General features: G+C 68.5%; 104 protein-coding genes, 1 tRNA gene, 1 other RNA gene, 1 pseudogene and 1 riboswitch (1 of these 108 running past the window's edge). Of the genes and pseudogenes, 57 read left to right on the top strand and 50 right to left on the bottom strand.

The features are described 5' to 3' along the window. A protein-coding gene (locus tag NWFMUON74_RS01015; protein ID WP_187686150.1) for an MMPL family transporter crosses the window boundary here: on the bottom strand, positions 1 to 321 show its 5' end (the start). The gene continues 2,040 nt to the left of window position 1, outside the view; the window shows 321 of its 2,361 coding nt (coding positions 1-321); its start codon is at positions 319 to 321; its stop codon lies beyond the left edge, outside the window. 204 nt (positions 322 to 525) lie between these two features. Here NWFMUON74_RS01015 and NWFMUON74_RS01020 point away from each other — a divergent pair, with 204 nt between their 5' ends. From NWFMUON74_RS01020 to NWFMUON74_RS01035, 4 genes are all read left to right on the top strand, one after another. Further along, complete coding sequence (locus NWFMUON74_RS01020; protein WP_197986951.1) at positions 526 to 1,395, top strand: TetR/AcrR family transcriptional regulator; 870 nt, start codon at positions 526 to 528, stop codon at positions 1,393 to 1,395. Beyond that, the gene (locus NWFMUON74_RS01025; protein ID WP_187686151.1) at positions 1,379 to 1,849 is read left to right on the top strand and encodes an RrF2 family transcriptional regulator; all 471 of its coding nucleotides are present in this window, start codon (positions 1,379 to 1,381) and stop codon (positions 1,847 to 1,849) included. The genes NWFMUON74_RS01020 and NWFMUON74_RS01025 overlap by 17 nt, the downstream gene beginning before the upstream one ends. Positions 1,850 to 1,934: 85 nt before the next feature. After that, complete coding sequence (locus NWFMUON74_RS01030) at positions 1,935 to 3,668, top strand: ABC transporter ATP-binding protein (protein ID WP_187686152.1); 1,734 nt, start codon at positions 1,935 to 1,937, stop codon at positions 3,666 to 3,668. Further along, positions 3,665 to 5,611 carry an ABC transporter ATP-binding protein gene (locus tag NWFMUON74_RS01035; RefSeq protein WP_187686153.1) on the top strand — a complete coding sequence of 649 codons (1,947 nt, stop codon included), beginning with the start codon at positions 3,665 to 3,667 and terminating at the stop codon, positions 5,609 to 5,611. Before NWFMUON74_RS01030 ends, NWFMUON74_RS01035 begins: the two co-directional genes overlap by 4 nt. Here NWFMUON74_RS01035 and NWFMUON74_RS01040 read toward each other — a convergent pair. Further along, the gene (locus NWFMUON74_RS01040) at positions 5,608 to 6,579 is read right to left on the bottom strand and encodes a helix-turn-helix transcriptional regulator (RefSeq protein WP_187686154.1); all 972 of its coding nucleotides are present in this window, start codon (positions 6,577 to 6,579) and stop codon (positions 5,608 to 5,610) included. The two genes, NWFMUON74_RS01035 and NWFMUON74_RS01040, sit on opposite strands and share 4 nt — an antisense overlap. A 61-nt stretch (positions 6,580 to 6,640) precedes the next feature. Here NWFMUON74_RS01040 and NWFMUON74_RS01045 point away from each other — a divergent pair, with 61 nt between their 5' ends. The 3 genes from NWFMUON74_RS01045 to tgt are packed head-to-tail and all read left to right on the top strand — an operon-like array spanning position 6,641 to position 8,938. Continuing rightward, positions 6,641 to 7,225 carry a DinB family protein gene (locus NWFMUON74_RS01045; protein WP_187686155.1) on the top strand — a complete coding sequence of 195 codons (585 nt, stop codon included), beginning with the start codon at positions 6,641 to 6,643 and terminating at the stop codon, positions 7,223 to 7,225. Between the two features lies 1 nt (position 7,226). Next, positions 7,227 to 7,664 (top strand): VOC family protein, encoded by a 438-nt coding sequence (locus NWFMUON74_RS01050; RefSeq protein WP_187686156.1) that lies wholly within the window; start codon positions 7,227 to 7,229, stop codon positions 7,662 to 7,664. A 32-nt stretch (positions 7,665 to 7,696) separates the two neighbouring features. Beyond that, entirely contained in the window at positions 7,697 to 8,938 is a 1,242-nt protein-coding gene (gene tgt / locus NWFMUON74_RS01055; protein ID WP_187686157.1) for a tRNA guanosine(34) transglycosylase Tgt, read from the top strand. On the opposite strand, the gene NWFMUON74_RS01060 is transcribed toward tgt, so the two are convergent. After that, the gene (locus tag NWFMUON74_RS01060) at positions 8,929 to 9,702 is read right to left on the bottom strand and encodes a queuosine precursor transporter (protein ID WP_187686158.1); all 774 of its coding nucleotides are present in this window, start codon (positions 9,700 to 9,702) and stop codon (positions 8,929 to 8,931) included. The genes tgt and NWFMUON74_RS01060 overlap by 10 nt on opposite strands. Positions 9,703 to 9,751: 49 nt before the next feature. On the opposite strand from NWFMUON74_RS01060, the gene NWFMUON74_RS01065 reads away from it, so the two are divergent. Further along, entirely contained in the window at positions 9,752 to 10,327 is a 576-nt protein-coding gene (locus NWFMUON74_RS01065) for a DUF4190 domain-containing protein (RefSeq protein WP_187686159.1), read from the top strand. Between the two features lie 83 nt (positions 10,328 to 10,410). Here the strand turns inward: NWFMUON74_RS01065 and NWFMUON74_RS01070 are convergent, their stop codons facing one another. The 3 genes from NWFMUON74_RS01070 to NWFMUON74_RS01080 are packed head-to-tail and all read right to left on the bottom strand — an operon-like array spanning position 10,411 to position 12,676. Next, a complete protein-coding gene (locus tag NWFMUON74_RS01070) occupies positions 10,411 to 11,190 on the bottom strand; it encodes an RDD family protein (protein WP_187686160.1) in 780 nt (259 codons plus the stop codon). Positions 11,191 to 11,234: 44 nt separating this feature from the next. Beyond that, positions 11,235 to 12,170, bottom strand: coding sequence for a tRNA glutamyl-Q(34) synthetase GluQRS (gene gluQRS / locus NWFMUON74_RS01075; RefSeq protein WP_187686161.1), 936 nt, complete (start codon positions 12,168 to 12,170; stop codon positions 11,235 to 11,237). Between the two features lie 35 nt (positions 12,171 to 12,205). Further along, positions 12,206 to 12,676 (bottom strand): DUF309 domain-containing protein, encoded by a 471-nt coding sequence (locus NWFMUON74_RS01080; protein WP_187686162.1) that lies wholly within the window; start codon positions 12,674 to 12,676, stop codon positions 12,206 to 12,208. Positions 12,677 to 13,081: 405 nt separating this feature from the next. On the opposite strand from NWFMUON74_RS01080, the gene NWFMUON74_RS01085 reads away from it, so the two are divergent. Continuing rightward, positions 13,082 to 13,285, top strand: coding sequence for a DUF397 domain-containing protein (locus NWFMUON74_RS01085; protein ID WP_187688837.1), 204 nt, complete (start codon positions 13,082 to 13,084; stop codon positions 13,283 to 13,285). A 68-nt stretch (positions 13,286 to 13,353) separates the two neighbouring features. Here the strand turns inward: NWFMUON74_RS01085 and qcrB are convergent, their stop codons facing one another. Continuing rightward, complete coding sequence (qcrB, locus tag NWFMUON74_RS01090) at positions 13,354 to 14,985, bottom strand: cytochrome bc1 complex cytochrome b subunit (protein ID WP_187686163.1); 1,632 nt, start codon at positions 14,983 to 14,985, stop codon at positions 13,354 to 13,356. Between the two features lie 98 nt (positions 14,986 to 15,083). Here qcrB and NWFMUON74_RS01095 point away from each other — a divergent pair, with 98 nt between their 5' ends. The 4 genes from NWFMUON74_RS01095 (at position 15,084) to NWFMUON74_RS01110 (ending at position 18,609) form a co-directional block, all read left to right on the top strand. After that, complete coding sequence (locus NWFMUON74_RS01095) at positions 15,084 to 16,520, top strand: WS/DGAT/MGAT family O-acyltransferase (protein WP_187686164.1); 1,437 nt, start codon at positions 15,084 to 15,086, stop codon at positions 16,518 to 16,520. 91 nt (positions 16,521 to 16,611) lie between these two features. Next, entirely contained in the window at positions 16,612 to 17,343 is a 732-nt protein-coding gene (locus NWFMUON74_RS01100; RefSeq protein WP_187686165.1) for a maleylpyruvate isomerase N-terminal domain-containing protein, read from the top strand. A 78-nt stretch (positions 17,344 to 17,421) separates the two neighbouring features. Then, a tRNA-Ser gene (locus tag NWFMUON74_RS01105) sits at positions 17,422 to 17,510 on the top strand. A gap of 517 nt (positions 17,511 to 18,027) precedes the next feature. Then, the gene (locus NWFMUON74_RS01110) at positions 18,028 to 18,609 is read left to right on the top strand and encodes a hypothetical protein (RefSeq protein ID WP_187686166.1); all 582 of its coding nucleotides are present in this window, start codon (positions 18,028 to 18,030) and stop codon (positions 18,607 to 18,609) included. Positions 18,610 to 19,471: 862 nt separating this feature from the next. On the opposite strand, the gene NWFMUON74_RS01115 is transcribed toward NWFMUON74_RS01110, so the two are convergent. Genes NWFMUON74_RS01115 through NWFMUON74_RS01125 form a run of 3 tightly spaced genes read right to left on the bottom strand, consistent with a single transcriptional unit; the run spans position 19,472 to position 22,611 of the window. Next, the gene (locus NWFMUON74_RS01115) at positions 19,472 to 20,317 is read right to left on the bottom strand and encodes a hypothetical protein (protein WP_187686167.1); all 846 of its coding nucleotides are present in this window, start codon (positions 20,315 to 20,317) and stop codon (positions 19,472 to 19,474) included. A gap of 15 nt (positions 20,318 to 20,332) precedes the next feature. Continuing rightward, complete coding sequence (locus NWFMUON74_RS01120; protein WP_187686168.1) at positions 20,333 to 22,306, bottom strand: hypothetical protein; 1,974 nt, start codon at positions 22,304 to 22,306, stop codon at positions 20,333 to 20,335. Then, on the bottom strand, positions 22,303 to 22,611 hold the full coding sequence (locus NWFMUON74_RS01125) for a hypothetical protein (RefSeq protein ID WP_232110779.1): 309 nt from the start codon (positions 22,609 to 22,611) through the stop codon (positions 22,303 to 22,305). The genes NWFMUON74_RS01120 and NWFMUON74_RS01125 overlap by 4 nt, the downstream gene beginning before the upstream one ends. A gap of 1,040 nt (positions 22,612 to 23,651) precedes the next feature. Between NWFMUON74_RS01125 and NWFMUON74_RS01130 the strand changes: the two genes are divergently transcribed. Together NWFMUON74_RS01130 and NWFMUON74_RS01135 are read left to right on the top strand one after the other, a co-directional pair. Further along, positions 23,652 to 23,852: a hypothetical protein gene (locus NWFMUON74_RS01130; RefSeq protein ID WP_187686170.1), complete on the top strand. Its 201-nt coding sequence runs from the start codon at positions 23,652 to 23,654 to the stop codon at positions 23,850 to 23,852. After that, positions 23,852 to 24,205 (top strand): hypothetical protein, encoded by a 354-nt coding sequence (locus tag NWFMUON74_RS01135; RefSeq protein ID WP_187686171.1) that lies wholly within the window; start codon positions 23,852 to 23,854, stop codon positions 24,203 to 24,205. The genes NWFMUON74_RS01130 and NWFMUON74_RS01135 overlap by 1 nt, the downstream gene beginning before the upstream one ends. Positions 24,206 to 24,219: 14 nt before the next feature. On the opposite strand, the pseudogene NWFMUON74_RS36800 reads toward NWFMUON74_RS01135, so the two are convergent. Further along, positions 24,220 to 24,294: pseudogene (locus NWFMUON74_RS36800) on the bottom strand (hypothetical protein); the annotation flags it as partial. Positions 24,295 to 24,611: 317 nt separating this feature from the next. Continuing rightward, a complete protein-coding gene (locus tag NWFMUON74_RS01140) occupies positions 24,612 to 25,565 on the bottom strand; it encodes a hypothetical protein (protein WP_187686172.1) in 954 nt (317 codons plus the stop codon). A 287-nt stretch (positions 25,566 to 25,852) separates the two neighbouring features. On the opposite strand from NWFMUON74_RS01140, the gene ffs reads away from it, so the two are divergent. Both ffs and NWFMUON74_RS01150 read left to right on the top strand, forming a co-directional pair. Then, positions 25,853 to 25,947: signal recognition particle sRNA small type (gene ffs / locus NWFMUON74_RS01145), an RNA gene on the top strand. Positions 25,948 to 26,090: 143 nt separating this feature from the next. Then, entirely contained in the window at positions 26,091 to 27,377 is a 1,287-nt protein-coding gene (locus NWFMUON74_RS01150) for an aspartate aminotransferase type Ic (protein WP_187686173.1), read from the top strand. A 115-nt stretch (positions 27,378 to 27,492) separates the two neighbouring features. Here the strand turns inward: NWFMUON74_RS01150 and NWFMUON74_RS01155 are convergent, their stop codons facing one another. Beyond that, complete coding sequence (locus NWFMUON74_RS01155; protein WP_187686174.1) at positions 27,493 to 28,317, bottom strand: methyltransferase domain-containing protein; 825 nt, start codon at positions 28,315 to 28,317, stop codon at positions 27,493 to 27,495. Between the two features lie 198 nt (positions 28,318 to 28,515). Here NWFMUON74_RS01155 and NWFMUON74_RS01160 point away from each other — a divergent pair, with 198 nt between their 5' ends. After that, positions 28,516 to 29,088 (top strand): HhH-GPD-type base excision DNA repair protein, encoded by a 573-nt coding sequence (locus NWFMUON74_RS01160; RefSeq protein ID WP_187688838.1) that lies wholly within the window; start codon positions 28,516 to 28,518, stop codon positions 29,086 to 29,088. A 22-nt stretch (positions 29,089 to 29,110) separates the two neighbouring features. Here the strand turns inward: NWFMUON74_RS01160 and NWFMUON74_RS01165 are convergent, their stop codons facing one another. From NWFMUON74_RS01165 to NWFMUON74_RS01180, 4 genes are read right to left on the bottom strand one after another with little or no spacing between them, the layout of a single operon-like run. After that, positions 29,111 to 30,265 (bottom strand): LLM class flavin-dependent oxidoreductase, encoded by a 1,155-nt coding sequence (locus NWFMUON74_RS01165; RefSeq protein ID WP_187686175.1) that lies wholly within the window; start codon positions 30,263 to 30,265, stop codon positions 29,111 to 29,113. A 14-nt stretch (positions 30,266 to 30,279) separates the two neighbouring features. Beyond that, complete coding sequence (locus NWFMUON74_RS01170; protein WP_187686176.1) at positions 30,280 to 31,281, bottom strand: ABC transporter substrate-binding protein; 1,002 nt, start codon at positions 31,279 to 31,281, stop codon at positions 30,280 to 30,282. Then, entirely contained in the window at positions 31,278 to 32,048 is a 771-nt protein-coding gene (locus tag NWFMUON74_RS01175) for an ABC transporter ATP-binding protein (RefSeq protein ID WP_187686177.1), read from the bottom strand. The genes NWFMUON74_RS01170 and NWFMUON74_RS01175 overlap by 4 nt, the downstream gene beginning before the upstream one ends. After that, entirely contained in the window at positions 32,021 to 32,827 is an 807-nt protein-coding gene (locus NWFMUON74_RS01180) for an ABC transporter permease (RefSeq protein WP_232110780.1), read from the bottom strand. Before NWFMUON74_RS01180 ends, NWFMUON74_RS01175 begins: the two co-directional genes overlap by 28 nt. A 273-nt stretch (positions 32,828 to 33,100) precedes the next feature. Here NWFMUON74_RS01180 and NWFMUON74_RS01185 point away from each other — a divergent pair, with 273 nt between their 5' ends. From NWFMUON74_RS01185 to NWFMUON74_RS01195, 3 genes are all read left to right on the top strand, one after another. Beyond that, positions 33,101 to 33,799 carry a DUF8020 domain-containing protein gene (locus tag NWFMUON74_RS01185; protein ID WP_187688840.1) on the top strand — a complete coding sequence of 233 codons (699 nt, stop codon included), beginning with the start codon at positions 33,101 to 33,103 and terminating at the stop codon, positions 33,797 to 33,799. A gap of 338 nt (positions 33,800 to 34,137) precedes the next feature. After that, the gene (locus tag NWFMUON74_RS01190; protein ID WP_187686178.1) at positions 34,138 to 34,659 is read left to right on the top strand and encodes a flavin reductase family protein; all 522 of its coding nucleotides are present in this window, start codon (positions 34,138 to 34,140) and stop codon (positions 34,657 to 34,659) included. Continuing rightward, complete coding sequence (locus NWFMUON74_RS01195) at positions 34,643 to 34,816, top strand: hypothetical protein (RefSeq protein ID WP_187686179.1); 174 nt, start codon at positions 34,643 to 34,645, stop codon at positions 34,814 to 34,816. The genes NWFMUON74_RS01190 and NWFMUON74_RS01195 overlap by 17 nt, the downstream gene beginning before the upstream one ends. Positions 34,817 to 34,909: 93 nt before the next feature. Here NWFMUON74_RS01195 and NWFMUON74_RS01200 read toward each other — a convergent pair whose 3' ends face one another. After that, the gene (locus NWFMUON74_RS01200) at positions 34,910 to 35,551 is read right to left on the bottom strand and encodes a hypothetical protein (RefSeq protein ID WP_187686180.1); all 642 of its coding nucleotides are present in this window, start codon (positions 35,549 to 35,551) and stop codon (positions 34,910 to 34,912) included. 114 nt (positions 35,552 to 35,665) lie between these two features. Then, the gene (locus NWFMUON74_RS01205; protein ID WP_187686181.1) at positions 35,666 to 36,529 is read right to left on the bottom strand and encodes an SDR family oxidoreductase; all 864 of its coding nucleotides are present in this window, start codon (positions 36,527 to 36,529) and stop codon (positions 35,666 to 35,668) included. A 188-nt stretch (positions 36,530 to 36,717) separates the two neighbouring features. After that, positions 36,718 to 36,811, top strand: a riboswitch (SAM riboswitch). Between the two features lie 11 nt (positions 36,812 to 36,822). On the opposite strand from NWFMUON74_RS01205, the gene NWFMUON74_RS01210 reads away from it, so the two are divergent. The 8 genes from NWFMUON74_RS01210 (at position 36,823) to NWFMUON74_RS01245 (ending at position 45,585) form a co-directional block, all read left to right on the top strand. Beyond that, positions 36,823 to 36,960: a hypothetical protein gene (locus NWFMUON74_RS01210; RefSeq protein ID WP_187686182.1), complete on the top strand. Its 138-nt coding sequence runs from the start codon at positions 36,823 to 36,825 to the stop codon at positions 36,958 to 36,960. Then, positions 36,957 to 38,027, top strand: coding sequence for an LLM class flavin-dependent oxidoreductase (locus NWFMUON74_RS01215; protein ID WP_187686183.1), 1,071 nt, complete (start codon positions 36,957 to 36,959; stop codon positions 38,025 to 38,027). The genes NWFMUON74_RS01210 and NWFMUON74_RS01215 overlap by 4 nt, the downstream gene beginning before the upstream one ends. A 328-nt stretch (positions 38,028 to 38,355) precedes the next feature. Then, positions 38,356 to 39,315 carry an ABC transporter permease gene (locus NWFMUON74_RS01220; protein ID WP_187686184.1) on the top strand — a complete coding sequence of 320 codons (960 nt, stop codon included), beginning with the start codon at positions 38,356 to 38,358 and terminating at the stop codon, positions 39,313 to 39,315. 186 nt (positions 39,316 to 39,501) lie between these two features. Then, a complete protein-coding gene (locus NWFMUON74_RS01225) occupies positions 39,502 to 40,359 on the top strand; it encodes an ABC transporter permease (RefSeq protein WP_425300888.1) in 858 nt (285 codons plus the stop codon). After that, the gene (locus NWFMUON74_RS01230; RefSeq protein WP_187686185.1) at positions 40,356 to 42,002 is read left to right on the top strand and encodes a dipeptide ABC transporter ATP-binding protein; all 1,647 of its coding nucleotides are present in this window, start codon (positions 40,356 to 40,358) and stop codon (positions 42,000 to 42,002) included. The genes NWFMUON74_RS01225 and NWFMUON74_RS01230 overlap by 4 nt, the downstream gene beginning before the upstream one ends. Beyond that, the gene (locus NWFMUON74_RS01235) at positions 42,003 to 43,082 is read left to right on the top strand and encodes an LLM class flavin-dependent oxidoreductase (protein WP_187686186.1); all 1,080 of its coding nucleotides are present in this window, start codon (positions 42,003 to 42,005) and stop codon (positions 43,080 to 43,082) included. A gap of 8 nt (positions 43,083 to 43,090) precedes the next feature. Next, complete coding sequence (locus tag NWFMUON74_RS01240; protein ID WP_187686187.1) at positions 43,091 to 44,455, top strand: NtaA/DmoA family FMN-dependent monooxygenase; 1,365 nt, start codon at positions 43,091 to 43,093, stop codon at positions 44,453 to 44,455. Then, a complete protein-coding gene (locus NWFMUON74_RS01245) occupies positions 44,452 to 45,585 on the top strand; it encodes an LLM class flavin-dependent oxidoreductase (protein WP_187686188.1) in 1,134 nt (377 codons plus the stop codon). The genes NWFMUON74_RS01240 and NWFMUON74_RS01245 overlap by 4 nt, the downstream gene beginning before the upstream one ends. Positions 45,586 to 45,604: 19 nt before the next feature. Here NWFMUON74_RS01245 and NWFMUON74_RS01250 read toward each other — a convergent pair whose 3' ends face one another. From NWFMUON74_RS01250 to NWFMUON74_RS01300, 11 genes are all read right to left on the bottom strand, one after another. Continuing rightward, entirely contained in the window at positions 45,605 to 45,970 is a 366-nt protein-coding gene (locus tag NWFMUON74_RS01250) for a VOC family protein (RefSeq protein ID WP_187686189.1), read from the bottom strand. A 63-nt stretch (positions 45,971 to 46,033) separates the two neighbouring features. Next, positions 46,034 to 46,618, bottom strand: a complete 585-nt coding sequence (locus tag NWFMUON74_RS01255; protein ID WP_187686190.1) for a hypothetical protein — start codon at positions 46,616 to 46,618, stop codon at positions 46,034 to 46,036. Between the two features lie 127 nt (positions 46,619 to 46,745). Then, positions 46,746 to 46,952 carry a DUF397 domain-containing protein gene (locus NWFMUON74_RS01260; protein ID WP_342212976.1) on the bottom strand — a complete coding sequence of 69 codons (207 nt, stop codon included), beginning with the start codon at positions 46,950 to 46,952 and terminating at the stop codon, positions 46,746 to 46,748. After that, positions 46,936 to 47,835 carry a helix-turn-helix domain-containing protein gene (locus NWFMUON74_RS01265; protein WP_187686192.1) on the bottom strand — a complete coding sequence of 300 codons (900 nt, stop codon included), beginning with the start codon at positions 47,833 to 47,835 and terminating at the stop codon, positions 46,936 to 46,938. Before NWFMUON74_RS01265 ends, NWFMUON74_RS01260 begins: the two co-directional genes overlap by 17 nt. Positions 47,836 to 48,255: 420 nt before the next feature. After that, positions 48,256 to 48,630 carry a hypothetical protein gene (locus NWFMUON74_RS01270; RefSeq protein ID WP_187686193.1) on the bottom strand — a complete coding sequence of 125 codons (375 nt, stop codon included), beginning with the start codon at positions 48,628 to 48,630 and terminating at the stop codon, positions 48,256 to 48,258. After that, positions 48,627 to 51,452 (bottom strand): fumarate reductase/succinate dehydrogenase flavoprotein subunit, encoded by a 2,826-nt coding sequence (locus NWFMUON74_RS01275; RefSeq protein ID WP_187686194.1) that lies wholly within the window; start codon positions 51,450 to 51,452, stop codon positions 48,627 to 48,629. The genes NWFMUON74_RS01270 and NWFMUON74_RS01275 overlap by 4 nt, the downstream gene beginning before the upstream one ends. Positions 51,453 to 51,477: 25 nt before the next feature. Beyond that, a complete protein-coding gene (locus tag NWFMUON74_RS01280; protein ID WP_187686195.1) occupies positions 51,478 to 52,239 on the bottom strand; it encodes an ABC transporter ATP-binding protein in 762 nt (253 codons plus the stop codon). Beyond that, positions 52,236 to 53,036 carry an ABC transporter permease gene (locus NWFMUON74_RS01285; protein ID WP_187688842.1) on the bottom strand — a complete coding sequence of 267 codons (801 nt, stop codon included), beginning with the start codon at positions 53,034 to 53,036 and terminating at the stop codon, positions 52,236 to 52,238. The genes NWFMUON74_RS01280 and NWFMUON74_RS01285 overlap by 4 nt, the downstream gene beginning before the upstream one ends. Before the next feature lie 59 nt (positions 53,037 to 53,095). Further along, the gene (locus tag NWFMUON74_RS01290; protein ID WP_187686196.1) at positions 53,096 to 54,523 is read right to left on the bottom strand and encodes an ABC transporter substrate-binding protein; all 1,428 of its coding nucleotides are present in this window, start codon (positions 54,521 to 54,523) and stop codon (positions 53,096 to 53,098) included. 36 nt (positions 54,524 to 54,559) lie between these two features. Then, complete coding sequence (locus NWFMUON74_RS01295) at positions 54,560 to 54,787, bottom strand: 4Fe-4S dicluster domain-containing protein (protein ID WP_187686197.1); 228 nt, start codon at positions 54,785 to 54,787, stop codon at positions 54,560 to 54,562. Then, positions 54,788 to 55,567, bottom strand: coding sequence for a GntR family transcriptional regulator (locus tag NWFMUON74_RS01300; RefSeq protein WP_425303511.1), 780 nt, complete (start codon positions 55,565 to 55,567; stop codon positions 54,788 to 54,790). A gap of 441 nt (positions 55,568 to 56,008) precedes the next feature. Between NWFMUON74_RS01300 and NWFMUON74_RS01305 the strand changes: the two genes are divergently transcribed. From NWFMUON74_RS01305 to bla, 3 genes are all read left to right on the top strand, one after another. Further along, on the top strand, positions 56,009 to 57,271 hold the full coding sequence (locus NWFMUON74_RS01305; protein ID WP_187686199.1) for an ROK family protein: 1,263 nt from the start codon (positions 56,009 to 56,011) through the stop codon (positions 57,269 to 57,271). A gap of 84 nt (positions 57,272 to 57,355) precedes the next feature. Then, entirely contained in the window at positions 57,356 to 57,919 is a 564-nt protein-coding gene (locus NWFMUON74_RS01310; RefSeq protein ID WP_187686200.1) for a TetR/AcrR family transcriptional regulator, read from the top strand. Between the two features lie 36 nt (positions 57,920 to 57,955). Then, entirely contained in the window at positions 57,956 to 58,852 is an 897-nt protein-coding gene (gene bla / locus NWFMUON74_RS01315; protein ID WP_187688843.1) for a class A beta-lactamase, read from the top strand. A 3-nt stretch (positions 58,853 to 58,855) separates the two neighbouring features. Here bla and NWFMUON74_RS01320 read toward each other — a convergent pair whose 3' ends face one another. Beyond that, positions 58,856 to 60,472 (bottom strand): DUF2207 family protein, encoded by a 1,617-nt coding sequence (locus NWFMUON74_RS01320; RefSeq protein ID WP_187686201.1) that lies wholly within the window; start codon positions 60,470 to 60,472, stop codon positions 58,856 to 58,858. 77 nt (positions 60,473 to 60,549) lie between these two features. Between NWFMUON74_RS01320 and NWFMUON74_RS01325 the strand changes: the two genes are divergently transcribed. Further along, on the top strand, positions 60,550 to 61,677 hold the full coding sequence (locus tag NWFMUON74_RS01325; protein ID WP_232110783.1) for a neutral zinc metallopeptidase: 1,128 nt from the start codon (positions 60,550 to 60,552) through the stop codon (positions 61,675 to 61,677). Between the two features lie 7 nt (positions 61,678 to 61,684). Further along, positions 61,685 to 62,926, top strand: a complete 1,242-nt coding sequence (locus tag NWFMUON74_RS01330) for a neutral zinc metallopeptidase (protein WP_197986952.1) — start codon at positions 61,685 to 61,687, stop codon at positions 62,924 to 62,926. Between the two features lie 5 nt (positions 62,927 to 62,931). Here the strand turns inward: NWFMUON74_RS01330 and NWFMUON74_RS01335 are convergent, their stop codons facing one another. The 4 genes from NWFMUON74_RS01335 to NWFMUON74_RS01350 all read right to left on the bottom strand — a co-directional run bounded on the left by NWFMUON74_RS01335 (position 62,932) and on the right by NWFMUON74_RS01350 (position 68,229). Next, a complete protein-coding gene (locus tag NWFMUON74_RS01335) occupies positions 62,932 to 63,624 on the bottom strand; it encodes a TetR/AcrR family transcriptional regulator (RefSeq protein WP_187686202.1) in 693 nt (230 codons plus the stop codon). Continuing rightward, complete coding sequence (locus NWFMUON74_RS01340; RefSeq protein ID WP_187686203.1) at positions 63,621 to 65,879, bottom strand: MMPL family transporter; 2,259 nt, start codon at positions 65,877 to 65,879, stop codon at positions 63,621 to 63,623. The genes NWFMUON74_RS01335 and NWFMUON74_RS01340 overlap by 4 nt, the downstream gene beginning before the upstream one ends. 136 nt (positions 65,880 to 66,015) lie before the next feature. Continuing rightward, a complete protein-coding gene (locus NWFMUON74_RS01345; RefSeq protein WP_187686204.1) occupies positions 66,016 to 67,311 on the bottom strand; it encodes an ammonium transporter in 1,296 nt (431 codons plus the stop codon). Positions 67,312 to 67,365: 54 nt separating this feature from the next. Then, complete coding sequence (locus NWFMUON74_RS01350) at positions 67,366 to 68,229, bottom strand: hypothetical protein (RefSeq protein WP_232110784.1); 864 nt, start codon at positions 68,227 to 68,229, stop codon at positions 67,366 to 67,368. Between the two features lie 461 nt (positions 68,230 to 68,690). On the opposite strand from NWFMUON74_RS01350, the gene NWFMUON74_RS01355 reads away from it, so the two are divergent. The 4 genes from NWFMUON74_RS01355 to NWFMUON74_RS01370 all read left to right on the top strand — a co-directional run bounded on the left by NWFMUON74_RS01355 (position 68,691) and on the right by NWFMUON74_RS01370 (position 79,042). Further along, on the top strand, positions 68,691 to 71,555 hold the full coding sequence (locus NWFMUON74_RS01355) for a DNA polymerase III subunit gamma and tau (RefSeq protein WP_187686206.1): 2,865 nt from the start codon (positions 68,691 to 68,693) through the stop codon (positions 71,553 to 71,555). A gap of 292 nt (positions 71,556 to 71,847) precedes the next feature. Next, entirely contained in the window at positions 71,848 to 73,059 is a 1,212-nt protein-coding gene (locus NWFMUON74_RS01360) for an acetyl-CoA C-acetyltransferase (RefSeq protein ID WP_187686207.1), read from the top strand. A gap of 30 nt (positions 73,060 to 73,089) precedes the next feature. Continuing rightward, complete coding sequence (locus NWFMUON74_RS01365) at positions 73,090 to 75,237, top strand: 3-hydroxyacyl-CoA dehydrogenase NAD-binding domain-containing protein (RefSeq protein WP_187686208.1); 2,148 nt, start codon at positions 73,090 to 73,092, stop codon at positions 75,235 to 75,237. 163 nt (positions 75,238 to 75,400) lie between these two features. Then, entirely contained in the window at positions 75,401 to 79,042 is a 3,642-nt protein-coding gene (locus tag NWFMUON74_RS01370; protein WP_187686209.1) for a serine/threonine-protein kinase, read from the top strand. Between the two features lie 130 nt (positions 79,043 to 79,172). Here the strand turns inward: NWFMUON74_RS01370 and NWFMUON74_RS01375 are convergent, their stop codons facing one another. The 3 genes from NWFMUON74_RS01375 to NWFMUON74_RS01385 form a co-directional block, all read right to left on the bottom strand. Beyond that, positions 79,173 to 80,489, bottom strand: coding sequence for a class I SAM-dependent methyltransferase (locus tag NWFMUON74_RS01375; RefSeq protein WP_187686210.1), 1,317 nt, complete (start codon positions 80,487 to 80,489; stop codon positions 79,173 to 79,175). Beyond that, positions 80,486 to 81,922, bottom strand: a complete 1,437-nt coding sequence (locus NWFMUON74_RS01380) for an FAD-binding oxidoreductase (protein WP_187688846.1) — start codon at positions 81,920 to 81,922, stop codon at positions 80,486 to 80,488. Before NWFMUON74_RS01380 ends, NWFMUON74_RS01375 begins: the two co-directional genes overlap by 4 nt. A 245-nt stretch (positions 81,923 to 82,167) precedes the next feature. Then, entirely contained in the window at positions 82,168 to 82,929 is a 762-nt protein-coding gene (locus tag NWFMUON74_RS01385; RefSeq protein ID WP_187686211.1) for a hypothetical protein, read from the bottom strand. A gap of 114 nt (positions 82,930 to 83,043) precedes the next feature. Here NWFMUON74_RS01385 and NWFMUON74_RS01390 point away from each other — a divergent pair, with 114 nt between their 5' ends. Next, positions 83,044 to 83,478: an SRPBCC family protein gene (locus tag NWFMUON74_RS01390; protein WP_187686212.1), complete on the top strand. Its 435-nt coding sequence runs from the start codon at positions 83,044 to 83,046 to the stop codon at positions 83,476 to 83,478. Between the two features lie 46 nt (positions 83,479 to 83,524). Here the strand turns inward: NWFMUON74_RS01390 and NWFMUON74_RS01395 are convergent, their stop codons facing one another. The 3 genes from NWFMUON74_RS01395 to NWFMUON74_RS01405 are packed head-to-tail and all read right to left on the bottom strand — an operon-like array spanning position 83,525 to position 85,324. Beyond that, positions 83,525 to 83,872 carry a VOC family protein gene (locus NWFMUON74_RS01395; protein WP_187686213.1) on the bottom strand — a complete coding sequence of 116 codons (348 nt, stop codon included), beginning with the start codon at positions 83,870 to 83,872 and terminating at the stop codon, positions 83,525 to 83,527. A 14-nt stretch (positions 83,873 to 83,886) separates the two neighbouring features. Continuing rightward, positions 83,887 to 84,708, bottom strand: coding sequence for a MerR family transcriptional regulator (locus tag NWFMUON74_RS01400; RefSeq protein WP_187686214.1), 822 nt, complete (start codon positions 84,706 to 84,708; stop codon positions 83,887 to 83,889). A 34-nt stretch (positions 84,709 to 84,742) separates the two neighbouring features. Beyond that, positions 84,743 to 85,324 carry a hypothetical protein gene (locus NWFMUON74_RS01405; RefSeq protein ID WP_187686215.1) on the bottom strand — a complete coding sequence of 194 codons (582 nt, stop codon included), beginning with the start codon at positions 85,322 to 85,324 and terminating at the stop codon, positions 84,743 to 84,745. Between the two features lie 123 nt (positions 85,325 to 85,447). Between NWFMUON74_RS01405 and NWFMUON74_RS01410 the strand changes: the two genes are divergently transcribed. Next, positions 85,448 to 85,786, top strand: coding sequence for a YbaB/EbfC family nucleoid-associated protein (locus tag NWFMUON74_RS01410; RefSeq protein WP_187686216.1), 339 nt, complete (start codon positions 85,448 to 85,450; stop codon positions 85,784 to 85,786). 16 nt (positions 85,787 to 85,802) lie between these two features. Further along, positions 85,803 to 86,411 carry a recombination mediator RecR gene (gene recR / locus NWFMUON74_RS01415; protein ID WP_187686217.1) on the top strand — a complete coding sequence of 203 codons (609 nt, stop codon included), beginning with the start codon at positions 85,803 to 85,805 and terminating at the stop codon, positions 86,409 to 86,411. 9 nt (positions 86,412 to 86,420) lie between these two features. Here the strand turns inward: recR and NWFMUON74_RS01420 are convergent, their stop codons facing one another. Both NWFMUON74_RS01420 and NWFMUON74_RS01425 read right to left on the bottom strand, forming a co-directional pair. Continuing rightward, entirely contained in the window at positions 86,421 to 87,065 is a 645-nt protein-coding gene (locus NWFMUON74_RS01420) for a hypothetical protein (protein WP_187686218.1), read from the bottom strand. After that, positions 87,062 to 87,274 carry a hypothetical protein gene (locus NWFMUON74_RS01425; RefSeq protein ID WP_187686219.1) on the bottom strand — a complete coding sequence of 71 codons (213 nt, stop codon included), beginning with the start codon at positions 87,272 to 87,274 and terminating at the stop codon, positions 87,062 to 87,064. The genes NWFMUON74_RS01420 and NWFMUON74_RS01425 overlap by 4 nt, the downstream gene beginning before the upstream one ends. Positions 87,275 to 87,468: 194 nt before the next feature. Between NWFMUON74_RS01425 and NWFMUON74_RS01430 the strand changes: the two genes are divergently transcribed. Next, on the top strand, positions 87,469 to 88,554 hold the full coding sequence (locus tag NWFMUON74_RS01430; protein ID WP_232111086.1) for a PLP-dependent cysteine synthase family protein: 1,086 nt from the start codon (positions 87,469 to 87,471) through the stop codon (positions 88,552 to 88,554). A gap of 31 nt (positions 88,555 to 88,585) precedes the next feature. Here NWFMUON74_RS01430 and NWFMUON74_RS01435 read toward each other — a convergent pair whose 3' ends face one another. After that, positions 88,586 to 89,350, bottom strand: coding sequence for a sulfite exporter TauE/SafE family protein (locus NWFMUON74_RS01435; RefSeq protein WP_187686221.1), 765 nt, complete (start codon positions 89,348 to 89,350; stop codon positions 88,586 to 88,588). A 271-nt stretch (positions 89,351 to 89,621) separates the two neighbouring features. Between NWFMUON74_RS01435 and leuA the strand changes: the two genes are divergently transcribed. Next, positions 89,622 to 91,424 (top strand): 2-isopropylmalate synthase, encoded by a 1,803-nt coding sequence (gene leuA, locus NWFMUON74_RS01440; protein ID WP_187686222.1) that lies wholly within the window; start codon positions 89,622 to 89,624, stop codon positions 91,422 to 91,424. Between the two features lie 317 nt (positions 91,425 to 91,741). Further along, positions 91,742 to 94,153, top strand: a complete 2,412-nt coding sequence (locus tag NWFMUON74_RS36685; RefSeq protein ID WP_232110785.1) for a MinD/ParA family ATP-binding protein — start codon at positions 91,742 to 91,744, stop codon at positions 94,151 to 94,153. A gap of 123 nt (positions 94,154 to 94,276) precedes the next feature. On the opposite strand, the gene NWFMUON74_RS01450 is transcribed toward NWFMUON74_RS36685, so the two are convergent. Then, positions 94,277 to 95,191, bottom strand: coding sequence for a LysR family transcriptional regulator (locus NWFMUON74_RS01450; RefSeq protein ID WP_187688847.1), 915 nt, complete (start codon positions 95,189 to 95,191; stop codon positions 94,277 to 94,279). 122 nt (positions 95,192 to 95,313) lie between these two features. Between NWFMUON74_RS01450 and NWFMUON74_RS01455 the strand changes: the two genes are divergently transcribed. From NWFMUON74_RS01455 to NWFMUON74_RS01485, 7 genes are all read left to right on the top strand, one after another. Then, a complete protein-coding gene (locus NWFMUON74_RS01455) occupies positions 95,314 to 96,258 on the top strand; it encodes an EamA family transporter (protein WP_187686223.1) in 945 nt (314 codons plus the stop codon). 119 nt (positions 96,259 to 96,377) lie between these two features. Next, positions 96,378 to 98,105, top strand: coding sequence for a hydroxysqualene dehydroxylase (locus NWFMUON74_RS01460; RefSeq protein ID WP_232110786.1), 1,728 nt, complete (start codon positions 96,378 to 96,380; stop codon positions 98,103 to 98,105). A 50-nt stretch (positions 98,106 to 98,155) separates the two neighbouring features. Beyond that, positions 98,156 to 98,785: a pyridoxamine 5'-phosphate oxidase family protein gene (locus tag NWFMUON74_RS01465; protein ID WP_187686224.1), complete on the top strand. Its 630-nt coding sequence runs from the start codon at positions 98,156 to 98,158 to the stop codon at positions 98,783 to 98,785. Positions 98,786 to 98,826: 41 nt separating this feature from the next. Further along, complete coding sequence (locus NWFMUON74_RS01470) at positions 98,827 to 100,062, top strand: Mur ligase family protein (protein WP_187686225.1); 1,236 nt, start codon at positions 98,827 to 98,829, stop codon at positions 100,060 to 100,062. Further along, positions 100,059 to 100,769: a type 1 glutamine amidotransferase gene (locus NWFMUON74_RS01475; protein ID WP_187686226.1), complete on the top strand. Its 711-nt coding sequence runs from the start codon at positions 100,059 to 100,061 to the stop codon at positions 100,767 to 100,769. Before NWFMUON74_RS01470 ends, NWFMUON74_RS01475 begins: the two co-directional genes overlap by 4 nt. A gap of 117 nt (positions 100,770 to 100,886) precedes the next feature. After that, complete coding sequence (locus tag NWFMUON74_RS01480; protein ID WP_187686227.1) at positions 100,887 to 102,509, top strand: GMC oxidoreductase; 1,623 nt, start codon at positions 100,887 to 100,889, stop codon at positions 102,507 to 102,509. A 106-nt stretch (positions 102,510 to 102,615) separates the two neighbouring features. After that, a complete protein-coding gene (locus NWFMUON74_RS01485; RefSeq protein ID WP_187686228.1) occupies positions 102,616 to 103,422 on the top strand; it encodes an ion transporter in 807 nt (268 codons plus the stop codon). Here the strand turns inward: NWFMUON74_RS01485 and NWFMUON74_RS01490 are convergent. The 3 genes from NWFMUON74_RS01490 to NWFMUON74_RS01500 form a co-directional block, all read right to left on the bottom strand. After that, the gene (locus NWFMUON74_RS01490; RefSeq protein ID WP_187686229.1) at positions 103,419 to 104,621 is read right to left on the bottom strand and encodes a low temperature requirement protein A; all 1,203 of its coding nucleotides are present in this window, start codon (positions 104,619 to 104,621) and stop codon (positions 103,419 to 103,421) included. The two genes, NWFMUON74_RS01485 and NWFMUON74_RS01490, sit on opposite strands and share 4 nt — an antisense overlap. Positions 104,622 to 104,662: 41 nt before the next feature. After that, positions 104,663 to 105,118, bottom strand: a complete 456-nt coding sequence (locus tag NWFMUON74_RS01495; protein WP_187686230.1) for an SRPBCC family protein — start codon at positions 105,116 to 105,118, stop codon at positions 104,663 to 104,665. 194 nt (positions 105,119 to 105,312) lie between these two features. Continuing rightward, positions 105,313 to 105,885: a TetR/AcrR family transcriptional regulator gene (locus NWFMUON74_RS01500; RefSeq protein ID WP_187686231.1), complete on the bottom strand. Its 573-nt coding sequence runs from the start codon at positions 105,883 to 105,885 to the stop codon at positions 105,313 to 105,315. Between the two features lie 75 nt (positions 105,886 to 105,960). On the opposite strand from NWFMUON74_RS01500, the gene NWFMUON74_RS01505 reads away from it, so the two are divergent. Further along, a complete protein-coding gene (locus tag NWFMUON74_RS01505) occupies positions 105,961 to 106,536 on the top strand; it encodes a dihydrofolate reductase family protein (RefSeq protein ID WP_187686232.1) in 576 nt (191 codons plus the stop codon). A 117-nt stretch (positions 106,537 to 106,653) separates the two neighbouring features. Here NWFMUON74_RS01505 and NWFMUON74_RS01510 read toward each other — a convergent pair whose 3' ends face one another. Next, positions 106,654 to 107,073: a secondary thiamine-phosphate synthase enzyme YjbQ gene (locus NWFMUON74_RS01510; RefSeq protein ID WP_187686233.1), complete on the bottom strand. Its 420-nt coding sequence runs from the start codon at positions 107,071 to 107,073 to the stop codon at positions 106,654 to 106,656. A 15-nt stretch (positions 107,074 to 107,088) separates the two neighbouring features. Further along, on the bottom strand, positions 107,089 to 107,556 hold the full coding sequence (locus NWFMUON74_RS01515; protein ID WP_187686234.1) for a MarR family winged helix-turn-helix transcriptional regulator: 468 nt from the start codon (positions 107,554 to 107,556) through the stop codon (positions 107,089 to 107,091). Positions 107,557 to 107,681: 125 nt separating this feature from the next. On the opposite strand from NWFMUON74_RS01515, the gene NWFMUON74_RS01520 reads away from it, so the two are divergent. The 5 genes from NWFMUON74_RS01520 to darG all read left to right on the top strand — a co-directional run bounded on the left by NWFMUON74_RS01520 (position 107,682) and on the right by darG (position 112,986). Further along, the gene (locus NWFMUON74_RS01520; protein ID WP_187686235.1) at positions 107,682 to 108,155 is read left to right on the top strand and encodes an SgcJ/EcaC family oxidoreductase; all 474 of its coding nucleotides are present in this window, start codon (positions 107,682 to 107,684) and stop codon (positions 108,153 to 108,155) included. A gap of 67 nt (positions 108,156 to 108,222) precedes the next feature. Beyond that, complete coding sequence (locus NWFMUON74_RS01525) at positions 108,223 to 109,488, top strand: aspartate kinase (protein ID WP_187686236.1); 1,266 nt, start codon at positions 108,223 to 108,225, stop codon at positions 109,486 to 109,488. A gap of 4 nt (positions 109,489 to 109,492) precedes the next feature. Further along, positions 109,493 to 110,527 carry an aspartate-semialdehyde dehydrogenase gene (locus NWFMUON74_RS01530; protein ID WP_187686237.1) on the top strand — a complete coding sequence of 345 codons (1,035 nt, stop codon included), beginning with the start codon at positions 109,493 to 109,495 and terminating at the stop codon, positions 110,525 to 110,527. 305 nt (positions 110,528 to 110,832) lie between these two features. Continuing rightward, positions 110,833 to 111,474 (top strand): type II toxin-antitoxin system toxin DNA ADP-ribosyl transferase DarT, encoded by a 642-nt coding sequence (gene darT / locus NWFMUON74_RS01535; protein WP_232110787.1) that lies wholly within the window; start codon positions 110,833 to 110,835, stop codon positions 111,472 to 111,474. Positions 111,475 to 111,492: 18 nt separating this feature from the next. Then, positions 111,493 to 112,986 (top strand): type II toxin-antitoxin system antitoxin DNA ADP-ribosyl glycohydrolase DarG, encoded by a 1,494-nt coding sequence (gene darG, locus NWFMUON74_RS01540; protein WP_197986953.1) that lies wholly within the window; start codon positions 111,493 to 111,495, stop codon positions 112,984 to 112,986. The last annotated feature ends 45 nt before the right edge of the window (positions 112,987 to 113,031 follow it).

The following is a 113,031-nucleotide window of genomic DNA, read 5'->3' on the forward strand; positions in this document are numbered from 1 at the left end:
GTCGTGCAGGCGCTGGATCAGGGCGGTGACCGCGGCGTGATTGGCCGGGTCGGTGAGCTTGCCGCCGTTCTCGACGGCGACCACGTAGGTGCCGGTGACCGCGTCGAACTTGAACTGCTCCGAGGCGCCGGGGAATTGCTTGTCGAGAATGTCGGTGGCCCGCTGCGAAGGCAGGTCGGGCATGTTGAAGTCGTCCTGGCTCTGCTTCTTCAGGCTGACGCCCAGCCCGCCGATCAGCAGGAATATCAACAGCCAGACCGGCAATACGATCCATTTCCGGCGGAAGGCGAACTTGCCCCACCGGTAGAGGTATACGGACACGAGTGGGTTCTCCTAGCGATAACCGGGTTGTGCTGATTTCAGGCGCGTAGACAGCACTTTCGCGGCCGCCCTGCAACGCGAACCGCCTCCACCTGACGCCTTGCCTACCGTGCGGTAGGTAGACTACCGAGCGGTAAGCGGAGGAACAACCTCAATTTCGGGGGCTTCACCCGCCGAACCGGATCGTGATGAGAGGATCATCCCATGAGAGCCCGTAGTACATCCGGGGCCGTAGTCGCAGGTGGAAGCACCAAGGATGCGATCCGGGACGCTGCGATCCGGCTTTTCTCGAGCAAAGGATTCGATCACGCGAGCCTGCGCGAGGTCGCGGATGCGGTAGGAATCACAAAAGCGTCGCTCTACTATCACTACGCCTCGAAGAAGGATCTGCTGCTCGCCATCATCGAGCCGATCTTCGACGATCTCAATGCCGTTGTGGCCGAGCTGGACCGGGTGCCCTACGGTCCCGACACCGTGCGCGAGGTGCTCACCAGGCAATTGCACGCGCTGTTGCGCCACCGGACCGCGGGCGCGATGTGCGTGCGGGACACCGTCGCGATCATCAACGCGATCGGCGACCGGTATCCCGACATGATCGATATGCATCGCCGGTTGTGCGACTGGTTGTCCGGGGCGAATCCCACGCCGGAACAGAGACTTCGGGCCAGCGCGGCGCTCGAGGTGCTCGGCGCGGCGCTGTGGTCCAAGGAGCTGAGCCCCGACACCGGGGACGAGTTGATCGAGCGCGTGCTGCTGAACGCCGCGTTCGGGGTCCTGGGCGTCGACGGGAGCGCGCCTCCTCCGCCGCTGTCCGGCCCGGTTACCCATTACGAGACCGGTGTGGGTGGTGCGGCAGGTGCGGCGGCTGGTTATGAGGCCGGTGCGGGTGGTGCGGCAGGCGTGGCGGCTGGTTATGAGGCCGGTGTGAGTGGCCCGGCAGGTGTGGCGGCTGGTTATGAGGCCGGTGTGGGTGGTGCGGCAGGGGTAGGGGGCGGGTACGAGGCTGGTGGCGGCGCGGCGGTGGTCGCCGTCGGCGGTCCCGGCGCGGGGAGCGGCCGTGCACATCAGCGCTAGGGTCGACTACGCGGTCCGGATCCTGTTGGAAATCGCTCGCGCGCAGTCGGATTCGGTCAAGGCCGACACCATCTCCGCCGCCCAGTCCATCCCGCCCAAGATCCTCGAGTCCACCGCCGCCGAACTGCGGCGGGCCGGCCTGGTGACCAGCCGGCGCGGTCCCGACGGTGGTTACCGGCTGGCGCGACCGGCCGCGGAGATCACCGTGGCCGACGTCATCCGCGCGGTCGAGGGCCCGCTGGCCTCGGTGCGCGGGCAGCGGCCCGAGGACGTGCGCTATCCGGGCGCCGCCGAATCGCTGCAGCACGTGTGGATCGCGCTGCGGGTCAACATCCGCGCGGTGCTGGAGCGGGTCTCGATCGCGCAGCTCGCCGCCGGCGAGTTACCGGCCTTCGTCGGCGAGCTGACCAGCGATCCCGGCGCCTGGGCGCGGCGGCCGGGACCCGCCGCGTGAGGCCGTGCCCGCCGAGCGGACAGCCACCGTGTCGGGCGAAATGGTGGGGGCGGCTGTCGGTCGGAGACGGTAGCCTGCACGCATCATGCTGATCAGACTGCTGCGCGAGTTCATGCGCCCCTACCGCACCCAGCTGGCGGGGGTCGTCGTGCTGCAACTGATCTCGGTGATCGCGATGCTGTACCTGCCCAGCCTGAACGCCGACATCATCGACAACGGCGTCACCAAGGGCGATATCGGCTACATCTGGCATACCGGGCTGTGGATGCTGGTGGTCACGGCCGTGCAGATCATCGCCTCGGCCTATTCGGTGTATCTCGGCGCGCAGGCGGCGATGGGCGCGGGCCGGGATGTGCGTGCGGCCCTGCTGCATCGGGTCTCCACCTTCTCCGCGCGCGAGGTCGGCATCTTCGGCGCGCCGTCGCTGATCACCCGCAACACCAATGACGTCCAGCAGGTCCAACTGCTGATCGTGATGAGCGCGACCATTCTGGTGATGGCCCCGATCATGTGTGTCGGCGGCATCGTCATGGCGCTGCGGCAGGATCTGGGCCTGTCCTGGCTGCTGCTGATCGCGGTCCCGGCGCTCGGGCTGACCATGGCCGTGATCATCTCCCGCATGGTGCCCGGCTTCCGCCGCATGCAGGAGCGCATCGACGCGGTGAATCGCGTACTGCGCGAACAGATCACGGGCATCCGGGTGGTCCGGGCATTCGTCCGCGAGCGCCAGGAGACGTGGCGTTTCGGCGTCGCCAACTCGGAGCTGACCGAGTCCTCACTGTACGTCGGGCGGCTGATGGCGCTGATGTTCCCGGCCGTGATGCTGATCAGCAACTTGACCACGGTGGCGGTGATCTGGTTCGGCGGGCACGCCATCGACTCGGGGGAGATGCAGATCGGTTCGCTGACCGCGATGCTCTCCTACATCATGCAGATCCTGATGGCGGTCATGATGGCCTCCTTCCTGGCCATGATGGCGCCGCGCGCGGCCGTCTCGGCCGAGCGCATCGCCGAGGTGCTGGAGACGGACTCGTCGGTGACGCCGCCGCCGTTGCCGCAGCCGTTCGCGTCCGATCCCGGCTCGGTGGACGTGGCCTTCGCCGAATTCAAGTTCCCCGGCGCGGAAAAGCCGGTGCTGCGGGCCATTCGGTTCCGGGTGGAGCCGGGGCAGACCACCGCCGTCGTGGGCTCCACCGGTTCCGGTAAGACCACGCTGATCAATCTCATCCCGCGGCTGATCGACGTGACCGACGGTGCGGTGTACGTGGGCGGCACCGATGTCCGCCACATCGACCTGGACCTGCTGCGCTCGCAGATCGGCCTGGTCCCGCAGAAGGCATACCTGTTCTCCGGCACGATCGCCTCCAACCTGCGCTACGGCGACCCGGAGGCCACCGACGAACAACTCTGGCACGCGCTCGAGGTCGCGCAGGCCGCCGATTTCGTCCGCGAGATGCCCCAGGGGCTGGAAACGCCTGTCGCACAAGGGGGTACCACCGTATCCGGTGGTCAGCGCCAACGGTTGGCGATCGCCCGCGCGGTGGTGAAGAAGCCAAAGATCTACCTGTTCGACGACTGCTTCTCCGCCCTAGACGTCGCCACCGACGCCCGGGTGCGCGAGGCGCTGCGGCCCGAGACGGCCGCGGCCGCGGTCATCACGGTGGCCCAGCGCATCACGACCGTGCGCGACGCCGACCAGATCGTGGTGCTGGAGGACGGCGCGATGGTCGGCCTCGGCAAGCACGACCAGCTGCTGCGCGACTGCCCGGAGTACCGGGAGATCGTGGAGTCCCAGCTCGGAGTGGAGGAGGTGCGATGAGGCCCGGCATGCCCGGTCCCGGCGCCCCCGACACCCGGGCCAAGTCGTTCGGTCCCTCGATGAAACGCCTGCTGCGCCGCCTCGCGCCGGAGCGGGTGTACCTGATCGCGATCCTGCTGCTCGCGGTGACGGCCGTGGTGCTCAACGTCCTCGGCCCGCAGCTGCTCGGCAAGGCCACCAACCTGATCTTCGACGGCGTCGTCGGCAAGCAACTTCCGGCCGGGCTCACCAAGGACCAGGCCATCGCGTCGCTGCGCGCCCAGGGGCAGGACAAGCTGGCCGACATGCTCGCGGGCATGCACGTAATCCCCGGCGCCGGAGTCGATTTCGGCGCCGTCGGCCGGGTGCTGCTGGTGGTACTGGTGATCTACCTGTGCGCCGCGGTGTTCACCTGGCTGCAGGCGTACCTGCTGAACCTCGTCATCAACCGCACGGTGAAACGGCTGCGCAGCGATATCGAGGACAAGATCCACCGGTTGCCGCTGAGCTACTTCGATTCCACGCCGCGCGGCGACCTGCTCTCCCGCGTCACCAACGATGTCGACAACATCGCCCAGAGCCTGAATCAGACCATCAGCCAACTGCTCATCTCGGTGCTGTCGGTGATCGGCATCCTGGCCATGATGTTCTGGATCTCGCCGCTGCTGGCGCTGATCGCGTTGCTCACGGTGCCGGCGGCGGTGATCGTCACCGCGCAGATCGCCAAGCGGTCCAAGCCGCACTTCATCGATCAGTGGAAATACACCGGCCTGGTGAACGCGCAGGTCGAGGAGGCCTACACCGGCCACGAGATCGTCACGGCCTTCGGCCGGGTGAGCGAGGTCGGCCGGGAGTTCGACAAGCGCAACGACAAGCTCTACGAGTCCAGCTTCCGGGCGCAGTTCATCTCCGGGCTGATCATGCCGGTGATGATGTTCATCGGGAACCTGAACTACGTGCTGATCGCGGTGGTCGGCGGTCTGCGGGTGGCCTCGGGCGGCCTGTCACTGGGTGAGGTGCAGGCGTTCATCCAGTACTCCCGCCAGTTCAGCCAGCCGCTCACGCAGATCGGTTCGATGGTCAACCTGCTGCAGTCCGGGGTCGCCTCGGCCGAGCGGATCTTCGAAATCCTCGACGCCGAGGAGCAGGTGCCGGATCCGGTCGAGGAGGATTCCCGCCCGGTGGACCGCGGCCGGGTGGAGTTCGAGTCGGTGTCGTTCCGCTACGAGCCGGACAAGCCGGTGATCGAGGACCTCTCGCTGGTGGCCGAGCCCGGTCACGTGGTCGCCATCGTCGGGCCCACCGGCGCCGGCAAGACCACGCTGGTGAATCTGCTGGAGCGGTTCTACGAGCTGGATTCCGGCGCGATCACCATCGACGGCGTCGACATCACCCGCATCACCCGCGACCATCTGCGCTCCCGCATCGGCATGGTGCTGCAGGACACCTGGCTGTTCGGCGGCACGATCCGCGAGAACATCGCCTACGGCAACACCGCGGCGAGCGAGGACGAGATCGTGGCCGCGGCCCGCGCCGCCTACGTCGACCGGTTCGTGCACTCCCTGCCCGACGGCTACGACACGGTGATCGATGAGGAGGGCTCGGGCGTCAGCGCGGGCGAGAAGCAGCTCATCACCATCGCCCGCGCCTTCCTGGCCAAACCGTCCATCCTGATCCTGGACGAGGCCACCAGTTCGGTCGACACTCGCACCGAGCTGCTGGTGCAGCAGGCCATGGCGGCACTGCGGCGCGACCGCACGAGTTTCGTCATCGCGCACCGTCTGTCGACGATCCGCGACGCCGACACGATCGTGGTGATGGCGAAGGGCCGCATCGTCGAGCACGGCACCCACACCGAGCTGCTGGCCCGCCGCGGCGCCTACTACAAGCTCTACAACGCCCAATTCGCCGGTGCCGCGGTCGATCAGGACCTGGTGGACGAGGAATCCGTCGACATCGTCTAGTCGGACCGGTCCACCGGTTCGGCCATCGCGGCGAGCCGGTTCGCGAGTTCGGTTGCGGCCGTTCGCAGTTCGGGTGGTTCGAGTACCTGTGCCTCGAATCCGAGCCACGCGGTCTGCACGGCGATCTGGTCCAGGTTCTCGCCTGCGACGACGAGTACGCACCACCCGTCCCGGTCCTGTTCCACCCGGCCCACCTGCGGGGGTACGAGTTCACGCACCTGTTCGGGCCTGGCCCGCAACCGAATTCGGGCGAGGTGCCGGTAGGGCGCCTCGGTGACGGCCCGCTGGACGTAGGCGGCCGGGTCCGGGTGGTCGCGCGGGCGGAAGCGCCAGGTGGTCGCCTCCAGATCGCGCATGCGGTCGAGGCGGAAGGTGCGCCAGTCGTCGCGGTCGACGTCCCAGGCCATCAGGTACCAGCGGCGGCCCGTGGTGACCATGCGCACCGGCTCGACCGTGCGCTCGCGCGATTCGCCGTCGCGCCCGGCGTAGCGGAAGCGCACCCGCACCGCGTCGCGCCGGGCGCGGGCGAGCGTCACCAGCAATTCCGCGTCGATCGCCACGCCCGGATCGGCCAGTGTCTCGGTTGCGCCGTGCACCGCCCGCACCTCGGCGCGCAGCCGCGGCGGCATCACCTGGTCCAGCTTGGCCAGTGCCCGCAGCGCCGCCTCGCCCGCGCCGGCGACCGTGCCGCCCGCCGCGAGCCGCAGTGACACCGCGGTCGCGATGGCCTCCTCGTCGTCGAACAGCAGCGGCGGCAGCCGGGTGCCCGCGCCGAGCTGATAGCCGCCGCCGACCCCGGCCGTCGCGTGCACGGGATAGCCGAGTGCGCGCAGCCGCTCCACGTCGCGGCGCACCGAGCGATCGGTGACGCCCAGCTCGGCGGCCAGTTCGGTGGCGGTCCAGGACGGCCGGCGCTGCAGCAGCGACAGCAGTCGCAGTACGCGCTCGGTCGTCGCCTCGACGGTCACGCGGCCATCGTCGCACAGATCACGGACCGAATCTGTCCGCTATTTGAGGCAGGCTGGGGGCATGACCGACCAGACCTGGAATCCCCTACTCCGCGAGCAGCTCAGCTGGCACTGGTCCCATCAGCTGCGTTCCCGCCTCGAGGGCCTGACCGACGACGAGTACTTCTGGGAGCCCGTGCCCGACTGCTGGAACGTCCGGCCGCGCGGCACCGGGACCGCCCCGGTACAGGCCGGAGCCGGCGCGATGACCATCGACTTCGCCTTTCCGCCACCCGAACCGCCGCCGTTCACGACCATCGCGTGGCGCCTCGGTCACGTGATCGTCGGTGTACTGGCGATGCGCAACGCCGCGCACTTCGGTGGCGAGCCGACCGACTACCAGTCCTTCGAGTACGCCCCGACCGCCGCCGCGGCGCTGGCCCAGCTCGATTCCGAGTACGCCGCCTGGCTGGCCGGGGTCGAATCCCTCGGCGACGACGGCCTGGCCCGCCCGTGCGGCGAGGCCGAAGGGCCCTATGGCGACATGCCGCTGGCTACGCTGGTGCTGCACATCAATCGTGAAGTGATTCACCACCTTTCCGAGGTGTGCCTGCTGCGTGATCTGTACCTGCACACCCGTCACCCGATCCGACAGGAGGCGAGCTGACATGGCCCGCGACATCCAGATCACCTTCGACGCCGGCGACCCGGCCGCGCTGTCCGCGTTCTGGGCCGAGGCCCTCGGCTACCAGTTGCAGCCGCCGCCGGGCGGTTTCGAATCCTGGGACCAAGCCCTGGAGGCGATGGGCGTGCCGCCCGAGCGCCGCAACGACGCCTCCGCCCTGAGCGACCCCGAAGGTGTCGGGCCGCGACTGTTCTTCCAGCGGGTGCCGGAGGGCAAGACGGCCAAGAACCGCGTGCACCTCGATGTGCGCGTCGCGCCCGGGCTCGAGGGTGACGCCCGGATGGCCGCACTCGAGCAGGAGGCGCAGCGGCTCGGCGCACTCGGCGCGAAACGGCTCGAGCGGCACGAACCGCAACCCCCGCTCGGATACGGCCACATCGTGATGGCCGATCCCGAGGGCAACGAGTTCTGCCTCGACTGAGCGCGCCCGCGGCGGCCTGGCACTATGTCTGCGTGCCCGATCCCGCGTCGTTCTCGTTCACCGTCGGTACCCGTGTGGCGGGCCGGCACGCGCGAACCGGCGTGATCACGACCCCGCACGGCGACATCGCGACCCCGGCCTTCGTCCCCGTCGGCACCAAGGCGACGGTGAAGGCCGTGCTGCCCGAGACGATGGCGGAACTCGGCGCGCAGGCCCTGCTGGCCAACGCCTACCACCTGTACCTGCAGCCCGGGCCCGACATCGTGGACGAGGCCGGCGGGCTGAGCCGGTTCATGAACTGGCCGGGGCCGACCTTCACCGACAGCGGCGGGTTTCAGGTGATGTCGCTGGGCGTCGGGTTCAAGAAGGTGCTCGCGATGGACGCCGTCGGGGTGCGCAACGACGACGTGATCGCGAAGGGCAAGGAGCGGCTGGCGGTCGTCGACGACGACGGCGTCACCTTCCGCTCCCACCTGGACGGCTCGAAACACCGGTTCACGCCGGAGGTTTCGATGGGCATCCAGCACCGGCTCGGCGCCGACATCATGTTCGCCTTCGATGAGCTCACCACCCTGCTCAATACCCGTGGCTACCAGGAGAAGTCGCTGCGGCGCACACACGAGTGGGCGCAGCGCTGCATCGATGAGCACGAGCGGCTCACCGCGGCCCGCGGTCATCGCCCCTACCAGGCCCTGTTCGCGGTGATCCAGGGTGCGCAGTACGAGGACCTGCGCCGCAAGGCCTGCCGCGAGCTGGACGCGATGCGCGGCCGCGCCGGAACCGAATTCGACGGCTTCGGCATCGGCGGCGCGCTGGAGAAGCAGAACCTCGGCACCATCGTCGGCTGGTGCGCCGACGAGCTGCCCGAGGACAAGCCGCGGCATCTGCTGGGGATCAGCGAGCCGGAGGATCTGTTCGTCGCGGTGGAGAACGGCGCGGACACCTTCGACTGCGTCAACCCGTCGCGGGTCGCCCGCAACGCGGCCATCTATGTGGACACCGGCCGTTTCAACATCAACACCAGCCGCTTCCGCCGCGACTTCACCCCCATCGATGAGACCTGCGATTGCTACACCTGTGCGCACTACACCCGCGCCTACCTCCATCACCTGTTCAAGGCGAAGGAGATGCTGGCGTCGACCCTGTGCACAATCCACAACGAACGCTTCACCGTGCGTCTGGTCGACCGCATCCGCGCCAGCATCGACGGCGGTTACTTCGACGAGTTCAAGGCGAAGGCGCTCGGCCGCTGGCAGAGCCGGGCTCAGCTGTAGATGGCCGGGCGGTCCAGCGGTTCGTAGGTGGGCTCGTGCTTCTTCAGCAGCGCGATGCAGCGGTAGCTGATCGGCAGCACCACCACCTCGACCAGGGTCTTCCACAGGAAGCCGACGATCACGTAGTTGACGAACGCGCCCCAGGTGTCGATGCCGATGGCGGTCGCCGCGATCGAGCAGAACACCAGCGTGTCACCGAATTCCCCGGCGACGGTGGAGCCGAGCAGCCGGGCCCAGAGGTGCTTTTCCTTGGTGCGTTCCTTGATCAGCACCAGTGTCACCGAGTTGAGGAACTGTCCCACCACGAATCCGGCCAGCCCGGCCGCGACCAGTTGCGGGGTGGTGCCGACGATCGTGCGGAAGGCGTTCTGGTTTTCGTAGAAGCCGGCCGCGGGCAGTCCGATGGCGATCCAGAAGCAGACCACCATCAGCAGCAGCATGGCGAATCCGTAGTAGACGGTGCGGCGCATGGCACGGAAGCCGTACACCTCGCTCAGTACGTCGCCGATGACGTAGGCGAGCGGGAACAGGAAGAACGCGCCGTCGGTGGTGATCGGCAGGATCTCCAGCGGTCCCAGCGACAGCTGGTGGTCGGTGAAGAACTGCACGCCCTTGGTGGCGCAGATGTTGGAGATCATCAGGGTGGCCGTGAACAAGGTCACGATCAGCGTGAACGGACCCCCCGCGGCCTGCGCGAATGCTGCGTGCGCGGGCGCGGGGCGCCCAGACCCGTCGGCTGCTGTGGTATCGCTGGTATCCCTCACGAGGTGACGACGATACCGGCCCGGAGCCGTCGTGGAATAGGCTGTGCCAATGACGAATCCCGGCGATTCCGACGAATGGTGGAAGCAATACGGCGGCGAGGGCGTGTCGTCGGAATCGGGGGGCCATGCCGAGGTGCCACCGCCCCCGTCCGCGCCGCCCGCGGGGTACTCCTCGGGTCAGCAGCAGGCGCAGCCGCCGGTGACTCCGCCGCCGCAGCAGCAGTACCCGAGTTATCCACAGCAGCCCTACGGCCAGGCGGGTGCGCAAGCGTACGGTCAGCCCGGCGCACAGCAGTACGGTCAACCGCAGTACCCCCAGCAGCCCTACGGCCAGCCCGCCTACGGCTATCCGGCCGGTGGCGCCTACCAGCCCTACGGTTATCCCCAGAGTCAGGCCCAGGGCACCAACGGTCTCGCGATCGGTTCCCTGATCGCCTCGATCCTCGGCCTGTGCACCTGCATCGGCGCGATCGTCGGCATCATCCTGGGCATCATCGCCCTGAACCAGATCAAGGAGCGCGGCGGTGAAGGACGCGGCCTGGCCCTGTCGGGCATCTGGGTCGGCGCCGTCGCCATCGTCCTGCAGATCGTCTGGGTCGTCGTCAACATCGCCCTGTCGAGCTGAGCCTGGAACAAGGCAAGAACAAGGCAAGGGGCGCATCCGGATCCGGATGCGCCCCTTGGCTATTGCGGGTTTCGACGTACGGGTCAGCCCTTGACGACCTGCGTGCCGCCCGCGAACTTGTCGTGCCAGCCCTGCTTGGCGGGGTCCTGGGAGATCGTCACGGCGATGTAGATGATCATGCCGAGTTCGATCAGCGGGCCCAGGCACGGAATGATCGAGAACAGGTACCACACGTTGCGCTTGAACGAGGCGGCCGCCTCCAGCGTGCCGCCACCCGGGGCGAGCACCCGCAGGCCGAGCAGCTTCTTGCCGAGCGTGGCACCCTGCGAGGTCTCCAGTCCCACGTTGTAGGCAACGTACGCCAACGCCATGACGATGCCCTGCACGATCTGGATGGCGAGGCTGTTGCCGAGGAAGAAGAAGATGACCGCGACCGGGATACCGACGATCAAGCCATCGATCACGCGGGCGCCGAAACGCACGCCCAGGTCACCGGGGACCGTGCCCGGCGGGACGCCCGGTGCGCCGTACTGGGGCTGGCCGTAGGGCTGCTGACCGTAAGGCTGGCCGGGCTGCTGGCCGTAGGGCTGGCCGGGCTGGCCGTAGGGCTGGCCAGGCTGCTGCGGGTACGGCTCCTGCTGGCCGTACTGCGGCTGCCCGCCCTGCGGGTACTGCTGGCCGTATTGGGGCTGGCCGCCCTGCGGGTACTGCTGGCCGTACGGCTGTTGCTGCCCGTACTGCTCCTGACCCGGATATTGCTGGCCGCCTTGCGGATACTGCTGTCCACCGCCCTGGGGATACGGCTGGCCATACGGCTGGCCGCCCTGCGGATACTGGTTGGGGTCGTACCCACCGCTCGTCATCAATAGTCCTTGTGAATGGTTGTGGCTTCGGGCTTCTGCGTACGTTACGGATTCCCGCCGGATTTCACCATGTTCACGGGGTCGAGTGTCCATGGTTCGCGCGGCAGCGTATCGGGTCGGAAGCCGTCGAGCAGCGCGGCGGGGGTGGAACCGGTACGGCCGAGGGAATTCGCCAGCAGCGCGACGACTTCCCGCGGTGTCTCGCCCAGGGCCGCGCGATCGGCCAGCGTGACCGCGCCGTCGCGCTTGGCCAGCCGCTTCCCGTCCCGGTTGAGCACCAGCGGCACGTGGGCGTACCGCGGTATCGGGAAGCCGAGCACGGTGGCCAGATAGGCCTGGCGCGGAGTGGAGGACAGCAGGTCGTCCCCGCGCACCACCTGGTCGATGCCCTGTTCGGCATCGTCGACCACGACGGCGAGGTTGTATGCGGGGGTGCCGTCGCCGCGGCGCAGCACGAAATCGTCCACCACACCCCGGTAGACGCCGTGCAATTCGTCCTCGATCTCGAATTCGGTTGTCTCGGAGCGTAAACGGAGCGCCGGGGAGCGGCCGGTGGCGCGGCGGGCGGCGCGCTCGGCGGCGGTGAGGTCGCGGCAGGTGCCCGGGTAGGCGCCCAGCGGACCGTGCGGCGCTGCCGCCGCCTGCTGGATTTCCCTTCGGGTGCAATAACATTCGTAGGTCATCCCGGCCGCGGCCAGAGTGTCGATGGCCGCGCGGTGCCGGTCCAGCCGTTCGGATTGCCACAGCACCGGCGGGTCCCAGTCCAGGCCGAGTGCGGACAGATCGGCGAGCTGGCGTTCGGCGGCGCCGGGACGCACCCGGTCGAGATCCTCGACGCGCAGATAGAACGCGCGTCCCGTCGACCGCGCGAACAGCCATGCCAGCAGCGCGGTGCGCAGATTGCCCAGATGCAGATCGCCCGACGGGCTCGGCGCGAACCTGCCCGCCCCCGGCCGGGCCGGCTGCTCATCGGTGGACATGTCGGTCCTTCGTAGGTCGCACGCGCGCGTCGCGTTCAGGCCCGTAGACGCGGGCGCAACCGGTCCTCGCCGACCGCGCGGCCGGCCGCCAGATCCGCCAGCAGACTCTCGGCATGGTCGATCAGGCCGGGGCTGTCGATGCCGTAGGGGGTGGGTCCGTAGGCGCTCAACCGGCCCACGGCCCGCTCCAGCAGGGTACGAGCCCCCTTCGGGTTGCCGCGCTGGATGTGGGTGAGGCCGACCGCGTACTGGGCCAGACCCTGCCACAGCATCCGCTCCGCGAACGGACCGTTCTTCCACGCGCCCTCGAGGACTTCGTGGGCATTGAAGGCCAGGCCGTCGTCCAGCAGTCGCTGCGCGTAGTCCAGCGTCTCGTCGGGCGGAAGGTCCAAATCGTCGGGTACGCGCTCGACACCGACGCTGCCCGGCGGCAAAGGGCGCCCGAATCGGTCCCGGGGGCGGGCATTTCGGGCGCGTCCGACATCGTCTCGATCACGTTCGACCACCACTCCATGATCCACGGTTTCGCGGGCGCGGCGATTCGCGGGTCCGGGCACAGTCGTACGGCCGTACGTGAATTCGTTTTTCTCATGAGGTTTGCAGTATGCCATCCGAGCCGTTGCAGCAATTATCTCGCTACCCTAATCGAGTCCGCAATAAAGTGAAATACGCACGATTGAAAACGAAAAGTAAACAGCAGCACATTGCGTCGGCCTGCTAATGTGCACGCCGGGGGTGATCCCCCCGTAGTGTCCGCGAGCGGACCGGTGCTTCGAACGCACCACAATGCAATGTTGCGCGCTACTGCCAGGCGCATCGCGAGTTTCCATATGAAAATGGGATCTCGGTACCAGAAAAGCGAAGCCAGGGTTATCTCGTTCTCGATGCAGCAAAGGAGCAGTGCCGTGCAGATGGATTCGACCGGTGCCGTGTGGCGCAAGAGCACGTACAGCGGCCCCGATGGAAACTGCGTAGAAGTCGCATTTCTAGTCGACGGCAATGTTGCAGTTCGCGACACCAAGGACCGCGGACACGGTCCGGTGTTGGCTTTCACACCCGGCGCGTGGGATGCCTTTGTCACGCGGATCAGCGCGGAGGAGTTCGGGCGGGCCTGATCGGCGGCCCCGAACGAGGTGAGCACGGGCCCCGGGTCGACGCGACTCGGGGCCTTCGCGATTCCGGGTTACCCGTGTCGGTTCTCGTTCTCCTGATACCGCCGCAGCACCGCCAGCTGCTCGTGCTCCTGTTCGCGCTCGGTGGCGCGCAGCTGCTCGATCTCCGGCGGCGGATCGGCGCGCAGGAAGGCGCCGCTGCCGGGTTTGCCGGACAGGCCGAGCCGATTCAGCTTCTTCGGCACCGGTGCGCCCTGATACGGCAGCGGAATCGGGTGCCCGTGCTCGTCGACCGGGCCCAGCGGCTGGTGCAGTTCGATGTACTCACCGTGCGGCAGGCGCCGGACCACGCCGGTCTCGATGCCGTGCTCGAGTACGCTGCGGTCGCTGCGCTGCAGGGCCAGGCACAGCCGGTAGGCCGCGAGGTAGGCCAGCGGCGGCGCGAGGAGCAGGGCGATGCGGAAGAACCAGGTCGTCGCGTTCAGGGAGATGTCGAACTGGAACGCGATGATGTCGTTGACGCAGGCCAGGGTGAGCGTCACGTAGAAGGCCAGCGACATGGCGCCGATCGCCGTGCGCACGGGCACGTCGCGGGGGCGCTGCAGCAGGTTGTGGCGCGCGTAGTCCTTGGTGAGCCGCTTCTCGATCCACGGATAGGCGATCAGGGCGACGAAGATCAGCGGCATCAGGATCGCCACCGAGAACGCGCCCGGCACCGTGTGCCCGAAGATGTACAGCTCCCAGGCCGGGAACAGCCGCAGGAAGCCGTCGGTCCACATCAGGTAGAAGTCGGGCTGAGTACCCGCCGACACCTGAGAGGGGTTGTAGGGCCCCAGATTCCAGATCGGATTGATCTGCAGCACCCCGCCCATGATCGCCAGCACGCCGAGCGTGAACATGAAGAACGCGCCCTGATCCAGCGAGAACACCGGCACGATGCGGGTGCCGACGACGTTCTTCTCGGTGCGCGCCGGTCCGGGGTACTGGGTGTGTTTCTGATACCAGACCAGGGCGATGTGGGCGGCGATCAGGGCCAGCATGATGCCGGGGAACAGCAGCACGTGCGCGACGTACAGGCGCGGAATGATGATGTCGCCCGGGAAGTCGCCGCCGAACATCAGCCAGTGCGTCCAGGTGCCGATCACCGGGATGCTCATCGTGATGCCCGCGAACGCCGCGCGCAGGCCCGTGCCGGAGAGCAGATCGTCGGGCAGCGAGTAGCCGAAGAAGCCCTCGAACATCGCGATGATCAGCAGGATCGAGCCGATCACCCAGTTCGCTTCGCGCGGTTTGCGGAACGCGCCGGTGAAGAAGATCCGGCACAGGTGCACGATCATCGACGCCGCGAAAAGCAGTGCGGCCCAATGGTGTACCTGCCGCACGAACAGCCCGCCGCGCACATCGAAGGTGATCTGCAGCGCCGACTCGTAGGCGCGCGACATGGTCACCCCGCGCAGCGGCTGGTACGTGCCGTTGTAGACCACCTCCGTCATCGACGGGTCGAAGAACAGCGTCAGATACACCCCCGACAGCAGCAGGATGATGAAGCTGTACAGCGCGATCTCACCGAGCAGGAACGACCAGTGCGTCGGGAAGACCTTGTTGATGGATCTCTTGACGAAATTGGCCGCTCGATATCGCTGATCGGCGGAATCGGCTTGCGCGGCCAGGCCGCGACCGAGGGCGCCTTGCTGTGTCGCCATCGCGATCACCCCACCCAGGGAGAGAACTGATCTTCTACTACAGACGGTAGCACTTCCGTCCGGGCCGATCCATGGCTTCGCGGGATATCGTCTGCGGCGTGGATGCGCTGACGCCCCAGGACGCGACCAGGTACTGGTTGTCCCGCCGGACGTGCAACGACCTGTTCCTGCTGTACTGCTTCACCGACACCGGGGTGCCGTCCGATGTCCTGTGTGCGGGGCTGGCCGAGCGTGCCCGGCGCATCGCCGACCTCTCGGTGCGGGTGCGGGAGCGGCGGTTCGCCTATCCCTCCTGGGTTCCCGCCGATTTCGGCGCCGCCCCGATCACCGAACCTGCCTTCGCCGCGCCAACCTGGACGAATATCGTTGCGGCACTGGGGGACCTGCTCACCGACGGTGTGGACGCCGCGCGGTGCCCATGGCGGCTACACCTGTTCCGCGGCGTGCTCGGCGCGCCGGGCGGTGACGATCCCGCTCTCGTCGCGGTTCTCCAGCTCTCACACGCACTCGCCGACGGCCGCCGCGCCGCCTCCGTCGCCCGCGCATTGTTCACGGAGGTGGGGGGCACTGCCGAGTCCCTGCCTGCCCGCGCGGACAGGACCGGCGAACACGATCGCGACGGGCTGGGGATCGGTGTGGACAGGTCGGACGCCGATTGCTCGGCGGGTGGGGCCGCTGACCGGATGAAAGATGTTGCGCGGGAGTTCGCTTCGTTGTCGATGTTTCCGGTTGCATCAGGGCGCACGGTGGTCCGGGGTATCGCCGCCGAGCGGGCGCGTCGAAAGCTGGCGGAACTCACCGAGCGAGGCGAGGTGCCGCGGCCTGCCGCCGACTACCCGCCCACGTCGCTCAACCGGTCGCCGGCACCGGCCGCGCACGTGGTTCGCATACTCGTTCGGGATGACCTGCACGTTCCTGGGCGCACCGTCACCGTGACGGTGCTGACGGCGATCGGCGCGGCGCTGACCCGGTATCTCGAATCGTGCGGTGAGTCGCCTGCCGCGCTCGCGGCGCAGGTCTCGATGGCGCGTCCGGATCGAAATACCCACTCGCGCAACAATTACCGCGATGTCGGCGTCGAACTGTATGGCACCGAGCCGGATCCGTGCCGACGCGCCGACCGTATCGCCGCCGACCTCGAGCTGCGCCGAATTCGTGCCGCGCACCCGCTGTTCGCGGCCCGGGACCGCGTCACCGATGCGCTGCCCGCGCCCGTGCTACGCCGCGACATCGCCACGTATCCGATGGATCTGGTACCCGACGCCCTCTCCGGTCATACGGTCGTCTCCAGTGTGAATCGCGGCCCGGCCGACCTGACCCTCGGCGGCGGCCGCGTCCGATTCACCGCCGGTTTCCCGGCCCTCGGCACCGTCATGCACCTCACCCACGGCGTCCACGGCCTGGGCGCCACAGTGGCCGTGTCGATTCACGCCGATCCGGCGGCCGTCACAGCTGTGGACAACTACGCGAACCTGCTCGACACCGCGTTGAGCGAGGTGGTCGACGCGCTACGCTCGCAACCCACCGCGCCCTAGCCGTCTTCTCGACCGATGATTTCGGCACTCCGCGACCGTCTACTTCTGCGGGGTTCCCACGCCCGACCGTGCCGAACAGGAAGCGAACGTCATGATCGACCTGAAACCGGCCTGCCACACCATGATCGATCTGCTCGAGGGCATCTCCGGGTTTCAGCTCTGCCTCCCGACCCCGTGCACCGAGTACACGGTGAGAAATCTGGTCTCGCACATCGCGGAAACAGCGAGGGGCGCAAGCGAACTGGTGAGCAGCGGTGCGACCATCGAAACCTCGCGAAGCGCGGTGCCGCGGCGCGCTACCGGCAGCGCGAGCGGCCCAGCCGACCCGCCCGTGCAGGCGGTCCGTGCCGCTACGACGGACAGCCGGGCCGATGGGCGTGCGGGGGAGGGGCGGGGCGTGGCGGCTGTCGCCGTCGGCGATCTCGCCGCTGCGCCGTCCACCGACTACTTGCGTGTGGTCGCGGCGCAGGTGCGGGCGCTGGGGATGGCTTGGGACAACCCTGCCGCCTGGGTGGGTACGACGGAGGCGGGTGGGCTCGCCTTGCCCAACGAGGTGTGGGGGAAGATCGCGTTCACCGAGATGGTCGTGCACGGCTGGGACCTGGCTACGGCCCTGGGCCGCCCGTTCCGCCTCCCCGAACCGACCTTGCGCGCCTGCCTCGATCACGTCACCGCCTTCGTCCCCGCCGCCCCCATCCCCCGCCCTGTGGGGCGCCCCCGTCACCCCACCCCCCGACGCCACCCTCCTCGACCGCATACTCACCATCACCGGCCGCGACCCCCACTCGGTTCCCGCCGCCGTCGCCTGACCCCCGCAGCCTGACCCCCGCCGCCGTGGCATAACCCGGTCCGGCACAGCCCGTTTTTACACACACATGCCCAGGCCGGTATGCTCCTGCGCGGAGGATTCGCCTAGTGGCCTATGGCGCTCGCCTGGAACGCGGGTTGGGTTAACAGCCCTCGCGGGTTCGAATCCCGCATCCTCCGCCATGGAACCGCAGGCTGGGGGCGCTTTTCACAGCGTCCCCGGCTCGCAGGTCGACACCGCGGTGTCTGAGGGGATGTCGGCGCACATGTTGAAGGTGCACCCCGTTGTCCAGCATCTCAATCCGCACACGCAAAGACGGCTCCGCCTACACCAGGTCCTTTCGTCACCACGGCAAGCAGACCTCCCAGTCGTTCGAGGACCACGCCGCCGCCCTGGAATGGCAGGTCCTGCTCGATCTCGTCGGGCCCGACGAGGCCCTCGACATCCTCACCGCCGCCCAGCAGGCCACGCACACCACACGGGCGAAGCGCCCACGGTGGAGACGCCCGGCGGCGTCGTGCTCGGCAGCTGCCGAATGCCGACGACCCGGTGTATTGCGCGCCCAGCTCGACACCCGGGTCGCCGACGCCCGCCTCGTCCTCGACCGGCTTCCGGACCTTCCGTTCGTCGGCGGCCAGCTGGTCCTCGAGTGCGTCTATGGTCGGGCACTCCTACGGCGGCCTCACCGCGGTGACATTGATGGCGCAGGACACCCGGGCCGAAGCTGCGGTGGTGCTCGATGGCTCGGCTGGATGGAACCAGGTCATCGACGCCCCGGAGGTGGACCGGCCGGTGCTGCTACTCGCGTCCGGGGCGATGGTGCACATTTCGTGGCTCGGGTTCGCGCCTGGGAGATTCCAGCTGACGACAGTACGCGGCGGCGGCCACTACACCGTCACCGATTTGCCCGCGTTCGCGCCGGACGCTACCGAGCTGTGCGGCACCGGGCCTGCGGCTCGCGGTACCGACATCTCCCGCAGGATCGTGCGTGATTTTCTCGACAGCCGTCCGCCTGACAACTGGCCCGAGGTTGATAGGCGTAGCTGGCGCCGCTGTGAACCGGGTCGCTGTGATCGCGGCCCGGTTTCGTGCAGTCAGGGCGCTGCGCAACTGCAGTTTGCTGTCACCGAATATGGCCAATGGGGATCAAGGCTCGGTGCTGGAAAATCTGAAGGATTGGTGGTACACCTTCACGGGCAGCGGATACGGTCGTGGGACGTCTGGTGGCAGGTTCTCGTATTCGGTTTCATTTGTAATGCCAAGGGCAATGGAGATACATGACCTGCAATTGAAATTCCGTGACGAGTGCGCTGACTTTCAATTGCTCGGGTCGAGGTATCTAATCGATCCTGACGTGAAATGTGCGCAGCTCGTCATCTGCGATAAACTCTGTGAGCGCCACCAGTACGTCATCGGTAAAGTCCAGCTTGCTCTGGCCAGGGGCAATCTAGTTTCTTGCTTTCAAGAGAGCCTGTCGCTCTTTGGCAGTTAGTCCCAAGGCTCTCTTCCCTGGATGGATGTCTAAAGCCGCATTCAGTCCACTACGGACAGGGGCATCAGGCGCATTTCGGGGAGGACTGGCAGAGGGCCAGGATGAGAGTTGGTCGGGTCATCGTTTTCCAGCTTCGCTGCCGCGTCCATCCGCTTTGCGCTACGAAGGTCGTCGGGGGTAGCGCCAATGAAGCTGGCAATGTTAGCAAGAGTATCGGCATTTATACGAAATGGCATTAGTGTCCCGTCGGTGTCAAGTTTGCATCCCCGAATGAACTCCATGGGGCGGTTGTACTCTGCCAGAGTTCCAGTACTAGATCGGCTTCCGGGAGTATGGCGACGGGGGTGTACCACTGCGCTTTGGGCTGGCCAGCCATGATACGCGGAGGTGCCGACGCCCATCCTAGTGTTATGTTGACCTGATCGAGGCCCACTGGGCTGACAACGTCGACATTGCCAGCTGGAAGGCCCTCGACAATTCTGGCAGATGATGGTCCAACTATCCACAATTACTCTCGCGTAAGACCCAATTCGGATACGCGCTCCCTCGGCTACGTCCGCGCCGCCAAGCCATAGACTCACCTCCGCCGAGCACGACGGTACACACGAATCTGTTTCAGCCGAACACTCGGCTGGGGCAGTCTCGTCGTTGTCAGCTGGTCAGCTCGCCGCGCTGTATCCGATCAGTCGCTGCCTCGGACGCCAGTTCGTGCCGAGCTTCCGGGTGCTGCCAGTAGAAGCGGATCAGGTGGTACAGGAGCGCCGGGTCGATTCGGAAGAAGTGGACGTCGATGGTCATGTTGCGGAGATATTGAGGGCTGAGCCGACGCACGACGAAGGAACTCGACAGAATTCTCAAAGAATCCCGTGTAGAAGGCTTGATGAGCAGGACGGGATTGTTGTAATTGGCCGAGGCTTCGACATCGGAAATTTCCGACCAATCGAGTACTTGACGGATCGATCCATTATTCAACTCGACGCATTCGGGGCCGATGGCAAGTTTGCAGTCACTGCGCAGAATGGTTATGTAGTGGAAAGCCAGCAATGCTGTGGCAATCACGGTGACTATCAGCATTCCCGCCACAGCGTAGTCGCGCGCGTTACTAGCGCTCGAACGGTCGTCGCGGACTAGCAGGGAAATCGCATATGCCACTAGGAATACCGCTCCCGAAATCAGCAGTACGAGCAGGGAAACGCTGAATGGCCGCGCCATCGGCAATACCAGCGCGGAATCAGTCGTGGTCTTTCGTGGTAGCCGGGTCGGGCGGACGCTCCACACGGAGACTAAGGCGGCAACGGCGCTGGCTGACACGACCGTGCCGCCCGCGTGGAAGATGATCTGTAGGACGTTTCCTGCGCTTACAGCGGCAATGAGCATTGCGCCGAAGAAGAGGGTACCGATTGATAAAAAGGGGATGCCGAAGATGATCGCGGGTTTGCGCTTCGGGCTCCCGTACCCACGTGGCCAGTCCAACGGTGCAATCTGGTCTTGCGGCATGTCGTATCGTGCTCCCTATTCGAAGAGTTCCCGGACGCCGGTTCCTGCCTTGTCACCGACGTAAGCGCCACCCGCACCACCGAGGTAGCCGCCTCCCATTGCGCCGATAGTGGCGAGAATCGGAACCGCTGCCGGTGCTGCCGGCCCCGTGAGCGTTCCGATCCCTCCCAAGGCCCATGCGCCAGCAGCCGCACCACTGATTCCGCCGACGGTGCCACCTGTCGCGTTCCCGGCTGCCTCGTAGATCCCCTTATGGTCATAGACAACGTCGTGGACATTTGTATAGACATTGAGCAGTGCAGTAGCTCCACCGCCACCGATTTTGGCGCCCTTCGCAAGTGCTTCGGCTCGGGAGGCTCCACTCGCAGCGTCCGAAGCATGGTCCATCGCATCCACCATGGCGCGTCCCGCACCAGGCTGTCCCGATTCGATCAGTGAAAGGGCCCGCGCAGACGAATCCGCAGAGCGTTGTGCCGCCTGTGCCGCACCATCTGCCATGGTCTTTCCGTACTGCTTGACAGCCTCGCCAGCACCATCACTGCCTATGCCGATTTTGCTGGCATCCGGGTGCTGCTGCCAATTATCCCCCGCGGAATCGACTCCTTGACTCAACTGCTGGGAACCCCACGATCTCACGACATCCCACGGCTCGATTTTCAATGAACCGTCCGGATTCTTGCTCGGATCGTAGGTCAGCAGAGAATCATCCGGGAACTTTGTCAGGATAATGCCATCGTGAGTGATGGTCTTCGCTACTCCGCCGCCCGGCAATCTCGTATCGATCGAACCATCGGCGTTGAGTAGCGACCGCGTTCCGTCGGAGTTCGTCATCTCGATCAGCTTTGGCTGCCCGTCCGTGCCCGCCACATAGCGTTCGATTTCCCGAAATCCGTCCGGACGCCTCCATTCACGATCGAATGCCCCGTTCTGGCCCTCGACGTCTGTGATGAATCCACCGTTCGGGCCGGGGTACGACTCCGACACCTTCGCGCCGAGCGAACCATCGTCGTTCACTGTGCGCGTAATCGACCGGCCGTTGCCCTGCGGGAGAGTCTGCAAGCGCTGCTGTTTCCCGTCTGCGCCGGTGATCGTTGTGTCCACAATGCCGGAGCCGTCGGTGCGTGGAGTCGATACCGTTGTGGAGGGCGGTTTTCCGTCGGTGCTGGCTGTGGTGACGGTTGATCCGTCCGGCTGCTGGATCGAGCTGGCGACGGTGAGTGTGCCGTCTGGATTGGGTGTGATGGTCTTCGTTGATCCGTCCGGTTCGGTGACGGTGATCGGAATGCCTTGGTCGAGTTTCATGGTCTCGCCGAGCAGCTGCCAGTTCGGTGGCAGCTCGGACGGTTTCGCGGTGTCAGGGTGCGTCAGCCCGGGATACAGGGTGCGGATGGTCTTCGACGGTGCCTCGAGCAACGAGACGCGGGAGATCTCGGCTTTGGCGGCGTCGATCGCGGTTTTCGCCGCGGTCGCTGTGTTGTCGGCGTGCTGTAGTGCGGTCACCATCGCCAGTTGCTGTTGCGCGGCCTCGTGCTCGATTTGCAGGATCGCTCCCGCGACGACGCCCGGGTCTGCGTCGTTGTTCGGGTTGCGGCCGCCGGCGGCTTTGACCGCCTGGATCTTCGCGTTCGCGGTCACTGTGCCGTTGTCGGCGACCTCGAATCCCATGCCCTGGATGAGGTTGCGTTTGTCGATGACCTGTTGCCGGGCGTCGGTCAGCGCGGTCTGATAGCGGGTGTACGTGTCTTTGAGCCCGAGGATCGTGCCCATCAGGTGGCTGCCGGCGGTTTTCTCGTTCGTCACCCGCCGGGCGGCGGCGTCCGCGGCGGCACCCTTCCATGATTCGGCGAGGTCGTCCTGTGTGGTGAGCATGGACTGCAGATGCTCGTCGCCCTTGGTCACCAGGTTGGCGAAGCTGGTGGCGTCGGTGCCCAGCGCTGCTGGGTTCCATTTCTCGACTTGGGAGATGAGCAGTGTCTGGCCGGGGCTCATTGCAGCCCGCCCATTGCGCGCAGCTGGTCGGCGAAGAACGTCTCTTCGATCTGGTACGAGTCGCCGGTGCCCTTGGCGATCTGCGCCATCTCGGCCGGGCGGGTCGAGAAGAACGCGAGGGCGCTCTTGACCTGGTCCCGTGCAGCGTTGACGCTGCCGCCCAGCTCGGTACCGGGAAACAGATCATCCGCCGCGGCCCCCGCGACGCTATCGGCCAGGCCCTTGATATCCCCCGACAGCCCGTCCAGCCACTTCGCCCACGCCCGCAACGCGTCCGGATCAACCTGCACTGCTTCCCCCTCCATACAGACACGGCTGTACCCCTCAGGCCCTGGAAACAAGGACTGATGATACAGCCGGTACGGAGGAGAGGCCGATCACACTTCCGTCCGGACCACAGCGGCTATCGAATGGCTATCACGACGAGTGGTCTGTGGCGATTTGCTGGGCGACTTCGGAGTGCCGACCTCCACTTTCCACAGCATCTGCGTCGGTGCCTCGCTATCGTGCCGCTCGTATTCGTGGTCGGCCCGTTAGCAGATACTCGACGCCCGTGGAGATCGCGAGCAACCCCGCGATCACCCGACCAGGCCGCCCGGTACTCATACCTGTCCCACCTCGCACGGGAAGGTCATCCACCAGGCGAAACTCATTCGGCGGTACGCGGTTCCACGTCCACGATGCACATCAGCGCGTGCAGCTGGATCATGTCGAAGTGCGTGGGAGACGGGCGATCACGGCGCCGACATCCGCGGCCCGCACCTGATCGACCAAGGAGAGGATGGACGGCCCGGGCCAATACAGGTGATATCCGAGTTGTCTTGCGAGCCTGCCGATTCGGGTGGTCTCCAACTCCGACCACGGGCTGACGGCAAGATCTATCCATGCGAGCGCTGTGGGTTCTGCCCTCATTGCCCGTTGCCTCCCTCTGCCGGTCGGTGGTGGGCACCCGCCGCCGGGGAGCCGGATCGGGGGAGTCAGATACGACCCGACGGTGGGCCGAGGCTGAAGGTAGCTTCGGGAAAGTCCCCATTTCATCCGCGTATCGGCCGATCCTTCTGAAACAAATGGAAATTCGTGTATGGAGTTGCCGCCAAGTGCGAAACTCTGCCGGGAACGGGTATCGTGCCGCACTATTGACGACGACTCACCGATGTGGCGGTGGCATCCGACGTGCATATCCCGACCGGTCAGACAATTGGGCGGATCCGTAAACCATCGGCATGACACAGACGGAGCTGGGGCGCTTCTCCATCTCACACAGCCTGCTGTCTCGCAGTTAGGGCACGACGGACCAGCCGTTTACGATATCTGCGTCCTGCGCCGCGTTGCCAAGGCACTGCAAGTGCCGCTGACCGTGCTGGTGGTCGAATCGGACGAGGAGGCGGACATGGAACGTCGCCAGTTCATGAGGCCGGAGCGGCAACTGTTGGTGCTGCCGCTCTATCGGGACGGCAAGCCACAGCGTCCTCCGCCTCGAGTGTTGGCCGGTCGGATGTTGAGCGAATCGTCGGGAGCGTCAACGAGATTCATCAACTACAGCTGATGGCCGGAGGAGACCGGCTGTGCGATCTTGCCGCCAACGAAGCCCGGTATGTCGAGCAGCTGCTCGACCACGGCAGCTACACCGATCGCGTCGGCAAGGCATTGACCGGTGCCGCTGCCGAGATGATGACCGCGGCGAGCTGGTCTATTACGACGCCGGTCGATGGCCGGCCGCCCGCCGGTACCACGCGGATGCCGCTCAAGCTGCCACGACTGCGGGCGACGGCATCGCTGCAGCTCATCGTTGGATCAACGCATGCCTGCTGTCGTACCGGGAGGGGTTCACAAGAGTGGGAGACCGTTTGCCGCTCGGCAAGGTGGCGACGGAGTCTTACGATCACCCCGCCGAGATAGTTTTGGACGACACAGGCCGTCACAGCGGACTGGCCCTCGGCGAAGTCACGCTCAGCCCAATCCGACGACCGCTGGTCTCTGCGGATCACGCCGTCTGGACGGCATCCTCGAGAGCGCGGCGCGACCCGACAACCACATGTGCAGGCTACCGGCGCTGCACGTCCGAGCGCAGCTCGGCGTACCTGTTGACCTGGTCAACACGGCTCGAGTGATCTCCAGGTCACCCAAGCGCCGAGATCCGGTGAGGTCGCAGATGAAAGACATTTCCGGTGGTCAGGGTCCGGGGTTCGAATCCCGCATCCTCCGCTGCGAACCGCCGGTAGAAACCTCTACCGGCGGTTCTGCGTTGGTGGACGCTACCTGGCCGTTCCGTGCCGGCAATTTCCTGCCAACGGATCGGCCTCGGCTACTTGTGCAGGGCTGTGAGCGCCTTCTTCAACTGCTCCTTGCACACCGTGCCGACATCCTCCTTGTTGACCGGGGAGGAGGAGTCGATGGAGATCTTCACCTTGGCGGAGAGGTTGGAGTCGAGGACCGCGCAGGTGTAGTCGGTGCTGACGAAGCTGGAGTAGTTCTGCTCGTAGACGGCGTAGTAGGCGTCTTGGCCGAGGCCGGCGATGGTGCCGGAGGTGCGGCCGCTGCCGGTGGTCTTGGTGTCGTAGTCCTTCCAGTTGTTGAAGCCGGGGGTGCCGTACTTCGACTGGAAATCGGCCTCGAAGTCCAGGTCCGAGCCGTCGGAGCCGTACTTCCCGGCGCCGGTGTAGGACGCGCGGCACTCCAGCGAACCGCCGCCGTAGCTGGCGTCGGGCTGGCGTTCGGTGTGCTCGTTGGCGCCGTCGGGGGTGGGCGCCCACTTGCGCAGCACCGTGGTGTCGACCAGCGCGCACGCGTCGTTGATGTTGGCCATCGAGTAGTTACCGTCGGTCTTCTTGTCCGTTCCGGTCGCCCCGCTACCGCTGCTGCCGCTGTCGTCCTTGGCGGCGAGGGCCACGATGCCGATGACGACGCCGACGAGCACGACCAGACCCAGCACACCACCGATGATCCACGGGGTCGCGTTGCTCTTCTTGGGCGGATACCCGCCCTGATACGGCTGCTGGTAGGGCGTGCCACCGTACGGCGGCGCCGGATAGCCGGGCTGCGGCTGCTGCGGATACTGCGGCTGGCTCTGCTGCTGGTACTGCGGCTGCGGCGTGCCCAGGTAGTTGTCGAAACCGGCGCCGAGCACGGTGGGGTCGGTACCGGTGACCGGGCCCTGCCCGCCGCCGTACACGGTCGGGTCGGTGCCCGTCACCGGTCCCTGTCCGCCGCCGTACACGGTCGGATCCGCGCCCGAGATCGGGTTGTCCGGGCTCGACATGGGCGTCGACCACCACTGCGTTTCATTGGATTGCCCGCTCTGCGCCGGCTGATCCCGGTCGTGCGGTGGGTTGGTGCCTGTCACTGCTCAAATCCTCCGGTTGTGGCGCGGAAGCCCCCTCGAAATGTCGCACAGATCGTAGCCATTCGGGCGCTCCAAGTCGCGATGCCAGTTGTGGGGGCAGCGAACCGCAGACCCCGGTGCGCCGCCGGTCGCGGTGTTTGCCGTGGTGAAGCGGGTCGTGAGGGTCCGGTTCGGTACTGGGCGAGACAGTCGCTACACTTGCCGATGGATCCCGCGCGGCGCGCATCCTGTGAACTCCCCCAGGGCCGGAAGGCAGCAAGGGTCAACGGGCTCTGCCGGGTGCGCGGGGTCCCCTTAATCTCTCTGCGGCCCGGGGGCGGCCGGAAGTTCCGAAAGTCGTATGCACCACACCTTGCGCGGCGGGTAACGTGGTCGGCTGGACCGGGGCCAGAAGCACCCGGCCCGCAACCCTGTACCTCGCTGCTTGAAAGGCTGCTCAGGATGCCCCGGCAAACGCAGATCGGTTTGATGAGCCAAGCGGAACTCGTGTCCGAACACGAGACGCAGACCGCGAACTACGCGAAGCTCCAGGCCGAGAAGCTCACGCTGGATATCACGCGCGGCAAGCCGTCGCCGGAACAACTCGACCTGTCCGCCGAGCTGCTGACGCTGCCCGGGGCGGGCGAGTTCCGCGACGGCTCCGGCACCGACTGCCGCAATTACGGTGGCCTGCACGGTCTTCCGGAGCTGCGCGCCATCTTCGGCGAACTGCTCGGCATCCCGGTCGAGAACCTGCTCGCCGGCAACAACGCCAGCCTGGAACTGATGCACGATGTCATCGTCTACGCGATGCTGCACGGCACCACCGATTCGCCGCGGCGCTGGGCGGACGAGCCGATCAAATTCGTCTGTCCCGCACCGGGTTACGACCGGCATTTCGCGATCACCCAGTCCCTCGGCATCGAGATGATCCCGGTCGCCATGCACCACGACGGCCCGGACGTGCGCGCCATCGCGCAGCTGGTGGCGGCCGATCCGCAGATCAAGGGTCTGTGGGCGGTGCCCAACTATTCCAACCCCACCGGCGTCACCTTCTCCGAAGACGTTGTGCGCGAGCTGGTTTCGATGCCCGCCGCGGCGCCGGACTTCCGGCTGTTCTGGGACAACGCGTACGCGGTGCACCCGCTGACCGACACCGCGGCGCCGGTGCTGGACGTGCTCGGGATGGCCGCGGCCGCCGGTAACCCCAACCGCCCCTTCGTCTTCGCCTCCACTTCGAAGATCACCTTCGCCGGGTCGGGTGTCAGCTTCATCGGCGGATCGGCCGCGAATCTGGAGTGGTACCTGAAACACCTGTCGAAGAAGAGCATCGGCCCGGACAAGATCAACCAGCTGCGGCACCTGCGTTTCTTCGGCGACGCCGAGGGCGTGCGCACGCACATGCAGAAGCACCGCGCCATCCTGGAGCCGAAATTCAAACTGGTGCTGCGCATCCTGGAGGAGCGGCTGGGCGCCTCCAAGGTCGCGTCCTGGACCGAGCCCAAGGGCGGCTACTTCGTCAGCCTCGACGTCCTGGAGGGCACCGCGGCCAAGGTGGTGCAGCTGGCCAAGGAGGCCGGAATCGCCCTCACCCCGGCGGGTTCGGCGTTCCCCTACGGAAAAGACCCGGAGGACAAGAACATTCGCATCGCCCCGAGCTTCCCGTCCCTGTCGGATCTGGAAGCCGCGATGCACGGTCTGGCCACGTGTGTCCTGCTGGCCGCGACCGAGAAGCACCTCGGCAAGTAGGACTTGTTCCGTTGCCCGTTCTGAGCGACGGGTTCCGACCGAGTAGTAGTGCGTTCATGAAGCCGCCGCCGTTGTCTGGCAACGGCGGCGGTTTCGTCGGCTGTGTTGGTCGGGGTTAGCCGGGCTTGTGGGCGAGCACCGCGAAGATGGTCACGGACAGGTGGATATCGCCGGTGCGGGCGCCCGCGTCGAGGTCGGCGAGCAGCTGGGTGCGTTGCTGTTCGGTGATCGCGCCGCGGGCCACCGCCATGGCCGAGACGCGGCCCACCAGGGCTCCCGCGCCGATCGCGGGGTCCTGGACCAGCGCGTGCGAGCCGTGGTCGTCGATCTCCAGACCCGCGTGGGTGAGCAGGCCCGGCAGCCGACGCCCGGCGAACGGGTCGGTGGTGTTGCTGATCAGCGTCTCGATCACCTCGCGCACCACGTGCCGGTCGCCGGGATGCACGATCGCGGTGCCCCAGTCGCTGTCCATCAGCACCACCCGGCCGCCCGGCCGCAGCACCCGCGCTATCTCACCCACGGCGCGGGCGGGGGAGGTCAGGTGCTGGAAGACCCGTTCACACAGGGCGACATCGCAGCTCTCGTTGGCCAGCGGCAGGTTGTAGGCATCGCCAGGCACGAATCTGGCCGCCGACCCGGCCTCGGCCGCGCGGCGCTGCGCCGCCGTCAGCAGCTCGGGGTCGGGTTCCACCCCGACAGCCGACCCACCGGGCCCGACCGCCTCACCGAACGTGAGCACCTCCGACCCGGTGCCGGAGCCGATGTCGACGGCGCTCTCACCGGGCCGCGCGGCCAGGGCTTCGTGCGCCCAGCGCCGCAACCGCCGAATCCCGGGCAGCGCGGCCTGCAGGTCGCGGACGTCGATGAGCTGCTCCCGGCCGTCCCGATCGAAACGGTCCGGCCGCAGCCCGGAGAACGAGGTGCTGTGTGTGGGCGCCATGTGTCTTGCCGTTCTGTCCCTCGGCAGCGTTGCCACTGTGGATATAGCCATAGTGTCAGGCATGCCGACACCCTACGCGCGAAAGAAAGCTACGCGCCGGTACGAACGACACGGCCGTCGCAACCCCCGGCGCGCCGCACAGTCGAGTCCCGGGTTGGCCACCACCGCGCCCGTGTCGAATGCGATGATCGAGGCATGGTGAGCCGCAAACTGTGCCTCGCGCAGGAACCGGAGGCGGACAAGCTGTTGTCGGCCGACAACTTCGCGCTGCTGACGGGGATGTTGCTGGATCAGCAGTTCCCGATGGAGCATGCGTTTCGTGGGCCGCAGAAGCTGGCCGACCGGATGGGTGGGTTCGACATCCGCCGGATCGCCGAGGTCGATCCGGAGGAGTTCGAGGAGCTGGGCGCTACCCCGCCCGCCATCCACCGCTACGGACGGTCCATGGCGCGCCGCGTACAGGAGCTGGCGCGCTACATCGTCGAGAACTACGACGGTAAGGTCGAGAACCTCTGGATCGACGGCGACCCGGACGGCAAGGAAGTCCTGAAACGCCTCAAGGCCCTGCCCGGCTTCGGCGACCAGAAGGCCCGCATCTTCCTCGCCCTCCTCGGCAAACAGCGCGGCGTGCAACCCGCCGGCTGGCGCGAGGCCGCCGGCGCGTACGGCGAGGAAGGCTCCCACCGCTCCGTCGCGGACGTCACCGACGCCGAATCCCTCTCGCAGGTAAGGGAATTCAAGAAGCAGGCGAAGGCTGCCGCCAAGAAGTAGCGATGGGATCCCGGCGAAGTCCCTAGCTGCTGCTGGCGGCGGGGGTGGAGGCGAAAGGGGTTGCCGTGACGCGGGTTTCGCGTTGGGCGGGGGGCTTCCAGAGGCCGCGGCGCTGGAGGAGAGGTAGGACGCCCTCGCCGAACCAGTACGCCTCTTCGACGTGGGGGTAGCCGGAGAGGATGAAGTGGTTGATGCCGAGGCGGGAGTATTCGATGAGGCGTTCGGCCACTTCCTCGTGGGAGCCGACCAGTGCGGTACCGGCGCCGCCGCGGACCAGGCCGACGCCCGCCCACAGGTTCGGGGCGATCTCGAGGCGGTCGGTGGAGCCACCGTGCAGGTCGAGCATGCGGCGCTGACCTTCGGATTCGCTGCGCGCCAGGCTCGCCTGCACCCGCTCGATCTCGGCGGGGTCGACGGCCTCGAGCAGCCGGTCGGCCTCGGCCCAGGCCTGTTCGGAGGTGTCGCGGGAAATGACGTGGATGCGCAGGCCGTAGTCGAGCTTGCGGCCGCGGTCCACCGCGAGACGGCGAATCCACTCCAGCTTCTTGCTCACCGCGAAAAGTGGTTCGCCCCAGGTCAGATAGGTGTCGGCGTACTGGGCGGCCACCGGCCCGGCCGCCGTGGAGGAGCCACCGAAGAAGATCGGCGGGACCGGGTCGGGGTGATTGTTGAGCAGCGCGTCCTGGACCCGGATGTGCTCGCCCTCGAAGCTGATCGGCTCGTGCGAACGCCACAGCTCACGCACCACGTGCAGGAATTCGCCGGTGCGCTGGTAGCGCTGCTCCTTGTCCAGGAAATCGCCGAACGCGCGCTGCTCGTGCGGCTCGCCGCCGGTCACTACGTTCAGCAGCAGCCGCCCGCGCGAATGCCGCTGGTAGGTGCCCGCCATCTGCGCGGCCAGCGTCGGGCTCACGATGCCGGGGCGGAAGGCGACCAGGAACTTGAGCGTCTCGGTGGTCTCCACCAGCATGGCCGTCGTCAGCCACGCGTCCTCGCACCACAGTCCGGTCGGGGTGAGCACGGCCTCGAAGCCGTTCTCCTCCGCGGCGCCGGCGATCTGGTTCAGATAGCGCAGCGAGGCCGGGCGGTCACCGGACATCGCGGTGCCGTGCCCACCCGCGATCAGGTTGCGGGAGTCGCCGTAGGTGGGCAGAAACCAGTGGAACGATAAGGACATTCGTGCTGCTCCCTTCAGGAGGCCGGGGGGAAGAGGTCGTTGAAGCGGGTGTCGACGAAGTCGGAGACCCGCACCTTGTTCGGAATCAGTTTCGCCTCGGTGAAGGCGTCGGCGACCTGCTGCTCGGCGTCGATGGTCGCGGCGTCGAGCGGATGATCCTCGTAGGGATCACGTTTCGCGGCCACCAAAGTGACTTCGGTGGGTAGTCCCGTGAGCTGTCCCCACGTCTGCGCCCACTGTTCGGGATGCCGATCGGCCCAGGTGTGGGCGCGCTGGATGCGGCCGAGAAGGTCGCGGATCGCCTCGGTGCGCGACTTGCTCTCCAGCGCTTTGTTTCCCGCGATGAAGAACGCGTCGCCGTTCACATAACCGGTGCCGTCCACCAGGATTCGCGCGCCGGTTTGCGACTGCCCCTGCGCGGTGTAGGGATCCCAGATCGCCCAGGCGTCGACGCGCCCGGTGCTCAGCGCCGCCAGTGCGTCGGCGGGCTGCAGATACTGCGGCTGGATGTCGTCGAACGACAGCCCGTTCTTGTCGAGCACCGTGAGCAGGTGGTGATGCGACGAGCTGCCCTTGGCGACCGCGACCTTCTTACCCTTCAGATCCGCGGGCGCGCGGAGCGGCGAATCCTTCGGCACCAGCACCGCCTGCCCCGCCGTTCCGGCCCGGTACGCCGACACGATCTTGACAGCGGACTTGGCGGCGGCCGCGAAGATCGGCGGCGAATTCCCCACGCCGCCGAAATCGACCGCCCCGGAGTTGATCGCCTCCAGCATCGGCGGTCCGGAGGTGTACTGCGACCATTCGATCCTGTAGGGCACCGATTTCAACTCGCCGGCCGATTCCAGCAGCGCCTGCAGCCCGGTACCCTTCTGGTCGCCGAGCCGCAGTGTCACCTGCGAGAAGTCCACGCTGCCGTCGGCGCGGACGGCGGCGTCCTCGCCGTCGTCGGTGCCGCAGGCCGTGGCGACGAGCGCGGTGAGAGCGAGTGCGGCGAAGAGGCGGCGGCTGATCATGTGGTTCCTTCGGTTTCCGCTGCGGCGACACCGAGATCGCCGAGCAGCCCCCGGCGCAGTGTCACGAATCGGGAGTCCTCGCGGCGGCGCGGCCGCGGCAGCTCGACGCGAATGTCGTTGGTGATGCGGCCGTCCGCGAGCACGAGCACGCGGTCCGCCAGCAGCAGCGCCTCGTCGACATCGTGGGTGACCAGCAGCACGCTCGGCCGGTGCCGCGCCCACAACTGCAACACCAAGGCGTGAACAGTGATGCGGGTCAACGCATCCAGCGCGCTGAACGGTTCGTCGAGCAACAGCAGATCCGGGTCGCGGACCAGCGCCCGCGCCAGTGACGCGCGCTGTGCCTCACCGCCGGACAGGGTCAGCGGCCAGGCATCGGCACGCTCGGACAGCCCGACCTCGGCCAGCGCCGCCCGCGCGGCCGCCTTCGGATTACTGTGCCGCAGTCCGAGAGTCAGGTTGGCGTGCACGCGTTTCCACGGCACCAGCCGCGGTTCCTGGAACGCGACGGCCACGTCACCGGCGACGGTGAGTTCGCCGTCGTGCGACCGGTCCAGTCCGGCGAGGGCGCGCAGCAGCGTCGACTTGCCGGTCCCGCTGCGCCCCAGCAGCGCGACGAACTCGCCTCGTTCGATATCGAGATCCAGTCCGTCCAGCACCACCCGATCACCGAAAGCTTTGCTCAACTTGCGAATTCGCGCCACCACGGGCGCGGCGGCGGGCGCGTCCGCCGCGGCCGTCAATTCCCCAAGAACCCGCGTCGCCATACCAGCGCCTTCCTCTCGATCAGCCGGACCACGGCGTCGGTGAGCAGGCCCAGCACGCTGTAGACCAGCAGCCCGACCACGATGACGTCGGTGCGCAGGAACTCCCGGGCGTCGTTGATCAGAAAGCCCAGGCCCGCATCGGCGTTCACCTGTTCGGCGACGATCAGCGCGAGCCACGCCACCCCGAGTGACTGCCGCAGTCCGACCAGGGTCTGCGGCAGCGCGCCGGGCAGCACGATGTGGCCGATCGTCGCGAGGCGGGACAGTCGTTGCACGCGAGCGACTTCGGCGAGCTTGCCGTCCACGCCGCGAATTCCGGCGAAGGTGTTGAGGTAGAGCGGAATCGCGACGCCGAAGGCGACCAGCACGATCTTGGGCAGCTCACCGATGCCGAACCACAGGATCAGCAGTGGGATCAGGCCGTAGAACGGCAGCGTGCGCAGCATCTGCATGGGCGGGTCGACGATGTGCTCACCGAGCAGGCTGAGCCCGGCGATCACCGCGAGGGCGACGCCGATCACCGCGCCGATGCCGAAGCCGATGGCGGCCCGCTGCAGGGAAACCGAGATCGCCTCGGTGAGGGTGCCGTCGCGGAGAAGCTCGATCGCGGTGTCCACCACCGTGGTCGGCGCGGCGAGCAGCCGCTCCGGCAGCACGCCGGTGGCGCTGGCGAGTTGCCAGAGCGCCACGATCGACACCGGCGAGACCAGGCGCACCCAGCGCGAGGACGGTAATCGCGGGAGCCGGACCGGCGTCGACCGCAGGGCAAGTGATGACAACTCGAAAACCTCGTGCACTGGTAGCGGACTGTGTCGGCGGTGCCGAACGGTCGGCGGCCCGGATTCAGATGGTGCCCGCGGCGGGGCGCGAAGTCACCGGTTGAAATCTGCCTGGTTCTTAGCCCTGACAAAGCGCTGAGAACTCGCTGAGACTTGGCGCCAGCCGCAGCTGGTTACCCGAGCCGCCACGGCATTCCGGCGAATCCGCCACCCATGAATCCCGAACTGCAGCTGATCCGCCGCAGCCTGATGATGAGGAACAAACAGGTGAAGATGAGGAACTTCACCGCTGTCGCCACCATGGTGACAGCGGCAACAAGCATAGCCACCGGAACGTCACACGCGGCGCCGGACCCCGACGGAGTCGTGAATTACCAGGCCAGAACCACCGAGACGGCCACCATCATCTCGACCGATGCGGGTTCGCTCGATGTGGACAACGGGGTGTTCACGGTCAAGGCGGCGGACGGCAGCACGGTCGCCGGGACCGAGTTGTCGTTCCGTGTGGACGATTTCGTCTTCCCGATCGCGGCCCACATCCAGGACCGCACCGCGACGCTCACCCCGCAATTCGATCTCGCGCACGCCGTCTACCGGCCGGTGGCGCTGCCGTTCGAGGAGCTGGCCCCGTTCAAGACGCCCTACGACCGAGAAGTGGCTGCCTGGACCCGTCTGACCACCACTATCAGCGCGGGCGCCACGATCGGCACGCTGGTCGGCGGGATCGCGGGCGGCGCCGTCGGGTGCGTGCTGGGCGGCATCGCGGGCGCCACGGTGGCCGCCGCCGCCATCGTCGGCCTTTTCGGCGCGTTCCTGCCCGCCGCGGTGATCGGCTGCCTCGGCGGCATCATCGCCGTCGGCGCGCTGGGCACGCTGGCCGGTCAGCTGCTGGTCACGGCCCCCGTGGCGGTGCTGGCGGCGGCGCAGTACTTCACCACCGTCAATCAGCCGTTCGCACCGGCTCCGAAGTAGGTGGGAAGGCCCGGCGCGGTGCGCCGGGGGACGCCGATCCCGTCCGGAAGCCGTGCCGGGCGGGACCGGTCGGAGTCCGAATGGCACTGCGGCACAAGGTATATCGTGTACCGAAGGATCGCGGCGGAGGGTGCGGCGTACCGGCGTCGCCCGTTCCGGTCCGGCGATGCGATCCCGGCGAGCGAAACCCTCGCATTCCCTATATAGGGGGTGATGTAGTGGAGATCGCGCCGGGTGCTCGGGTACCGCGCTCGGCGCCCCTTCGAGGCGCACACTGGGAGCGACGATGAGCAGACCGCGCACGGTGGCCGACGTAGTCGAGATCGAGCTGGTGAATCATGGCTGAGCTGCACGAAATTCCCGCCGACGGCGCCGGTCTCCGCCGCGCCTTCGCCGCGTTCCCCAGTGGCGTCGTCGCGGTGTGCGCCGAAATCGGCGGTGTCCCATACGGATTGGCGGTCAGCACCTTCGTCCCGGTGTCGCTGGACCCGCCGCTGGTGTCGTTCTGTGTGCAGAACAGCTCCACCACCTGGCCTCGGCTGTCCGCGGCCAGCTATCTGGGCCTGAGCCTGCTGGGCACCGAGCAGCACGGAGCCGCCCGGTCGCTCAGCTCCAAGAACGGCGACCGCTTCCGGGACCTGGAACTGCATCGCGGGGCCGGACATTCGGTCTTCGTCGACGGCGCCTCGGCGTGGCTCGAGGGTGTGATCGAGACCCAGGTTCCCGCCGGCGATCACCAGGTGGTCATCCTGCGGGTCCGGCGCCTGGCGACGCGGGCCGAGGTCGACCCGCTGGTCTTCCACGGCAGCCGTTTCCGCCGCCTGCATCCGGAAGAGGTGCGCAATGGTGTCGCCCACTGACCCGGGCGATTCAACCTTCACGCTACCGCGGCTGCCCCGGTTCCGGCGCGAACTGATCGACGCTTCGTCCGTGTCCGTGGCCGATCCGGCGCAGCGGGCATGGAATTGGGTGAACCTCGACTGGATCGGTGTGGTCGTCGGCGTCGCGCCGCTGTGACGATTCCGCACGCGCCCGGCCCTGCCGGACGGGCGTCGCAGCCGCGGATGCCTGGAACACGATGAGGGGCAAGACATCCCGGTCGCGCGTGGATCACAGTGGATGGGACGGGCGGAAACACAGGCGGCGGCGCGGGCCCGGTAGCGGATCGGTATGTGCCACCAGCGTCGCCGCCAGCCCCCGGGCCTGCAGGTCGTGCAGCTGCATGTCCTGGCTGAAGGCGTCGAGGTGAATGAGCGTGTGCCGCACCAGAGCCGGCCCGATGTCCGGCGGATCGGTGCAGGCGCGGTAATAGGATTCGACCGCCCGCGGGTCCTCGGTCAGCGCCGCGAGCGCGCCGAGCCGCACCCGCTGGGTCAGCCCGTTCCAGATGTGCGCCTCCTCGTCGGTGCGGATCTTGCGCCAGCCGCCCCGATAGTCCAGATCGCGGATGATGTCCCCGGCCGATTTGCCCAGCCGGGTCTCGCAGACCACCGCCCACAGCGCGCACAGCCAGCTCAGCGCCAGCAGCGTGGACGGCGGGTGCAGGTCGCCGAGTTCGGCCTCGGCCTGGGCATGGGTGCCCAGGCTCGCCCACCGGAACACCAGTTCCTCGGTGTCGGCGAGCAGTTCGCCGGGTAGCTCGTCGGCCGCGGGGCGCACGAGCTGCACGGCCCGGCCCGAGGCCAGATCCTGTAGCTCCACCATGTCCGCTTCGCCGGTCGGCTCCCAGCGATGCGAATTCCGAGTCATCATCGGTGGTCCCCACTCGCTACGACTGCCACATCCACTCGGATTGAGCCACGAATACCGCACCGGCGCAAGCAAAAGCGGGGCATCCGGTTCGTCAGCGGGGTCCGCGCGTCCGGCTCACTCCACCGCCGAGGACCGCTCCGGCTCCTCGAGCAGCCTGCTGAACTGCCGGTTCGCGATGCGCATGACGATCTCGTAGGGCAGCGCGAATTTCCGCGCGAACCAGTACGCCACGCGGATGTCGAACGACGTGTGCACCAGGTAGCGATTGCGCTCGACGCCCGCGATGATCCGGTCGGCCACGTGCTCCGGGCTCGCCGCGTGTCCCTCGAACAGGCCGGTCAGCTTCCGCACCCGCGGATCGTCGCGGTCGACCCCGACGATCTGCACCGTGCCCACCAGCGGCGTCCGCACCGCACCCGGCACCACCAGGCTCACCCCGATGCCGTGCCGCTCCAGATCGAACCGCAGCACCTCCGAGATACCGCGCAGCCCGAACTTGCTGCCGCTGTAGGCGGCGTGCCAGGGCAGGGCGAGCAGCCCGGCCGCCGAGGACACGTTCACCAGATGACCACCGCGCCCGGCCCGCACCATCGGCGGCAGGAAATTCTCGATGATGTGGATGGGCCCCATCAGGTTCACGTCGATGACCGAGCGCCAGTGCCGGTGCTCGAGATTCTCCACGGTGCCCCAGGTGGCGATGCCGGCGATATTCATGACCACGTCGAGGCTGCCGTGCTCGGCGTGCACCCGCTCGGCCCACGCGGTCACGGCGTCGTAGTCCGACACGTCGAGCGCCTGTAGCGCTGCCACCCGGCCCCCGGCCGCCTCGACCAGCTCCGCCGTCGCCCGCAGTCCGGGTTCGGCGATGTCGGTCAGGAACAGCTGTGCCCCCTTGCGCGCCGCGGCCAGCGCGGTGGCCCGGCCGATGCCGCTGGCCGCGCCGGTGATCAGGCACTTCCGGCCGGTCAGGTCTTTCATGAGCGGAACTCCTAGCAGCTTCAGAACAACTGTGTTTTCACACTAGAGTATTGCGAACAGCACTGTACACAAAGGGTGTCCTCGCTTGTGCAATTCCCGGGTCCGCTGGGGAAAACCGGTTGCCAACAGTTGGATTCACGGTGATCGGGAGGGCAGACACCGGATCCAGGCTGCTTTACCGTCGATTTCACCCATCCAGAGCGGTTGAGAGACCTGGCTCGACGAGACCGCAGCAACCCCCCGCTCGCCGGGTGCGGGTGCTACCGCCAGGGCCGATGGAGGATCGCGATTCCATGAGCACACTGGCCGCCGCAGAGTCGTCCGGCGTGGTACCGGCCGACGAGGAGGACGCGCTACCCGTCGCGCGGACCTGGCATCCGTGGCGATGGCTGGTCGGGACGGTCGCGAAATTCGAGGTGTGCGTGGCATGAAATTCCTTCTGCTGACATTGATTACGCACCAGCCCGATCCGGTGACCGGTGCCACGGAGTCTCCGGCGCAGCGTTTGCGGCGGGTGGTCGACAGTGCTCGTCTCGCAGCGGAACTCGGTTATGACGGGTTCGCCGTCGGTGAGCGGCACGAGGATCCGTTCATCTCCTCCGCGCCGCCGGTGGTGCTTTCCCACATCGCCGCGGTGACCGCGCGGATCGCGCTGTTCACCGGGGTCACCACGCTGAGCCTGCTGGATCCGGTGCGGGCCTTCGAGGACTATTCGACGCTGGACAATCTCTCCGGTGGGCGGCTCGAACTGATCATCGGCAAGGGCAACGGGGCCGCGCAGGCACAGTTGTTCCACGTCACCGCCGAAGATCAGTGGGACCGCAATAGCGAAGGGTACGAGCTGTTCCGGCAGTTGTGGGAGCACGACAGCGTCACCTGGAGCGGACGGTTCCGGCCCGCGCTGACCGAGGCCAAGGCGCTGCCGCGCCCGCTGCAACCGCGCCTGCGCATCTGGCACGGCAGCGCCACCAGCCGGGAATCGGTGGATCTGGCCGCTCGCCACGGTGACCCGCTGTTCTCGGCCAATGTCACCTACCCCATCGAGCCGTATGCCGAACTGGTGCGGCACTATCGGGAGCGCTGGTCCGCCTACGGCCACGACCCCGCGGACGCCCTCGTCGGCGCGGGCACGGCCGGTTTCCACGTGACCCGCGACTCGCAGGACGCACTCGAGCGGTACCGGCCGATCTTCGAGGCCCGGCAGGCGACCGCGCGAAAGCACGGTCTTCCCATCGTTTTCCGGACCGTCGAGGACTTCGTGGAGCGCAGCTCGGCGCTGGTCGGCAGCCCGCAGCAGGTCCTGGACAAGGTGCTGCGCTACCACGAGCAGTTCGGGCACGAGGTGATCCATCTGTCCGCCGACGGTGACGGCTTCACCGACAAGCAGCACCGAGAAAGTCTCGAACTGTTCCAGTCGGAGGTAGCCCCCGCCCTGCGCCGACGCATCCCCTCTCGCGAGCTGGGCGCGCAGCGATACGCCGAAACGGTCCTCCGATGAACCGATACATCAGGCCCACAAAGCATTCGGGCAATCACAACATCGCGGGTGATGGCGGTATGCCGGTGGTTTGGCCCGTGTGGTCGGGCGCAGACGGTGCGGCGGTCGACCGGTGCGTGGGGTTCGCGGAGCGGGCGGGCCATCACGGCATCCCGGTGAACCGGCTCGTGTGGTCGGCGGCGCGTGCAGACGATTGCGGTAGGCCGGTGGGTTGGCGCATTCGGTTCTCGGAGCGGGTGGGCGAAGGGCGTACCGCCGTGGCTCGGCGCTCGGGGTTCTCGAAGCGTGCAGGTGGGGTGCCTGTGTGTGGGTGGGTGGGGGTGTCGGGGTGACGCGGTATGTGATCGTGCGGGTGTTGCAGGCCGCTGCGGTGTTGTGGGCGGCGTTCACGGTTTCGTTCGCGGTCTTGTATCTGTTGCCTGGGGATCCGGTGGAGTTGGCGGCGGGGGCTACTCCGGGGACGCCGGTCGATCCCGCGGCGATCGCGGAGATGCGGGCGCGGTACGGGCTGGATCAGCCGATGTGGCAGCAGTATCGGACGGCGCTCACCCACGACGTGCAGGGTGATCTGGGCAGGTCGCTGAGTACCGGGCAGTCGGTGACCGGGGCGCTTGCCGAGGCGCTGCCGACGACCCTCGCGCTGGCCTCGTTCGCGCTGGCGCTGGCGGTGGTGTTCGGCACCGCGCTCGCGCTGGCCGCCACCTACACCGAAAGCCGGTGGCTGCGTGGGCTATTGACCGCGCTGCCGCCGATAGGCGCGTCGGCCCCGACGTTCTGGGTGGGACTGCTGCTGTTGCAACTGTTCTCGTTCCGGCTGCGCTGGGTGCCTGCCTTCGGCGGCACCGGGTTACAAGGAACGCTGCTGCCCGCGGTGACGCTGGCGATCCCCGTCGGCGCGGTCATCGCGCAGGTGCTCCACACCAGCTTGGCGCAGACCTGGCGGCAGCCCTTCGTGGAAGTGGCGCTGGCCAAGGGCGCCTCGCGCTGGTGGGTCCAGCTGCGCCACGTCCTGCGTCCCGCGGTCGCTCCCGCTCTCACCGTCGCGGGCGTGTGGGTCGGCACGGTGCTCGCCGGTTCGGTCATCGTCGAAACCGTCTTCTCCCGTGCGGGCCTCGGCCGCCTCACCCAGACCGCCGTGCTGAACCAGGACATCCCGGTGGTTCAGGGCATCGTCATGCTCACCGCCGTCGCCTTCGTCCTGGTCAACCTCGCCGTCGACCTGGTGTACCCGGCGCTGGACCCCCGTGTCGCCCAAGCCTTCCGAGTAAAGGAGCCGTCCCATGCGTAGGGACGAGGTGGATGCCCCGCCGGGGCGTCCCGGGAAGACGCCCCGATCGCGCGTCGCGGCGGTGACGACGCGGCCGTCGCGGGTGGGGCGTGCCTACGGAGAGCCGGAAGCTCCGCATCGGGCGGACTCGGTTCCCGCGCCGAACGCGGTGGAGACAGGAGTGGGGGAGTGAGCGAGTCGGTTGCTGTGGGACCGGGCGTGGTGCCTCGGGTCGCGGCGCCCAGCGCCGTGTCCGTAGTGCGGGTGTTGCGCGACAACGTGTTCGCGGTGCTCGCCGGACTGGTGCTGGTTGTGGTGCTGGGGTGGGCGGTGGCGCCCGGGGTGTTCAGTGGGCGTGATCCGCTGGTGGGGGTGCCGGGGGAGAAGTTGCGCGGGCCGAGTGTGGAGCATTGGTTCGGGACGGACAATTTGGGCCGGGACGTCTATACGCGGGTGGTGCACGCGGCCGAGTTGTCGTTGACGGCAACTGTTTTCGCGGTGGTGATCGGGCTGGTGTTCGGGACGCTGGTCGGCCTGGTAGCCGGGGCGATCGGCGGTGCCGTGGACGCGGTGATCATGCGGATTGTCGACGTGCTGCTGTCGATCCCGGAGTTGCTCACCTCGCTGGCACTGGTGACCGTGCTCGGGTTCGGGACCCGCAATGTCGCGATCGCGGTCGGAGTGGCGTTGGTCGCGCGCTTCGCCCGCGTGATGCGGACCGAGGTGCTGCGGGTGCGGCGCGCGCAGTACGTGGAGGCGGCGCTGGCGAGTGGGGTGCGGTGGCCGGTGGTGCTGGTGCGGCACGTGTTGCGCAATGCGTACGCCCCCGTGGCGGCGTTGGCCGCGGTCGAGTTCGGTGTCGCCGTGCTGGCGGTCTCGTCGCTGAGCTTCCTCGGCTACGGCGCCACCCCGCCGACACCGGAATGGGGCTCGCTCATTTCCGAGGGCCGCAACTACCTGGCCACCTCCTGGTGGATGACGACCCTGCCCGGTCTGGTCATCGTGGCGGTCGTGCTGTCCGCGCAACACCTGGGCCGCACCATCGCGCGGGACGGTGACCGGTGAGCGCGGCGGTGGAGCGGCTACCGGAGCCGCTGCTGCGCATTGATGAACTGCGGGTGCGTTACGGCGACGGAACGCGGTCGACGGCCGTCGCCGGGGCGACGCTCACGGTCTCGCCGGGGGAGACCGTGGCGTTGGTCGGCGAATCCGGCTCCGGCAAGTCGACTCTCGCGCACGCGGTGATCGGCCTGCTGCACGGCGGCACGATCATCGGCGGCACCATCCACTTCGACGGCGAACGCATCGACGACGCCCCGCAGCGCCGCCTGCGCCGATTGCGCGGCGCGCGTATCGGTTTGGTGCCGCAGGACCCGGGCACCTCGCTGAATCCCGTGCTGCGCATCGGCGATCAGGTCGCCGAGACCCTGCGCATCCACGGCCGCGCCACCCGCAGGACCGGGTGGGCGCAGGCGGTGCGCATCCTCGAGGAGGCCGGGCTCGACCGCCCCGAACTGCGGGCGCGGCAATACCCCCAGGACCTGTCCGGCGGGCAGCGCCAGCGAGTGCTCATCGGCATGGCGCTGGCCTGCGGCCCCGACCTGGTGATCGCCGACGAGCCGACCAGCGCGCTGGACGTCACCGTGCAGCGCCGCATCCTCGACCACCTGGCCGGGCGCACCGCCGAGTCCGGCACCGCGGTCCTGCTGATCACCCACGACCTCGGCGTCGCGGCGGACCGAGCCGACCGGATCGCGGTGATGCGTGGCGGCGAGATAGTCGAAATCGGCGATACCGCAGAGGTGTCGGCCGCCCCTCGGCACGAGTACACGCGCCGGTTGTTGTCCGCCGTTCCCGCGCTGGACGCCGCGACGCGCCCGCCGCGTCCGGCGGCCGGCCGGCCGTTGCTGGCCGCCACGGGACTACGCCGCACGTTCCGGGTCGGCCCGCGCACCACGCTGACCGCGGTGGACGATGTCGCCCTGCACGTGGATCGCGGCGAAACCCTCGCCCTGGTCGGCGAATCCGGTTCCGGCAAGACCACCACCGCGCGGATCGTCGCCCGCCTCGACCGACCAGACGCCGGGACGATCACCTTCGACGGACACGACATCGGCGGTCTGCGCGGCGGACGGCTGCGCGCACTGCGCCGCCGCATCCAGGTGGTGTACCAGAACCCGTACGCGTCACTGAATCCCAAGCTCACCGTGGCGCAGGCGATCTCGGAACCGTTGCGCGCCTTAGGCATCGGTGACCGGCGCGCCCGGCGCGTTCGGGTCGCCGAGCTGCTCGAGCAGGTCGCGCTGCCCGCCGACTATCTGAACCGCCGGCCCGGCGCGCTCTCCGGCGGCCAGCGCCAGCGCGTAGCGATCGCCCGCGCCCTGGCCCTGCACCCGGATCTGGTGGTGTTCGACGAACCCGTGTCGGCACTGGATGTCTCGGTGCAGGCGCAGATTCTCGAACTGCTGGAGCGACTGCAGCGCGACCTCGACCTGAGCTACCTGTTCATCACCCACGACCTGGCCGTGGTGCGCCGCATCGCCGATCGGGTCGCGGTCATGCGCGCCGGCGAGATCGTCGAGACGGGCATCACCTCGGACATCTTCGCGACACCTCGACACGAATACACCCGCGACCTGCTGACCGCGATCCCGGGCGCCGTACGCGAGCCGACCGCACGGCCCGCTCCGATCGAAAGGACGGCCTGAATGCCGCTGCCCAACCCACTGCTGCTCGGTGTCGAACTGTCCGGCACCGGAACCCATCCCGCCTCCTGGCGACGGCCCGACTCCCGCGCCGAGGGTCTGTTCACCGCGGACTACTGGGTCGACGCGATAGCCGAGGCCGACGCCGCGGGGCTCGACTTCGCCTTCCTGCCCGATTCGTTCGCGTTGCAATCCGCCGGAGCGAGTGGGCGATTGGAGGCGGTCGGCACGGCTGCTCGCGCCGCGGCCGCGACCCGGCGCATCGGTCTGGTGCCGCAGGCCCCCGTCACCCACACCGAGCCGTTCCACCTCTCGAAAGCCGTTGCCAGCCTGGACTTCGCGACCTACGGCCGGGCCGGCTGGGAGGCCACGGTGTCGCGCGGGCAGGCGAAGTTGTTCGGGCGCAAGGGCGAGCAGGACGAAGTGTCGCTATGGCACGAGGCCGACGAGGCGATCGAGGTGGTGACCCGGCTGTGGGACAGCTGGGAGGACGACGCCGAGATCCGCGACCGGTCCACCGGCCGCTTCATCGACCGCGACAAGCTGCACTACATCGACTTCGCCGGGGACAACTTCGCGGTGAAGGGCCCATCGATCACGCCGCGCTCGCCGCAGGGACAACCGCTGGTCGCGGTGCGCGCCGCCGATCCGCACAGCACCCGGGTGGCGGTACACCGCGCCGATCTGATCCGGATCGCGGCCACCGACCTCGCCGCGGCGGCACAGACACGCGGGGAGCTGCGGGCCGCCGTCGCCGCGGCGGGCCGCGACCCGAACCTGGTGCGGGTGCTGGTCGACCTCGACGTGCACGTAGCCGCGACCGACGACCAAGCCGCCCTCGACATCGCCCAGCTCGAGGTGTGGACGCCGACCGATCCGTCGAACACACTGCGCCACATCGGCACTCCGCATTCGGTGCGCGCGGTGTTCGAGCAGGTCCGCGCCGAATGCGCGGGTGACGGCGTGGTGCTGCGCCCACTCGCGCTGTCCGCGTTCATCGCGCAATTGCCCCGGATCGCACCGACGCTGCGTGAGCGCCTCGGCCTGCCCCGCCCGGCCAACCGCTACGCGACCATTTCCTGAGGACGAGGATGTCGAAAAGCAAGGTACGCAAGCAGATTCATTTGGCCGCTCATTTTCCGGGCGTCAACAACACCACGGTCTGGAGCGATCCGGACGCGCACAGCCAGATCGAGTTCGACTCGTTCGTGCACCTGGCCCGCACCGCCGAGCGCGGCCTGTTCGACTTCTTCTTCCTGGCCGAGGGGCTGCGGCTGCGCGAGCACCGCGGCCGCATCTTCGACCTGGACGTCGTGGGCCGCCCGGACACGTTCACCGTGCTCAACGCCCTGGCCGGGGTCACCACCCGGCTCGGGCTCGCGGGGACCATCAACACCACGTTCAACGAGCCGTTCGAGCTGGCGAAGCAGTTCGCGACGCTCGACCACCTGTCCGGTGGCCGCGCCGCCTGGAATGCCGTCACCTCCTCCGACGCGTTCACCGGCGAGAACTTCCGTCGCGGCGGCTATCTCCCGCACGCCGAACGGTATGTCCGCGCCGCCGAGGTGATCGACGCCACCCGCGCGCTGTGGGACAGCTGGCCGGCCGACGCGCTGCTGGTGGACCGGGAGCGTGGTGTGTTCGCGCGGCCCGCGCCCAGCGTGCGCGTCGACAGCAGCCAGTTCGACATCGAGGGTCGCTTCGTCCTGCCGCGCAGCCCGCAGGGTTACCCGGTGCAACTGCAGGCCGGTGACTCCGAGGAGGGGCGCGAGTTCGGGGCCGCGAAGGCCGACGCCATCTTCAGCCGCCACGGTGAACTCGAGGAGGGGCAGCGGTTCTACACCGATATGAAGGCGCGGCTGGCGAAATACGGCCGCGCCCGCGACGATCTGAAGATCCTGCCCGCCGCCACCTTCGTACTCGGCGACAGCCGCGCCGACGCCGAGGAGCGGGCCCGCCACATCCGATCGCAGCAGGTCGGACCGCAAACCGCCATCGCCTTCCTCGAACAGGTCTGGGGCCGTGACCTTTCCGGCTACGACCCCGACGGTCCGCTGCCCGCCGAGGACCCGGTGGACAACGTGGACATCACCCGCGGCCGCGTCCGCCACGCCAAGGACCCGCGTGCGGTCGCGGAGGACTGGCGGGCGCGGGCGGAGGCGGGCAACCTCAGCATCCGCGAACTCATCATCGAGGTGACCGCGCGGCAGCAGTTCGTCGGCTCACCGAGCGAGGTGGCCGCCGAGATCGATCACTACGTACAGAGCGACGCCGCCGACGGCTTCATCCTCGTGCCGCACCTGACCCCCGGCGGGCTCGACGAATTCGTCGCCAAGGTGGTCCCGGAATTGCAGGAGCGCGGCAGTTTCCGGACCGAGTACACCGGAACGACCCTGCGCGAGCACCTGGGTGTGCGCCATCCCCACCAGAGCAGCGAAGGAGTACGGGCGTCATGAGCGTTCCGCTGTCAGTCCTGGATCTGTCCCCGGTCAGCGCCGGGTCCACGCCGCAGCAGGCGCTGCGCAACAGCGTCGATCTGGCTCGGCACGCGGAATCGTGGGGATACCGGCGCTTCTGGCTGGTCGAGCATCATTTCGTGCAGGTCGCCAGCTCCTCCACGGCGACGCTGATCGGGCTGATAGCGGCCGCCACCACCACCATTCGCGTCGGCTCGGCGGCGGTGCAGCTCGGGCACCACACGTCCGCCTCGGTGGTGGAGGCGTTCGGGACGATCGACGCGCTGTATCCCGGGCGGCTCGATCTCGGTCTCGGGCGGTCGGCGCATCGGGTGGCCCAATTGCGTTCCGCCGGTGTGAAACCGGTGCCCGCGCCCATCCGGCCGACGCAGGTCCGCGACGGTGTGGTGATTCCGCCGCCGTTCATCCCCGGGCAGCAGCTCGATACCGCGCGGCTGGCGGCCTCGTTCCAGGCGCTGTTGCTGCCGGGGGCGAAGGCGATCGGCTATACCGAGCAGGTCGAGGAGATCCGCGCCCTGCTCGAGGGGCGCTATCGGACCGCGGACGGTGTTGCGCTGCAAGCGGTTCCGGGTGAGGGAGCGGACGTGGATCTCTGGTTGTTCGGCTCCAGCGGCGGTGAGAGCGCGCAGCTGGCGGGTCGTCTGGGGCTGCCGTTCGCGGCCAATTATCATGTGTCGCCCGGCACGATCCTGGAAACCGTTGCGGCGTATCGGAACTCGTTCCGACCGTCGGCCCGCTACCCCGAGCCGTACCTGGTGGTGTCGGCGGACGTGGTGGTCGCCGAGGACGACGCGACCGCCCGACACCTGGCCTCCACCTTCGGCCACTGGGTCTACAGCATCCGCAGCGGCTCCGGTGCGGCGCGATACCAGGACCCCGACACCGCCGAGCCCCTCACCGAGCAACAGCAACGCCTCGTCTACGACCGCGTCACCACCCAATTCGTCGGCACCCCCGCCGTCGTCACCCGACGCCTCACCGCCCTCCAACAACTCACCGGCGCGAACGAACTCGTGATCACCTCGGTAACCCACCGCCACGAGGACCGGCTCACCTCCCACCGCCTCCTGGCCCGCGAATGGGGGCTGTCGCACGTACGCGCGGCCTGAGCAGCCCGCGGCGCCGCGCTCAGTGGGCCAGGAATTCGAGGCGGTTGCCTACGCCGTCGTGGGTGTGGAAGCGGCGGCGGCCGGGGATTTCGGTCGGGTCTGCCCAGAGGACGGGATAGCCCGCTGCGGTCAGCGCCGCGGCGGTTGTGTCGATGTCCACCATGAATGCCGGGTGGGCCTTTCGGGCTGGGCGGAAATCGGTTTCGATGCCGATGTGAATTTCGCCGTCGGGGCCGCCGAGACCGGGGATTCGGAACCAGCAGCCGCCGCGGGCTGCCAGTGCGGCTGGTTTGGGGAGTTCCGGCCAGCCGAGTATGCCGGTGTAGAAGGCACGCTGGCGGGCTTCGCTGCCTGGGGGACTGCTGACTTGGACGTGGTGGATCATCACATGAGGGTATTCCGGGAAACGGGAGGGGAATGCTTGCACAGCTTGCCGGATTGATGCGGGTCACTCCTCGTCGGCCGCGATGATCTCCAGGACGCGCAGGCGATTCGACGGGTCGAGCAGCAGGGCGGCCGACCACAGGTAGCCGGAGAGCCCGAGGGGTGGTTTGGTGAAAGCGCTCGCGGGCGTGAAGAGGTCGGAGACACCGCGTTCGGGGAGGTAGCGGTAGGTCAGGGCGACCCATTCGTTGCCGCGGGCGTCGTAGATGACGGCATTGGCCATTTCCTCGGCGGTGGGGCGATCGGGCAGCCGGCCCTCGAGCATGATGCGGCGCGGCTCGCCCGAGGCGGTTTCCTCGGGCGTGAATTCCTCGCAATACCCTTCGAAGACGAGCCCGAAGCCCCATAGCGGCATTCCCGTGTGCTTGAGATGCGCCGCACGCAAATGTACGGGATGCATCTCCGATCCGGCGGTCTCCTCGTTCTCCAGCGGCCCCGCGGTGACGGTCATCTCGCCGCCCGCGTCGGCGGCGAACCCGAAGAACATCGGTGCCGAATCCCATTCGCGATGCTGATCGAGCATCCAGTGGGTGAGGTCGCGGATCGCTTCGTCGGTCGGGTAGTGGATGGTGACCGGGCCGGTCGTCACGTCGGCAGGTGTCCTTCCTCGGCTCGTACGAGAACGGCCCTGCTCCACACGCGGTGGGGCAGGGCCGCCCAAAGGTCGCAACGAACTTACTGCGGCGGCTCGAACTTGCCGCCAGTGGTGGGCCGGGTCAGCCGAATCGGCCTGCCGCCGTGCCCGCGACGAAAGCGTCCCACTCGGCGGACTCGAAAACCAGCGCGGGCCCGCTCGGGTTCTTGGAGTCGCGGAGCCCGATATGGTCGCTGTCCAGGAATGCGACTTCCACGCACTCCTGGTTTGCTCCGCTTCGGCTGCTCTTGAACCAGCGAGCACCGGATAGATCAACGCTCACGCGCATACTCCCTTGCCGTCTTCCTGAGCAGATCCCTGCTGGCCTGTGCCGTCAACGCTACACGCCCCAATGCCTCATGGGCGGCGCGATAAGCGCGGACATCCACTTCCTCTTCGTAATACAAAGCGCCCCGATAACTCTCGACGTACACCACCGAAGGTTCGAGGGGCACGCCGTCATCTTCCGTCGCGGAGTCGAGAATGATGAACGGTCCGGTCAGCTCGCCGAGAGGTACACCGGCCGAGTGCGGGAGGATCCTGATGGTGATGTTCTCCCGGGTGCTCAGATCCGCGAGATGGCGCAGCTGGGCGGACATGATCCGTCGGTCACCGATTCTGCGGCGCAGGATGGTTTCGTCCAGAATCGCATTGATCCGCACCGGACTGGTCTTGCGTTTGATCAGGATCTGCCGCCGAATACGCAACTCGACTCGCCGTGCGATCTCGTTGTCCGATTCGTCGGGGTGTCCGGCTCGATACAGGGCGCGGGCGTATTCGGGCGTCTGGAGAATGCCGGGTACCAGCTCCAGGTATGAAGTCATCGACGCGGCCGCCGACTCCAAACCCATGTAGACGTCGAAACTGGCGGGAATGAGATCCCCGTACTGGTGGTACCAGCTCTTGGTATTGCCCTGCTGCGCCAGTCCTATCAATGCCTCCGTGGTCGTCTCGTCCGCCCCGATGACACGGCAGATGGCCTCGACATCGTCCAAACGGATGCGTTCGTTCGACCCGGTCTCCAAACGCTGTACCGAGGACGCACCCCGGCGAATGAGCCGAGCCACCTCGGCGATGGTCATACCGGCCTGTTGCCGCAGGTCGCGCAAGTAGCGTCCGAGCTGGCGCCGGGGGACTGTGGAACCGGACGCGGTGGAGCTGTTTTCGGTCATCGACCCTCCTGCTCTGGATGAGTGGAGCTCAGATTTCGGATGTCACCGCGGGGAACCTCGGATGAATGTGCCGTCGTTCTCGGACCCCACCCTGGCGAAATGGCTCGCTTCGAGTGGATTCCCCGCAAAACCAAATGGTGCGGCCGCCGCTGAGCTGTGCTGACGAGCGTGCTCGAGGGGATCCGCGCAGAGGATTCGATTCCCGAACCCCCTACTCCTTGGGGCCGGGAGCCCTGACCGACGACGAACCGAGGAACCGATGAATCAGCCGACTCGCCCAGTCGCTGACACACCCGGCGGAACGCCGAACAGGAGGACCAGACCATCTTACGTCGAAAATAGTTGCAGCACAGGCAAACCCGAACATGGGTTACCCCTGAGGGAATCGCGGGCTTCGGTCCCGCCGCTGTCGGTACCTGATCAGGTCAGGGCGACCAGCAGCGCGAGAACCGCGAGTGCGACGGACGTCGGAGTCATGACGTAGCGTTCGCCCCGCGAACGCGAGATCGCATTCGGGACGGCGCCGAGTACGCAGAAGGCGAACACGATCCATATGCCGACCGTGGACACGGTATCCGGAACCAGTTCGGCGATTCCGGATCGATCGAGCGCGACCACCGCCATTGCCGCGTAGACAAGCACAGACGATGCGGCGGCATAACGCATACGTGGCGGGAGGCTACCGGGGTGCTGTCCGCCCCAGGTGAAGCGGCCGAGGGGTGCCCCCATGACCAGCGCTATCTGAAAGATAGTCAGACAGGCAAGGAGAAGTACGAACAGGAGCGCCCAGATCATGTCGCGACACTAGCCGGAGGAAGGTCGAGGGTGCGGCGGGCGTAGGCGCGGACGTCGGCGTCGGTGTCGGAGAGGGCGGGGGTGAGGGTTTCGCGGATTGCGGGGTGGGTGGGCCAGGTGCTGAGGGTGAGGACGGCGGCCTTGCGGACGTCGGGGTGGGGGTCGGTGAGGGTGGGGGCGAGGGTGTGGGCGGCGGCTTCGGGGGTGAGGGCCGCGCAACCGCGGGCCGCGCCTTCGCGGACCTGCCAGGCCGAATCGTCCAGTGCGGCAGTGAGAGTGGCGGTGTCGTCGGCGTCGCCGAGTGCTGCGAGGGCAGCCAGTGCCGCGGCGCGGACCAGCGGGTCGCGGTCGGCGGCGAGGGCGCGGACCGTGTCCGAACCGCCGCGGCCGACGGTGGCGAGGCCCTTGGCGGCGGCGATGCGCACCTCGCGGTTCTCGTCGTGGGCGGCGGTGGCCAGGGCGGGCCAGTCGTCCACTGATACCAGTGCGTGCACGCCTTCGATCCGCACGCGGTAGTCCGGATCGACCACCGCCTTGCCGAACAGGTCGGGATCTCCGGACCGCAGCGCCCGCAGCACATCGATGACCGCCGCGCGCACCGAGGGATCGGGTGAGTCGGCGAACGCGGCCAGCCCACGCCCGGCCCCCGCAGTATCCGGCCGGGGGCGCGCTGCTGCCGAGCGAGGGCTTGCTGCCGAACCCGTGCCGTGGCTGTCGGCCCGGCCCGGACCGGGCGGTGGGGTCTCGGTGGTGGCCGGGAGGAGCTCGACCAGTTCGCGGAGTCCGGAGACCGCTGCTGCGCGGACTCCCTGGTCCGGGTCACCGAGGGCGGCGATCAAGGGGTCGGCGAAGCCGTCGGGGGTTTCCTCGGTCAGGACCGCGAGCGCGGTGGCACGCACCTGCGGTTCGGGATCGGTCAGATAGGGCGTCAACTCTCCCACTGTCGGCGCGTCCAGCGCGAGGAGGCTGGCAATACGCGGCGCCGCAACGTCTTTCGCGTCATCGGTGGACGAGTCTGTGGAGCGGTGCGACACCCGCGCAGGGGGCGTGTGGACCTGTGGTGGCCCCGTCACGATCGCAGGTTGAGTGACCGGTTCGACGGCCCCCGTGGACGGCACGGTCGCGAACTCCGGCACCGGAATGAAATACGGTGCGACAGGCCGCTTCAGGAATTCCATCCCGTTCGCGCCCTTGCGCAGGTTGAGGTGGTAGCGCCATTCCGTGTCGTCGCGCTGCGGCAGGTCGGCGCGCTCGTGGTACAGGCCCCAGCGCGATTCGGTGCGGGTGAGGGAGGAGCGGGCCGCCATCTCCGCGCAGTCGCGGATGAAGCTCACCTCGGCGCAGCGCATCAGCTCGTGCGGTGTGGTACCGCCCATTTCGGCGAGGTCGCGGTGCATCCGCTCGAAGGTCTCGACCGCCAGCGACAGCTTGGTCGCCGTCTTCGGCGGCGCGACATAGTCGTTGACGAAACGGCGCAGTTTGTACTCCACCTGCGGCTGCGGCGGGCCGTCCGGGCTGCGCAGCGGCCGGTAGACGAGTTCGTGCGCGTCGGCGAGCTGGTCGGCCGGAAGATCTCGCGGGGCAGGTAGTTCGGCGAGTGTGGAGGCGGCGTGCTCCCCGGCCAGATCACCGTAGACGAACGCCCCGATCATGTAGTTGTGCGGTACGCAGGCGAGGTCACCCGCCGCGTACAGGCCGGGCACCGTCGTGCGCGCGTGTTCGTCCACCCAGACGCCGGAGGCGGAATGCCCGCTGCACAAGCCGATCTCGGAGATGTGCATCTCGATGTCGTGGGTGCGGTAGTCGTGCCCGCGATTGGCGTGAAAGGTGCCGCGGGTAGGCCGCTCGGTGGTGTGCAGAATGCCTTCCAGCGCGGTCAGCGTCTCGTCCGGCAGATGCGTCACCTTCAGATAAATGGGCCCCCGGGCGGATTCGATCTCCCGCTTCACCTCGGCCATCATCTGCCCGGACCAGTAATCGGAGTCGACGAACCGCTCGCCCCGCGCATTGACCTGATAGCCGCCGAACGGGTTGGCCACATACGCGCACGCCGGACCGTTGTAATCCTTGATCAGCGGGTTGATCTGAAAGCATTCGATGCCCGACAGCTCCGCGCCCGCGTGATAGGCCATGGCGTAGCCGTCACCGGCGTTCGTCGGATTCTCGTAGGTGCCGTACAGATATCCGGACGCGGGAAGCCCGAGCCGTCCGCACGCACCGGTCGCCAGAATCACCGCCTTCGCGCCGACGGCAACGAATTCGCCCGTGCGCGTGTGCAATGCGGCCGCGCCGACCGCACGGCCGCCGTCGGTGAGCACCCGCACCGGCATGAGCCGGTTCTCGATGCGGATCCGCTCGCGCATCTTCCGTTGCCGCAGCACGCGATACAGCGCCTTCTTGACGTCCTTGCCCTCGGGCATCGGCAGTACGTAGGAGCCGGACCGATGCACCCGGCGCACCGCGTACTCGCCATAGGCGTCCTTCTCGAACTTCACGCCGTACCGCTCCAGCCGCTGCACCATCGCGAAGCCGCGGGTCGCGGTCTGATAGACGGTGCGCTGGTTGACGATTCCGTCGTTGGCCCGGGTGATCTCGGCGACGTAGTCCTCCGGTTCGGCCTTGCCCGGGATGACGGCGTTGTTGACCCCGTCCATGCCCATCGCCAGCGCACCGGAGTGCCGCACGTGCGCCTTCTCCAGCAGCAGCACGTTCGCGCCGTGCTCGGCGGCGGTCAGCGCGGCCATGGTGCCGGCCGTGCCGCCGCCGATCACCAGTACATCGCAGTCGATGCGGGTGGTTTCGGACAGGTCGGGGATATTCATCAGCACATGCTCCGGAGGGAAGGGATCAACGCACGGACGCGGTGAAGTCGCCCGAGTAGTCCAGGGCGGCGAGCACTTCGGCGCGCACGGCGGATCGGTCGACGGTGGTTTCGCGGGGGCGGGGCACGTCGAACAAGGCCCGCAACGGCTGCGCGGCCCGGCCGAGCACGGCGATCCGGTCGCCGAGCAGCAGCGCCTCGTCCACGTCGTGGGTGACGAACACGACGGTCGCCGGATGGGCCTGCCAGGTGTCAACCAGCAACCGCTGCATGGTCGCCCGGGTGGGTGCGTCGAGCGCGCCGAACGGCTCGTCCATCAGCACCGCGCGCGGCGCCCCGGCCAGCCCGCGGGCCAGCTGCACGCGCTGCCGCATGCCGCCGGACAGGCTCTTGGGCAGGTAGTCGCCGAATCCGGTGAGGCCGACCTCTTCGATCCAACGTTCGGCGCGCGCCCGCCGACCGGCCCGCGGCTCGCCGCGCAGCTTCAACGCCAGTTCGATATTGGAGCGCACGGTCCGCCACGGCAGTAACGCGTTGTCCTGGAATACCATCGCGCGGTCGCGGGACGGTCCGGTGATCTCGATGTCGTCGGACAGCACTCGCCCGGAGTGCGGTGGCAGCAGTCCGGCCAGCGCCCGGAGCACCGTGGACTTGCCGCAGCCGGACGGACCGGTGAGTACCAGGATCTCGCCGGGCCGGATCTCGAGCGTCAGGTCCCGCACGACCGGTGCACCGGCATAACCCAGCTCGATGCGGTCCAGCCGCAGGCCCGTCGCGTCGCCGCTCATTTCGCTCCCTCCGAGACGCGGGGCAGCCAGCGGGTGCACCGGCGGCCGAGCAGTTCCACCGCGGCGGAGGTCCCGAATCCGAGCACGCCGATGGTGATGATGCCGACGAACACGGCCGGGTAGTCCACGATGGTGTACGCCTGCCAGGTCCGGTAGCCGACACCCAGCCGCCCCGAGATCATCTCGGCCGAGACCACGCAGATCCACGCCACTCCGATGCCGACCGACAGTCCGCTGAACACACCGGGCAGGCTGCCGGGCAGCACGACTCGCGCCAGCACGTCCCAGCGGGTGCCGCCCTGGGTCAGCAGGGACTCCTCCCAGATGGTGGGCAGCGCGCGCACCGCGTGCCGGGTGCTGACCATGATCGGGAAGAAGGCGGCGAGGAAGGTGATGAAGACGATACCCGCCTCGTCGGTGGGGAACAGCAGGATCGCCACCGGCACGATCGCGATGGCCGGAATCGGGCGGGCCAGCTCGGTCAGCGGACCGACGATGTTCGAGAACACGCGCGAACGGCCCAGCGCCACACCGGTACCCACGCCCAGCGCGGCGGCGAGCGCGAAGCCGCTGAGAATGCGGATGAGGGACTGGCCGAGGTCCAGCCAGTACGTCTCGGTGCCCAGCTGACGTCGCAGCGCGTCGAGAATCTGGGTCACGGTCGGCAGCGTGTCGAACCGAACCCAGAGTCGAATGTCGTTGGCGGTCAGCAGTTGCCACACCACGATGGCGGCGACCACCGACAGCACGCGAACCGTTCGCGCGCGCCAGCGCGTTACCCCGGCGGGAACCGTCATGTTTTCCGGCGCTGCCCGTTCCGGCACGGTCGCGGCATCGAGTTGCACGGTGGAAGCGCTCATGGCCGCACCTCGCCGACGGCCTGCTCGTAGGACAGCTGTGTGCTGCCGGGGTGCGCGGTGAGGTAGCGCTGTGCGGCGGCCGGTGTCGTGAAGGGCAGGTAGGTGTCGCCGGTGCGGACCCACAGGGCCTTGTCGGCGAACCAGCGGGTGCCCAGTTCGGCATCCGGGATGTAGGCCGCGCGCACCTTCCTGCCCTGTGCGCGAGCCTGTTTCACCGCGCGCAGCAGGGCGGTCGGGTCGGCGGCCGGTTGCGTGGTGTCGAGGCCGTCCAGCCACAGCTCACTCGCCAGCGCCGGATCGGTGGCGGGACGGTTCGCCACCGGGTCGGTCCCCGAGATCGGCGCGGGGTTGGCGAAATTGCCGACCGCCGCGTTGTAGTCGAGACCGCGATCGGCGAAGACCTTCCGCAGCGGCCCGTCGTCGACGAAGCCGTCGATGTCCAGGTCGGCGAAGTCACCGATCGACTTCAGATACGGCACATCGCCTTTGAACGCCTGAATGAGCTGCGGTTTGAGCGGCGTATCGAACGAGGTGCCACCGGGGCCGTTGTAGAGGTACACGACCTCCTGCGGCAGCCCCGAGCCGTCGGCCACCAGCTTCGCCGCTTCCAGGGGACGCTGGTGCAGGAAGTCGGTGGCGTCCAGCTGGGCCTGGAGGAAGGCGTCGAGCACCTCGGGATGCCGGTTCGAATAGTCGCGGCGGGCTACCACGCCGTGGAAGGTGGGCACGTTCAGCTCCGCGCCGTCGAACAGCAGCTTCGCCTTGTCCTGGAAGACGAGCAGGCCCGGCCACGCCACGAACTGCGAAAGCGCCTGCACCTGACCGGATTCCAGTGCCGAGGCACCGATCTGCGGTTGCTGGTTGAGCACCTCGACGCCCGATTTCGGGTCGATCCCGCTGCGGCTCAACGCCTGTCGCAGCAGGCCGTCGCTGGCCGAGCCGACACTCGACGACACCTTCTTCCCGGCCAGGTCCTGCAGCGATCGCACGGGCGAATCCTTGTTCACCACGATCATGTTCAGCGAGCCGCGCGGCTGGTAGCCCGTCACCGAGACGAATTCGGTGCGGGACCGTTCGTTGGGCTGCGTCCGCGAGCCGTTGATCAGCAGCGGATAGTCGCCCATCGAGCCGATATCGATCTTCTCCGCCACCATCTGCGCGGTGATCGGGGCGCCGGTGTCGTAGTCCTGCCACTCCACCTGATATTTCGTCCCGCCGTCCGCGGTGAGCTTCGACAGGCGCTGCTCCAGGAAACCCTTGGCGCGCAACAGAGTTCCGGCGGTGACGGTGTTGATGGTCTTGGATTGATAGCCGACGACCACCTTGACGGTGTCGCCGGAGGCGGCTTGCTCCAGCGAGCAACCCGCGGCGACGAGCGCCAGCACGGCGGCCACCGCGGTGAATCGGGCACGACGGTACTTCATGGGTGTTCCTCGAACGGTGGGGCCGCGGTGGATATCTCAGCGCAGCAGGTACGGCATGTTCACGGTGACGGCGCCGGTGGGGCAGCGGGCCGCGCACGGGCCGCAGTACCAGCACTCGTCGACGTGCATGTAGGCCTTGCCGTTGTCGGGGTTGATCGCCAGCGAGTCGAGCGGGCAGATCTCCACACACAGCGTGCATCCCTGGATGCACAGCGATTCATCGATCGTCACGGGGACATCGGCGCGCTGACCGACCAGAGCCATTCAGATCAACCTCCAATCGGGGCTGTCGACGGGGCGAACAAGGCTGCCGCGCATGGTGATTCGATCACCGCGCAGCCGGATGTACTCGAGATCGACCGGACGGCCGTCCTCGAGCTTGGTGAGCCGTTCGAGCAGCAGCAACGCGCCGCCCTCGGGGACCTGCAGGGTGGCCGCCGAATGGGCGTCGGCGGTGATGGCCTCCAGCACCAGATCCGCCGAGCCGAGCGGGCGGCCGTCGAGCTGCTCGATCAGCGCGAAGATGTCGTTGGTCTCCAGATCGCGGGCGAGCACCTGGTCACCGATGTCGGGTACCAGGTAGGTCAGGTCCAGGCTGAGCGGGAGGTCGCCGAGGTAGCGCAGCCGCTCGAGGTACACCGCCGGTTCGCCGGGCTCGAGCCGCAGCCGGCGCGCCACCGCGGGCGGCGGGGCGATCCGGCGGGCGGCGCGCACCTCGTTGCGGACCTCGCCGTGCTCGCGCAGCGTTTCCTTCAGGCCGCGCAGTGCATCCAGGCCGTGGTCGTACTTGCGCTGTGCCACATGGGTGCCCACCTTGGGGGCCCGCTCGATCAGGCCCTCGTCCTTGAGCAGGGCCAGGGCGTCGCGGACCGTATTGCGGGAGACGTCGAATTCGGTCGCCAGCTCCGCTTCGCCGGGCAGCGCGCGATCGAAGGCGCCGGAATGGATTTGCTGGCGCAGTACGTCGGCGACCTGACGGGCGCGGTCCGCGCGGCGCGATGGCTGCGGCGTCACCTCGTCTCCTTTCGCCGTTTGACCTGCGATAAGTGACTGTAACGGCGGTCCGCGGCGAGGCCGGGCGATCGCTTCCGGGCGGTAGTGGCGGCGGGGACTATCCGCCGCCCGGCGAGCGCGGCGTACTGCTCGAATCACGGTGATTTCGGCCATTACGCCACCTGGGCCACCTGGTGCGGGAGTTCGAATCAGGGTGAGTCAAATGGATGCAGACCACCTGGTCTGGCATCCGCGATACATGGGATGTTAGCTTTGATGGCATGTCCTCCAGCCGACCGAATGCCGCCCAGGTCACCTATGTGACCGTCGCGCTCGGTGTGCGGCTGCCGCGGCAGCGGGAGCTGTGTTGCTCCCTGCCGCGCAGCTGAGAACCGCCGCTCTCGTTTCCGAGCCGGGCCCTTCTCGCTGCCTTGTTGCTGTTCTCGTTCGACCTGTCCCGGGTACACCCGGGACCACAGCAAGGATCCGCACATGACGAGCCCCACCCTCGAGCGACAGTCCGCCCAGACTCTCTCCACCCGGGTCGCCGCACCCCGCCCGGCCGTCCCGCCCGAACTGCGCATCGCCGACAACCCGGCCGCCGCGGTGCTCCGGGCCGCCACCCGTGGCCCCATCTTCCGCGACAGCGCCGCGCAGACAACGGGTTTGAGCATAGCGACGGTGAATCGCCAAGTCTCCGCGCTGCTTTCGGCCGGACTGCTGCGGGAACGCGCCGACCTCACCGCCTCCGGCGCCGTCGGGCGGCCGCGGGTGCCGTTCGAGGTCGACACCGATACCTACGCCACCCTCGGTGTGCACATCGGCGCCACGGTGACCCGCATCATCGCCGCCGATCTGTCCGGGCGCATCCTCGGCGGGCTGGAGATCGCCACGCCGCAGGCCGGGCCGGAGGCCGCGCTCACCATCATCGCCCGCAGTGCCAAGGCGTTCCTGGATCGGCTGCCGCGGCGGCGGCCGCTGTGGACCGGTGTCGCGCTGGCCGGTCGGGTCGATCCGGCCGCCGGTGTGGTCGATCATCCGCGGCTGGAGTGGCGCGCCGCGCCGGTGGCGGCGGTGTTCAGTACCGTGCTCGACCTGCCGGTCTCGGTGTCGGCGCACGTCGAGGCCATGGCTGCCGCCGAATTGCTGCTCGGCCCCGGCGAGGAACAGCGGCCCGGCTCGAGTCTGTACGTGTACGCCCGGGAGACCGCGGGTGTCGCCGTGACCCTGCACGACCGGGTGCACACCCCGACCAACGGCCCCGGCTCCATCGCGCACCTGCCCACCGGCTCGGATGTGGAATGCCAGTGCGGCCGGCGTGGCTGCTTGGAGGCCACGGTCGGCGAGGCGGCGCTGCTGAGCCGTGCGGAGCGGGCGGGCATCGTGCCCAAGCGCGAGGCGCCGCGGCGCCCGGTGATCGGCGACCTGTACCGGGCCGCCGAGTCCGGGTCGGAGCCGGCGCGCGAGCTGCTGCTCGAGCGGGCCGAAATCCTCGGGCACACAGCGGCTCTCGTCCGCGACATGTTCAACCCGGACCGAGTGGTGCTGGGCGGCCAGGCCTTCACGGGCTACCGTCCCGGAATCGACCACGTCGTGCGGGCTTTCACCCAGGGCACCACACTCCCCCCGGCGGACCTCCGCATCAGCCGCTTCGGCGGCCGCGTCCAGGAACACGCCGCCGCCGTCACCGCCCTGAGCGTCTTCTACGCCGACCCCCTGTCCGCCATGCGCCGCAGCATCCGCACCACCCGCTGAAAATGCCCCGGGGCGGGCGGGTTTCATCCACAGCTAGACTAAGTGGAAGAAATTCGTCCAGTTTCTCTTCGGGAGGTGACGGCTGTGGCCGATCAATTGCGGGCCGATGCGCGCAGTAATCGCGATCAGATTCTGGCGGCGGCGCAGCTCGTGTTCCGGGAACAGGGCGTGGATGTGCCGATGAAGGAGATCGCGGATCAGGCCGGGGTCGGGGTGGGCACGCTGTACCGGCGGTTTCCGGATCGTGGGGCGTTGATCAGCGCGGCGGCGCAGGCGTATACGCAGGCGCTGGCGGATCTCGCCGCCGCGGCGGCGAAGGAGGAGGCGGGTGCGTGGCAGGCGCTGCGCCGGTTTCTGCGCGAGTGCGCGGAGTTGCGGCTCGGCGCCACGGCCGCGGCGATCGAGCCCGCGCTGCACGCCGACATCAGGGCCGATCCGAACCTCACCGACATTCGCGCGAGCGTTGCCGAGCAGGTAGCCCGGCTCACGGCGCAGGCACAGGTCGACGGGGAACTGCGCACGGATGTGGATGCCCAGGACATGGCGCGGCTGATGACGCTGCAGATCCACGTGCGCCCGGACGAGTCCTACGAGCAGGCCGTGCGCCGGACGATGGACATCGTGCTCGACGGCCTGCGTGCCCGATAGTGTGCTGCGGTGACCGAAGCACTCATCGGCCGCCGCATGCTGCTGCGGGGCGCGCTGGCGTTGCCGCTCGCGGCATGCGCCGACACCGACGCCAACACCACCACCGCCACGCGGGCCGACCCCGTCGCGGGCACCCGCGTGGATCCGGCGGCCGCCGAGGAGTTCTTCGCCGGGCTGGAACGCGAATACGATGCGCGCCTGGGTGTTTACGCCTTGGCGACCGGGACGGCGGTGGCGCTGGCGTATCGCGCCGATGACCGCTTCGCGTTCTGCTCGACGTTCAAGATGCCCGCGGTGGCGGCGGTGCTGCGGCAGCGTGCGCTGTCCTACCTCGACACCGTCGTGCGTTATACGCGGGCGGAGGTGAACTCGATCTCGCCGATCACGCAGGACCACATCGACACCGGCATGACCGTGCGCGAACTCTGCGACGCCGCGATCAGATACAGCGACGGCACGGCCGGAAACCTGCTGATGCGCGATATCGGCGGCCCCGCGCAGCTCACCGGTTTCCTGCGCAGCCTCGGTGACACCGTCGGCCGCATGGACCAGTACGAACCCGAACTCAACAGCGACCCGCCCGGCGACCCGCGCGACACCACCACACCGCGCGCGATCGCGGGCGTCTACCAGCAGATCGTGCTGCGCGATGCCTTGTCGCCGGAAAAGCGCGCGCTGGTGAAGGATTGGCTGCAGCGCAGCGCGACCGGCGCGAACACCATCCGCGCCGGGGTGCCGGGCGACTGGACGGTGGCGAACAAGACCGGGCACGGCGACTACGGACGCGCCAACGATGTCGCCGTGGTCTGGCCGCCCGCCGCGGCGCCGCTGGTTCTCGCGGTCATGACCGACCGCGCCGGATTCGACGCCGCGCCGCCCTACGCGATGATCGCCGAGGTCGCGAAATACGCTGCGGCCCAGCTGCATCGGTGACGGTCACCGGCCGCCCGCGAACAATCCCTCCAGGGCGGTGATGAAGTAGGGGAAGTGGCCGGCGAACCGGTGCAGGTTCTGGTCGCGGTCGAAGCCGCCGAACCAGTACAGCCCCGGCTGACGGTCGGCCGCGGGATTCAGATCACGGAAGGCGCGAATCCAGTTGTCGGCGCGGCCGCCGACGACGGTGAACGGCAGCGCGCGGGAGAACACCAGCTCGCGATCGGCCGGTGGCACCCGGTCGGCGGTCAGCGCGTCGAGGCCGCGCTGCAGTGCGCGGACCCGGCCCGCCAGCTCGCGGCCCGTGGCGGTGCGCACCGGCAGATAGCGAGGCAGCAGCAGCGCCGCCACCCCGCCGAGTGCGATCGCCACACCCACCAGCGCGTGCCCGCCGCCGATCGCCAGCGCGACGGTGGTCGCGACCCCGGCCACCACCAGCACCACGCCCAGCCAGAACGCCGGGCCGCGCCGGGTCCGATCGATGAGCGTGCCGCGCGCCAGGGCGTCGTCGCGCAGCGCCGCGCGCACCGGCTCGCCGCTGACCCGCCCCGTACCCCGCAGCTCCGACACGAGGACCGACTCCGTGCCGTCGGGCAGCAGGGCGCGGTACACCGCCTTCTCGTAGTCGCGCAGTTGATCGTCGGCGGGATTCACGCGGTTGATCCGCCAGTCCGAATCGCCGACCGGCGTCACCCACAGGTAGCGCCGCACCGCCAGATCCACGACGGTGGCGGCCAGGTCGCCCGGGTCGGCGGACCCGTCCAGCAGCAGCCCCGCCTCGCCCGGCAGCACGCCCTCCGGTGACGCGAACTGGACCTGATTTCCGTTGCGCTGCACCGGTTCCAGGGTGTCCTGCCCGGTGAGCGCCGCCGCGTCCTGGCGGCGCGACCACGCCACATACCCCCCGGCAGCGGCGAGCGCGGCCAGCAGCACCCCGAATGCGACGAGCACCGGCGCGGTGATTGCGAAGGCGCTGGGCTCGTCGCCGGTGATGTCGGCGTTGGCGGGCACGGTGCCCGGCGGCATCTGCAGGGTGAGGTCGATCAGGTCGCCCTTGTTCAATCCCTCCTTGTAGAGGGTCAGCACGCCGTCCGGCTCCACCCGCACGTCGGCGCACGGCTGCGCGCTGCCCGCCGGGCCGATCTTGCAGTCAACGATGCCCATCTCGTAACTCGGGCTGATCACCGACGCCGTGATCGAGGCGACGTCGGTGTTGAGCACGCCGCTCCAGCGGAACAGCTGGGTGCCGGCCGCGTCGTTGACCGTGTTGTGCACGACGTAGCGGTACGAAGATTCGCCGGGCTGCGCGTCGATACTGAACCGGTCACCCTCGACCTCGGCCGTGCCCGCGCCGGTGGCGGAGATGTCGGTGACGCTGAAGCGCCGTTCCCCCTTGTCCTTCAGCGCGACCCGCAGCGGCACGGCCATGTGGAACTGGCCGCCCGGCGGCACCCGCACCGTCTCGGCCACCTCGAGCAAGCCCTGCTCGCTGAGTTTGATGTCGGCATTGATCGTCACCCCGTCGACCGGCTCCTGCGCCTGGGCCGCGGGTACGGCGGCGAAAGCTCCCGCCAGAACCAGCAACAGAGCGCCCAGGGCGCCCCCCCGAAAGATCAGCATGGGGCCTTAGCTTAGACAGCTTGCTATCCTGCGTCAGCGGCTGTCGAGTACGGGAAAGAACCAGGGGGCGCGGGGGAGTGAGTCAACCACCCTACGGATACGGACCGGTGCCGCCTGCCCACCGGCCGGTGCCGCCACCGTACGGGCCGCCGCCCGGTTATCCGCCGCCCCGCTACGCGCCGCCGCCCGGATACGGCCCGCCGGGCTATCCGCCGCCCGGGTATCCACCGCCGGGATACGGTGCGCCACCGCCGATTTCGGGCTATCGCCCGCCGCTGCCGCCCCCGCCGCCGTACGGTCCGCCGGGGCGTCCGCCGCAGCGCAAGCGCGGGGGCGGATGGGGTGTGTTCCTGATCGTGCTGATCCTCATCGTCACCAGTGGACTGGTGCGCGCGGCCATTCGCACCGGGGTGCACGTCGCCCACTCCGGCGACCAGCCGAGCTACACCTATGCCCCCACCACTGGGAAAAATGCGTCCGGCACAACCGGGATCGCGGCGACCGACGCCAATCCGCTGTTGGCCGAGCCTGGTTCGCCGCTGAGCCCCGCACGGTGCGGTTACGCGCCGTGGAGCACACAGGTCGACGCGGCGCGCAAGTTCTTCGAGAGCGCGGCGGGATGTCTGGAGCAGGCGTGGCGGCCGGTGCTGTCGGCGGCGAACCTGTCGTTCACGCCGCCGAAGCTCAGCGTCACCGCGACCACGGCCGGGATCAGTACCCCCTGCACCGGCAGCAGCAGCAATTTCGCGGCCTTCTACTGCGGCGCGAACCAGACCATCTACATGCCGATCAGCCAGCTGCAGACGGCGATGTTCAAGGACCACTGGGAGATCTACCTGTCGGTGTTCGCGCACGAGTACGGGCATCACGTGCAGGCCCAGTCGGGAATCCTGTCGGAGGCCAACAAGCAGCGGCGCGCGGCGGGTACCAGCAGTGCCCGCGGGCTGGAGCTCTCGCGCCGGGTCGAACTGCAGGCCAACTGCTTCGACGGGATGTTCCTCGCGGCCACCGCGGGCGGCGGCTCGCTGACCTCCACGCAGACCGGCAACACCCGCGAGGACGCGTACGGCCGCGGCGACGCCGCCGGCGATATGCGCGACCACGGTTCGGCGCAGCACATGGGCGACTGGTGGACCACGGGCTTCGAGCAGAACCGGACCTCTCAGTGCAATACGTTCAAAGCCCCTGCGAGCCAGGTGAGTTGATGCGGTCATGACCCAGCCTCCCGGATACCCGCCGCCGCCCGGCTCGCAGCCGCCGGGCCGTCCGCCCTACGGCCCGCCGCCGGGGTACGGGCCACCGCCGGGGTATGGACCACCGCCCGGGTATGGACCACCGCCCGGGTACGGTCCGCCGCCGGGATATGGGGGACGTCCCCCGTACGGCCCGCCGCCCGGTGGGCCGCGCCCGCCCTACGGTCCGCCGCTGCCGCCGCCGGGCTATTACGGACGGCCCTATCCGCCGCCGCGTTCGGGTGGCGGGGGAGCGGTCGGCGCGGTGCTGGCCGTGCTGCTGGTCTTCGGTGTGGTCGGCGCCCTGGTCGTATTCGCCACCGTCAACTCCGGCAGCAGCCATCCGTCGAAGTACTCCTACGACACCCCCAGCTACACCTACGCGCCGCCGAGCTACACCACCTCGGCCGCCGCGCCGACGACGACCGCGCGGACCAGCGCGGCGACCACCTCGCGGTCCAGCACCCGCACCGCCACGACGTCGTCGAAACCCGCTGGGCCGCAACCGGTCAACGCGACCGGCGACAATCCGCTGTTCCGCGACGCCGACTCCGGACTGATCAATATCGAGTGCGGGTACCCGCGCTGGGGCGCCACGGTCGCCGCGGCGCAGGCGTTCTTCGACGCGGCCCGGACCTGCCTGGACAACATGTGGAAGCCGGTGCTGCAGGGGGCCGGGCTGCCGTTCTCCAGCCCCACGGTGTCGGTCCCGGCGCGCTCGGCCAATGCCAGCTCGCCGTGCACCAGCTCCGGCGGCAACTTCGCCGCGTTCTACTGCTCGACCAACCACACCATCTACATGCCGCTCGACACCATCCAGGTCGAGGACTACGGCGACGACTCGGTGATCTACCTGGCCGTGTTCGCCCACGAATACGGCCACCACGTGGAGGCGATCAGCGGCGTGCTGGGCAAGGCGCACCGCGACCGCTACAACGCGGGGCCGACTTCGGCACAGGGACTGGAGATCTCGCGCCGGGCGGAGCTGGGCGCGCAGTGCTTCGGCGGGATGTTCATCGGGTCGTCCAATCACGTCGGGACGGTCAGCCTGGACCAGGCGCAGCGCACCATCCGCGACAACTACAGCCGCGGTGACGGCAAGGGTGACACCAGAGACCATGGCAGCAAACAGCATTACGGCTCCTGGTACGAGCACGGCTACATCAACAACCGCACCCAGAAGTGCAACACCTGGACGGCGCCGTCCGCCGACGTGTCCTGAACTCGCTACGGAGACTTCTCTTCTCGCAGGCGCGCCAGCCAGCGTGCCGTCTCGTCGGGCTCGGGAAGTTCGCCGCCCATGATGTCGAGTACCGCGTGCCCGACGCACGCCGCGCCGAGCACGCGGTCGGCGATGGCCTCGGCGTCGCCCCACGGCAGATAGGGCTTGGCGATGAGCAGCGAGACGATGCCGTGCGCGGCCGCCCACAGCTCCAGCACCACCGGCAGCGGGTCACCGGGCGCGATCGTCCCGGCGTCCATCGCCTCCCGCACGGTGTCGGCGAACCGCCGGAACACGCCGCTGCCCATCACCAGGTCGACCGCGCGCGGGCTGTCGGCCGAGGAGCCCGCGGTGGCGACCCGGTACTGGCCCGGATGTTTCAGGGCGAAGCGCACATACGCCATACCCTGATCGCGCATCCGGGTGATCGGCGACCGCGCCGGATCGGTCGCCGCGGCGACGGCGGCGTCCAGATTCTCGAACACCTGCGCCACGGCCGCGTCGATGAGCGCGTCCTTGTCGGCGAAGTGCCGATAGATCGAGGGCGCGCTCACGCCGACCACCTTGCTCACCTCGCGGATCGACACCGTGTCGGCGCTTCCGGTGCGCGCCAGCAGCTCCCGGGTGGCGTCGAGGATCTCCGCGCGCAGCTGGGCGCCGGTGCCGCGGGCCGACCGCGGGCGTCGCGGGCACATCATGTGCGGCCCGCGGGCTCGGGTTCGGGGGCCGTCGCGCGCGGTTCGGGCGCCTCCTCCGACAGGCCGAACCGGCGGTGCAGCCGGGCCAGCGGCGCGGGCGCCCACCAGTTGGCCCGGCCCATCAGCTTCATCAACGCGGGCACCAGCAGGCCGCGGATGATGGTGGCGTCGGCGAGCACGGTCAGGGTGAGTCCCAGACCGAACATCTGCATGAACGACACCTTCGCGGTAACCATGGCGCCCAACACGATAGCCATCAGCAGCGCGGCCGCGGTGACGATTCGTCCGGTGCGCGCCACGCCGAGTGCCACCGAACGCACATTGTCGGCGGTCGTGCGACCCGAGGCCAGCCACGCCTCCCGGATCCGGGACAGCAGGAAGACCTCGTAGTCCATCGACATTCCGAAGGCCAGGCAGAACATCAGGATGGGCATCGTCGCCACCAGGTAGCCGGTCGGGGTGAAACCCAGCAGCCCGGACAGATGCCCGTCCTGGAAGATCCAGACCATCATCCCGAACATCGCACTCAGCGAGAGAGTGTTGAGCACCAGGGCTTTCAGCGGCAGCACGACGCTGCCGGTGAACAGGAACAGCACGATGAAAGTGGACAGCGCGATCAGCGCCACCGCCAGCGGCAGCCGGGCGCCCAGCGCGTGCAGGGTGTCGGCGTTGATCGCCGCGCCGCCGCCGAACAGTGCCGGGGCGGGCGCGGGCACGTCGCGCAACTGCCGGAACTGGTCCTGGCCGTCGGCGGAGTAGGGATTGAATCTCGAAGTGACGGTGAGGTATTGGCCGGTGTCGTTGGCCATGCCGGGCGGCGTCGGCGCGACTCGGGCGCCGGACACGTACACGCCGGAACCGGACAGCACCGCCGACACCCCGTTCACGCGTGACAGTTCCGTGGCGTAGCCGCTGATCGAGGCCGCGTCCCCGCGGTAGCCGTCCAGCACGATCGTGGTGCCGGTGCCCGCGTTGACCGCCGGGAAGTCGCTGCGCAGGACGTCGCCGACGGCCCGGGTCTGGGCGCCGGGCGGCAGCACCCGGTCGTCGGGGTAGCCGAATTTCACGCCCAGGAACGGTGATCCGATCGCCAGCAGCAGCGCGACGATCGCGACGGTGACCGGAATCGCGTGTCGCATAACCCACGTGACCGTGCGGTACCAGGCGGAGCGTTCGAGCGGGCGCGGTGTCGGCTCCGGCCGCCGGAGCAGGCGGCGCAGCAGCACGCGCAGATCCCACGCGTTCACCCGGTCGCCCAGCAGCACCAGCGCGGCGGGCAGGATCACGATCGATGCCGCGGCCGCGGCCGCCACCACGGCCACGCCCGCGAACGCCACCGAGCGCAGGAAGTAGAGGTCGAACACGGCCAGCGTCGCCAGCGCCAGCACGACCGTGAGCGTCGAGTACAGCACCGTGCGTCCGGCGGTCTGCACGGCGCGGACCGCGGCGTCGGCGTGGGTGCGGCCGCCGGCGAGTTCCTCGCGGTAGCGGCTCACGATGAACAGGCTGTAGTCGATGGCCAGTGCGAGGCCCAGCGCGGTGGTCATGTTCAGCGCGTAGATCGACACGTCGGAGAACAGCGTGAGCGCGCGCAGGATGGCGAGCGTGCCGGCGATCGCGAACAGGCCGATCATCAGCGGCAGCGCGGCCGCGACCACGCTGCCGAACACCAGCATCAGCACGATCGCGGTCAGTGGTACGGCGACGCCCTCGGCCAGGGTGAGGTCCTTGGTGACCTGGGTGTTCACCTCGTGATAGAGCGCGGCCAGGCCGCCCGCCCGCACGGTGACGCCGTCCGGTGTGGCGCCGAATCCGTCGATGATGTCGGCGGCGGTCTTCTGCGCCGCGTCGTCGCCGCCGGTGAGGTAGGCGAGCACCAGCGCGCTCTTGCCGTCCGTGCTGCGCAGCGCCGAACCGATCTGCGGCGGACTGTTCCAGTACGACCGGACACCGCGGGCGTCGGTGCGGCCCTGCAGATCTTCGGTGATGTCGGTGGCGACCGTGCGCGCGGCGGTGGCATCGACGCCCTGGTCGGAGTGGATCAGCAGGACCAGATTGGGTTCCGCGCCGCCGAAGTTGTCCGCCAGCAGCTTGGTGACCTGTGACGATTCGGCGTCGTCGGAGGTGAATCCGCCCGCCTTCAGCCGATCGGTGACCGAGGCCCCGAATCCGCCGCACGCCAGCGCCAGTACCAGCGCGGCGAGCAGTATCCGTTTAGGGTGCCGGGTGGCGAGCCGAGCGATTCGTGTCAGCATGGGCGCTCCTCGGTCGGGCCGTACGGTAACGCCGTTAGCGTAACGCTGTTAGCCCTGGCGCCCACAAGCCCCGACTTCCCGGAGATATCGTGATCCCGATCACCATCGGGCGGTCGGCTCACGCCGAGTGTCGTTGTCAGCCCTGGTCGTGGCCGGGTTTGGGGTGCTGGTGGCCGAAGATGCCGCGGGGAGCGTGGCCGTGCACGCCCTCGGCGTAGGCGGTCTCGGCGTGCAGGGCGAAGTCGATGCCTGCGATCTCGTCCTCCTGGCTGACCCGGAAACCCATCGTGCGATCGATCAGCTTGCCGAGCGCGAAGGAGACCAGGAACGCCCACAGCGCGACCACGACCACACCCACCGCCTGCTTACCGAGCTGGGCGAGACCGCCGCCGTAGAACAGGCCGCGCGCGCCGCCGGTCATCACCTCGTCGGCGAGCAGGCCGATCAGCAGGCTGCCGACGATGCCGCCCATGAAGTGCACGCCCACCACGTCGAGCGAATCGTCGTAGTTGGCCTTGAATTTCCACGCCACCGCGAACGAACAGACCACGCCCGCAACAAGACCCACGACCACCGCGCCCAGGGTGCTGACCGAACCGCACGACGGCGTGATCGCCACCAGCCCGGCCACCACGCCCGAGGCGGCGCCGAACGTGGTCGGACGACCGTCGCGCAGCTGTTCCACCAGCAGCCAGCCCAGCATGCCGAGGCACCCGGCGACGAGGGTGTTGAGGAACACGGCGGCGGCGATGCCGTTGGCGGCGAGCGCCGAGCCGGCGTTGAACCCGAACCAGCCGAACCACAGGATGCCCGCGCCCAGCAGTACGAACGGCAGATTGTGCGGCCGCATCGCGTCCACCTTGAAACCGATGCGTGGACCGAGCACGAGCGCGAGCGCCAGTGCCGAACCGCCCGAGGCGATCTCGACCACCAGCCCGCCCGCGAAGTCCAGCGCGCCGAAGGAGGCCAGCCAGCCGTCCGGACCCCAGACCCAGTGCGCGATCGGCGCATACACCAGCAGCGTCCACAGCGGCACGAACACGATCCAGGCCGAGAATTTCGCGCGGTCCGCGATGGCGCCGCTGACCAGGGCGGCGGTCAGGATCGCGAAGGTCAGCTGGAAGGTCGCGTAGAGCAGTTCCGGCACCGAGTTGCGGATCGCGGACGGGTCGATGCCGGTCATTCCCGCATGGGTCAGGTCGCCGATCAGCCCGCCGCCGGCGTCGTCGCCGAACGACAGCGTGTACCCGAGCAGCAGCCACACCACGGTCACCAGCGGGATGGCGATGAAGCTCATCATCAGCATGTTCAGTACGCCGGTGGAGCGCACCATCCCGCCGTAGAAGATGGCCAGTCCGGGCGTCATGAGCAGTACCAGCGCGGTGCTGGCCAGCAGCCAGGCCGTGGCTGCGGGGTCGATCGTCGGGGGCACGGTAACTCCTTCCGGCGCGTTGCGCGTCGCAAGGAAATTACCGAACCGGCCGCGCTAGGCGGGGCGGGCCGTTCGCGCGTCCTGCTGTTTACGGGTCTTGCGGGCCAAGGCGCGGCGGCCGCGCGGACCCGGGGCCGGCAGGCCGTCGCGCAGCGCCAGCCATTCGGCCGTGACCAGCCACTGCTGCTGTGCCCGGGCGTCGGCGGTGTCGTTGAAGACCCGTCGGCCGCGGTCGTCGCGCACGTCGTGGGCGAGCACCGACCAGCGCGGCGGGCGGCCGTGCGTACGCTCGTACTCGTCCAGGAATCCGGCCACCAGCGTGCCGATCGTGTTCACCGGACGTATCGAGACCCGATTGCCGAATTTGACGGAATGGAAACGCCTGGCGGCGCACAGTGACCGCGGTGTGGCATTGAATGCTATCCAGCCCGCCCGCTGCACCCGTTCGATCAGCCAGAGATGTTTGATCGCATTCGGTGCGATGTCGCCCACCCGCTCGCGAATCAGTGTCAGGACGGGATCGGTGAGCAGAATGTCACGTCGCGTCGGTCCGAAGCCGTGTTCTTTCCAGTATTCGTGGGTGGTCGTCGCAAGAATGCGACCGAATTCATCGATGCTGCGCTGGGCGCGCTTGCCCAGGCGTTCGATGCGTTCGGCCTCCGCGCGCATCTCGTTCTGTGCGATGAGGGTGCGGATGGCCGGCATCGTGGGCACCTGCCCGCGCTCGAGCAACTCCAGGATGGCGGCGGCGGTCTTCGGGTCGGCGGCGGCCGTGACCGGGAGCGAGTCCCGATCCAGCGCGAACTCCCGGGGGCCGATGGCCCGGCTGAGCAGGCCCGTGGCGGCATGGTCGCCGGCGAATTCGGTGTGCGATAGCAAAGCGGTGGCGATGTCGTTACACGACGGCACGGTCGACATTTCCTCCCGGACGGTGCGGGAGGCTCGGTAAAGCCGGGGGGAGAACTCCCGCGGGGCTCTGTGAGTCGGTGATTTGGTTGTGCCCCGGTCGGGATGAGGGACCGGCCGGGGCCACCAACCTGATGAAGGTTTGGCTACCGAAGTTGCCGAAACCCACGTTAGCCATGTGCCCGCCCGGAATGCCAATCGGGTTACTGGATCGTTATGTCCGCAATTCTCGAGGCAAACGGGGAGCCGGTCCGGAATGCGCGCGGGCAAACCGTCGCGGTTCCGTGAACCGGTGTTATTGGTCGCATTTCCAAATTGTTTCCGCGGCGGGCGGACTTATCGGTATGTTGTCGTGCGCCGCAGCGGGTTCCGGGAATGCTTGCCGGACGGCCTGATTCGCGGCGCGCCCGGGCGCCGCGGGCCGGTGGTCGGTTGCCATGAACGCTGTCGGTGGTCGCCGGTACCCTCGGGCCGTGGCTCTGTACCGGAAGTACCGACCGGCAACATTCGCAGAGGTGGTGGGGCAGGAGCACGTCACCGATCCGCTGAGCACCGCGCTCGACACCGGGCGGATCAGTCATGCCTACCTGTTCTCCGGCCCGCGTGGTTGCGGCAAGACCTCCTCGGCGCGCATCCTGGCCCGCTCGCTGAACTGTGTCGAGGGCCCGACGTCGCGGCCGTGCGGGGTGTGTTCGTCGTGCGTGGCGCTGGCGCCCGGCGGGCCGGGCAATCTGGATGTCATCGAGCTGGACGCCGCGAGCCACGGCGGCGTCGACGACACTCGCGAGCTGCGCGACCGCGCCTTCTACGCACCGGCCGAGTCGCGCTATCGGGTGTTCATCGTCGACGAGGCGCACATGGTCACCACCGCGGGTTTCAACGCGCTGCTCAAGATCGTGGAGGAGCCGCCCGCCCATCTGATCTTCGTCTTCGCCACCACCGAGCCCGACAAGGTGCTGCCGACCATTCGTTCGCGCACCCATCACTATCCGTTCCGGCTGCTGCCGCCCGCGACCATGCGCGGCCTGCTCGGCAAGATCTGCGAGCAGGAGCACGTGCAGGTCGAGGAGGCGGTGTACCCCTTGGTGATTCGCGCGGGGGGCGGCTCCCCGCGCGACAGCCTGAGCGTGCTGGACCAGCTGCTGGCCGGTGCCGGGGCGGAGGGCGTCACGTACCAGCGGGCGCTCGCGCTGCTGGGCGTCACCGATATCGCGCTGATCGACGAGGCGGTCGAGGCGCTGGCGGCCGGTGACGGCGCGGCGCTGTTCGGCACCGTCGACCGGGTGGTCGAGGCCGGGCACGACCCGCGCCGCTTCGCCACCGATCTGCTCGAGCGCATGCGCGACCTGATCCTGCTGCGCGCGGTGCCCGACGCCGCCGACCGCAATCTGGTCACCGGCCCCGGCGATGTCCTCGACCGGATGCGCGACCAGGCCGACCGCATCGGCCCCGCCACGCTCACCCGCTACGCCGAACTGCTGCACGAGGGTCTGGGCGAGATGCGCGGCGCCACCGCCCCTCGCCTCCTGCTCGAGGTCGTCTGCGCCCGCATGCTCCTGCCCGCCGTCTCCGACGCCGAATCCGCCACGCTGCAACGCCTGGAGCGTCTGGAGCGCGGCATGGCAGGTGGCGCGACGAGTCAGGTCGCGAGCGCTCCCTCCCGGCCTGCCGGGGAGTCGGCGCCGGGTTCCGCGCCTGCCGAGGGCGGCGCCCGCCGCCGCGGCGCCGAGGCCCTCGCCGCCATCCGTGCCGAAAAGACGCCTCCGGCACCGTCTTCCACTCCCGACGCGGCGCAGGCTGCTGCCGTCACCCCCGTGGCGTCGAATACTCCGGCGAGCGAGCCGGTTCCGCCCGGGGGCGACTCCCCGGCATCGGCCGCCTCCCCGGGTCCGCGAGTGGAGCCGTTGCCGCAGGCGGGTGGTGAGGTCGCCCGCGTGGCGCAGGAGCAGCGCCCGCATCCTGCCCAACGGGCGCAGGCTCCGCACGGCCCGGAGTCCCCGGCCGCCCTGGCACTTTCCGATTCCGCGACGCCGATGATGGATACCGCGCCCGACACCGCTGGAGCGGCGCCTGCCGATCGTTCCGGTGTGCGAGTGGAAACCGCCACGCCACAAGCCGATTCGACCGATGCCCTCGAATCGTCCGTAGCAGCGGATGCGGTGCGTCGGGAGCTGTCCGACGGGTCCGATGCGACGGCCGACCCGTTCGAGCCGTCCGGTCGGGCGGCACCTGGCATTTCGGGTGGTGCACCCGCAGGCGGTATCGCCGCGGACGGGGTGCCGGGTGATGCGGAGTCCTCGCCTGAGCCGCCCCCCTCCGCACCGGCGTCGTTCGGTGCCGAGGCCGATGCGTCCGATCCGGGGGATGCGCGCGGCGGTGCCGGTGTGGCGGGTCCGGCGGATGCGCTGGGTAGTGCCGAGGTGTCCGGCCGGGTCGAGGCGGCCGGTGACGCCGACGCGTCCGGTCCGGCGGGCGGGGCCGCGGCGGAATTGGGGGCGGCGGACCAGTTCGGAGCGGGGGACGATGCTGCCGCGGCGGCGGCGCCCGAGGGGGATGTGGCCCGGGAGGTCGAGGCGAAGTGGGGGGAGATACGGGGGAAGGTCCGGGAGTTCGGGGCGGCGGTGCACGCGTTGCTGTCCGGGGCTTCGGTGGCCCGGGTGGAGGGGGACACGATCGTGTTCGCGCATCAGCACGCGCCGTTGGCGCAGCGGTTGTCGAACCCGAAGTACGTGGAGGCCGTGCAGGGGGCGGTGCGGGCCGTGCTGGGGCGCGAGTTCGGGGTGCGGTGGGAGGTCGGGTCCGGCGCCGCCGCGAGTGGCGGGCGGGCCCAGGCGGTTGCGGCTCCCGCGAGTGGCGGGCGGGCCCAATCCGGTACCGCGCCCGCGAGTGGCGGGCGGGCCCAGTCCGGCGCTGCCAACCGAGGTGGGGCGGCTGCGGGACGGGATGGCGCGCAGTCCGGTGCGGGTCCGGCGCAGGCCGACGCACCCCGGTACACCCGGCCGAGCCAGTCGCGGGCGGCGAGTCCGGAGACATCCGGCTCGACCTCGGCGCGCGGTCGCGAATCCGGCCCGGCGGGCAGCGATTCGAGCACGCCGCCGCCACCGCCCGACGACGACATTCCGCTGCCCGACGGGCCGGACCTGCCCGACGACCCGGGACCGTCCGGCTACTCGCCGGTAGGTTATGACGGTGTCCCACCTGCGCCGACGCCGGAGGAGGAGCGGGAGATGCTCGCCGAGTCGGCCCGCCCGGCACCGCCCGGCGACCGCCGCGACCCCGATGAGGTGGCCTTGGAGTTGCTCGCGAGTGAGCTGGGCGCCACACGTCTGGAGGCTTGACAGACACCCGCCGGACGGCCTTAAGTTAACCGGAGTTCGCATCCGGCTGTACTATGAACGGGTGGTCGTCAGCGGCGGTGCTACGAGGCTCTATGGTTGGCCCCGGAACAGGGGGCGGATCGAGCACGCGAGCGCCTGCGCATGCCGACGTTTGTACAGCGTCCAGTCCTGGTGCGAGCCATGTGCCCGGACCGCCATCACACGGTCGGCCCGACGGCCGGTCGGCGAGGTTACCTGCGGCGATATCGGGCACTGCGGTGTCGGCGCAGCCTAAGGAAGGAAACACTCCGATATGACCACAGAGGCCTACATTTTCGAGGCCATCCGCACTCCGCGGGGCCGTAACAAGAAGGGCTCGCTGCACTCGGTCAAGCCGATCGATCTGACGACCGGTCTGGTCAAGGAGCTGCGCAACCGCTTCCCGGATCTGGACGAGGACCGCATCTCCGACGTCGTCCTCGGCGTGGTCTCGCCCGTGGGCGACCAGGGCGCCGACATCGCCCGCACCACCGTGCTGGCCGCGGGCCTGCCCGAAACCGTCGGCGGCACCCAGATCAACCGGTTCTGCGCGTCCGGCCTCGAGGCTGTCAACCTCGCCGCCCAGAAGGTCCGCTCCGGCTTCGAGGACCTGGTCATCGCCGGTGGCGTCGAGTCGATGTCGCGCGTGCCGATGGGTTCCGACGGCGGCGCCATGTTCATGGACCCGTGGACCAGCTACGAGAACTACATCGTCCCGCAGGGCGTCTCGGCCGACCTGATCGCCACCATCGAGGGCTTCAGCCGCGAGGACGTCGACGCCTACGCCGTGCGGTCGCAGGAGCGCGCCGCGGCGGCCTGGAACGGCGGCTACTTCGCCAAGTCGGTCGTGCCGGTGCGCGACATCAACGGCCTGCCCGTGCTGGAGCGCGACGAGCACATGCGCCCCGGCACCACCCTGGAGGACCTGGCCAAGCTCAACCCGTCGTTCGCGGTGGTCGGTGAGATGGGCGGCTTCGACGCGGTGGCGACCCAGAAGTACCACTTCGTGGAGAAGATCAACCACGTCCACCACGGCGGCAACAGCTCGGGCATCGTCGACGGCGCGGCGATCCTGCTGATCGGCAGCGAGGAGGCCGGCAAGGCCTCGGGCCTGACCCCGCGCGCTCGCATCGTCGCCACCGGCATCAGCGGCGCCGACGCCACCATCATGCTGACGGGCCCCACCCCGGCCGCCCAGAAGGCCCTCGCCAAGGCGGGCCTGAGCGTCGACGACATCGACCTGTTCGAGCTCAACGAGGCGTTCGCCTCGGTCGTCCTGAAGTTCCAGAAGGACCTGAACATCCCGGACGAGAAGCTGAACGTCAACGGCGGCGCCATCGCCATGGGCCACCCGCTCGGCGCCACCGGCGCGATGATCACCGGCACCATGGTCGACGAGCTGGAGCGCCGTAACGCCCGCTACGCCCTGGTGACCCTGTGCATCGGCGGCGGCATGGGTGTGGCCACCATCATCGAACGCGTCTGACGCCCTACCTCACAGGAGAGACCAAAAGACATGACCGACAACATGATTGCCTGGGAGAAGGACGCCGACGGCATCGTCGTGTTGACCATGGACGACCCCAACCAGGGCGCCAACACGATGAACGAGCTCTACAAGAGCTCGATGCAGGCCACCGTCGACCGCCTCGAGGCCGAGAAGGACGACATCGCCGGTGTCGTCATCACCTCGGCGAAGAAGACCTTCTTCGCGGGCGGCGACCTCAAGAACATGATGCAGACCGGGCCGGACGACGCCGCGGCCATCATGGAGGAACTGACCGTCATCAAGTCCGCGCTGCGCCGTCTGGAGCAGCTCGGTAAGCCGGTCGTCGCCGCCATCAACGGCGCGGCGCTCGGCGGCGGCCTGGAGATCGCGCTGGCCACCCACCACCGCATCGCCGCCGACGTGAAGGGCCTGAAGATCGGCCTGCCCGAGGTGAAGCTGGGTCTGCTGCCCGCCGGCGGCGGCGTCACCCGCACTGTGCGGATGTTCGGCCTGCAGACCGCGCTGCTGCAGATCCTGTTGCAGGGCAACGAGTTCGACGCCAACAAGGCCAAGGGCATCGGCCTGGTCGACGAGGTCGTCGGCTCGGTCGAGGAGCTGGTCCCGGCCGCCAAGGCGTGGATCAAGGCCAACCCCGACAAGGGCGTGCAGCCCTGGGATGTCAAGGGCTACAAGATCCCCGGCGGCACCCCGTCGAGCCCGGCGCTGGCCGCCAACCTCCCGGCGTTCCCGGCGAACCTGCGCAAGCAGCTCAAGGGCGCCAACATGCCGGCCCCGAAGAACATCATGTCCGCCGCCATCGAGGGCGCACAGGTCGACTTCGACAACGCCTCGCTGATCGAGTCGCGGTACTTCGTCAACCTGCTCACCGGGCCGGTCGCGAAGAACATGATCCAGGCGTTCTTCTTCGACCTGCAGACCATCAACAACGGTGGTTCGCGGCCGAAGGACGTGCCCAAGCGCGAGATCAAGAAGGTCGGCGTGCTGGGCGCGGGCATGATGGGCGCGGGCATCGCCTACGTGTCGGCCAAGGCCGGGTACGAGGTCGTGCTGAAGGACGTCTCGCTGGAGGCGGCCGAGCGCGGCAAGAACTACTCGGAGAAGATCGAGGCGAAGGCGCTCTCGCGGGGCAAGACCACCGAGGAGAAGTCCAAGGCGCTGCTGGACCGCATCCACCCGACCGCCGACGCCAAGGATTTCGCGGGCGTCGACTTCGTCATCGAGGCCGTCTTCGAGAACACCGAGCTCAAGCAGAAGGTGTTCCAGGAGATCGAGGACATCGTCACCCCCGACGCGCTGCTCGGCTCCAACACCTCCACCCTGCCGATCACCGGCCTGGCCACCGGTGTGAAGCGGGAGCAGGACTTCATCGGCATCCACTTCTTCTCGCCGGTGGACAAGATGCCGCTGGTCGAGATCATCAAGGGCGAGAAGACCTCCGACGAGGCGCTGGCCCGGGTGTTCGACTACACCCTGGCGATCCGCAAGACCCCGATCGTGGTCAACGACAGCCGCGGCTTCTTCACCTCGCGCGTGATCGGCACGTTCGTCAACGAGGCGATCGCCATGCTGAAGGAGGGCATCGACCCGCAGACCATCGAGCAGTCGGGTCTGCAGGCCGGTTACCCCGCGGCGCCGCTGCAGCTGTCGGACGAGCTGAACATGAAGCTCATGCAGAAGATCGCCGCCGAGACGCTGGAGGCCGCGAAGGCGGGCGACACCCGCCTGGGCACCGAGCGGCACCCGGCGCAGGACGTCATCGACTACATGGTCGGTGAGGGTCGTCCGGGCCGGCTGGAGAAGGCCGGTTTCTACGACTACGACGAGAACGGCAAGCGGCTGGGCCTGTGGTCGGGTCTGCGCGAGCACTTCAAGACCAGCACCGAGGACCAGGTTCCCTTCCAGGACCTGATCGATCGGCAGCTGTTCATCGAGGCCATCGAGACCCAGAAGTGCTTCGACGAGGGTGTGCTGACCGCGACGGCCGATGCGAACATCGGCTCGATCTTCGGTATCGGCTACCCGGCCTGGACCGGCGGTGTGCACCAGTTCATCGTCGGTTACCCGGGTGGCCAGGAGGCCTTCGTGGCCCGCGCCGACGAGCTGGCCGCCAAGTACGGCAAGCGGTTCGAGGTACCCGCCTCGCTGCGTAAGTAATCCCGGCGTAGCAGCCGGTACGGCCCGGATCACGGTGGACGTGGTCCGGGCCGTACCGCGTCCGAAGGGCTTTCGCGGGTGCGGGATACACGCGGGCGGAATTGCCACCGCGTCGCCGAAGTCCGCGCTACGTTGGAATCAGCGGAACGTTCGAGGTGGTCCCATGAACCCACATACGGGCAAAGTCCGCAGCACCGATGCTCCCGCCGAATCGAACACCCAGCGTTACCCGCGGATCGGGATCGCCGACCAGCTCGCGGCGATGGGGTTGTTCGACGCCGAGGAGATCGGCCGCGGCGGCTTCGGGGTCGTCTATCGCTGTGCCCAGCGCGCCCTGGACCGGGTCGTCGCGGTGAAGGTGCTCTCCTCGGAGATCGACCAGGAGAGCCGCGAGCGATTCCTGCGCGAGGAGCACGCGATGGGCCGGTTGTCCGGCCATCCGAACATCGTGGACGTGCTGCAGGTCGACGTGACACCCGGTGGGCTGCCCTTCATCGTGATGCCCTACGCCACGCACGGCTCGCTCGAGCAACTCATCCGCGACCACGGGCCGCTGGACTGGTCGGATTCGCTGCGGGTCGGGGTGAAACTGGCCGGGGCGATCGAGAGCGCGCACCGGGTGCACGTACTGCACCGCGACGTGAAACCCGCCAACGTGCTGCTCAGCCGCTACGGCGAACCGCAGCTGACCGATTTCGGCATCGCCCGCATCCCGGGTGGATTCCGCACCTCGACCAGCATGATCACCGGCTCGCCCGCGTTCACCGCGCCCGAGGTGCTCAAGGGCGAGGAGCCGACCGTGCGCTCGGACGTGTACGGCCTGGGGTCGACCCTGTTCGCCCTGCTCACCGGGCACGCCGCCTTCGAGCGGCAGTCCGGGGAGAAGGTCGTTGCGCAATTTCTGCGCATCACCACCCAGCCCGTTCCGGACCTGCGCGAGCAGGACATCCCCGCCGGTGTGGCGGAGGTGATCGAACGGGCGATGGCGGCCGATCCGGCGGACCGGCCGCGGTCGGCGCTGGAGCTGGGCGAGCTGCTGCGCTCGGTACAGCGCGAGCAGGGCCAACTGCCCGACGAGATGGCGTTGCTGCAACCCGGTCCGAACGCCGACGAGGCCGGCATCGCGGGGGCGACGGCGTACCCGTCGCTCCGCTCGCGGTCCGTGCTGACGGGCAGGCGGGCCTCGCCGACCCTGCGTCCGCCGCCTCGCGACGGCTCGCAAGATACCGCCGCGGCGCACCCGCTGGTTCCGCCCGCCACGTTACCGCCTACGGCGGCAACGAAATTCCGGCCGCCGACGCCGACGCGGCGGCCGATCGAACGTCCGCGTCTGCTGGATATCCTGCGCGCCGGTGAACGCCGTCGGCTGGCGGTGATCCACGGTCCGGCCGGATTCGGCAAGAGCACCGTCGCGGCGCAGTGGCGGGCCGAGCTGACCGCCGGTGGCACCGCGGTGGCCTGGCTCGGCATCGGCGATGACGACGACAACGAGGTGTGGTTCCTGGCGCACCTGGTGCAGGCCATCCGCCGGGTGGCACCGGAACTGGGCACGGGACTCGAGCAGGTGCTCGAGGAGCGGTCCGGGGAGGCCGTGCCCTACGCGATCTCCACGCTGATCGATGAGATCCACACCGCCGGGCAGCCGGTAGCGGTGGTGATCGAGGACTGGCACCGGGTCACCGACGCCGGGGCGCATCGGGCGATGGACGCCCTCCTGGACAATGCCTGCCATCACCTGCGGTTCGTCGTGACCACCAGGGAGCAGACCGGCTTGCCGCTGAGTCGGCTGCGAGTGCGTGACGAGGTGGTCGAACTCGGCTGCGACGAGCTGCGCCTGACACCGCTGGAGACCCGGCAGATTCTGGTGGAGCGCAACGGTTTCCGGCTGACCGACGAGCAGGTCGAGCAGATCCACACCGCCGCGGACGGCTGGCCCGCGGCGATCCAGCTGGTGAGCCTGTCGCTGCGGGGCGGACGACCGGCGTCCGCGGACGAGCCCGCGGGCGCGGCGGTGGTCGACGCGGAGCAGCTCATCGCGCATCTGTCCGGTGGCAATCACGCTATTCGCGAATACCTTTCGGAGAACGTGCTCGACACCCTCGATACCGACATGCTCGAGTTCCTGATGGCGATCTCGGTGACCGAACGGGTGAGCGGTTCGCTGGCCGCCGCGCTCAGCGGTGCGTCCGACGCCGAGCGATTGCTGGAGCAGGCGCAGCAGCGGGAGCTGTTCGTCAGCCGCGTCGAACACGACCCGGAGTGGTTCCGGATCCAGCCGTTGTTCGCCGAGCACCTGCGTGACCGGCTGGAGCGCGTGCACCCCGGCCGGTCGAAGGCATTGCACCGCAAGGCTTCCCGGTGGTACGCCGAGCATCGCCAGCTGCGCCGGTCGGTCGATCACGCGCTCGCGGCCACCGATCTGGAGCTGGCGCTGGACCTGCTGGAGTCCGGCGGCATGGATCTCATCGATACCTCACGGCTGGCCACGCTGCTGGGGACGGTGTCGAAACTGCCGGTGCAACAGGTGGCTTCGCGGTCGAAACTGCTGCTGGCACTCGCGCGCGCCAACATCAATCTGCAACAGTCCGGGGCCGCGCGCACCGCGCTGGGGCGGCTGTCGAGCATGCTGGCGCGCAGTTCGCCCACCGACGCCGAGACGGTGCGACAGCGCTGTGAGGCCGCGGTGCTGGGCGCCGCCGATCTCGTGGCGCGCGACCGCACCGACGGTGTGCTGGACAAGGTTTCGGATTGCCTGAAGCTGGCCGACGACCTGCCGCCGTGGACGGTGTCGACGGCGGGCAATCTGGTGTCGTTCGTGCGGCTGTGCGAGTTCGACTTCGACGGGGCGCGCAGGATGCAGGACTGGGCGGCGCCGTATCACGCCCGCTCCAAGGACCCGCTCGGCATGGTGCTGGGCCTGCTGGGCAAGGGTGCGGCGGCCTACGAACAGCTCGATATCGACACGGCCACACAGTGTTTCGAACAGGCGTGGCAGACGGCGCGGGAGCGTTCGGGTCCGCGTTCGCACGCGGTCCGGGTGGCGGCGGCGGTGCTCGGTGAAGTCACCTACCGGCGTGGTGATCTGGATGCGGCCCAGGCGCTGCTGGACGAGAGCCATCAGCTGGTGGCCCGGGTGGGGCCGGTCGACTTCCTGATCACGACGTTCGTGGTGGGCGCGCGGGTCAAGGCGGTGCTCGGCGATGTCGATACCGCCGTCGCGCGGCTCGACGAGGGTGCGCGCATCGCCGCCGACCGCAAACTGCCCCGGCTGGCCGCCCACATCCGCGCCGAACGTCTCCGGCTGGACCTGCCGGTCGAGCGGCCCGCCGTGTCGATGCCGGAACCGGCGATGCGGCCGGTGCGGCACAGCACGGGCGTGGCCGCGCTGACGTCCGAGGCGGAGGAGATCGCCGCCATCCGCGCCCTGCTGGCCCGCCACTACCGCGGCGGCGTCGACGCCCTCGGCGACGACGACGTGGCCCCGCTCGGCACCGACGACTCCGCGGTGAAACGGGCCAGGGCACTACACGCCCGGATGTCCGAACAACGCCGTCCCCGTGCGGGATTGGACGCCGCCCTCCTCCTCGCCGAATGTCTCTCGGCGGCAGGCTGGACCGGCGAAGCCATCGCCACCCTCACCCCGGCCGTCGCCCGCTGCGCCGAATTGGGTTGGCCCCGGCCACTATTGGATGCTGGCCCCGGCGTCGTCGGCCTGCTCAGCACCTTCCGCAACGACCTGCTGTTCGGTGCGGATCATGCCGAAACCCCCGCCATACCAAGGAAATTCCTCGACTGCCTGCTTTGAGCGTATTCCGTCATCCCGGCGAAAAGCGTGCCGGGATGACGGAAATGTGGCGCCCTCTCACGATGGGGATGCGCGCCGCTCTCCCAGAGTGAGGGTGCGTGCTGCCTTCTCAGGTGACGGATGGGGTGTCTCAGGCGTTCCACCAGGGGCGCAGGGGGACCGTCCACTTCTCGTCGGGGCCGAGTTTCATGCCGAGGACCTGGTGGAGTTGGACCACGTTGCGTTCGAAGCCGAGGACGCAGCCGGCCATGTAGAGGCCCCAGACCTTGGCGGTGCCCTCGTCGGCGGCGGCTACGCAGTAGTCCCAGTTCTCGACCAGGTTCTTGCACCATTCGCGCAGGGTGAGCGCGTAGTGCGGGCGCAGGTTCTCCTCGTGGAAGACCTCGAGGCCGACGTTCTGGATGTCGGAGATGATGCGGCCGGAGCCGATCAGCTCGCCGTCGGGGAACACGTAGCGGTCGATGAAGTCACCGGCCTTGGTGGTGCGGGTGTTGTCGGGCCGGGTGATGCAGTGGTTCAGGAACAGGCCGCCATCGCGCAGCTTGCTCTTGATGTAGCCGAAGTACGACGGGTAATTGTGCACGCCGATGTGCTCGGTGAGACCGATCGACGACAGCGCGTCGAATTCGGTTTCGGGCACGTCGCGGTAGTCGGAGTGGCGCACCTCGGCCAGGTCCTGCAGACCCTCCTCGGCGATCTTCTTCTGCGCCCACTCGGCCTGCTCCTTGGACAGCGTCGCACCGATCACCTTGACGCCGCGCTTGGCCGCGTAGCGCACCATGCCGCCCCAGCCGCAGCCGATATCGAGCAGCCGGTCGCCCGCCTTCAGGTTGAGCTTGTCGAACACCAGGCGGTACTTGTTCTCCTGCGCCTGCTCGAGGGTCCAGTTCTCGTCGCCGTAGACCGCGCAGGTGTAGGTCATCGACGGGCCGAGCACGTACTCGTAGAACTCGTTGGAGACGTCGTAGTGGTGGTGGATCGCCTCGGCGTCGCGGCCTTTGGAGTGCCGGAAGCCCTCCAGGGCGATGCGTCGCCAGCGCGGCAGCGTCTCCTGCGGCGGCGGAGCGATCGGCTTGAGCGCATCCCAGCCAAGCGAGCGGGCGATGGTGACCAGCGCCAGCGCCGACGGGCGCCGGAACTTCAAGTCGCTCATCGCTTTCAGGATGTCGTAGGGATCACCCGGGTGGACACCCTCGACGGCCATGTCACCGGAGATGTAGGCGCGCGCCATGCCCAGATCGCCCGGGGCGGTGGCGATGTAGTTGATGCCGCGCGGGGTGCGGATATCCAGCCGGTACTTCGAATCCTCCGGGCCGCAGCTCGACCCGTCGTAGGCGGTGAACCGAATGGGCACCGGCCCCTCGACGAGGGTCTCGAAGATCTCGGCGATGCTGAGTTTGGTTCCCAGTTCCGCGAAGACGTCCGAACGATCTTTGAACGTGGTCACTTGCGTTGCACCGCCTTCGAATACAAATCCAGTAAACGATGATCCGGGTCGTAGTGTTTCTTCAAATCGGGGTAGACGTCGCCGCCGTACAGAGCGGCGAATTCATCTTTGTCGTAGTACGCGTCCGAGTACAGAGATTTGTGACCGTCCAGTTCGGACACCTTGCGTTCGATCGCGCGATTGGCGGCGCCCTCCGGCGCACCCGGTGTCGTCGGCACGGCCGACCAGAAGCCGACGTTGACGTAGGTCCGCTCGGGTTCCAGCGGGTACAGCGGCCACGGCCGCCCGCCGGTGGTGGATCCCTTGTCGCGCAGGCGCAGTGGGCACAGCCAGACCGGCTCGATCGGAATCTCGGCGAGGAACCACGCCATGAACTCGGCGGTGCGCTCGATGGGCACCTCGATGTCCTGCACGACGCGTTCGCGTGGCGGGTTGCCCTTGCGGGCCTCCAGCTTGTCGGCGATGTCGTACTTGTGATCGAGCGCGATCAGCTTCCAATAGAAGCTCGAGCGCCGGTACTTCCGGGGCCAGAACCGGCGGATCCGCGGGTTCTGGGTCCCGAACGCGCGCGAGCACCAGAACCAGTCGGTGTCCCACCGCCACAGGTAGTCGTGGATGGTGAGGCGGTCGCGGCGGGGCTGTTTCGCGTCGTGCTGGATGGACCGGTAGAAGATGTCCATCCCGGTGTAGTCGCTGACCGGGCCGGGCTCGTCGGTCTGCCGGCCGAGGATCAGGTAGCTCTCGTCGGCGGTGAACACCACGCCGTCGAGGTAGTCGACCGGCTCACCGTCGTAGGAGCGGTCGAGCACGATCTGCGCCATGACCGCTTCCAGCTCGCGCAGGTCATGGAAGCGCACGTGCCGCAGCGCCACGTAGGGCCGCACCTGTTCCAGCTCGATCTTCAGCCGGGTCGAATAGCCGAGCGTGCCATAGGAGTTCGGGAAGCCCCGGAACAGTTCGGCGTGCTCGCCGTCGGGCGTCGCGGTGATGATCTCGCCCGCGCCGGTGAGCACGTCGATCTCCAGCACCGACTCGTGCGGGAGGCCGTTGCGGAACGACGTCGACTCGATGCCCAGGCCGGTGACCGCGCCGCCCAGGGTGATCGTCTTGAGCTGCGGCACCACCAGCGGGGCCAGCCCGTACGGCAGCGTCGCGGCGACGAGATCCTCGTAGGTGGTCATCCCGGCCACGTCGGCGGTCCGGGCCTGCGCGTCGACCGCGATCACCTGGGTCAGGCCCGAAACGTCCAGCCCCGGAGCGGGGTTCTTGGCCCGGGCCCGGAACAGGTTCGAGGTCTTCTTGGCCAGCCGGATGTTCGCCTCCCGGGGGATGGCGCGATAACTGGCCAGCAGGCGGTCGACCCCCGCCCGATGCGCGGCAAAACCTGATTCGTGTGCGGCCGGTGCGCGGCCGGCCTTCCCCAACAGACTCACTGCCACACCCTGACGCTATCTCTCCCCGAAGGGGGAGGCCACCGCGAGGGTACCTATTGCCAGGAATTTTCACGTATCCGTTGCATTGCGTCGGGGTCTGCGCACGATGCCCTGGCGACCGGTGAACCGGCAGGTCGAGGCGGTGATTAGCCTGTCTAATGGAGTGTGCTGAGATGGAGTGTGCTGAGGTCTTCGTCGGGTGCGCGGTGCGGAATCGCTCGTCGGCTCCCGGGCGGCGGACGCGCTCAGTGGTGGGGGTACCCGTTCGGCGGTCCCGAGTGCGGGTAGCCCGGCGGCGGCCCGTAATCGTGAGGCGGTTGTCCCGGATACGGCTGCGGCCGATAGCCCGGCGAGGGCGATCCGGGACCGGGCATGCCGGGCTGCGGTGGCGCATATTCCGGTCCGGACGTGCCTGGCCGGGGTGGGGCATACCCGGGTCCCGGCGCGCCGGGCTGCGGCGGGTAGCCGGGGACCGGTGCGCCTTGCTGCTGCGGCGCGTGGCCACCGGGCGCTGCCTGGGGATATACCGGGGTGTGCGGTGCCGCGGCGGAATTCGCGTGGCCCGCCGATATGTTCTGGCCCGGCGCGAACCCGTCCGGCGACGCCTGGACGCCCGCGACGCCGGGCGGTTGCGCCATCGGATAGGGCGAATTGTTCGGTGGGGGAGGCGAGCCCGCAGCGGCGGTCGGACCGGTCGGCTTGCGTAGTTCGCCGCGCAGCAGCCACACACAACCCGCGCTCAGCAGCGGGCCGACGACGATCAGGGTCCAGCCGATGCGCTTGTTCCTGCTGTTCTGCTCGTCGATGGTGCGGGTCGTCGAACTGCCGTGCCGACTCGTCGTCGTGCAGGTGTCACCCGCCTTCATCTCGTGGCCGCCGCAGTCCACCGTGCCGTCGCCGTTCAGGGTCACGACGCCGCCGATCAGCAGGCCGATGCCGAATACGATGCCGAGCACATAGGTGACGACGTCCTTGATCCGGCGTGCGCGCAGCACGGTATTCGACACGAACCCCCCTAGGTGATTCCCGTTACGATGACGACCCGGCTCCCCTGAGTCGCGGCGTAGCATAGCCCGGCGGCAGGCAACGTGCACATCGCCGACTCAAACAAGGAGTTCACAGTGGGACAGGTCAGCGCCTCCAGTTCGATCGTCGTTCCGGCAGATTCGCAGCGCGCGCTCGAGGCGATCTCGGACTACGAAACGGTGCGCCCCCGCATCCTCTCGTCGCACTATCGGGATTACAAGGTACTCGAGGGCGGCAAGGGCGCCGGCACCGTCGCGGAATGGACGCTGCAGGCCACCGAGAAGCGGTCGCGCAATGTGCACGCGGTGGTGTCGGTCTCGGATTCGATCGTGACCGAACGGGATTCGAATTCGACGCTGGTGACGACCTGGACGGTGACGCCGTCCGGCGCCGGCTCCCTGGTCACCGTCCGGACCAGCTGGAAGGGCGCCGGTGGCGTGCCCGGCTTCTTCGAGGGCATCTTCGCGCCCCTGGGCCTGAAGAAGATTCAGGCCGAGGTGCTGGAGAACCTGAAGGGCGAACTGTCCTGAGGTTTTCCGGTCGCGCGCGGACCGGATCGGCGCGGACCGGATCGGCTCAGCCTTCGGCGATGTCGAACAGGTTGCCCTCGGGATCGGCGAGGGTGGACCAGCTGATCCCGTACTCGTCGTAATCGGCGATGTGCTTGGCGCCCAGCGTGATCGCCCGCTCGATCTGGTCGCGGCGATCGGTCGCGACCAGGTCGAGGTGGACGACGTTCTTGCCCGGATTCTTGTCCGGCACGCGCAGGAACATCAAAGTCGGCGACATGGTGTCGCGGCCGACCGTCGCGAAGTTCTGATTCGCCTCCGGATCGACGGGCTGCTCCAGCAATTCGGCGTAGAAACGCGCCAGCGCGGCGGCGTCCGCGCAGTCGACGGCGATATTGGCGAGCCTGGGTGGCATGGGTATTCCTTTCTTTACGGCCGGCCGACCGGCCAGCAGACCTCGGTGCGGAAATCGGAAGGATCCGCGACATCGCCCGGCCCGAGGAGGTACAGCTCCCGGACCGGTTCGGCGAGTGCGGTGTCGTGTTCGGCGACATGGCTGCCCAGGGCGCCGTAGGTGCGGTCGAAATCGGTGAACGGTCCGGTGTGCACGGCGATGGCGAAACGCCGGGCGGGCAGCTCGAGCACCGCGGTGCCGTCGGCTGTGGCGAGCCGGTCGCGATCGGCGGGCGCGATCGGCACGAACGCGACCACCTCGCCCACCTCGTTCTCGAAGAAGTCGGTGGAGTAGGTGGCCCCCGCGGGGCCGGCCGGTGCCACGCCCGCGGTGGCCAGCGTCTCGTAGAGCCTGCCGAAGGCGGTGTCGCACCATTGCGAGATACCTTCTTGTGCAACGGAATTCGCGAAGGTCAGGGCGGGAAATGCTGGGACGCAGCGGTATTCGACCGCGATCGGCGCGCGCGGCGACAACAGGGCCCGCAGCGAGGCCACCACGTCCCGGGTGCGCGCCAGTTCGGCCTCCATGCGTTCCAGATGGGCTCGCAGGGCGGCATCGCGCGCGGACCGGTCGGGCGCGGCCAGCACTGTGCGGATGTCGGGCAGCGGCATGTTCAGATCACGCAGGCGCCGGATGAGGTGCGCCTGGGCGACCTGGTCGGTCGAGTAGCGCCGATAGCCGGAGGCCGGGTCTCTCGTCGCGGGTTCGAGCAGCTCGATCTCGTCGTAGTACCGCAGCGTCTTCACGCTGAGATACGTCAGCCGGGCGAATTCCCCGATGGGGACGGTCGCTGTCATGCCGACCAGCGAACACCCTCCAGCGGGGGGAGAGTCAATAGGTCAGCACGAAGGTCAGCAGGGGCGTCGTCTGGAAGGCGCCGCGCCACCAGGAATAGCCGAACCAGACGCCCGGGGTGACCTCGCGGATCTCGTCCCAGATCTGCGGGGTGATGGACGGGGCGTAGTCCAGCGCCCACACCGGTTGCCCGTCGAGGATCGACGGCGCGCTGTAGACGTTGGCGGGGAAGCCCTCGGTCCCGCCGCCGAGGATGCGGTTCTGCAGGGTGCCGCCGTCGGGATCGGTGTAGAAGTTCTTGCCGCTCCACAGCGGCGGCGCTACCGCCTCCACGATCGGCGGGCGCGCGACCCAGCCGTTCGTCACGCCGATGGGCACGGTGCCGCGGGGCGCGTTCAGGAAGATCTGGTCCTGCTGCTGCGGATCGCAGATGTCGCGCAGCGCCACGATGGTCGCCTGGGGATTTTCGGGATACAGCACGCAGCCGCCGCCGTAATCGGTGTCGGCGTGCGCGGCGGGCGCGGCGACGACCGGCGCCACGGCGAGCAGCGCCGCCAGGCAGGCCGGGGCGAGCACCCGCCGCAGCGATATCCGAATGGGTTCACGGGCTGCCCGCATAACCGCCTCCATGTGACCTGACCCCACCCACTGATCCTAGTTCGCTATCGACGGGGCGATAGGGGGGTAGACCCAATCGTGACTACGCTGGGGAGCAACCACTTCCCGCAGAGAGGACAGCCCGTGGAGCCCGGTGGACAGGTCGACATGCAGGCCCTGCTTGCGCAGGCACAACAGATGCAGCAGGCGGTGATGGCCGCCCAGGCCGAACTCGCGGAGTCGGTGGTCGAGGGCGAAGCCGGCGGCGGGCTGGTGAAGGTCACCGTGAAGGCGACCGGCGAGGTCCAGACGCTGCAGATAGACCCGAAGGTCGTCGACCCGGAGGATGTCGAGACCCTGCAGGACCTGGTGGTGGGCGCGATCAACGCCGCGACCGCCAACGCCCAGCAGCTGGCCGCGGAGAAGCTGGGCCCGCTGGCCGGCGGCATGGGCGGGGGTTCGATGCCCGGCCTGCCGTTCTGAGCGCGGGGCCACCGCGTTGTACGAGGGTCCGGTTCAGGATCTGATCGACGAGCTGGGCAAGCTGCCCGGCGTCGGTCCCAAGAGCGCGCAGCGGATCGCGTTCCACCTGCTGTCGGTCGAGCCGCCGGAGATCGACCGGTTGCAGGCCGCGCTGCAGAAGGTGCGCGACGGGGTGCGGTTCTGTTCGGTGTGCGGCACCGTGTCCGACGGTGAGCTGTGCCGCATCTGCGCCGACCCGCGCCGCGACCGCACCCTCATCTGCGTGGTCGAGGAACCCAAGGATGTGCAGGCCATCGAGCGCACCCGGGAGTTCCGCGGCCGCTACCACGTGCTCGGCGGCGCACTGGACCCGCTGTCCGGTATCGGCCCGGATCAGCTGCGCATTCGAGAACTGCTGGGCCGCATCGGAAATCAGGACGACGGCGTCGACGTCACCGAGGTGATCATCGCGACAGACCCGAACACCGAGGGCGAGGCGACGGCCACCTATCTGGTCCGTATGCTGCGCGACTTCCCGGGACTGTCGGTCACCCGGCTGGCTTCGGGCCTGCCGATGGGCGGCGATCTGGAATTCGCCGACGAGCTGACGCTGGGCCGGGCGCTGTCGGGCCGCCGCGCGCTGTAGCGCGGCCGCTCAGAGGCGGACCGGTTCCCAGTCCAGCGCCGCCAGCCGGGTGCGGTCGCCGGTGGTCCAGTCCCAGATCAGGTCGGCGACGCGGTGGGCGTCGCCGAGCCGGGCGCCGAAGTGCCGGTCGGGTGAGCCGTCGCGGTATTCGAGGGTGTAGTCGCCGTCGCCGTCGCGGAAGGTCTGGATGTAGACCTGGGGTTCGCGCTCGACGATCAGATAGGGATTGGGGTCGGACAGCTCCGGGATCCACTGGTGTATGAGCGGCTCGGTGAGATAGGGGAATTCGCCCGCGCCGCCGTGGGTGACGGTGACCGGGATGTGCCCGGCGGGGTCGAGCAGCCAGGCGAGCTGAGGATCGTAGACCGCGTACGCCCGTGGCGTGGCGAGGTCGAACAACAGTCCGCGCAGATGGCCGATCGCGTCATAGGGACTCGAAACATACAGTGCCGCACCGGTTTCCGCGCCGCCGACGGGCGCCTCGGTGAGGAAGCTGTCCGGTTCGGGCAGTGCGGCGTTGCGTTCGTTCAGCGCGGCTGCCAGCTCGGCCACCACCCGGTCCTCCGGCAGGCCGCGCTGGGCGGTCAGGTAGGCGTCGACCTCGTCGGGGGTGGTGGCGACGCCGGAGGGCAGCAGTACGTGGTCGTAGCTCACCCGGTCAGGCTACGTGGCCCGGAACCGGGGGCCGCGCAGCCGCAGCCGCCCGCCACGTCGAAACAGTCGACGATGAAGGTGTGCCGGGCGTGATCGGTGTCGTGGCAGTCGGCGTCCGTGCACTCCACCGACCGGTCGGTGTGCACGATCAGCGTGCCGTGACAGTGGTCGAGCGTGGCGTCGCAGGACATACAGACCCGTACGTGCATGAAGACCTCCTGTGTGAGAGACCGTCCGCCCTACGGTCGTACCACGTGCGGGCCACTCGCCGGAAACCCTCGGACAGTGTGTCGTCCGCCGCTGTCCGGGGCGCGGGTACAACGGTGGTGTCGGGGCAATCCGCCCGCAACCGTGAGGAGCGCGTATGACAGCCACTGCCGGACCCACCGGAGCCGCGCCGGACATGGTGGACGTCAACCGGTACGACCCGGGCCACCGGGCCTGGCTGGCCGAGGCGATCGCCAAGGTGCGCGCCGATATGCGCCGTTCGTCGGATACGCACCTGCTGCGGGTCCCCGTGGCGGCGGTGCCGGGCGTGCACCTGTATCTGAAGGACGAGTCCACGCATCCGACCGGATCGCTGAAGCACCGGCTGGCGCGGTCGCTGTTCCTGCACGCGCTGTGCAGTGGCTGGATCCGGCCCGACCGGCCGGTGATCGAGGCGTCCAGTGGCTCGACGGCCGTCTCCGAGGCGTACTTCGCCCGGCTGATCGGGGTGCCGTTCATCGCGGTGATGGCGCGCGGTACCAGCCGGGAGAAGGTGCGGTTGATCGAATTCCACGGTGGCCGATGTCATTTCGTGAACGACGCGAACGAGGTCTACGACGTCGCCGCGCGGCTGGCGACCGAGACCGGCGGCCACTACATGGACCAGTTCACCTTCGCCGAGCGGGCCACCGACTGGCGCGGCAACAACAACATCGCCGAGTCCATCTTCGATCAGCTCGCCGAGGAACCGCACCCCGATCCGGCCTGGATCGTGGCGACCGCGGGCACCGGCGGCACCTCGGCGACCATCGCCCGCTACATCCGCTACACGGGCCGGGCCACCGGGATCTGCGTGGCCGATCCGGACAACTCCGCGTTCTTCCCCGGCTGGCGCGACGACGATCCGGCCGCGACCACCGAGATCTGTTCGCGCATCGAGGGCATCGGACGCCAGCGCGTGGAGCCCAGCTTCGTCGGCACCGCGATCGACCGGATGATCCATGTCCCCGACGCCGCGGCCATCGCGTCGATCCAGGTGCTCGACGAGCTGATCGGGCGCAAGGCGGGCGCCTCCACCGGTACCGGTCTGTGGGCGGCGTTCCACATCATGGCCGAGATGGCGGCGGCCGGGCGGGCGGGCAGCGTGGTGGGCCTGCTCTGCGATCCGGGCGATCGCTACATCGACAAGTACTACTCGGCCGAGTGGCTCGCCGCGCAGCGGATCGACATCACGCCGTATCGAGCCCGCTTGCGGACGTTCCTGGATTCGGGGGTGCTGTGACTACGTGATCGGCATACTACGTGTCGGCAGACTACGTGGTCAGCAGGCGCACGATGGCGACGACGCCGACCACGACGATGACGCCGCGCAGCACCGCGGGCGACATGCGGCGGCCGACCGTCGCGCCCAGTTGCCCGCCGATGATCGAGCCCACCGCGATCAGCGCGACCACCTGCCAGGCCACGTCGGCGACGAACACGAAGATCAGCGCCGACAACGTGTTGACCAGCAGGGCCAGGAAGTTTTTCACGGCGTTCAGGCGCTGCAACTCGTCGTGCACGAACACGCCCAGCAGGCCGATCAGCAACACGCCCTGGGCCGCGCCGAAGTAACCGCCGTAGACGCCGCTGACCAGTACCGCCAGCCAGAGCAGCGGGCCGCCGTGTGCGGGCGACGAGTCGTCGGCTGCGCGGCGGGCGCGGACCCAGCGGGAGAGGCGCGGCTGCACCACGACCAGGATCAGGGCGGCGATGATCAGGACCGGGACGATCGCCTGGAATGCCTCGGGCGGCAGGCGGAGCAGCAGGACCGCGCCCAGCGCGCCGCCGATCAGGGAGGCGGTGCCCAAGCGGAGCAGCCTGGCCCGCTGGCCGGTGAGTTCGCGGCGGTAGCCGAGTACGCCGCTGAGGCCGCCGGGGACCAGGCCGACGGTGTTCGAGACGTTGGCGGTCACGGGCGGGTAGCCCAAGGCCAGCAGGACCGGGAAGGTGATGAGAGTGCCGGACCCGACGATGGTGTTGATGCACCCGGCCGCGATTCCCGCACCGAAGATGGCCAGCTGGTCCAGCAGAGTCATACCGTTCCCTATCGACGTCCCCGCTCCGGTCCCGTGCTCCGACGAGCGGATACGCCGCAGACGCTATACGTAGGACGAATCCGGACATTTGCGGGCCGCGCTTTCACCCGCAGATCGGGCACCTGTAAACTCGCGGACATCATGCAGCGGGCACTCCTTCTCGGCCGCCGCGACGGGGTCTGACACGGACCGGCTCCCGTCGCGGGGTTCAGCTGTGCCGGTCGGCCCAAGCACATTGGGACACACCAAACCCACACTCACGGAGAATCGCATGTCACCCGCTGACGCCTTCGTATCCGGATCGCGCACCATCACCGCGCCGTCCAAGCCCGCGCCGGCCGACCAGCCCGCGTGGAACAAACAGAAGAACTCCTCGATGCCGACCTTCCGGTACCGGCCGTTCGCCGAGGAGGTCGAGCCCGTCACGCTGCCCGACCGCACGTGGCCGGACAAGGTCATCGATCGCGCCCCGGCCTGGTGTGCCGTGGACCTGCGCGACGGCAACCAGGCGCTGATCGACCCGATGAGCCCGGCCCGCAAGCGCCGCATGTTCGATCTGCTGGTGCGGATGGGCTACAAGGAGATCGAGGTCGGTTTCCCCTCCGCCAGCCAGACCGATTTCGACTTCGTCCGCGAGATCATCGAGGACGGCGCGGTTCCGGACGACGTCACCATCCAGGTGCTGACCCAGTGCCGCCCGGAGCTGATCGAGCGCACCTTCCTGGCCTGCCAGGGCGCACCGAACGTGATCGTCCACTTCTACAACTCCACCTCGATCCTGCAGCGGCGGGTCGTGTTCCGGGCCGACCGTGACGCGGTGAAGAAGATCGCCACCGACGCCGCGACGCTGTGCCTGGAGATCGAGCAGCGCTACCCCGACACGAACTGGCGCTACGAATACAGCCCGGAGTCCTACACCGGCACCGAGCTGGAGTACGCCCGCGAGGTGTGTGACGCGGTCTCGGCGATCATCGCACCGACTCCCGACAAGCCGATGATCATCAACCTGCCCGCGACGGTCGAGATGGCGACCCCGAACGTCTACGCCGACTCGATCGAGTGGATGAGCCGCAACCTGGCCCGGCGCGACTCGATCGTGCTGTCGCTGCATCCGCACAACGATCGCGGCACCGCCGTGGCCGCCGCCGAGCTGGGCTACATGGCGGGTGCGGACCGCATCGAGGGCTGCCTGTTCGGCAACGGCGAGCGCACCGGCAACGTATGCCTGGTCACGCTGGGCATGAACCTGTTCTCGCGCGGCGTGGATCCGCAGATCGACTTCTCCGACATCGACGAGATCCGCCGCACCGTCGAATACTGCAACCAGCTGCCCGTGCACGAGCGGCACCCCTACGGCGGCGATCTGGTCTACACCGCCTTCTCCGGCAGCCACCAGGACGCCATCAACAAGGGCTTGGACGCGATGAAGGCGCAAGCGGACTCGGATGGCCGCGACGTCGAGGACATCACCTGGGAGGTCCCGTACCTGCCCATCGACCCCAAGGACGTCGGGCGCACCTACGAGGCCGTGATCCGGGTGAACTCGCAGTCCGGCAAGGGCGGCGTCGCCTACATCATGAAGACCGACCACGGCCTGGCCCTGCCGCGCCGGCTGCAGATCGAGTTCTCGCAGGCGATCCAGCGGATCACCGACGGCGAGGGCGGTGAGGTCTCGCCCAAGGCGATGTGGGACGTCTTCGCCGAGGAGTACCTGAACCCGATCCTGCCGCTGGAACGCATGCGGCAGAAGGTGTCCGCCGCGGAGACCGACGGCGGTACCGACCACATCGATGCCGTGGTCAAGGTGGAGGGCACCGAGCAGGAGATCTCCGGCGAGGGCAACGGACCGCTCGCGGCGTTCGTCGACGCGCTGGCGACCATCGGATACGACGTGCGGGTGCTGGACTACTCCGAGCACGCCATGTCCGCCGGTGACGACGCGCAGGCCGCCGCCTACGTGGAATGCGCCGTCGGCGACCAGGTGTCGTGGGGGGTGGGCATCGCGACCTCCATCACCACCGCCTCGCTGCGCGCGGTGGTCTCCGCCGTCAACCGGGCGCACCGGGGCAGCTGAGCCGTTCGATACCGCGGTCGCCCAGCCGTTCCGCACCGTCCCGTATTCGTCGGGGCGGTGCGGTCCGCCGGGCGGCGCGAGCCGGTCTCTTCCGACTTCCCGGGCCGCCCAAGGCGTTTCACAACCCTCCGGGACGCCGGTGCCGAATCACCCGCTCGCGACACCGAATCCAGGGAGTTTTCCACATGTGGACAACTTACCGCTGACGGGAGTACAGGCTGGTCCGCGACGGCACGGGCATCCGACCAGCGTGCTAGCTTGGGGGTGCATTCAGCGCCGAGCTCTCTGCTCGTAAAACCCGAGCAGATGGGGGAAACGTGACACCTGACGACAACTCGACCTCACCGCCCTGGTTGCACAACCCCGGGGTGGACGTAGCCGCCGAGAAGGACGATCCGAACTCGAACCCGGCGCACGACGACGAACAGACGGACGACGCCGCGATATCGGGCGAGGCCACTGCGACATCGGGCGAGGCTACCGCGATATCGGGCGAGGCCACCGCGACATCGGATGAGGCCACCGCGACATCGGCCGAGGCCGACGTGCCCACTCCGGATGCGGAGACCGTCGACCCCGAATCCGCCGACGAACCCGAACAGGCCGCGGGCATCCTCCCGCCGGTGCCGGATTCGATCGAGCAGACCACTTTCGCACCGCAGTTCGGCCAGGAACAGTTCGGGCCGTTCTCGCCGCCGCCCGGCGGGCCGCCGGGGTCGTTCGCGCCGGGCGGTCAGTTCCCGCCGAACCAGGGCTTCCCACCCGGCGGTTTTCCGCCGCCCGAGCACGGCGGCCCCTTCGCGCCGGGCCAGGGCTTCCCGTCCGGTGGTTTTGCGCCGCCCGAGCACGGTGGTCCGTTCGCGCCGCCGGGCGAGCAGGGACAGTTCCCGCCGCCTGGTGAGCAGAGCTACTTTCCGCCGCCTGGTGAGCAGGGACAGTTCGCGCCGCCTGGTGGTCCGAACGAGCAGGGATATTTCCCGCCGCCCGGTGGTCCGAACGAGCAGGGCTATTACCCGCCGCCCGGCGGGCCCGATGGGCCGGGCTATTTCGCGCCGCCCGGTGAGCAGGGCGGCTTTCCGCCGCCCGGTGGCCCGGGTGAACAGGGGCATTTCCCGCCTTCCGGTGGGAATCCCGCTGAGCAGGGCTACTTTTCGAGGCCGGGCGAGCCGGGCCGGTTTGCCCCGCCGGGTGATCCGGGCCAGTTCGGTCCGTCCGGCGGCTCCGGGGAGGGCGGGTACCTTCCGCCGTCCGGTGGGCCCGCGGATTCGGGTCGATTCCCGCCGCCCGCAGGGCAATACCCGGCCGATGCCACGGAGAAGTACTCGGCCGCGCCCGGCGACTCGAACTCGTTCGCGCCGGCCTCCTACGGCGAGATGCGGCAGGAGACGCCCTACGGCGAGGTGCGGCAGGAGATCGGCGCGGACGGCATGGTCCGCCGGGTCTTCGACGAGGAGCAGTCCGCGCCGTCGGCCCAGGAACAGCCGGGCGGGGCGGGGGAGCAGTTCAGCTGGGCCCCACCGCCGTTGCCGCCGCAGCCCGCGGCCCCGCCGCAGCCCTATCAGCAGCCGCAGCCCAGCCGCGACAACTGGCAGGGCGGGCCGCCGCAGTCCCAGCCGCCGACGGGCTTCCACCAGCCGCCGCAACTGCCGGGCCCGCCCGGCCAGTCGATGAACGAGCTGAACCTGCTCAAGCGGGCCCGCCGCTCGCCGCGCAGCGGCTGGCGCAAGGCCGTGCACAAGGTCACCGGCGGCACCATCAATCCGGGCGAGTCACCGGCCGACATAATCCAGCGCGAGCTGGTCGAGCGGGTGAACCAGCCGGTGCGCGGCGACTACCGGATCGCCATCCTGTCGCTGAAGGGCGGCGTCGGAAAGACCACCACCACAGTCGGTCTGGGCTCGACGTTCGCCTCCTCGCGCGGCGACCGCGTGATCGCCATCGACGCCAACCCCGACCTGGGCACGCTCGCGCACCGGGTGCCGCGGCAGACCCGCTCCACGGTGCGCAACCTGCTGGAGGACCAGCACATCAGCCGCTACTCGGATGTTCGGGCGCATACCTCGCAGGCGCCGAGCCGGCTGGAAGTGCTTGCCAGCGAACAGGATCCGGCCGTCTCGGAGGCGTTCAGCGAGGCCGACTACCGGCGCGCGATCAACATCCTGCAGCAGTTCTACAACATCATCCTGACCGACTGCGGCACCGGACTGATGCACTCGGCCATGAAGGGCGTGCTCGACCTGGCCAGTTCCCTGATCCTGGTGACCTCACCGGCGATCGACGGCGCCCGCAGCGCCTCGGCCACGCTCGACTGGCTCGAGCACCACGGCTACGGCAAGCTGGTGGAGCGAACGGTGGTGGTGGTCAACGCCTCTCGTCGCGGCGCCTCCACGGTCGACCTCGACCAGTTGCGCAAACTGTTCCTCGACCGCACCCGCGCGGTCCAGGTGGTCCCGTTCGACGACCACCTGGCCGAGGGTGCGGAAATCGATCTGGAACTGGTCGGCAAGCCCACCCGCACGGCCCTGCTGGAACTCGCCGCCATGGTCGCCGACGACTTCGGCTACCACGTCCCCCAACCGCCCTTCCCCGGCCCGCACACCCAGTACTCCGGCCCCCAGGGCCAGTACCCGGGCCCGCAGGGCGGATACCAGCAAGCGCAGTACCCGGGATCGCAAAACCCCTACCCCGGCCAGGACCCGTACCCGAGTTTCGACCGCTACCAGGGCTGAACGTACTACCTACCCTCGCCGCCCTTCTCCCGTCAGCGGCGGGAGCTGAACGTACTACTTGCCCTCGCCCTTCTCCCGTCAGAGGCGAGAGCTGAACGTACTACTGCCCTCGCCCTTCTCCAGTCAGCGGCGGGAGCGGGGTGGGGCGGCGGTGACGTGCTCGGCGGCGGTTCGGAAGGCGGCGAGCACCGTGGCTATCGCGGGGCGGGCTTCGGGGTGGGGGCGGGTGACGAGTTCGTAGAGGCGTGCGGCGCGGACGCCCGCCAGGCGCAGTACGCCCAGATCCGGGTGGCGGACCGAGAAGCGGGGCATGAGGGCTACGCCGTAGCCCACGGCGACGAGTTCCTCGATTACCAGGAAGTCGTTGAGCCGCTGGGCGATTCGAGGTTGTACGCCGGTGACGGTGGCGATCGAGCGGAGCACGTCGTCGACCGGGAAGCCGCCGCGGACACTGAACCAGGTCTCGTCGGCGAGTTCGGCGGGGACCACCGCGCCCTGTCCGGCCAGGCGATGGCCGGGCGGCACGACGACGTCGATCGGTTCGCGCATCAGTACCTCGGCATCGACCCGCGGACCGGCCAGCGAGGGCGCGCGCTCGTCGCGGTGGGTGAGGACCACGTCGTAGTCGGCCAGCAGGCGCGGCACCTCGGTCGGCGGCACGTCCTCGTCGCGGGCGAACACCTCGACACCGGTGTCCGCCAGCGCCGCGAGGACCCGGGGCAGCAGCAGGGCGGCGCCGGACGGAAACAGCGCCACTCGTACCTGTCCGCGCGGCGAGCGCCGATACAGCGCCATCTCGGCGACCGCGCGGTCCATCGCGGCCAGCACGTCGTCGGCGCGCACCACCAGTGCCCGGCCCGCGTCGGTGAGCCGCACTCGCCGTCCGGCGGGTTCCAGCAACGCCACACCCGCTTCCCGCGCCAGCACCTTGAGTTGCTGCGAGACCGCCGACGGCGTCATCGACAGCGCTCGCGCCACCTCCGCCACCGTCCCGCGATCGGCCAGCTCCCGCAGGATCCGCAGCCGCTCGACGCCCATGGCAGGCCCGGATTCGCCGCCCGGTGCAGGTGCCGCCAGCTCGTTCACTCTTCAGTTCTACTACATCAATCATCCAAAAGTATTCGATTGTTCTTACTAGTTGCCGACCTCATCATTAGCCCGTGAACTACCGTGATCGCCTGCTCGGACTGGCTGTCGTCGTGCTGTGGGGCCTGAACTTCCTCGCCCTCCATGTCGGCCTCGAGCACTTCCCGCCCTTCTTCTTCGCCGCGCTGCGCTTCGCCGTACTGGCGGTGCCGGTGATCTTCCTGGTCCCGCGGCCACGGGTGCCGCTGCGGTGGTTGCTGTTGTACGGCACGGGATTCGGAATCGCGCAGTTCGCGTTCCTGTTCACCGCCATGCGCGCGGGGATGCCGACGGGCCTGGCCTCGCTGGTGCTGCAGTCCTCGGCGCCGTTCACCGTGCTGCTGGGCGCGCTGCTGCTGGGCGAGCGGCTGCGCCGGGTGCAGGGGCCGGGCCTGCTGGTCGCGGTGGTCGGCATGGTCGTGATCGGGTGGGATCGCGCGCAGCACGCCACCCTGCTGCCGGTGCTGCTGACGTTGGCCGCCGGGCTGGGCTGGGCGTTCGGCAATATCGGTTCCCGGCTGGCCGCGGGCGGCGGGGAGAAGGTGGATCCGCTGCATCTGGCGCTGTGGATGGCCGTGGTGCCGCCGGTGCCGATGTTCGCGCTGTCGGCCGTGGTGGAGGGCCCGGCGACGGGCCCGCGCGCCGTGGCGGATTCGTTCACCGCGCACGGCTGGCCCGCGCTGATCGCGCTCGCCTACACGGCGATCCTGGCGACGGTCGTGGGCTCGGGCCTGTGGACCTATCTGATGGGCCGCTACCCCGCCGGTGCCGTCGCCCCGCTGACGCTGCTGGTCCCGGTCGTGGGAATCGGTGCGGCATGGGCATTCCTGAACGAGCGGCCCACGGCCCTATCCCTCATCGGCGCATTGATCGTGATCACGGGAGCGTTCGCCGCCACCTCCACACCCCGCCGCCCCAGCCTCCTCACCGAGCCCACCCTGCCCACGGCCACGGCCCCCGCGCTCACACTCAGCAAGTAATCGGCAAAGTCCGCTTCGTGCGGGGGCGTGGTGGCCTGCCAGGCCGGGCGCTTACAGTGGGCCGCGGCGTGGAGGTCTGGAAGATGGTGGAACGATTGGGGGTCGCGTCGCGGAGAAGGATGCTTCGCGGAGCGGCGGGGGTGGTTGCGGCGGGAATGGCCGGTGCGACGGTGTGGCGGGGGCCGCGCGCGGCGGCGGAGGCGGGGCGTCGGGTCGCGGTGTTCGGCGGCGGGGTGGCCGGGCTGACGGCCGCGCACGAACTGGCCGAGCGGGGCTTCGAGGTGACCGTCTACGAGCGCCGGGCGCTGGGCGGCAAGGCGCGCAGCATCCCGGTCGCGGGCAGCGGCCGCGACGGTCGGCCCGATCTGCCCGGCGAGCACGGATTCCGGTTCTTCCCCGGGTTCTACCGCCACATCCCGGACACCATGCGGCGAATCCCGTTCCCCGGCAACGAGAACGGCGTGTGGGACAACCTGGTGCCCGCGGCGGAGGCGCGCTTCGCCCGGCAGGGCGCCGACGACACCATCGTCCCCATGCGCAGCGGCGGCGCCCGCGGCTGGGCGACCCCGGACGATTTCCGCCAGACCGTCGGCTCGGTCATCGCCACCTCGGCGAAGATGCCGATGGCCGACGCGCTCTACTTCGCCAACCGCCTGCTGGTCTTCGACACCAGCTGCGATGCCCGCCGCTTCGGCCAGTGGGAGCACGTGCCGTGGCGCGACTTCGTCGGCGCGGCCGGGCGGTCCCGCGAATTCCGGGCGCTGCTGTCGCGCACGCTCACCACGCTGCTGGTCGCGGCGAAGGATGAGCAGGCCAGCACCCGCACCATCGGCGCCATGGGCGAGCAGTTTCTCGGCAACCCGCGCGAGATCGGCAACGACGGCCCGCTGGACCGCGTACTCGACGGGCCGACCAACGAGGCCTGGATCGATCCGTGGGTGCGCCTGCTGCGCGAACTGGGCGTGCGGTTCGAGACGGCGGAGGTGCGCGGCCTGGACGTGCGGGACGGCCGGATCGCGAGCGCCCGCATCGTCGACGGTTCCGGCGCCGCGCACACCGTGGCCGCGGACTATTTCGTGCTGGCCGTGCCCGTCGAGGCGACGCGCGCGCTGTGCACGCCCGAAATCCTCGCCGTACGACCGGAATTGGCCGCGTTGGACCGGCTGGTCGTGGACTGGATGGCCGGGATCCAGCTGTATCTGCGGCGCCCGGCGCAGATCGCGCGCGGCCACGTCGCCTACGTCGATTCGCCGTGGTCGCTCACCTCCATCGCGCAGGGCCAATTCTGGTCGCGCACAAGGCTTTCCGAGCGCGGCGACGGGACGGTACAGGACTGCCTGTCGGTCGACATCTCCGACTGGAACACGCCCGGCCCGCTGTTCGGCAAGCCCGCCAAGGAGTGCACCCACGACGAGATCGCCCGCGAGGTCTGGGCGCAGCTGCGCGCCCATCTGGCGGACGTCGCGCCGCGCGACGACGACCTGCACTCCTGGTTCCTCGACCCCGGCATCGCCTGGGACGCCGAACGCCGTCGCAACAGCAACGCCGACCCGCTGCTGATCAACACCGCCGGTTCCTGGGCGGCCCGGCCGCAGTCGCACGGCGGACTGGAAAACCTTTTCCTCGCAGGCGATTACGTGCGCACCAACGTGGACCTGGCGACCATGGAGGGCGCGAGCGAGGCGGCCCGCACGGCGGTGAACGCCCTGCTGGACGTGGCGGGCTCGAACGCCGACCGCTGCCGCCTGTTCACCCTGTACCGCGCCGCCGAACTGGAACCACTGCGGCGAACCGACGCCGACCGCTACGCTGCGGGCCGGCCCAACCTGTTCGACATCGCGATCTGATTGCTCACAAACCCCTTGGCGCGGGCCGTATTCGGCAGTTCAATCGGAGGATGAGCGAGATCACGACCGCCGCCGAGCTGCGTGAGCTGCTCGGCCACCCGCATCCCCGCGCCGCCGGCAAGGACCGCGCCGCGCTGCATCCCCGCGACCGCCAGTGGATCGCCACGTCCCCGTTCGTCGTGCTGGCGACCAGCGATGCCGACGGCAACTGTGACGCCTCCCCGAAGGGCGACCCGGCCGGGTTCGTGCGGGTCCTCGACGATCGCACCATCGCCATCCCCGAGCGCCCCGGCAACCGGCGTGCCGACGGCTACCTCAACATCCTGTCCAATCCCCATGTGGGCGTGATCTTCCTCATCCCGGGCCGCAACGAGACGCTGCGCGTCAACGGCCGCGCCCGGCTGGTGCGCGAGGCCCCGTACTTCGACGACATGATCGTCAAGGGCCACCGCCCGGTGCTGGCCGTCGAGGTGGCGATCGAGCAGATCTTCTTCCACTGCGCCAAGGCGTTCATGCGCAGCAGCCTGTGGAAACCCGACGGGTGGCCGCACGACGACCTGCCGGGCGCGGCCCGTCTGGCCAAGGAGGTCCAGACCGACATCACCGAAACCGTCGAGGAGCTCGAGCGGCGCTACTCCCCGGAGAACTACGAGAAGCTGCTGTACAGCACCGGGGGCTAGCCGCCCGCGCACATCGCGCCGACCACCAATAAACTCGCGGCGTGGCAGACATCTCGGTGCGTGGACGGCTCGCGCTGCGCGCGGCGGCGGCGGCGTCCTGGGCCTCGCAGCAGGCCGGTCGCGGTAAGGGCTCGATGATCGGCGGCCTGATCGCGTTGCTGATCGATCCGAAGCTGATGACGCAGCTGGGCCGCGGCCGCCGCACGGTCCTGGTCACGGGCACCAACGGCAAATCGACCACCACCCGGATGACCGCGGCCGCGCTCGGCGCGCTCGGGCGAGTGGTGACCCAGGCCGACGGCGCCAATATGGACGCTGGCATCGTGTCGGCGCTGAGCACCGACCGCACCGCCCCGCTGGCCGCGATCGAGGTCGACGAACTGCATCTGCCGCACGTCAGCGACGCCTTGAACCCGGCCGCCGTGGTGCTGCTGAACCTGTCCCGCGACCAGCTCGACCGGGTCGGCGAGATCAACATGATCGAGCGCAAGCTGCGCGCCGGGATGGCCCGCCACCCCGACGCCGTGCTGATCGCCAACTGTGACGACGTGCTGATCACCTCGATCGCCTACGACCATCCGAACGTGGTGTGGGTGGCCGCCGGCAGCGGCTGGTCGGTGGACGCCACCAGCTGCCCGCGCAGCGGCGAGCCGATCGTGTGGGAGGGCACGCACTGGCGCAGCACCGGCGCCGACTTCCATCGTCCGGAGCCGGACTGGTGGGTCGACGAGGAGCACCTCTACGGTCCCGAGGGCGTGAAACTGCCACTGCACCTTGCGCTTCCGGGCCGCGCCAACCGGGGCAACGCGGCCCAGGCGGTGGCGGCGTCGGTCGCGCTGGGCGTGCGCCCCGAGGCGGCGGTCGAGGCGGCGGGCACGGTGCGCGAGATCGCCGGTCGCTACCGCAGCGTGCGGCTGGGCGAGCACAGTGCGCGGTTGCTGCTGGCGAAGAATCCGGCGGGCTGGCAGGAGGCGCTGTCGATGATCGACCCGGAAGCGACCGGCCTGGTCATCGCCGTCAACGGCCAGGTGCCCGACGGCGAGGACCTGTCGTGGCTGTGGGATGTGCGCTTCGAGCATTTCGAGGGCACCCAGGTGATCGCCGCGGGTGAGCGAGCCACCGACCTCGCGGTGCGCCTGACCTACGCCGGCGTCGAGCACACCACGGTCCCGAATCCGTTGCGCGCCATCGCTTCCTGCCCGCCCGGACGGGTCGAGGTGCTGGCCAACTACACCGCGTTCCGGGATCTGAACCGGGAGCTGGAGGGTCGATCATGAGCGAATCCACCGTCCGCATCGGACTGGTGCTGCCCGATGTGATGGGCACCTACGGCGACGGCGGCAATGCCGTGGTGCTGCGGCAGCGGTTGCGCATGCGCGGGCACGACGCCGAGATCGTCGAGGTCACCCTGAACGACCCGGTGCCGGACTCGCTGGACGTCTACCTGCTCGGCGGCGCCGAGGACTCCGCGCAGCGACTGGCGACGCGCCACCTGCGGCGCTACCCCGGCTTGCAGCAGGCCGCCGCGAAAGGCGTTCCGGTACTGGCGATCTGCGCCGCGATCCAGGTGCTCGGCCACTGGTACGAGACCTCGAGCGGCGAACGGGTCGACGGGGTCGGGCTCTTCGACGTCACCACCTCCCCGCAGGCCGTGCGCGCCATCGGGGAGGTGGCCACCACGCCGCTGCTGCCGGGCCTGTCCCAGCCGCTGACCGGTTTCGAAAACCATAGGGGCGGAACGAAACTCGGCAGTGACGCGCAGGGCCTGGCCCGCGTCACCCGCGGCGTGGGCAACGGCGTCGGCGACGGCCTGGAGGGCGTGGTGCAGGGCTCGGTCCTGGGCACCTACATGCACGGCCCCGCCCTGGCCCGCAACCCGGAACTGGCCGACTACCTGCTCATGCGCGCCCTCGGCGTCGATGAACTCGCCCCCTTGGAGCTGCCCGAGGTCGACCAGCTCCGCCGCGAACGCCTGCGCGCCTGATCACCTGCTATAGCGTTAGGCTATGCACATGGTGTTATGACGACTACCGATTGTGTTGAGTCGATCGTCGTCCGCCGGGTACGCTCGCGCGCGATCGAACTCGAGTAAGGAGCCCGGGTGCGCAGACGTGCCTTTCTGAGGGCCGCTGGGACGGCGGCGTTGCTGGGTGCGGCGGGGGCTGCGCACGGGATCGGCCCGGCGGCGGCCGACCCGGTCTGGAGCGAGCTGTTCCGGAGCTGGGTGCCCGAGATCTTCGCGCCGATCCCCGATCCGCCCGAGCATTCGCCGGCCATCGTCGTCGGCTCCGGGTTCGGCGCCGCGGTCGCCGCGCTGCGGCTGGCCGAGGCGGGCGTGGCGAACACCGTGCTGGAGCGGGGATCTCGCTGGCCCAACGACCCGTGGCGGGAGATCTTCACCGGCGACGACCTGCCCGACGGCCGCGGCTTCTGGCATCGCAGCAGCTTCACCGGCGTCACCAAGGTGCCCATGCAGTGCGCCCCGTTCGGCGGCGTCCTGGATGTCACCGAATTCTCCGGCATCGACGTGTGGCGCGCGGCCGCGGTCGGCGGCGGGTCCGTGGTCTTCACCGGCACGATGATCGCCCCCGAACAGCGCTGGTTCGACGAGATCTTCGGCGGGACAGTCGCTTTCGGCGAGATGGAGCGGGTGTACTACCCGCGGGTGCGGCAGCAGCTGCGGCTGAGCCCGCTCCCGCCGGACCTGTACGCGGCGTCGCCGTTCAGCCATTCCCGGCGCTGGGACGAGCAGGCCCGCGTGGCCGGATACCAGCCGCAGGCCAACGACTCGATCTTCAACTGGGACATCCTGCGCGGTGAATTGGCCGGGACGACGCGGCCCTCGGCCACCGCGGCGCGCAGCAACCTGGGCAACTCCAACGGCGCGAAGTTCGATCTGAACCAGAACTATCTGAAATACGCCCAGGAGTCCGGGAAGTCGGCGGTCTACCCCGGCCATCGGGTCGACGCCATCGCGCAGGACCCGGGCGGCCGCTACGTCGTGACCGTGACCAAACTGGATCCCACCGGCGCGGTGCTGGCGACCCGCACCCTCACCTGCGACCGCCTGTTCCTCGGCGCGGGCTCGATCGGCACCACCGAACTGCTGGTGCGCGCGCAGGCCACCGGCGCGCTGCCGCACCTGAACGAGCACATCGGCGACGGCTGGGGCACCAACGGTGACGTGGTCCTCGCCCGCGTGGACAACTCGCTGTCGGGCACCGGCCAGGGTGTACCCAGCGCCAGCCGCATCTTCGACTCCTCCGGAATGCCGCTGACCCTGGAGAGCTGGTTCATCCCCGGCGTTCCGGTGGAGACCGGCGCGCTGGCCTCGCTGGGCATGGTCTTCGATCCGACCCGCGCCCGGATCGGCTTCGACGCCGGGCGCAACGCCGCCGCCCTGGCCTGGCCGCGGCAGGCCCAGGAGCAGGTCGTGGAGGCGTGCCGCCTGGTCGACCACCGCATCGCCGAACGGTCCGGCGCCGTCTTCGACTACGTCACCCCGCTCGGCTACGACGCCAACGCCGTGTTCACCGCGCATCCGCTGGGCGGCGCGGTGCTGGGCCGCGCCACCGACAACTACGGCCGGGTGCACGGTCATCCGGGCCTGTACGTGGTGGACGGGGCCGCGATTCCGGGCAGTACCGGCACGGTGAATCCGTCGCTGACCATCACCGCCCTGGCCGAGCGCAATCTGGAGGCGATCGTCCGCGCGGGTCGGTGATCGCCGGAGACCTCATCGAGCGTGCCGGTGCGCTGCGGGAGATCCGCGCGCCGGTCGCCGGCACCCATTACTCTCGGCGGAACCGTTCGATGTGGAAGGGATCGCTGTGTCGCAGTACCGCACCGGGGCGGGCGCGCCGCCGGAGGACTACCCGCGCAAACCGCCGGCGCTGTGGACCGACTTCGTGATGCTGGCGCTCGCGGTGGTGTCGGTGGTGCTGGTCGGCTGGGTGACCTTCTTCCCGATCTCGCCCGGCGCATACCACGTCCTCGTCATCGTCGACTACACGATCTGCGCGATCTTCGCCGCCGAATTCGTCTGGCGCTGGCGCCGGGCCGACTGGTCCTGGACCTTCCCGTTCGTGTACTGGTACGAGGTCCTGGGCATGATCCCGGTGACCAGCCCGTTCTTCCGCGGTTTCCGGCTGCTGCGGATCGTGGTGATTCTGGTCCGGCTGGCCCGCGTCGCCGACCGTGTGTTCGGTGACCGGGTGACGGCGGCCGTGGTGAACCGATTCGTCGGCACCATCGTCGAGACGATCAAGCGCCCGGTGACCATGGCCGTGCTGGAGGAGGTCGCGACGGTGCTGCGCGCCGGTCGCTACACCCGCAATATCGCCGCCGCGCTGGAGGAGAACCGCGGCGAACTCGACGCCATGATCGTCGAGTTGATCCGCAACGACCCGCAGATCGGCCGGGTCCGCTATCTGCCGTTCCACGAGGACATCATCCGGACCATCGCCGATATCAGCTTCCGCATCGTGTTCCAGGCGCTGGCCGATCCGCGCACCGACGAACTCATCGGAGATGTGTTGCGGGAGAACGTGAATCAGATGCGCGAGGCGGTCCGCGACGGCGTGCAGGTGCCCGAGACCGTGGACCACAAACCGGCGTCGCCGATCTCCTACCGCTAGCCGCCGTGCCGGATCCGCTCGCGCGGCTGTGCGAAACGCACCAGCTCCCATACGGTCAGCACCGCCAGCACCGCGCACAGCAGCGCCAGCGCGGCCATCGCCGGTAGCCGCGTCGCGATCGGGAGCAGCGCGGCCAGCACCACCGCCGTCGCCACCCGCGCCCAGGAGACCTGCCCGGTGGCGTACTGCTTGAAGCCGACGAGCGCGAGCAGGTACAGCATCACCCCGCCGTACAGCGCGAACATCGGAATCCCGTGCAGCGCATCGTGCAACGTGTGCCCCTGGGCGCCGCCGAGATAGTTGAGCACCTTCTTCAGCCCCAGCGACAGCGCGATGATGCCCGCGATCATCGGAAAGTGCCAGTAGGTGTAGCAGTTTCGCGCGATCTGGATGCGCCGCTCGCCGCGGGCATGGGTCATCGCGTGCTCCACCGCATGCGCCGCCACGTCGAAGTACGCCCACCACAGCAGGCCCGAAACCGTCAGCGCCAGTAGCGATCCCACGGCGATGGGCCACGAGATGGGCAGGCCCGCCATACCGACGCCGATGGAGACGATCGACTCGCCGAGCGCCACGATGATGATCAGCCCGTGCCGTTCGGCGAAGTGGCTCGCCGAGTTCAGCCGCCACTGGTTGCCGGCGAAGAACGTCCACAGCATGTCACCGGTGATCGCGGCGATCCACAACCAGATCTGGACCGTGCCGTGATTCATCGCCGCGACGATCAGCAGCGTGGTGCCGATCGTGATGGAGCCCGCGGCCCAGCGCGTGACCTGCCCGCGCAGCTGCTGATCCTCGTCGCTGGCCAGCCAGAACATCACCAGGTGCACCAGCCGGATGACCAGGTAGGCGATGGCGAAAACCAGTGGCCCGTACCAGCCGCCGGGCATGTCGTGGAACGCCTCGGGGATCACCTCCGCCACGATCAGCGCCGCGCCCATCGCCGCGAACATCGCGACCCGCGCGATCCCCTCGTCGGCCCGCACCACATTGCCCAGCCAGGCGTAGGCGATCCACACCCACCACATCACCGCGAGCACCAGGACGGCCCGCAGCATGTTCAGCGCCGTCGTCTCGTGCGCGGCCAGATCGGTCACCTGGGTGAAGGCGAACACCAACACGAGATCGAAGAACAGCTCCAGCTGGGTCACCGAGGCGTCCTCGGAGACGATCTGTATCCGCCGTTTCACACCGGTCATGCCGATATCGTGCCAGCCGGTCGGTGTGCTCGGCGGGACGCTCAGCCCACGTCGTAGTTCTCGAACCGGAACTTCTCGATGAACTCGATCAGGTTCTGCACCGCTTCCTCGTTCACGCGGGCGATGCTGCGCTTCATCAGGATTCCCGGCACCGGGATCGGCAGCTGCAATTCGCAGTGGTACCAGACCTCGGTGCCCTCCCCGGTCACCTCCAGCTCGAACCAGCCGCGGCCGCCGCCACCGGCACCGCTCTCCACCACTTCCCAGGCGATCCGGTCCTCGGTGCAGTCGTATTCGAGAACCTGCCGATCGGAATTGCCGAGCGGGGTGACCGTGGCGTATACCTTCTTGGGACGTCCGTAGTCGTCGTACGTCGCCACGCGCACATCCTTGTGCGACGGTGACCATTCCGGAATCCGATCGATCGCGAGCAACGCCTCCATGACTTGTTCGGGATCGAGGTCGATGACGAATCGGTGGTCGGTCTTCGTGCGCATGTTGTGCCCTCCACCCCCCGTAATGCTTCGAGCCCGATTGTCGCCGGGGCCACAGCACACGTCAACCGTGCCTCCCGTGCGGCAGCCGGTCCGCGGCACGGTGTTTCGGGGTGCGGCGGTCGTGCGGTCTGCGGCCTCCGCACCTGGTCGGCGCAGTAGCGACAGTGGCGGAATCCGGTCAGAGGTGATAAGCATCACACGGTGATCGCCCGATCGACGGCGGCCCGCACCAATTCGCGCCGCTGCTGCTCACCGAAAATCTCGGGCAGGGTGAGGCTTTCGAGAATCAGCCAGTTCAGGCTCAGGTACAGCAGCACCACCGTGGTGGCGTCGCCGGGCATTCCGGCCTCGAGGTGATTGCGGACATTGAGATCGAGGTCGGCGCGCACCCGCTCGGTGAGCATCGCCTGCAGTTCGGGCCGCCGGGTCGCCTCCAGTCGTAGCTCCAGCTGGGCCAGATAGCCGGTGCGGAATCCGGCCACGCGCCCGACGACCTCGGTCATCAGTTCGGCGATGGTCTCCCGGCTCTTGGGCGCGTCGGTCAGCATCGCCATGGTCTCCGCGCTGGGTTGCAGTCGTTCGTAATAGCGCCCGCAGACCTGGGTGAGCAGGTCGTCGCGATTGGCGAAGTAGTTCGAGGCCGTCCCGGCCGGTACCCCCGCCTCCTTGTCGACGGCGCGAAAGGTGAGCCCGCGCGCGCCGTCTCGCGCCAGCACCTCGATCGCCGCGTCCAGCAGGGTCTGCCGGCGCTCGGGATTGGTCCGCATCTTGACACCACTCCATCCGTAGTACTACATTCGAAATCACTACAGACAGAGTACAACAGGCAAGGCGGTATTGATATGCGAAAGCTCGTCTACTACGTCGGGGTGTCCCTGGACGGCTACATCGCCGGGCCTGCGGGGGAGGTGGACTTCTATCCGGTGGCCGACGACATGTCGGCCTGGTTCAACGAGCGGTATCCGGAGGTGGTCCCGACACACATCCGCCCGCACGTGGGATTGCCCGTGGACACTCCTAACCGGGAGTGGGACACGCTGATCATGGGCCGCGGCACCTACGAACCCGCGCTCTCGATCGGTGTGGCCAGCCCGTTCGCGCACATGAAGCAGTACGTCGTGTCCGGCACGCTGGCTCCGGTGGACGACCCAGGGGTCGAGGTCGTCGCGGGCGATCCGGTCGAGTTGGTGCGCGGGCTCAAAAAGGAAGCGGGCAGGGATATCTGGCTGTGCGGCGGCGGCAAACTCGCCGGTGCGCTCGTCGACGAGATCGACGAGCTGATCATCAAGAGCTATCCGGTGATCGCGGGCGCGGGCGTGCCGGTGTTCGGCGGCGACTTCCGCCCGACCCTGTTCCACCCGGTCCGGCGGCAGGAATTCAGCAACGGCGCGCAGGTCACCTGGTTCACCCGGGCTTGAACCCCCATCCCGCCGCGATCCTCGTCAGAAAGGCTGTATCTCCTATGCGAAAGCCAGTTCGTAACCACGCTGTCCAGCAGCGCTTCGCCGCTCGTCCCGTGCGCCCGATCCCTCAGGTCAACTGGGGTCGGCAAGGAAGGAGAGGCGCACCCGGCGGTTCGGGTTGTCGACGTTGAGGTCGACGAACGCCACCGACTGCCAGGTGCCCAGCGCGAGTTCACCGCGCAGCACGGGAATGGTGGCGTAGGGCGCGATCAGCGCGGGCATGACGTGCGAACGGCCGTGCCCGCGCGATCCGTGCGCGTGCCGCCAGCGGTCGTCGGCCGGTAGCAGGTCGCGCAGCGCGGCCAGCAGGTCGTCGTCGCTGCCGGCGCCGAGTTCGATCAGCGCGACGCCCGCGGTGGCGTGCGGGACGAAGACGTGCAGCAGGCCGTCGCCGCCCGCCGCGGCCTCGCGCAGGAAAGCCGTGCACTGCGGCGTGAGGTCGTGGACCACTTCGGAGCGGCCCGTGGTCACGTCGATCTCGGTGCTCTTCATGAATTCGCCTCCGGCTCAGTCGGATTCGTTGTTGCGCAGCATGGTGGTCACCCGCAGCGAGGTCTCGTGCAGGCGGTCGAACAGGTCGAGCAGCAGCTCCAGCTGCTCGGTCGAGTACTCGCCCATGATCTTTCCGAATTCCCGCGCCAGCAGTTCGTAATGCGGCGCGATCTCGGCGATCCGGTCCTCGTCGGCGGTGACGATCACCCGGCGGCGGTCCTGCGCGTCGTGCTCGCGGGCGACGTAGCCGCCGCGCAGCAGCCGGTCGATCATCCGGGTGACGGCGCCGGTGGTGAGTCCGGTGCGGGCGGCCAGCTCGCCGGGTGTGGCGGGACCGCCCAGGCGCAGCAGATTCAGGCAGCGCAGATCCGTCACGTGCAGGCCCAGCCGGTCGGCGACGGCCTGGTGCATCATCACCGCGTCCGTCGCGTTGCGCTGCGCTGCGACGGTGAGTCGTTCTCCCAGGTCTTTCGCCTTCGTCATCGCTGGTCCTCGCTCCTGTCCGCCGGTCCTGCCGCCTTGACACTAGCGCTCGACTCGATCACTATCTTACTTACTCAATTATTTACTGAGTAAGTAAATGATCAGAGCAATAAAGGAGAGTCCCGATGACCGATCGCCACGCCGACGAACTGGCCGTCCGCGCCGTGCTGGCCCGCGCGAGTGCCGCCTGGGCCGCGGGTGATGCCGCCGCCTACGCCGCGGTGTTCACGCCCGACGCCGATTACGTCACCTTCCTGGGCACCCACCACAAGGGCCGGGCCGACATCGAGTCCTGCCATATCCCGCTGTTCGAGAAGTTCCAGCGGGGCTCGCGGATGGACTACGAGATCACCCAGCTGCGTTTCCCCGCGCCCGACGTCGCGCTCGTGCACAGCAAGGGCGCACTCCTGAAGGGCGCACAGCGCCGCACACCGCGCAATACGAAGATGCAGACGTGGGTGCTCGTCCGCGGCGCCGAAGGTTGGGAAATTTCAGCGTTTCACAACACCCGATATCACTGGATCCTGGCACCGCTGACCACCAAGTTCGACGCCCGGATGGGTTCCTCGGAACTGCCCCCGGTCGAGGTGCATCGATAATCCCTCGATCCGGATCGGTACTCTGGGTTCCTGTAATTGCAGCTAGTCGATCTTGGAGGACCCCGTCGTGGCTCTCGTCGTTCAGAAGTACGGAGGATCCTCGCTCGAATCAGCCGAGCGTATCCGGCGCGTCGCTGAGCGGATCGTGGAGACGAAGAAGCAGGGCCACGATGTCGTGGTGGTCTGCTCCGCGATGGGCGACACCACCGACGAATTGCTGGATCTGGCCCAGCAGGTGTCTCCCGCGCCGCCGGCTCGTGAGTTGGACATGCTGCTGACCTCGGGCGAGCGGATCTCGAACGCCCTGGTGGCGATGGCCATCCACTCGCTGGGCGCGGAGGCGCGCTCGTTCACCGGGTCGCAGGCCGGCGTGATCACCACCGGCGCGCACGGCAACGCCCGCATCATCGACGTCACCCCGTCGCGGGTGCGGGAGGCGCTCGACGAGGGCGTGGTCGTGCTGGTCGCCGGATTCCAGGGCGTGTCGCAGGACAGCAAGAACATCACCACGCTCGGCCGCGGCGGTTCCGATACCACCGCGGTCGCGCTCGCCGCCGCCCTGGAGGCCGACGTCTGCGAGATCTACACCGATGTGGACGGCATCTTCACCGCCGACCCGCGGATCGTGCCGGACGCGCAGAAGCTGGACCAGATCTCCTTCGAGGAGATGCTGGAGATGGCGGCCTGCGGCTCCAAGGTGCTCATGCTGCGTTGCGTGGAGTACGCGCGAAGCTTCAACGTGCCCGTCCATGTGCGTTCGTCGTACACCGACAAGCAGGGCACCTACGTTTACGGATGGATGGAGGACATCCCCTTGGAGAAAGCAATTCTCACCGGCGTCGCCCACGACCGCAGCGAGGCCAAGGTGACCGTGGTCGGCCTGCCCGACGAGCCGGGTTACGCCGCCAAGGTGTTCCGCGCCATCGCCGACGCCGACGTCAACATCGACATGGTGCTGCAGAACGTGTCCAAGGTGGAGACCGGCAAGACCGACATCACCTTCACCCTGCCGAAGACCGACGGCCCGAAGGCCGTGGAGTTCCTGACCGAGCGGCAGAGCGAGATCGGCTTCTCCCAGGTGCTGTTCGACGACCACATCGGCAAGGTGTCGCTGGTCGGCGCGGGCATGAAGAGCCACCCGGGCGTCACCGCCACCTTCTGTGAGGCGCTGGCGCAGAACGGGGTCAACATCGACCTGATCTCCACCTCGGAGATCCGGATCTCGGTGCTGGTCAAGGACACCGAGCTGGACAAGGCCGTGCAGGTGCTGCACAAGGCCTTCGATCTGGGCGGCGACGAGGTCGCGGTCGTGCACGCCGGATCGGGGCGGTGATCGCGTGGGCGTACGGGTAGGTGTCGTCGGCGCGACCGGCCAGGTCGGCGCCGTGATGCGAAAACTGCTGGAGGAGCGCGACTTTCCCGCCGACGAGGTACGGTTCTTCGCCTCGTCGCGGTCGGCCGGCAAGAAGCTGCCGTGGCGCGGCGGTGAGGTCGTGGTCGAGGACACCGAGACCGCCGACCCGAGCGGCCTGGACATCGCGCTGTTCTCAGCCGGGGCCACCATGTCGCGGGTGCAGGCGCCGCGCTTCGCCGCCGCGGGTGTCACCGTCATCGACAACTCGTCGGCCTGGCGCAAGGACCCCGAGGTCCCGCTGGTCGTCAGCGAGGTGAACCCGGAGCAGACCCGCAACCTGGTCAAGGGCATCATCGCCAACCCGAACTGCACCACCATGGCGGCGATGCCGGTGCTCAAGCCGCTGCACGACGCGGCAGGTCTGCGGCGGCTGATCGTCTCCAGTTACCAGGCGGTGTCGGGCAGCGGGCTGGCCGGGGTGGAGGAGCTGGCCGGTCAGGTGCGCGCGGTCGCGCCCGAGATGGAGAAGCTGACCCACGACGGTTCGGCGGTGCGGTTCCCCGCGCCGAACAAGTACGTCGCCCCGATCGCGTTCGATGTGCTGCCGCTGGCCGGTTCGCTGGTCGACGACGGCTCCGGCGAGACCGACGAGGACCAGAAGCTGCGCAACGAGAGCCGCAAGATCCTCGGCCTCCCGGACCTCGCGGTGAGCGGCACCTGTGTGCGCGTGCCGGTCTTCACCGGTCACTCGCTGTCGGTGAACGCCGAATTCGCGCAACCACTTTCGGTCGAGCAGGCCCAGCGGATCCTCGCCGGAGCCCCGGGCGTCAAACTTGTCGACGTGCCCACCCCGCTGCAGGCGGCCGGTATCGACGAATCCCTGGTCGGCCGCATCCGCCGCGACGAGGGCGTCCCCGACGGCCGCGGCCTCGCCCTGTTCATCTCCGGCGACAATCTCCGAAAAGGCGCCGCCCTCAACACAATCCAGATCGCCGAGGTGTTGCTGAGCCAGCGCTGAGGACACCTCGTTCAGCCGAGACCTGTTGACTTCCCCATGGTCGACGGGTCTCGGCCTGTCGACTCGCATGGCGCAAGCGGAGGCGAAGCCCTTGCCGCGTCGATCCACACCTGTCCGGAATCTGCTGCGATGGTTCCTGTTTCGCCGACAGTGTCGGAGTTGTTGGGTACGGTTGATGCCGATGCAGTCCAGTGATCGACAACATCCGGATTTGCTACGAATCGTCAGGTGGGGAGCAGTCGTTTGCGAAGAGTTGTTCGCGGGCAAGCCGGGCAAGTTTTGGACGGCGACATCGTGCATGGGGGATGACCGTGCGTCGTCCTGTGCCCACGCCCGTATGGCACTTCACTCACCTTGACCATTTGCCAACCATCAGTCAGTTCGGCCTACTCTCGGACACAGAAGCGCAGCGGGTGGGCTGCATCGAGCAAGAGGTTGGCAATCTGGGCATCAAACGGACACGCCGGAGTCGACGAGTGCCGGTCGGTGCAGGCGGGTTCGTAGCCGACTACGTGCCATTCTACTTCGCCCCCAGAAGTCCGATGATGTACTCGATCTTCAAAAAGAACGTGGACACCTACAGTGGAAGTGACCGCGAGCTCGTCTACTTGCGCACCACCGTCGAGACGCTGATCGATCAAGGGTTGCAGCCTGTATTCACCGACCGGAACGCGGCACTGCAGGTGTGTAGGTTCACATGCGACCTGGCCGTAGTCGATACCATGATCGACTGGCCACTGATGGGGGAGCGTATCTGGAAGAACACCGAGACCGATCATGATCGGGTCGAGAGGAGGATGGCCGAGTGCTTGGTACATGGCAAAGTACCGTGGTCAGCGTTCGTCGAGATAGCTGTTTGCAGCCAGCAGACCGTAGACCGAGTTAGGCTGGCCGATGGGTTGGTGGACCGGACGCCCGTATCTGTCAGACCTGCCTGGTACTTCTAACGTATGGAGTCGTTCGCCGTGATCATCGAGGCCACTGGCAACTTGCTCCGCGCCGACACGGAAGCGTTGGTGAACACTGTCAACACCGTGGGTGTGATGGGCAAGGGCATCGCGCTGCAGTTCCGCCGCGCGTACCCGGAGATGTTCCAGGCCTATAAAGAGGCCTGTGAACACGGCGAGGTCCGGATCGGCAGAATGCATGTCTGGCGCACCGGAATGCTCGATGGGCCGCGTTATATTATCAATTTTCCCACAAAGAGACATTGGCGCGCGTCTTCCAAGCTACCCGATATCGAGGCAGGTTTGGTCGACCTTGTAAATGTGATCACAGAATTGCGGATAAAGTCTATAGCTGTGCCGCCTCTTGGCTGTGGCAACGGCGGACTGGATTGGGCCGAAGTAGAGCCGGTGATCGTATCCGCTCTACGGCCTCTGCCGAATTTGGATGTCCGACTATATCTGCCCGGTAATACGCCGGCTGCCGCCGAGATGCTGAATGCTACACCTCGGCCGGAGATGACGGTGGGCCGTGCTGCGCTTATCGAACTTCTGTCTCGGTACCTGAGGAACTCCTTGGAGGCGACTCCACTGGAGATTCAGAAGCTGATGTACTTTCTGCAAGTTGTCGGCGAGCCTCTTCGACTGGAGTTCTCGAAGGGTCGTTACGGGCCGTACGCGGATGGCTTGAGAAGAGTGCTCAGCCTGGTCGAAGGGCACTTTTTGACTGGCTACGGGGACGGCTCGTCACGGGTTCTGGAGGCAACCTCCATTCGCCCGCTCCCGGCGGCTGGAGTGGAAGCATCGAGGGTTTTGGATTGTCATCCTGCAACTCGCCAGCGGATTGCTGTAGTCGATAATCTAACCGACGGCTTCGAGTCCATGTATGGCATGGAATTGCTTTCTACTGTCCATTGGCTCGCTGTCCATGACCGGTGTGCGGCACTGGACTGGCGACGAAATGCCGAATTGGTTCGAGAATGGACACCACGGAAAGCGGAAATATTCACAGACGATCATGTTCATGAAGCATGGTTGCGACTCCGGGCCTACGATCTTATCGAAGGTAACGCACTGAATCGCCCCAGCCGGCGTATGAGTGAGAGAATGCCTTCGGGAGGCAAGGTGGTAACGGTACGAGTGAGTCGCGCTGAACTTGGCGCTAGGCTGATTCAGGCTATCCGTGAGTCCGCCTTCCCTATATCTGATGTGGCAGTAATTACTGCCACACGAGGTGAATCCGATTATATTCAGCAGCTACTCGATGCGGAGGAAATTCCTACCCGTTCGCTGGAGGAGTTCGACGGCACATGGCTGGACGCGGTAAAGGTCGGGACTGTGCGTCGCGCGAAGGGGCTCGAGTTCGCGGCAGTGTTCCATCCGACGCCGGCGCATGGGCCGGTCGATCAGCTGTCCAGCGAGGAGCGCTCCGCCGCCGAACTCATTCAGCGACAGGCGCTGGTTGCGATGACCAGAGCTCGCGATTATCTCTGGATAGCTGTGGTGGAGGAGTAGTCGCCCCGGGGTTTCACGCCGACTCTACTGTCATCGGTTCCCCAC

Source organism: Nocardia wallacei (assembly GCF_014466955.1).
Taxonomy (GTDB): domain Bacteria; phylum Actinomycetota; class Actinomycetes; order Mycobacteriales; family Mycobacteriaceae; genus Nocardia; species Nocardia wallacei.

Excerpts from the sequence above, each read along its gene's own strand:
- NWFMUON74_RS01520 (WP_187686235.1), top strand. The coding sequence starts at position 107,682 with ATGACCGATCGCCACGCCGACGAACTGGCCGTCCGCGCCGTGCTGGCC.
- NWFMUON74_RS01165 (WP_187686175.1), bottom strand. The coding sequence starts at position 30,265 with ATGTCCTTATCGTTCCACTGGTTTCTGCCCACCTACGGCGACTCCCGC.
- NWFMUON74_RS01450 (WP_187688847.1), bottom strand. The coding sequence starts at position 95,191 with ATGGGCGTCGAGCGGCTGCGGATCCTGCGGGAGCTGGCCGATCGCGGG.
- NWFMUON74_RS01275 (WP_187686194.1), bottom strand. The coding sequence starts at position 51,452 with ATGAATATCCCCGACCTGTCCGAAACCACCCGCATCGACTGCGATGTA.
- NWFMUON74_RS01295 (WP_187686197.1), bottom strand. The coding sequence starts at position 54,787 with ATGGCTCTGGTCGGTCAGCGCGCCGATGTCCCCGTGACGATCGATGAA.
- NWFMUON74_RS01020 (WP_197986951.1), top strand. The coding sequence starts at position 526 with ATGAGAGCCCGTAGTACATCCGGGGCCGTAGTCGCAGGTGGAAGCACC.
- NWFMUON74_RS01400 (WP_187686214.1), bottom strand. The coding sequence starts at position 84,708 with ATGACAGCGACCGTCCCCATCGGGGAATTCGCCCGGCTGACGTATCTC.
- NWFMUON74_RS01125 (WP_232110779.1), bottom strand. The coding sequence starts at position 22,611 with ATGGAGGGGGAAGCAGTGCAGGTTGATCCGGACGCGTTGCGGGCGTGG.
- darT (WP_232110787.1), top strand. The coding sequence starts at position 110,833 with ATGACCGTGCGTCGTCCTGTGCCCACGCCCGTATGGCACTTCACTCAC.
- NWFMUON74_RS01330 (WP_197986952.1), top strand. The coding sequence starts at position 61,685 with ATGACCCAGCCTCCCGGATACCCGCCGCCGCCCGGCTCGCAGCCGCCG.
- NWFMUON74_RS01245 (WP_187686188.1), top strand. The coding sequence starts at position 44,452 with ATGAGCGTTCCGCTGTCAGTCCTGGATCTGTCCCCGGTCAGCGCCGGG.
- gluQRS (WP_187686161.1), bottom strand. The coding sequence starts at position 12,170 with ATGTCCACCGATGAGCAGCCGGCCCGGCCGGGGGCGGGCAGGTTCGCG.
- NWFMUON74_RS01215 (WP_187686183.1), top strand. The coding sequence starts at position 36,957 with ATGAAATTCCTTCTGCTGACATTGATTACGCACCAGCCCGATCCGGTG.
- NWFMUON74_RS01110 (WP_187686166.1), top strand. The coding sequence starts at position 18,028 with ATGGCGCAGGACACCCGGGCCGAAGCTGCGGTGGTGCTCGATGGCTCG.
- NWFMUON74_RS01045 (WP_187686155.1), top strand. The coding sequence starts at position 6,641 with ATGACCGACCAGACCTGGAATCCCCTACTCCGCGAGCAGCTCAGCTGG.
- NWFMUON74_RS01030 (WP_187686152.1), top strand. The coding sequence starts at position 1,935 with ATGCTGATCAGACTGCTGCGCGAGTTCATGCGCCCCTACCGCACCCAG.
- NWFMUON74_RS01350 (WP_232110784.1), bottom strand. The coding sequence starts at position 68,229 with ATGTCGACCGTGCCGTCGTGTAACGACATCGCCACCGCTTTGCTATCG.
- NWFMUON74_RS01205 (WP_187686181.1), bottom strand. The coding sequence starts at position 36,529 with ATGAAAGACCTGACCGGCCGGAAGTGCCTGATCACCGGCGCGGCCAGC.
- NWFMUON74_RS01265 (WP_187686192.1), bottom strand. The coding sequence starts at position 47,835 with ATGACCGAAAACAGCTCCACCGCGTCCGGTTCCACAGTCCCCCGGCGC.
- qcrB (WP_187686163.1), bottom strand. The coding sequence starts at position 14,985 with ATGGCGACACAGCAAGGCGCCCTCGGTCGCGGCCTGGCCGCGCAAGCC.
- NWFMUON74_RS01515 (WP_187686234.1), bottom strand. The coding sequence starts at position 107,556 with ATGACGAAGGCGAAAGACCTGGGAGAACGACTCACCGTCGCAGCGCAG.
- NWFMUON74_RS01170 (WP_187686176.1), bottom strand. The coding sequence starts at position 31,281 with ATGATCAGCCGCCGCCTCTTCGCCGCACTCGCTCTCACCGCGCTCGTC.
- NWFMUON74_RS01365 (WP_187686208.1), top strand. The coding sequence starts at position 73,090 with ATGACCGACAACATGATTGCCTGGGAGAAGGACGCCGACGGCATCGTC.
- NWFMUON74_RS01495 (WP_187686230.1), bottom strand. The coding sequence starts at position 105,118 with ATGCGCACGAAGACCGACCACCGATTCGTCATCGACCTCGATCCCGAA.
- NWFMUON74_RS01460 (WP_232110786.1), top strand. The coding sequence starts at position 96,378 with ATGCTTCGCGGAGCGGCGGGGGTGGTTGCGGCGGGAATGGCCGGTGCG.
- NWFMUON74_RS01065 (WP_187686159.1), top strand. The coding sequence starts at position 9,752 with ATGACGAATCCCGGCGATTCCGACGAATGGTGGAAGCAATACGGCGGC.
- NWFMUON74_RS01465 (WP_187686224.1), top strand. The coding sequence starts at position 98,156 with ATGAGCGAGATCACGACCGCCGCCGAGCTGCGTGAGCTGCTCGGCCAC.
- NWFMUON74_RS01320 (WP_187686201.1), bottom strand. The coding sequence starts at position 60,472 with ATGCTGATCTTTCGGGGGGGCGCCCTGGGCGCTCTGTTGCTGGTTCTG.
- NWFMUON74_RS01280 (WP_187686195.1), bottom strand. The coding sequence starts at position 52,239 with ATGAGCGGCGACGCGACGGGCCTGCGGCTGGACCGCATCGAGCTGGGT.
- NWFMUON74_RS01395 (WP_187686213.1), bottom strand. The coding sequence starts at position 83,872 with ATGCCACCCAGGCTCGCCAATATCGCCGTCGACTGCGCGGACGCCGCC.
- NWFMUON74_RS01035 (WP_187686153.1), top strand. The coding sequence starts at position 3,665 with ATGAGGCCCGGCATGCCCGGTCCCGGCGCCCCCGACACCCGGGCCAAG.
- NWFMUON74_RS01210 (WP_187686182.1), top strand. The coding sequence starts at position 36,823 with ATGAGCACACTGGCCGCCGCAGAGTCGTCCGGCGTGGTACCGGCCGAC.
- NWFMUON74_RS01200 (WP_187686180.1), bottom strand. The coding sequence starts at position 35,551 with ATGATGACTCGGAATTCGCATCGCTGGGAGCCGACCGGCGAAGCGGAC.
- NWFMUON74_RS01190 (WP_187686178.1), top strand. The coding sequence starts at position 34,138 with ATGGCTGAGCTGCACGAAATTCCCGCCGACGGCGCCGGTCTCCGCCGC.
- NWFMUON74_RS01240 (WP_187686187.1), top strand. The coding sequence starts at position 43,091 with ATGTCGAAAAGCAAGGTACGCAAGCAGATTCATTTGGCCGCTCATTTT.
- NWFMUON74_RS01285 (WP_187688842.1), bottom strand. The coding sequence starts at position 53,036 with ATGACGGTTCCCGCCGGGGTAACGCGCTGGCGCGCGCGAACGGTTCGC.
- NWFMUON74_RS01100 (WP_187686165.1), top strand. The coding sequence starts at position 16,612 with ATGATCGACCTGAAACCGGCCTGCCACACCATGATCGATCTGCTCGAG.
- NWFMUON74_RS01120 (WP_187686168.1), bottom strand. The coding sequence starts at position 22,306 with ATGAGCCCCGGCCAGACACTGCTCATCTCCCAAGTCGAGAAATGGAAC.
- NWFMUON74_RS01370 (WP_187686209.1), top strand. The coding sequence starts at position 75,401 with ATGAACCCACATACGGGCAAAGTCCGCAGCACCGATGCTCCCGCCGAA.
- bla (WP_187688843.1), top strand. The coding sequence starts at position 57,956 with ATGCTGCTGCGGGGCGCGCTGGCGTTGCCGCTCGCGGCATGCGCCGAC.
- NWFMUON74_RS01425 (WP_187686219.1), bottom strand. The coding sequence starts at position 87,274 with ATGCACGTACGGGTCTGTATGTCCTGCGACGCCACGCTCGACCACTGT.
- NWFMUON74_RS01135 (WP_187686171.1), top strand. The coding sequence starts at position 23,852 with ATGGCCGGAGGAGACCGGCTGTGCGATCTTGCCGCCAACGAAGCCCGG.
- NWFMUON74_RS01335 (WP_187686202.1), bottom strand. The coding sequence starts at position 63,624 with ATGATGTGCCCGCGACGCCCGCGGTCGGCCCGCGGCACCGGCGCCCAG.
- NWFMUON74_RS01430 (WP_232111086.1), top strand. The coding sequence starts at position 87,469 with ATGGTGGACGTCAACCGGTACGACCCGGGCCACCGGGCCTGGCTGGCC.
- NWFMUON74_RS01290 (WP_187686196.1), bottom strand. The coding sequence starts at position 54,523 with ATGAAGTACCGTCGTGCCCGATTCACCGCGGTGGCCGCCGTGCTGGCG.
- leuA (WP_187686222.1), top strand. The coding sequence starts at position 89,622 with ATGTCACCCGCTGACGCCTTCGTATCCGGATCGCGCACCATCACCGCG.
- NWFMUON74_RS01235 (WP_187686186.1), top strand. The coding sequence starts at position 42,003 with ATGCCGCTGCCCAACCCACTGCTGCTCGGTGTCGAACTGTCCGGCACC.
- NWFMUON74_RS01250 (WP_187686189.1), bottom strand. The coding sequence starts at position 45,970 with ATGATCCACCACGTCCAAGTCAGCAGTCCCCCAGGCAGCGAAGCCCGC.
- NWFMUON74_RS01175 (WP_187686177.1), bottom strand. The coding sequence starts at position 32,048 with ATGGCGACGCGGGTTCTTGGGGAATTGACGGCCGCGGCGGACGCGCCC.
- NWFMUON74_RS01490 (WP_187686229.1), bottom strand. The coding sequence starts at position 104,621 with ATGACCGGTGTGAAACGGCGGATACAGATCGTCTCCGAGGACGCCTCG.
- NWFMUON74_RS01150 (WP_187686173.1), top strand. The coding sequence starts at position 26,091 with ATGCCCCGGCAAACGCAGATCGGTTTGATGAGCCAAGCGGAACTCGTG.
- NWFMUON74_RS01185 (WP_187688840.1), top strand. The coding sequence starts at position 33,101 with ATGAGGAACTTCACCGCTGTCGCCACCATGGTGACAGCGGCAACAAGC.
- NWFMUON74_RS01305 (WP_187686199.1), top strand. The coding sequence starts at position 56,009 with ATGACGAGCCCCACCCTCGAGCGACAGTCCGCCCAGACTCTCTCCACC.
- NWFMUON74_RS01050 (WP_187686156.1), top strand. The coding sequence starts at position 7,227 with ATGGCCCGCGACATCCAGATCACCTTCGACGCCGGCGACCCGGCCGCG.
- NWFMUON74_RS01340 (WP_187686203.1), bottom strand. The coding sequence starts at position 65,879 with ATGCTGACACGAATCGCTCGGCTCGCCACCCGGCACCCTAAACGGATA.
- NWFMUON74_RS01195 (WP_187686179.1), top strand. The coding sequence starts at position 34,643 with ATGGTGTCGCCCACTGACCCGGGCGATTCAACCTTCACGCTACCGCGG.
- NWFMUON74_RS01085 (WP_187688837.1), top strand. The coding sequence starts at position 13,082 with ATGGATTCGACCGGTGCCGTGTGGCGCAAGAGCACGTACAGCGGCCCC.
- NWFMUON74_RS01505 (WP_187686232.1), top strand. The coding sequence starts at position 105,961 with ATGCGAAAGCTCGTCTACTACGTCGGGGTGTCCCTGGACGGCTACATC.
- NWFMUON74_RS01155 (WP_187686174.1), bottom strand. The coding sequence starts at position 28,317 with ATGGCGCCCACACACAGCACCTCGTTCTCCGGGCTGCGGCCGGACCGT.
- NWFMUON74_RS01270 (WP_187686193.1), bottom strand. The coding sequence starts at position 48,630 with ATGATCTGGGCGCTCCTGTTCGTACTTCTCCTTGCCTGTCTGACTATC.
- NWFMUON74_RS01435 (WP_187686221.1), bottom strand. The coding sequence starts at position 89,350 with ATGACTCTGCTGGACCAGCTGGCCATCTTCGGTGCGGGAATCGCGGCC.
- NWFMUON74_RS01140 (WP_187686172.1), bottom strand. The coding sequence starts at position 25,565 with ATGTCGAGCCCGGACAACCCGATCTCGGGCGCGGATCCGACCGTGTAC.
- NWFMUON74_RS01475 (WP_187686226.1), top strand. The coding sequence starts at position 100,059 with ATGAGCGAATCCACCGTCCGCATCGGACTGGTGCTGCCCGATGTGATG.
- NWFMUON74_RS01260 (WP_342212976.1), bottom strand. The coding sequence starts at position 46,952 with ATGCGCGTGAGCGTTGATCTATCCGGTGCTCGCTGGTTCAAGAGCAGC.
- NWFMUON74_RS01360 (WP_187686207.1), top strand. The coding sequence starts at position 71,848 with ATGACCACAGAGGCCTACATTTTCGAGGCCATCCGCACTCCGCGGGGC.
- NWFMUON74_RS01070 (WP_187686160.1), bottom strand. The coding sequence starts at position 11,190 with ATGACGAGCGGTGGGTACGACCCCAACCAGTATCCGCAGGGCGGCCAG.
- NWFMUON74_RS01510 (WP_187686233.1), bottom strand. The coding sequence starts at position 107,073 with ATGAAGAGCACCGAGATCGACGTGACCACGGGCCGCTCCGAAGTGGTC.
- NWFMUON74_RS01405 (WP_187686215.1), bottom strand. The coding sequence starts at position 85,324 with ATGCGGGCAGCCCGTGAACCCATTCGGATATCGCTGCGGCGGGTGCTC.
- NWFMUON74_RS01500 (WP_187686231.1), bottom strand. The coding sequence starts at position 105,885 with ATGCGGACCAATCCCGAGCGCCGGCAGACCCTGCTGGACGCGGCGATC.
- NWFMUON74_RS01115 (WP_187686167.1), bottom strand. The coding sequence starts at position 20,317 with ATGCCGCAAGACCAGATTGCACCGTTGGACTGGCCACGTGGGTACGGG.